We start from the raw sequence: 115343 nt of genomic DNA on the forward strand, positions 1-115343 counted from the left end.
GACCACAAGTGGGGCCTTGAAAGGGTCCCAAACACCCTTCCAGGCACTAAAGTGCCTAGTCAGAGTGTTTTAAGGGTGGCAAAAAATCTTCAAAAAACTTTTAGAAACCTCAAAAATCTGCGAATTCCCCTCTCGGGAGCCCCAAAACAGGGTTGAAAGACACCCAAAGCCCTCGTCAACAAAGACAAACCAAGAGAACCCAGAGCCAGAGGGCAGCAGAGCGATACAAGAAGAGCCCCTCCTGACGGAGGGGCTCTGTATATAGGGAATGTATATAGGGAACAGAAAAGGAGGGGCATCCCCCACCGAACATTCAGTACCGAACACTCAGTACTAAACACTCAGCAGAGAAGAACCCCTCCCCCTCTATATGTATAGAGAAAGTCAGAAAAGACTAGACAAGCTCTACAGCGCCCTGGTTCTTCTTGCCACGGCGAACCATCGCAAAACGACCGTGCAGCAGATCATCCTTAGAAATCGCTGCGTCCTCGCCCTGAACCTTCACGCCGTTCACCGAAGCGCCGCCCTCCTTCAGAATGCGACGAGCCTCAGAGTTAGACTTCGCAAAGCCCAGCTCAGTCAGAACAGAAATCATGTCCAGACGATCCTCGGACAGCTTAGCCGAAGGAAGCTCAGCAACCACAGACTCCAAGGTAGCCTCATCCAGAGCAGCGAAATCGCCCTTACCAAACAAAGCCTCCGAAGCAGCCACAGCCTGATCAGTAGCCTCAGTACCGTGAACCAGCGAAGTCACCAGGTACGCCAGAGTCTTCTGAGCCTCACGCTTAAACGGCTCCTTCTCAACCTTCTCCGCAAACTCAGCAATCTCAGCACGAGTCAAGAAAGTGAACACCTTCAGGCGATCCAGCACATCCGCATCCGCAGTGTTCAGCCAGAACTGGTAGAAAGCGTACGGCGAGCACATCTGCGGGTTCAGCCAAATAGCGTTACCCTCGCTCTTACCGAACTTAGTGCCATCAGAGTTAGTAATCAGCGGAGTACCAATAGCGTGAACGCTCTTACCCTCCACCTTACGAATCAGCTCAGTACCGCTCGTCAGGTTACCCCACTGATCAGAACCACCGGTCTGCAGAGTACAACCGAAACGACGGTTCAGCTCCAGGAAGTCCAGGCCCTGCAGAATCTGGTACGAGAACTCGGTGTACGAAATACCCTCATCAGAGTTCAGGCGCTTCGCAACAATCTCCTTCTTCACCATGGTGCCCACGCGGAAATGCTTACCAACATCGCGCAGCAGCTGCAGAGCAGACATCTGACCGCTCCAGTCCAGGTTATTCACCATACGAGCAGCATTCTCACCCTCGAAAGAGAGGAAACGCTCGATCTGAGCACGCAGAGACTTAACCCACTCAGCAACAACCTCAGGAGAGTTCAGCACACGCTCAGACGTCTGACGCGGATCACCAATCAAACCGGTGAAACCACCCACCAGACCCAGCGGCTTGTGACCAGCCAGCTGCAGACGACGCATCACCAGCAGCTGCACCAAGTGACCCAGGTGCAAAGAAGCCGCAGTCGGATCATAACCCGTATAGAAAGTCAGGCTCTCCTCGCTCAGCGCCTTCTCCAGAGCAGCCTCATCAGTGCTCACGTGCACCAGACCGCGCCACTTCAGCTCCTGCCAAATATTCTCGAAGGTATCGTCATTATGCTGCGCGTTGAGGATCTCGGCAGACATGCTTCTCCCATTCACAAGGTAACAACGCCCGAAGGCGCTCGAACAAAATATGTAACAAGCCTAGCACCGCACCAGCCCAAACGCTCAGAAAAACCCAAGCGAGCGCCCAAACCGGTACGGCACCGGCTCAAAGAAATAACAAGAAAGGTACTACAGAGCTACAGACCCGCGGGCATCCGCGAACCCACCATGTGCAGGCGCTGAGTCGGACGAGTCATCGACACGTACAAATCACCCACAGCACCATCAGCATCATCAATCAGCTGCTGCGGCTCAACAATCACCACAACATCAAACTCCAGGCCCTTCGCCTCCCACGGAGTCAGAACCAGCACCTGATTCTCCAACGCAGTCTGCGCGGTACCCGTACGATCGGCATGAGCACGAGCCACAGCCTGAGCCGTCTGAACATACAGGCTCGGCGGGCACACCACACCAATCAGAGCACCACCCGAATGAGCGACCTCCTCGCTGACCACAGCCACGGTCTGCTCCACAACAGACTCGGAGGCAACCTCATGAACCAGCGGAGGCCACTGGCCCTCACGCACCGCACGAGGCGCAGACACCTCATAACCAGCAGCCTGAGCAACCGACACAGCCGCCTCAGCAATCTGAGCCGGAGTACGGTAATTAATCGTCAGCTCCTCCAGAGTGAAACGCTCACCCACAAACGGCTCCAACGCCTGCGACCACGAGGAAGCAGCCGCAGCAGAAGACGCCTGAGCAATATCGCCCACAATCGTGAACGACTTCATCGGGCAACGACGCATCAGCAAGCGCCACTGCATAGGTGAAAGCTCCTGAGCCTCATCCACCACAATATGGCCATACGCCCACGTACGATCAGCCGACGCCGCAGCCGCAGCAGTCATACGCTCGCCACGAACCTCATTCATCATCGCAATCTGCTCAGGAGTAATCACGCCATCAGCACCAATATCCTCCAGCGACTGGTGAACATTCTCCAAAGCCTTCGCCGCATTCTCAAGGTTCGCGCGATGCTCCGCCGCAGCACGAGCCGCAGCAGCCGCACCGGTCACCTTCGAAAAATCACCCAAAAGCTCAGCAGCCTCATCCAACAGAGGAACATCAGCCTCAGTGAAGGGGGCATCCGCCGGGCGAGCCAACAGCTCACGCTCAGCCTTCGACAACTCACGAGTCGCAGACTCCAGATAGTGCGGCTTCGAAAACAGCGAGCGCAACAGAGTCTCCGGCGACAGCGGCATCCACGCCAGGTTCAAGGCACGGCGCACATCCATCGAAGCACGCACATCATCCTGCAGATACGGACGCTCCACCACACGACCCGCCGCACGGTTCAGCTGATCATCCAGCTTCGCGGTCAGCTCCTTCAACAGAATCTTCACGAACGTCTCACGAGCCTCATTATGCGGCTTGCCCGTCGAACGAGCACGAGAACGAGCCGAACGAACCACCTCCGGAGTCAGCTCAACATCAGTACCCTCAACATTCAGACGCTGAACCTGAGCCGGCACCTTCTGACGATCCGCCACCGCACGCTTAATAACCTTCACCATGCGCAAATCGCCCTTCAACGCGGCAACCGCGCGGTCCTTCTCAGGCACAGCACGCAGACCCGGGTACAGGGTCGCCAACGAAGCCATCACCACGCCGGTCTCACCCAGCGAAGGAAGCACACGCTCGATATACCACATGAACGAATTCGACGGACCAACCACCAGCACGCCAGCCTTCGACAGGCGCTCACGGTTCGTGTACAGCAGGTACGCCGCACGATGCAGCGCCACAGCAGTCTTACCGGTACCCGGGCCACCCTGCACAACACGCATACCCGGCAGCTCCGAGCGGATAATCGCATCCTGCTCAGCCTGAATCGTCGCCACAATATCGCCCATGCGGCCGGTACGCTTCTTATTCAACGCCGCCAACAGAGCACCCTCACCGTGGAGGGTGTCCTCATCCTGCAGCATCTCCGAATCGAAGACCTCATCCTCAATATTTACGACAGTGCGGCCCTCAAGCATCAGGTGACGGCGGCGGCGCACACCCATCGGGTGGAAAGCAGTCGCCTGATAGAAGGTACCCGCCTCCGGGGCACGCCAGTCCATCAGCAGACGCTGCTGATTGCTATCCGTAATACCAATACGACCGATATAACGCACCGCATCAGCGCCCTCACGGTCCATATCCAGTCGGCCAAACGTCAGACGAGAATCCACAGCATTCAGCTGCGCCAAACGATCCTCATAGTGAGTAGCAAAAGAGTCACGCTCCGAACGGTTCTGATGACCGCCCACCGCCTGATTCTTACGCACAGCAGCCAGCTTCTCAGCCGTCTCATCACGGAGCTCATCCAGGCGAGCATACACGCGAGCAACATACTCACGCTCCGCAGCCATCTGCTCAGCAAACAGCTTCTCAGCCGCCGAAGAATCAGCAGACTGCTGGGGTAAAGATTCAGATGACACGTAAGCTCCTTAAACCTATGGTGTCTCAAAGACAGGATGCGATAGGCACCCAAAAATACGGGTCACTATTTTACAGGACAGGCTCCGAAGGGCAGAAATATTACCCCCACAGAAAAGTGCCCCACCGGCTCAACCGGCGGGGCACCCCTCATCAATATCGGCTACACACGCCCAACCGGCGGCAAGCCTCAAACTCTATAAAACTACTTCGACGGTAGCGGGTACTCAGGCACCAGGCTCAGCGTCTCAAGACGGTAACCGTCCAGCGCCTCACGACCGCCCAGACCATCCAGCTCCAGAAGAGCGCCAACGCCGGCAACCTTCAGGTTCGCGCGCTCCACCAGCTTCGCGGCAGCCACCAAGGTACCGCCAGTCGCCAGCAGATCATCCAGCAGAAGAACACGAGTGCCCGGCGCGAAATCATTACAGTGAATCTCAATCGCCGCGCTACCGTACTCCAGCGCGTACTCCTCACGGTACGTCTCACGCGGAAGCTTACCCGCCTTACGAACCGTCATAATGCCGGTGCCGGTAGCGTACGCGAGCGCAGAAGCCAGCAAGAAACCGCGAGCCTCAACACCAGCCACCACATCAAACTGCCCCTCAAAACGAGTAGCCAGCTCATCAATGCACGCCTTGAACACCTCAGCATTAGCGAAGAGAGTGGTCACATCGTAAAAGAGGATACCCTCATGCGGGTAATTCGGAATCGTAGCGCAAGCAGCCGGAATCAACTGCTCAATAGGGGTTCGCGAAGCCTCAGAAGCGGGAACGCTCATGCTCTCTCTTTCGTGAAGGGGATAGCCCCGGAAAAACGCCCGGGAACAATAACGCGGTAGAAGCCGCCTACAAAATTCTACCCCCCTTCACCCGCGGTTGTCCTCAGATGAGCGACAAGAACCATCTGCCGGGATTAGCCCCGCTGAATCACAACCCGCAAGTCACGCTTAAGAATCTTGCCGGTCGGCCCCAGCGGCATGCTCTCCACCATCACGTAGCGGCGAGGATACTTATACGCCGCCAAACGAGTACGCGCCAACGCATTCAACTCCGCCTGCAGCACGCCCTCATCAGCACCCGGACGCGGCATCACCACGGCAACAATCTCCTCACCCACACGCTCATCCGGCACGCCCAACACAGCTACCGACTGCACCTGCTCATGGGTATAGAGAACATCCTCAATCTCACGCGGATACACCGAATAGCCGTTACGCAGAACCATGTCCTTAATACGGTCCACAATAAAAATATTGCCCTGCTCATCCACGCGCGCAACATCGCCGGTCGCAAACCACTCGCCATCAAAAACCTCAGCAGTAGCCGCAGGATTATTCCAGTAGCCAGCCATCACATTCTCGCCGCGTACCCACAGCTGACCGCTCACACCCGGCGCACACTCGGAACCCTGCGGACAACGGACCTGTACCTGCACGCCCGGCAGAACACGACCCACCGAACCGAGCACCATGCCAAACTCCGCCTGGTTAAACGAAACCACCGGCGAAGTCTCACTCAAACCGTAGCCCTCATACACCGGGCACTCAATCAGCGTTTTCAACGCAGAATGCACCGGCGCAGGTAGCGGCGAACCACCCGAAATACCGAAGCGGATGCGACCACGCAGCGAGCGCGCACGCTCAGGCTCAGCCTCCAGCGCCGCCGCCAACGACACATACATGCTCGGGACCGCAGCCAGCACCGACACCCCGGCACGCTCCATCAGATTCAGCGCGTCATCAGGGGTAAAACGCGGCAGCAAAGCCACCGTAGCCGACGCCGCAAACGCCGCGTTCATCGACACCGTCTGACCAAACGCATGGAACAGCGGAAGACCACCAAAAATGACATCCTCAGCGGTGAAACCAAAAACGCTCACGCAGCTACGAGCATTCGAGAGGATATTCGCGTGAGTCAGCGTCGCGCCCTTAGGTTTGCCCGTCGTACCCGAAGTGTAGAGAATAATCGCCGGATCACTCGCCGCCACCGGGACAGGCTCCAGAACAGTAGCCGACGGAACAGCATCCGACAGCGCGCTATCGGCAGGCGCATCAAAAGGAGCCACCGGTGAGCCCTCTCCCCCGGTGAAAATCTCGCAACGAACCGAACCGTTCTTCACCGGCACCGTCGAGGTTGCCTCCGACGCCAGGCGAGTACCCGCAAAAGCAAAAAGCACCTTCGCCCCGCTATCGCGCAGATGATACTCCAGCTCAGCACCCGACAACAGCGGATTCAACGGAACACAAATCGCACCCGCAGCCACAATGCCGTAATACAACGCCGGCATCAACGCCACATTCGGCATAGACAACGCCACACGGTCACCACGCTCAACACCGAGCGCCGCCACATGACGCTGAACCTGCGCAGCCGCAGATGCCAACTGCGCGTAGCTCACCACCTGCATATCAGCAGAGTCAGAAGCCGGAATCGCCAAAGCCGCCTTAGCCCCAGAATCGGAAGCAGAACCGGAACCAGAAGCAGCCTCCGTCAAAAGGTAGGCAATATTGTTCGCTGAATCGTGCATTTCAGACATGATAGAAAACTCTCACCACAGAAAAATCGGTATATCTAGAAAAAGAGAAGCCGAGCTAGAAGCCAACAAAAGAGCCCGAAGACAGCAGAAGGGCGTACCTTCAACCGCTCCCCCGAAACATCAGAAGAACAGCGCAAGATACGCCCCAACTACTACTGAGCAGCAGACCAATCCAAGAAGCTCTCGGCAAGCGCAGCCCCACCATTGGGGTCACGAGTAATCACTATTACCGTATCGTCACCGGCAATAGTGCCCATAATCGCTTCAAGACCGCCCTGATCAATAGACGAAGCCAAGAACTGCGCAGCACCCGGAGGAGTACGCAGAACCGTAATATTCGCCGACCCCTCAGCGGTAATCAGCAGCTCCTTGAACAGGGAAATCATACGGGCATCAGGTGCAGTACCGCCGCCGCGACGAGCAGGGTAATTCGGCACAGCATAAATCAAGCCGGCACCTTCATCACGGATGCGCTCAGCGCCAATTTCAACAAGATCACGGGAAAGGGTCGCCTGAGTAACCTTCATACCATCATCGGTCAGGTACTGCGCCAGTTCAGCCTGGGAGCGGACACGTCGGGTCTGCAACAATTCAACGATGCGTGCCTGACGCGCGATCTTGGTCGAGGGGAAAGGCATAATATCTCTTCTTCCTACGGTGCCAATCACGAATTCAGAACGGAGCTGCCCAACGGTGGTGCAGCGCAACATTCTTTACTACCCAAGATAATACATATGCACATAAATATGCGCATCAAATATGGATTATTCCAAGATATGGGGGAATTTTCAGGGTTTATCTCACCAGCTGTCACACAAAACGCCGCGAATGTAGCGTGTATCTACACATTCGGGCGCATAACCTCGCAATGAATGCATAGCGTGCAAGAACATTGTGGGCTGGCGCGTTGCGCCGGTCAAGAGACCTTCCGGTAGGCGAGCGCGAAAAAGGAGCCCGCCTCCAGCAACACAACGTGCGCCGGAAACAGGCTCCTCAACAAAACGTCAACCGGTCAATCCTCAAGATTCGAAAAACGCCTAGCGCTCATCCTCCACCAGACCATCCAGGTCCTCATACTCGACATCGCGCGAACGGCGGTTCAGCCACACAGCAAAACCCAGACCCAGCAGAAGCACCAGCACCGCACCAACAATACTTGCGATACCGGCAAAACGCTCAGCATTCACGCTGTCCTCAGTCACAGGCTTCAACGTGCCCTTCTCAGCAGTGTAGACGACCTCAAGAGTGCCGCCCTTCTCCACCAACAGGCCATCCACCTCACGCGGGAACTCCGAGGGAACATCACCAGTCTGCGAACCACGGAACTCAATCGGAGCACCCGAAGTCACCTGATACTTATCCTTCAGGTTCGACACATACGTCTTACCATTCAGCGCGTCATCAGCCGGCAAGTTGCCCTTATAACGAGCAACATTACCCTTCGTAATCAGGTCAGGAGTCAAATCCTGGTAGGTACCCTGAATGACCCAGCTCCTACCGGCATACTCGGCGTTATTATTCACCGACGCAAAAGCACGGACACCCGCAATAGCCAAAACAATGGAAAGAATAACCGCAACCGCCGCAGAAAGAACCGACAGCCAGTTTACGCCCGGGCGGTCATCCAGCTCTTCCTCACTCATCGCGAAAAGGGAGGAGTTCTCTTCCTCATCGTCGTAATCCTCGTACTCGTCGTACTCCTCATACTCAGAATCCTCGTACTGAGAATCACCGTACTCAGAATCCTCAAAGTAGGTTTCTTCGACCTCAGTAGACTGCGACAGCTCGTCCTGTTCGCGCGAGTTCTCTCGATTAGCCATTACTCTCTCCCTCACTTCATCTATCTTCTAGGGTACCCATAACCACATGAGTTCACCAAGGAAAGCGCTTATCAGCGCTTCATGAACACGCTAAACAGGTATACCCACCACGCAACGCCAAAAGCTACGGGGTGGGAGCCAACAACTCCCACCCCGTCAGCACTAGGCGTTACGCCATAGGGTTAGACCCGGTTAGACACGCGGTTCCGCACCCAGCTGCTCAACAGTCGCAGCCACAGCAGCCTCACGAGCAGCCGACGCCTCATCAGCAGTCAGCGTACGATCCGGTGCGCGGAAACGCAGAGCAAACGCCAAAGACTTCTTCGACTCATCAATACCGACACCGCGGTAATCATCAAAGACGCGGATGTCCTCCAGCAGCTCGCCAGCGCCCTCACGCAGAACACGCTCCACCTCAGAAGCAGGCAGATCGCGGTCCACCAGAAGCGCCACATCCTGAGTAGCAGCCGGGAAAGTCAGCACCGGAGTAGCCTGACGCGCATCAACACGACCAGCAAACAGCGCCGAGAAATCCAGCTCAAACGCGCAGGTACGCTCAGGCAGGTTCAGCTCCTGCAGAAGCTTCGGGTGCAGCTCACCAGCAAAACCAACACGCTCACCGGTTGCATTCAGAACCTCAGCCACACGGCCCGGGTGGAACGCAGTATGCACACCGTTACGCACCTGAATCTCAGCCGAAACAGCGTCAGCAACCAGACGCACAGCGTCCAGAGCGTCACGCCAATCGAAAGCGCGCGGAGCGGCACCCGGCATCGCCTCGTGCTCAGTACCTGCAAACAGACCAGCAACGAAAGTGGGCTGCTGCGGAATACCGGCATTCAAATCAGCCAGAACCTCATCCGAAGGACGAGCACCCAGCGGCGGAATAGACTCCGAACCCAGCTGCTCACCCGGAATGAACACGTGACCCGCCTCAAAAATAGCCAGGTTCTTGAAACCGCGAGACAGGTTACGCTTCAGAACCTCAACCAGGCCCGGCAACAGCGAACGACGCATCCAGCCCTCAGCCGAAGAAATCGGGTTCTCCAGGCGAACCGAAGGAACCTCAGTCACCGGGTTCTCAGGGGTGCTCACCCACGGAGCCGACCACAGGTTGTTCGCATCAGCCGACACGAAGGGGTACGCGAACACCTCAGTCAGACCCGAAGCCGCCAACGCATTCAGCGCACGACGCTTACCCGCCTGCTCCGGAGTGTAACCGCGACCCGCAGGAGCCACCGGCAGAGTCGAGGGGATGTTCTCGTAACCGTCAATACGTGCGATTTCCTCAGTCAGATCCTCCTTCGCACGCAGGTCAGTACGCCACGACGGGACAGTCACCGCGTAACCAGACTCGGTACGCTCCACCGAGCAACCAATCTCACGCAGGCAAGACTCAATCTGCTCCGGCGAGTAATCCACGCCAATACGACCAGCAGTGTAGTCAGCAGGCAGATCAATCACGACCGGCTCATAGCCGAGCGACACATCAGTAACACCCGGCTCAACCTGAGCACCAGCCAGCTCAACCAGCAGCTCAACCGCACGCTGAGCAGCCGCAGCCTGAATCTGCGGATCCACGCCACGCTCAAAACGCTTCGAGGACTCAGAAATCAGCTTGTGGCGGCGAGCAGTACGAGCCACCGACACCTCATCAAAACGAGCAGACTCCACCAGAATGCGGGTGGTCGAGTCAGTCACCTCAGTCGAGGCGCCACCCATCACACCGGCAAGACCAATCACGCCGGAATCATCAGCGATGACAATATCCTCGGGGTGCAGAGTACGCTCAACACCATCCAGGGTCACCAGCTTCTCGCCAGCAGCGGCGCGACGCACCACAATCTCACCCTGAACCTTGTCAGCATCGTAGAAGTGCAGTGGCTGACCGGTCTCCAGCATCACGTAGTTCGAAATATCCACCGGCAGCGACAGCGAGCGCACACCCGCCAGACGCAGACGCGAAGACATCCAGGTCGGAACCGGAGCATCCGCCTTCACGCCCGACACCTCACGCATCACGAAGCGAGTGCATGCGGGGTTACCGTGAATCGGGGCGTCATCACGCAGAACAACCGGGTGACCGGCGTCGTTAGCCTCCGGGGCGCGCTCGCCGTACGCCAGCACAAAATCCTCGAAGGAAGAACCGGTAGCGTGGCACCACTCGCGAGCAATACCGCGCAGAGAGAACGCGTAACCGCGGTCCGGGGTCACGTTCACCTCGGCAGCCTGATCGTACAGACCCAGCAGCTCCATCGCATCGGTGCCAAGCTCCGGGTCCAGGCCCAGGGTCGAAAGCACCAGGATGCCGCCGTGATCATCGCCAATACCTAGCTCACGAGTCGAAGCAATCATGCCAGCCGACTTGTGACCGTAAGTCTTACGGGCAGTAATCGCGAAACCACCGGGCAGAACAGCGCCGGGCAGGGTCACAACAACCTTGTCGCCGGGTACGAAATTGTGGGCACCACAAATAATGCCCTGAACACCGGAAGGCTCAATGCCCTTACCGGTCAGAGTCTGCTCCTGGCCCTCCGGAACCACACGCACCTGGCACCAGTTCACGGTCTTGCCGTTCGAATGGGTCTCCGGCTCCATAGAGAGCACCTGACCAACCACAATCGGGCCGGACAGCTCATCAGAGGGGCGGTGAACGTCTTCTTCTTCCAGGCCAACCTTCACCAGGGTCGCCATCAAATCTTCAGCCGAAGCATCCTCGGCTACAGGCACGAACTCGCGCAGCCATGACAGGGGTACACGCATAATTTAGATCTCCATCCCGAACTGCTCAGAGAAACGGATGTCGCCTTCAACCATGTCATGCATGTCAGCGACGTTGTTACGGAACATGAGGGTACGTTCAATACCCATACCGAAGGCGAAGCCCGAGTATTCCTCAGGATCAATACCCGCAGCACGCAGAACATTCGGGTTCACCATGCCGCAGCCGCCCCACTCAATCCACTGCGGGCCGCCCTTAGCGTTCGGGTGCCACAAATCCAGCTCAGCGGAAGGCTCAGTGAACGGGAAGAAGTTCGGGCGCAGGCGAATCTTAGCGTCCTCACCGAACATGGCGCGTGCCATGTACTCCAGGGTGCCCTTCAGATCAGCCATCGTCAGGCCCTTATCCACGGCAAGGCCCTCAATCTGGTGGAAGACCGGGGTGTGGGTCGCGTCCAGCTCATCGGTGCGGTACACCTGGCCCGGGCACACAATGTACAGCGGCAAATCACGCGAAAGAAGCGAGCGCATCTGCACCGGCGACGTGTGAGTGCGCAGCAGCAGGTGAGCGTTCTTCGGCTCAACGTAGAAAGTGTCCTGCATTTCGCGTGCCGGGTGATCCGGCTTAATGTTCAGAGCGTCAAAGTTGTACCACTCAGACTCCAGCTCCGGGCCGTCTGCAACCTCCCAGCCCATACCGACGAAAATATCAGTCAGGCGCTCCTGCATCAGAGCAATCGGGTGGCGGCCGCCCAGAGAACGGCGAGGCGAAGCAGCAGAAACGTCCACAGCTTCCTCAGCCAGGATGCGAGCCTCACGCTCAGCCTCCAGCTCAGCGGTACGAGCCTCAATAGCCTCAGTCAGGGCTGCACGAGCCTGACCCATCAGCTTACCCACCGGGCCCTTGTGCTGGTTCTGAAGATCACGCATCTGGCGGTTAGCGATGCTCATGATGCCCTTCTCACCGAAGAAGCTCAGGCGCACCTCCTTGAGGCTGTCAAAGTCCTTAGCCTTCTCGCGAATCTCCTGCTTGGCACGCTCACGCTCAGCCTCAAAAGCCTCACGGATAGCGTCCAAACCGTTCTCGGGGTTCTCCTCCAGAACCTGCGCAATGCGGGCGAGAACCTGAGCCGGGCCGTTAAGACCCTCGTGTTCCTGCACGGAATCGGTCATTGTCACTCTTCTCTGCATACCACCGGCACTATACCGGCTGGCTCGTTATACACCTTAGGTAGCACCGTCAGCTCTCCCCCGGCTGCCCGCACAGGGTGCGGAACAGGGGGAAGGCGACGGGCGCATATCCTATCCATTTTAGACCAGAGAAGGAAGCGTAAACAGCAGAACGCCCGGATAGTCCATCCGGGCGTTCTAGAGTATATCTTTTCAACAACAGGGTTGAAGAGGGTACTTCTACTTCAGAGCCTGCTTCACAGCCGGGTCAAAAGAAGCACGAATCCACAGCACGTTCGCAATGAACCATGCCGCGTACAGGGGCACGAAGCCGTAGCGCTGAGCGTCAATGACATTACCAATCAGAGACAGAATCGCCACGAACGCACCCAGAATTGCAAAAATCAGACCGACAGTCAGGCCCAGACGCTTGCCCTTCTGAATCGTGAAGTACACCCAAATGTACACAACCGCAGAAACAACCAGCAGGCCGATACCGCCTGCAACACCGAACTCCGGCAGACCCTTCAGCGGGGACAGGTTATCCGGCGCGAACGAGGAAATAACACCGTGGATCAAGCAGAGCAGCGCGGAGACAATCATAATCTCCTGCAGACGCAGAATCTTCGGGTGCTTGGTCGGCGAGTGGAACAGAATTCCGCGCGGCTCAGCGCCGCCTTCCTGAATATAAATAGCTTGAGTGTCCGAGGGAACCGCGTCGGAGCGGTAGGCGCCCGGATCAAACGGGGGTTGAGCAGTCATCATTGTCTCCCAATACGTATGTGATTTCTCCCTCAATACTACCCGCCTACCGATTGGTTTCCAAAGTATGTATCCGTGTCGAACCCATATATGACAAAATCCCCTCCCCAACAAATACACAAGTCAGAATCACCTGGCGCATAATTCACCCTCAAAATATGAATAAAGGCGGGACTCCCCACAGGGAATCCCGCCTTCAAACAGCGTCAAAAAAGATGTAGAAAATTTATCACACTACCGCTGCGAGTTTGTCACATAACGGTGACTTAGCCTCGTAACGAACTAGCGCAGAGCATTAGGTCAGACCTTGGGTCTACGCCTCACCAGTGCCAGTGTCCTGCAGCTGCTGCAGAAGAGCCACAACAATCGGCAAATCCGCCGGAATCCACGGCAAACCCAGCAAATCCTCACGAGCCTGCGCGTCATCCTTAGACTTCGGCAGCGGCATCCACCGCAGCGCGCTGTGATCTTCCAAAGTATCCGGAGTACCCGAAAGAATCTCCGCAAAGAACACGCGCATCGCCAGACGCTCGCTCAGACGCCAGCCCTGCGGGTACGCGCCGGGCACCTCAGCACCCAGACGGGCCTGCACGCCCAGCTCCTCCTTCAGCTCACGCACCAGCGCCTGCTCGCAGCTCTCCCCCGGCTCGACCTTACCGCCCGGGAACTCCCACATGCCGGCAACAGTCTGCGGCTCAGAACGCTGAGCCACCAGCATACGGGTCGGAGCCGCCAAAGAATCGACCACAGCGGCGCCAACCACCTGAACCTCAAACGAGGGCGACACTTCACTCATCTTTCTCTACCTTCTTCTACGCTTTAGAATCCTTCGTCGGATGCGCATCCTCAGCAGCGTGCTCCGCTACTTCCTTCTTAGCATCCTCAGTATCCTCCGGCTCAGGAGCTTCCTCCACGCCTTCCTGCCACTCTTCTTCCTTATCATTCATATTCGAGGCTTCTGCCACCTCACGGCGAATATTAGTGCCGTCATTCAGCAGAATCAGAAGGCGGTTACCGTTCTTGAACTCCATGAGGAAGACATCCTCAAGCTCGACCTCAGCGGCACGCAACTGTAGGTACACCCAATCCTCGGTCTTGTGCGCATCCGCGATATCGCGAGTGACCAAGCTACCCTTCACAATCAGAGCAAAGTTCGGCACACCGTCACCCTTACGGATCACGCTCAGCGCACCGTTCGGTTCAATCTGAGCGAACTCAATGTCTTCCAGGTCGTAAATACCCTGCGCACGAAGGTCAGCAATCAGGCGCATCGGATCAAGAACCACATCTGCCTGCTGGAAGCTCTTAATATCGATATCACCATCCGTAATGACCGGCACGCGCTGCTCACGCACCGCCATATGCAGAAAACGAATCTTCGTGGTCGCCACGTTCAGCAGCTGAATCATGCACAGCGTAAACACCATGTAGATGACAAAGTAGAACAGGCTAATCTGCTCGCTGTACAACACGCCACCGAACACACCACCGATGACAAAGTTACCGATGGTATCAATCGGGGTCTGGTTCCCCGCCTGAGAACGGTGAGTCAGACGCAGGTACACCAAAAGAATGATCAGGCCAACGAAAATCTTTAGCAAACGATAAACGATCATCTCAACGGTCATAACAAAAATCTCCTAGAACTAAGCCCGGAAAATATCCGGCTCCAAATAAATGATGCGTGCCGCAGGAACAGCCTCGCGAATACGAACCTCAGCCGCGTCAATCTCATCAGCCACCGCACGACCAGTGTCAGCATCATGAATGCGAATCTTTGCCGCCACCAGAATCTCCTCAGGACCCAAGTGCACGGTCTTAATGTGGATAATGCGCTCGCTATCGCCATCCTCAATCGCCGCGCGAATCTTCGCCAAATCCTCCGGAGAAGCAGCCTCACCCAAAATCAGGGACTTCATCTCCACCGCAAGGAACACAGCAATAAAGACCAGCAGCACACCAATAGCCAGGGTACCGAACGCATCCCACAGACCATTACCGGTCAACAGAGTCAGACCCACACCAAAGAGCGCAAAAATCAGACCCAGCAGCGCACCCGCATCCTCCAGCAGAAGCACCGGAAGCTCCGGGTTCTTCGAAGTACGCAAGAAACGCATCCAGCTCTGCTTGCCCTTCAGATCACGCGACTCCTTCACCGCCACGCGGAACGAATTACCCTCCAGCAGAATCGAACCCACCAGAACAGCCACCGGAACCCACTGCCACTCAGTAATACCGTGCGGGTCATGCAGCTTCTCATAACCCTCATACAGAGCGAACAAGCCACCCAGGGCAAAGATAATAATCGAAACAATAAACGCGTAAATATAGCGGTTACGGCCATAACCAAACGGGTGCTCCTCATCAGCCTGCTTCTGCGAAGCGCGACCGCCCAAAAGAAGCAGAAGCTGATTACCCGAGTCAGCCACCGAGTGAATAGCCTCCGCCAACATCGACGAAGAACGAGTCAGCGCAAAAGCCAAAAACTTCAGCACCGCAATACCCAGGTTCGCACCCAGCGCAGCAATAATCGCGCCCGAACCCGAATGACCAGAAGGAGCAGACATATTTTCCCTTTCTCAGCCCTAAACTAAAACTCTAAAACCTATGAGGCTAAGGCGGCCCGCCGCTATGCCACAGCCGCGAACCGCCCAAAACCTAGAAAAATCTAGCGAGAAACGCCGCGCTGAGCCATCGCCGAAGCATACAGGCACACAGCAGCAGCCGTACCCACATTCAAAGACTCAGCCGAACCATAGACAGGAACAGCCACGCGCATAGTGGCGGCCGCCTTCTCTTCAGCGTTCAGACCCTGAGCTTCATTCCCGAAAAGCCACATGGTCGGCTTCGAAAGATCAAAATTACCCTTCACGCCGGACGGGGCACTCGCCTCCACACCGGCACGACGAGCCGCGGTGTACTCACTCAGCTCCTGCAGATTCACCGCACCATAGCCGTCAGCAGCTAGCACAGCAGTACCCTGAGACTTCACATCCTCCGCGAAATCCTCCAGCTGCACGCCCTGAATAATCGGCACATGGAACAGCGAACCCGCAGTAGAACGCACCGTCTTCGGGTTATACAAATCCACCGAACCCTTAGTCGTAATCACCAAGTCAGCACCGGCCGCATCAGCCACACGAAGAATAGTGCCCGCATTACCCGGATCCTGCACACGAGACAGCACAGCAATCAACTTCGGGTTCAACGCGCCCTCACCCCACAGTAACGAGAACGACGCATCCACCATAAAGGAAACCGCAATAATACCCTGCGGGCTCACCGAATCAGCCATCGCCTCCAGCACCTCATCGGTCACCACACGCATAAAGACGCGGCGACCCTCCTCCGGGGTGGGAGTGCCGTACACCTGCTCCAGCAGCTCGGCAATATCCTCATGACGGTCAAAAGCCGCCTCCGTAACGTAAACAGCATCCAGAATCGGCTTCTTCAGATGCGCCTTCAACGCCTCACGCACAGCCTGCGGGCCTTCCACCAGGAACTGGCCCTTCTTCGTGCGGGTAGCGCGGGTACGCAGCTTCGCAATATCGCGCACACGATCTGCCTGCGGATTGGACATCACAACGGGGGTACTAATACGTTCAAAAAAGTTCACCCTTAAAGGGTACAGGCAAAGGCACACCCAAAAAACGCAGAACAGCCACAAGCACAACCCCCAGATACGCAGAAAGCGGCCGCCCACACTCAAAAGTGCAGACGGCCGCTCACGACGCTTAAGCATCCTACCCCGAACCTAGATCTTCGAGGTAAGAACACAACCTAGGCTAATTAAGCCTTGGGAGCCGAGGTGTCCTCGGGCAGGTTGTTCTTAGCAATCTCAACCAGTGCGTTGAAGGCAGCGGGCTCGTTAACAGCCAGCTCAGCCAGCATACGGCGGTCAACCTCAACACCAGCAGCCTTCAGACCCTGGATGAAGCGGTTGTAGGTCAGGCCCTGTGCGCGGGAAGCAGCGTTAATACGCTGAATCCACAGGCGACGGAAGTCACCCTTCTTCTTACGACGGTGGTCGTAGCTGTAAACCAGCGAGTGAGTGACCTGCTCCTTAGCCTTACGGTACAGGCGAGAACGCTGACCGCGGTAGCCGGATGCACGATCGAGAATAGTACGGCGCTTCTTGTGCGCGTTAACCGCGCGCTTCACACGTGCCACGTGTGTCTCCTTCGTCTTATGTCCTGAACAGCTCACATATCACGCTGAACAGGAGCGAGTCTTTAATCAGTGCGCACCACTATCGGTGCGCCAGGTGCAGAGAGTAAGCGTTGCTTACTTACCCAGCATCTTCTTGACAACCTTTGCCTGGCCGCCGGTAACGATCTGGTCAGAAGCCAGACGACGGGTCAGACGAGAGGACTTGTGCTCCAGGTAGTGGCGACGGTTCGCCTGCTGGCGCTTAACCTTGCCGCTACCGGTGAGCTTGAAGCGCTTCTTAGCACCAGAGTGGGTCTTCTGCTTCGGCATAGCTGCCGTTCTCCTTACATTCATCCCCCGCCACAACGGCGGGGTAGCTTAGTGGGGTTGAGCGATAGACGCATCAGCCCCAAGGACCAAAGGTGAGGCACCCCTAACGAGGTGCCTCGGAACCGGCACCGGGTGAACCCGCAACACCCACCCAACGGTGGAGGCGCGTGCCCATCCTAAAGTGACGACCCGGTTCCCTACTCGGCGGAAGCCTGTGCCTTCAACTCGGCAGGCATAGCGTCTGCCAAAGAATTAGTTACGGGCTTCGCCTTGGTCGTGTCAATACGCTCGCGACCCTTGCGACCGCCGGCGCCCTGCTCACGGCGAGCCTCTGCCTTACCGCGAAGCGGAGCCAGAACCATCACCATGTTGCGGCCATCCTGACGGGGGCGAGACTCAACGGTGCTCACCTCAGCCAGCTCAGCCGCCAGACGCTCCAGCAGACGCACACCCATCTCGGGGCGCTGCTGCTCACGACCACGGAACTGAATCATTGCCTTGACCTTGTCACCACCGGAAAGGAAACGACGAGCGTGTCCAACCTTGGTTTCGTAGTCGTGGGTATCAATCTTCAGGCGGAAACGGATCTCCTTCAGAACGGCATTAGCCTGCTTCTTGCGGGATTCACGAGCCTTGATTGCGGCTTCGTACTTGTACTTACCGTAATCCATGAGCTTGCACACGGGCGGCTTCGCGTTCGGGGCAACCTCGACCAGGTCGAGTTCGGCGTCCTCAGCCAGACGCAGAGCGTCCTTCAGAGGGACAACGCCTACCTGCTCGCCACCGGGACCGACAAGACGGACCTCGGGAACGCGGATACGATCGTTAATGCGTGGTTCGCTAATGACTAGCTCCTGTGCTCTGTGGGTTTCCCCGTGAATACTATCCGTTGCGGGCACTAAAAAAGCCCCCGCAGTTACACAAGCGGAGGCACAAACCAGCGTACGCCGAAAGCGGCGGACGAACCCGTTCACCTCAAAACTCGCAAACAAACGCCTGCGGCGGTCAACCGGGTGGGAGGCATGCTCCACTTGCAAACTGCCTACAACCATACCGCAGAATACCCGACAGAAGCAAGGAAATAGACGCAAAACACCATAAAAATTGCGGAGACTCCCCCAGAAAGTCCACAGAAGCACCCACTCTTAAGGACGCATTTACCGAAACAAACGAAATATGAGATTCTAAGACTATGAGCACTGAAAACACGAACTTCCGCTTCACTGCGGAAGAAGAAACCCCCGTACACGGCCACACCGAACTCACCGAAGAGCAGGTCGAAGCCGTCAACGAACAGCTGCGCGACATCGCCGACGTACCCGCCATCGAAATCATCAGCTCCGCAGCCATCCACATGATGAGCGCCGCAGCCGTCAAGTGCGGCCTGGCGGCAGACGAAAACGCCGACGACCTCAAGGACCTCGACGAAGCACGCAAGCTCATCACCGCGCTGGCAGGCCTCGTCACCGCCGCAGCACCCGAAATCGGCTCCCAGCACGCAGCACCCCTGCGCGACGGCCTGCGCACCCTGCAGCTCGCCTTCCGCGAAGCATCCCCCTTCCCGGACGAGCCCGGCAAGGGCCCCGGCGAAAAGCTCACCGGCCCGGTCTACTAAACCGTACCCGGTCTATTCACAGCGAAGCCCCGTCTCCCTCACACTGAGGAAGATGGGGCTTCGTCATATATAAAGCCTGTGCGAGCCTGTGCGGATAAGAAATCTACGCGGGCTAGATAAGCGGACTAACGCGAACCGGCAGCTTTAGCGGGCGCCCAATGTATCAGGAACGGTAGCTTTAGCGGGAACCAGCCGCCTCAAGAGCCTGCTCAAAACTAAAGTTACCCACATACAGCGCCTTACCCAGCACCACGCCCTCCAAACCATAAGGCACCATGGAATGCAGCTTCTCAAGATCAGCCAGCGACGCCACACCACCGGACGCCACCACCCGGCAGGCAGTCTGAGCCAGCACCTCATCCAGCAGCTCCGCACCGGGACCAGCCAGGGAACCGTCCTTGCTCACATCCGTAACGATATAGCGGCGCACGCCCGCACTCTCCAGCCACGCCAGCGCCTCCGCCAGGTCAGGGCCCGACCAGTCGGTACCGCGAGCCACAGTCACCCAGCCCCGCTCAGGGTTATAGCGGGCATCGAGCCCAAGAGCCAGAAGATCAGAATCGGCATAACGAGCCAGAGTGCTTTCAAGCCAGGAAGAATCCGCCAGAGCCGCACTGGTCACGTTCACGCGATCCGGGTTCAGGCTCAGGGCGCGCTCCAGACTCTCAGCATTACGCACACCGCCGCTGACCTGAATACGAACCGGGGCAGAGCTCTGGGCATTCTCGGCACGGACGGCAGCAACCACCTCAGCCAGAACCTCAGTATTCGTGCCGCGACCAAACGCCAAATCAAGGTCAACCAGGTGAATCCAGCGAGCACCAGCCTTCACCCAGGTCAGAGCCGCCTCAACAGGGTCGAGGCGCTGTTCACCACCGGACAGGGTGCCGCCCACCGGGCGCACCGCGTAGCCTTCAGAAATATCAACAGCGGGCAGAAGTTCAAGAACGGGTGCAGACATTAGTTACCTCCCGCAGCAGTAGCGGAGTCGCCAGAAGACAGAGACTCAGAAGACAGGCGACCGGTCACCGCCAGGGACGCAACCCAGCGGCGCATAAACTCCGCCCCCAGCTCGCCAGAACCTACCGGGCAGAACTGCACCGCCGTCAGCGGACCGTTCTCAACCGCCGCGATATAGGCGGGCTCGGTGACAGTCCAAGTCACCGCCGGAGGGGCAATATATTCAATGCTCTGATCAAAAGCCCACTCAAAAACGCCGTGCTCAGATTTGAAGTGAGCCTCGCCCTCAAGATCCTTGAGCAGCGCACTATCGGCGGACGGGCGCAAAGTAGCAACACCGGGAGTTACCTCGCGGGTAGAAAGCTCCACGCCCTCGCCGGGCCACTCCCCCATGCCCTGCACCTGAACCTGCCCCATCTGCGGATGCTCCACCGTAATAGAGTCAAAGAGGCAGCTCAGTGCCGCACCGGCAACCAGCACCGGACGACCGCCGGCAACACGGCGGCCAATCACGCGCTCAGCGTCCTTAGCTTTCAGATCTTCATATGCCTCAAGAGAGCTCGCACCGCCGGTAACCACCATACCGTCAGCCTCACGCAGCTGATCAGGCACAGCAGTCACGATGACCTCCGCCCCCGCATCCTGAAGAAGCTTCACCAGGGCGCCACGAGTTCCGGGTTCACCCAAAACGGCAACCACAGGACGAGCGCTCTGCATGGTTTCAGTTTTGACGGGTGTGGATTCAGCGGGGACAGGCATCGATGCGCTCCTATTTCATAGGCTCAAGAATTCGGTTCAAGCGCTCTAGCTTGAGAGATAGAGGGCTCGGAGTCAAGACATCAGCCTCACGCAGAAGCCAACCACATACGGGTCCGTACTTAGCGCTGAGTCTGAGGAATTTCCAGACGCTGACCGGCATCAACAGAGGTGCTGGTCAACGAGTTCAACTCCATAATACGAACCACAGTATCACGGGTGTCACCCTGCGGATTCACCGCCTGAGCAATATCCCACAGGGTCTCTCCGTGCTTGACCACAACGACGGTTCGAGTCACCGAAGCGTTCTCCACAGAAGCAGAAGCCGCCGGGCCAAAGAAGCTAATAGCACCGAGCACAATCAGCGCCGCCAAGGTCAGCAGAGGCAGACCCTTCAGGAAACCGCGCACAGTGCCAAGACGACGAATAGAAGCGGGAACCGCGCGCAGAAGCTCGCCGCCCTTAGCCAGAAGAGCACTCTTCGCGCCAGGCGCCTGAGCCGCAGAAGATGTCTGAGCAGAAACGGCGGGGGTAGAAACGGCGGGAGCGTGGGCGGGCTGAGCCACCTGCGCAGGACGGGGTGCATGAGCCGCACGAGAAGAGCGAACAGACGGCGAAGACACAGGCACACGAGAACGCCCCTGCGCAGTGCGGGCAGGCGCGGTGCGGGCGGGGTGAAGTACCACCAAACCTGCCGGAAGGTGTGCAGAAGTGCCACGAGAAGCAATAGGTGCTGCAGTAGTCATTGTGGTTCCTTTCTCTCAGCTCGCCCCGGGGTTACCCCGCGGGTCTAGCAATGCCGAGCGATACCCGCTCGGAGGTCCTAGTTGAGTGATAACTATGGAGTGGTGATTGTTAGGCGATAACTATTGGGTAGCTATTCTCTAGTTAGGTCAGAGCGTCGGATGCACCGGGCTGCGCCGGGTTGCACCGGGTTGTCCCGGCTCCCCATCCCCTGCGCTCTCTCTTCACCAGATGCTCCCTAGAGCATCCGAGGTAGAACATGCGAAGAGAGAGGCAGAGGATTCGAATACATTCGAACACTCATTCACTCTCCTCCCCCGAAAGACTCCGGGTCGAATCTTCGAATATTTTTCGAACATCCACCCGTAAATCCTGAATTTCAGGAGAGATTCAAGAGTATATACGAACTCTTGTTCTAAAGTCTAGCAGAGATGTACTAAAAATTTCTTCGAGTTTCGAAGAAAAAATCTAGAATATTTGTTTGAGTTTTTCGGTGTAGTGTTCTACACTGGTGTCAAGAGACGTTCCACACGCTCCTGATGAGTCCTACTCACAGCAGGTTTCTGTACCCGCTACAGCTTGGTTCTGTATCGAATGCAGGTGCTACTGACTGAGTTTTACAGGGCGGAGACGCATACTCGTTGCCTTGCGTATCGCTCCGGTATCGCTCCGGCACGGATAGAATTCCTCCACCCCCTGACGAGATAAGACCCATTTCGGCAGAACCAAAAAATTTTTAGGACACCATCGGAAAACGTGTGAAGCACCCATCCGTGCCCCGACCCGAATACAAAGGCCGGAGTACAGACCGAAGGAAAAGAAATGGCAACAGCACCCCGTCCGGCGCTGACCGCGCGCCAGCAGAAGATTCTTGACGCGATCCGCACCGAGATTGAACAAAAGGGTTACCCGCCGTCCATGCGCCAGATTGGTGACATGGTGGGTCTTGCGTCCCTGTCCTCGGTCACCCACCAGCTCGGTCGCCTCGAGACCATGGGCTACATTCGCCGTGACCCCAAGCTCCCCCGCGCCATTGAGGTGCTGGATGAGAACGGCGTCGGCATCCACGGTAGCGCTTCCTCTTCCCTGCCCGAGCTGCCGAACTTCGAAGTCGGCGATGAAGACCTCGTACCCGTTCCCCTGGTTGGACGAATTGCAGCGGGCGGTCCCATTACTGCTGAGCAGTCCGTGGAGGATGTGCTCGCCCTGCCCCGTCAGCTGGTCGGTAACGGCAAGCTGTTCATGCTCAAGGTCAAGGGCGATTCCATGATTGACGCCGCAATCTGCGACGGCGACTGGGTGGTTGTCCGCGAGCAGCACACCGCAGACAATGGCGATATTGTTGCTGCGCTACTTGACGACGAGGCAACTGTGAAGGTGTTCCGTCAGGTCGACGGCCATACCTGGCTCATGCCGCGCAACTCCAACTACGAGCCGATTATGGGCGACCGCGCAACCGTCATGGGTAAGGTCGTCTCCGTGCTGCGTAGTCTCTAAAAGATGCAGTCTCTAGAGACATAACCGCTAGGCTTTTAGCTCTATATAAAAATCACCCCGGTGACACGTGAATGTTCACGTGTCACCAGGGTGATTTCTATATTTCCAAAGCGGAAGGTGCGGTGCAGCCAGGAATGGAATCCACCCGAGCTAACGCTCAATACTCGCCGAAAGACGAGCCAGCGCGCCAATTACGGCTGCCTTATTCTGGGTCGACCACATCGGCGGCATAGCCTTCATCAAGAAACCGCCGTAACGCTTGGTTGCTACACGAGAATCCAGCACAGCCACCACGCCGCGGTCAGACACCGAACGGATTAGGCGACCGGCGCCCTGCGCCATACGAATCGCCGCGTGGTGAGCAGAAACCGCCATAAAGCCGTTACCGCGGTGACGGTTCACTGCCTCCGTACGAGCCTGCGCAATCGGGTCATCCGGGCGGGGGAACGGGATGCGGTCCATCACCACCAGGCGGCAAGAGTCACCGGGAACGTCCACGCCCTGCCACAGGCTCATCGTGCCGAACAGGCACGAATCGACGTCCTCGCTGAACTCTTCCACCAGAGCCTTGAGCGAAGACTCGCCCTGCAGAAGAATGTTCAGGTCGCTGTGCTCACGCATGTATTCGGCGGCACGCTCGGCGGCACGCTTCGAGGAGAACAGGCCCAGGGCACCGCCTTCCGACGCCTCGCACAGCTCACGCAGACGCTCCAGCTGACCTTCATGCACACCGAATCCCGGAGGTTTCAAATCCCCGGCGACGTACATGATGCCCTGCTTGCGGTAGTCGAAAGGCGAACCTACGTCGATGCTCGTCCAGCGCGGCGCGCCCTCACCCTGCAGTCCCAGGGCACCGGCGGCAACGTCAAAAGAGTCACCCACTGTCAGGGTCGCACTCGTCAGAATCACGGTGCGGTCAGCGAACAGACCGTCACGTAGCTGCAAACCGACGCTCAAGGGGGCGATGTTCAGGGTCGCCGGGTCGGTATCGGAAGCAGCCACATAGCGGCCGTTCTCCCAACCACCCTGACGAGAAATCCACAGCACGTCCTGCTCGCCCGAAGCCTCCAGGATGCGGCTACTCATATCGTGTACCTCAGAGACACGCGAGCGCGCCATCTGCAGGCCGGCGTCAACGTCCTGACCGTCCGGTTTGGTATCGGACAGGGCGGTGCGGGCGGCATCATTGACCGCAGAAATAGCAGTCAAAAGGCGACCGTCCAGGCCCTTCAGCAGGCCTTCGGCAAGACCCTCGAACGCGGTCTCCAAGGTGCCGGCAGCCATTTCCAGTGCGCCGGAATCAGCCTTCGAATGCTTCTTTACGCTACGCGCCGCACGGCGAACCATCGCAACCGTCAAAGAACCAGACACGGCACCGGTCACGCGGTCCACCAGCTCATGAGCCTCATCAATAATGACCGTCTCATGTTCGGGCAGAACCTTCATGCCCTCGAAAGCGTTAATCGCCAGCAGGGCGTGGTTCGTGATGACGATATCAGCTTCAGCGGCACGGCTACGCGCCATCTCGCTAAAGCACTCTTCCACCAGCGGGCAGCGGCGGCCCAGACACTCGGCGGCGCTCACCGATACCTGAGCCCATGCGCGGTCAGAGACGCCGGGCTTCAGCTCGTCACGGTCGCCGGTCTCCGTGCGGTCGGCCCACTCGCGCAGGCGCACCACTTCCTCACCCACGCGGGAGGTCGAAGAAGGCATGTCAAAGAGAGCATCCGGCTCGTCTTCCGGGTAGCCGCCCTCCAGCTTGTGCAGGCAGAGGTAGTTATTGCGGCCCTTGAGCAGAGCCACCTGCGCCTGCGATTCAGGGCGCGGCTCCAGCGCTTGTAGAAGACGCGGAATATCGCGGTTCACGATCTGCGCCTGCAGGGCAAGGGTCGCCGTCGCAACCACAATCGGCTGGTCCGACTCCCCCACCCGCGCCAGGGCAGGAACCAGGTAGCCCAGGGACTTACCGGTACCGGTACCCGCCTGGACCAGCAGGTGACGCTGCAGTTCAAGAGCCTGCGCCACATGCGCCGCCATGGTGCGCTGACCGGCACGATTCTGACCGCCAGTGGCGGCAACCGCCTCATCCAGCAGGGTCAGGGCGTCCTTCGCACCGGGCAGGGTCTCAAGCTCCTGCCCGGTAAATCGGGTGCCGTCGGTTGCCGGTTCGGGTGCAGTTCCCGGGGCGTTTTTAGGCGCGTTGATGCTCTCGGTCACGCTCATCCGCCCTTAGAGAGCCTCAGAGGTAGAGGGCTGCTCGGAAACAGATGCGGTCGCTTCAGCCAGGGCGTGTGCCTCCGCAAGTTCCTCTTCCAGAACCTCCAGCAGGTCGCCCTCCAGCACATACTCGGACAGTTCGGAGGCGACATCCTCACGAACCAGCGCCACCACGAAGGTGCCGTCCGATACGAAATCGGTGCTCTTAATTTCGGCGTCCCACTCGTGCAGGCGCGAAATAATCTCACCGTGCGAGTACGGAATCAGCAGCTTCACCTCAATGGAGGGGCGCGGAATGGTGTCCGCAATCTTCTGCTTCAGCTCCTCAATACCCTCACCGGTACGCGCCGAAACAATCACGTGCTCCGGCTCGCGCTGGCGCATACGCTCCAGCACGAACGGGTCGGCGGCATCCGCCTTATTCAGCACAATGATCTCGGGGATATGGCGGGCGTCGACCTCCGCGATGACCTCGCGGACAGCACGAATCTGCCCCTCCGGGTCCGGGTGCGAAGCATCCACCACGTGCAGGATAACGTCAGCGTCAGCGACCTCTTCCAGGGTGGAGCGGAACGCCTCCACCAGCTGGGTCGGCAGCGAACGCACGAAACCCACCGTGTCAGAGAGGGTGTAGCCGATACCGTCCGGAGTCTGAGCCTTACGGACGGTCGGGTCCAGGGTCGCAAACAGCGCGTTCTCCACGAGCACGCCGGCGTCGGTCAGGCGGTTCAGCAGGGAGGACTTACCCGCGTTCGTGTACCCGGCGATAGCCACCGAAGGCACGCGGTTACGGCGACGGTTCAGACGCTTCGTCTCACGCGCCGGCGCCATCGCAGCAATCTCACGCTTAAGCTTCGCCATGCGAGCGCGCAGGCGGCGGCGGTCCATCTCAATCTTGGTTTCACCGGGACCACGCGAACCGATACCCTCACCGGCTGCGGCGCGGCCACCCGCCTGACGGGACAGGGAGGCACCCCAACCACGCAGACGCGGCAGCATGTACTCCAGCTGAGCCAGCTCAACCTGCGCCTTACCCTCGCGGGACTTAGCGTGCTGAGCGAAAATGTCGAGAATCAGGGCGGTGCGGTCAATGACCTTGACCTTCACGATATCTTCGAGGGCACGACGCTGCGAGGGAGCCAGTTCGGAGTCGACAATGACGGTGTCGGCGCCGGTCGCCTCGACAATGTCCTTGAGTTCCAGCGCCTTACCGGAGCCGAGGAAGGTGCCGGGGTCCGGCTTGAGGCGGCGCTGAACCAGGCCGTCCAGAACCTCGGAACCTGCGGTTTCAGCCAGTGCCGCGAGCTCACGCAGGGAGTTCTCTGCGTCCTCTACGGTGCCTTCAGTCCACAGGCCAGCCAGCACCACGCGCTCCAGGCGCAGCTGGCGGTACTCGACCTCGGTGACGTCTTCAAGTTCGGTGGAGAGGTTCGCGATACGGCGCAGTGCGCGGCGCTCAGCGAGATCTTCCTGGTCACCGTCATATTCGGAGTGCTCGCGCTGAACGTCAGAAATTTCGCGCGCACGAGTATCCAGCACACGGCGGCTATTGTTGCCGTGGGTGCTGGAAGAATTATCGCTGTGATGCGCGGTACCGGCGGCGTCATACGTCGTGACAGAGGCGGCCGCCTGGGAGCGGCCCAGAACGCGGTCTACGGTGCGGCGTAGCTGCTCATCGCTGGGCAGCTTTTCGGTATCAGATACGGGGGTGTTCTTAGAATTCATACGACTCTAATTCTACCGCCGTTGCCCGCATCGGGTAGGGGGTTCGGTCGCCTGTGCGCTCAGGGCGTGCAAGCTGCTGACCTGCCCCGTGCATTCTCTGCCCGTGTGCGGCGGGTTCTTGCCCTACCGGTACACTGGATAGCATGAGCGAGCAGCATTATTTCTCTGAAACCCCCGAGACCGAGTTCAAGCCCCGCCCCGTGCAGGTGGAGCTTGCCGGCCGCAAGGTCACCGTCACCACAGCTAACGGCATTTTCAGCCCCTCCGGCATTGATAAGGGCACCGCTATTTTGCTGCAGGAAGCACCCGACCCGCAGGGCGAACGCATGCTCGACATCGGCTGTGGGTGGGGACCCATCACCCTGACTTTGGCGATGCTCGCCCCGCAGGCGCAGGTGCACGCGGTGGATGTGAACTCCCGCTCCATTAGCCTGACCGAACGCAACGCCGCCGCTCTCGGCCTGTCCAACGTCACCGTGGGAACCCCCGAATCGGTTGACCCCGAACTGCGTTTTGACACCATCTGGTCGAACCCGCCGATTCGCGTGGGCAAGGAGGTTCTGCACGAGATCCTGCTGACCTGGCTGCCTCGCCTGGCGCCCGGTGGTAACGCCTACTTGGTGGTTCAGAAGAACCTGGGCTCCGATTCTTTGCAGAAGTGGATGGACGCGCAGCTTGAGGAGCTGCACCCCGGCGAATTTGAAGTGTCGCGCTATGCGACCTCGAAGGGTTTCCGTATTCTGCAGGTGCACCGCTACGAGGACTAAAACCTCTAGCGCTAACTGCTTAAAACATAAAAGCGGCGGGTGTTTTCTGAATGTGTTGTCAGAAAACACCCGCCGCTTTTGTCTATAAAATCTCTGGTCTAGGACTGCTCGCTACCGCAGCAGACTATCGCAGCACGACGGTCGAAACCATCTGCGCCGGACCAGCCAGAACAACATGCTCCAGGTCGTCCGGACCCAGCACGAAAGTCACCGCGAGGGTACCGCCGGGCACATGCACCAGCCACTCATCCGGTGCTTCCTCGCCGCCCCAGAAACGGGTCGCCGCAGCCGCCGCACACGCGCCGGTACCGCACGACAGAGTCTCGCCCACGCCGCGTTCGTGCACACGCATACGGATAGCGCCCACATGCGCGCCGCTCTCAACGTCCAGGTCGACCGGCACCACAAACTCAACGTTCGTGCCGTTGACCGGGGCGGGGTTCACCTGAGGCAGGCTGTGCAGGTCCAGGCCGTCCAGCTTACCGTCGGAGCCGAGCATCACCACGGTGTGCGGGTTACCCATCGAAATGGACAGGCCAGCACGCGGAGTCTTCAGACCGCGAGCAGACACCAGGCAGTCCTCGCCACCCTCGCGGGCAGCCTCACCGTGAATGAAGCTCCACGGACCCATATCAATCGCGTAACCCTCTTCGGTGCGCGCCACAGTCTTCACGCCGGCACGGGTACCGATCTTGACGGTCTCGCCCACCTCAAGCTCAATCAGGCCCTCAGTGCGCAGGTACTCCACGAACGCGCGCACACCGTTGCCGCACATTTCAGCGATAGAGCCGTCACCGTTGCGGTAGTCCATAAACCAGACAGCGTCCGGGTGCTCCTCGAGCAGCTTCTGGCCCGCGCGGGAGGCGGTGCTGCGGGCAGCACGAATGAAGCCGTCCGCACCAATGCCGAAGTGTCGGTCGCAGGCGCGGGCTACCAGCTCGGGGGTGAGAGCAATTTCTGCGTTCTCGTCCGTCAGAAAGATGAAGTCGTTACCGGTGCCGTGACCCTTGGTGAGGGTCAGGCCTGCCAGCTCGCCCCAGGTGGAAGGGTTCTCGCTCATATGCTGTCCTTAAGGTTGGTGACCTGTCCGTTTATGATTTTACCGCGCCAGATGGTGAACCAGGCATTCTTCCTCGGAAATACTTCTGCGGCTCCCGGTTCACTTGATGAGTTCGTCAAGATTACCGAAAGCCGCAGAAATAGGCGGGATACTTTACCGGTTTATGAAGATGCCGCTACGGTGTCTGTGGGACGATCGCGACGAATGCGCAGAAGCTTGCGATCCTTCAAAGCCAACGCAGGTTTCTCAACATACAGCCAAGACAGCCACGCCAGACCAACGGTGATAGCAAAAGTGATGATGGCGTTCAGAACCCAGCCCAGCGATGCACTACCGAAAATTGTCAACAGAATCTGCACCGGGAATGCATAGATGTACACGCCGTAAGAGATATCGTTCTTACTGCACCAACGGGTTTTAATAGCTGCGCTCAATGCCAAAACCCCGTAAGTAGCAGGCAAAGCCATATAACCCGTCATTTCACTTTCCCAGAAGAAAGTTGCTACAAAGCTGATAAAGGTTAAGGCAATTCCCAGAGAAGCGCTATACACAATTCGCTTGCCCCACACGTAGAAGAGGGTCCCGGCAAAGAAATACATGCCAAGACGGAGAGAATTGTTCACAAAGCTATCGGGGGTATAGCCAGTGAAGTGGAAAAATTGAAATACACCAAAAAACATCACAAAGATGCTTGGCACTAACCACTTCGAACTTTTTCGGATGAACGAAATATAAAAAATAGGAATCAACGCAAGGTATGCAAGGAACTCATATTGGAGAGTCCAAGTAGATCCATTCCAAATACCTGACCACGGGATTCCCGTAGGCCCACCCAAAAAAGTAATCTGCCTAGTTTGCAAATCAAAGTTTCGAAGGACATATCCAGCCGCACTCTTAAAAGAGAAGGGGTCAGATGCATGACCGGTAGCAACTGAAATCGGTCCACAAACGAAGACAACGAAGAGTAGAGACACCCAGTAACCCGGAAAAATCCTGAGGGCGCGACGCTTCAAATACCCAACCACTGTACCCCTCTGGGCGCTGTGCGCAATGAGAAAACCAGAGATACAGAAAAAGAGGTTAACGGCCCAATGCCCCAACGAATCAATGTAAATGGGAGCAGGAATACCTAGTATTCCAGCGTTGTATTTAATAAGCGGCGCTGAGTGGGCGACAATAACGGAGCTTGCAAGAACGAAGCGAATAAAGTTCAGTGAATTCGTTCCGCCTAGAATGGCATCGTAGAGGGAACGCGGAGTGGATTCTGCCGCGGACAGAGTGGCAGAATTTTTTGTATGTGATGTGAGTGACATATTTCCTCTATGGTTGAGTCGAATATGTCCCCCAGAGTAACCCAACTTCCCCGAATTTAGTACTTCTGCTTGCTTATTTTTGCAAAATTGTAGCCAACGCCTCATCAGCAAGGGTGGGTGAGAGCGCATCCAGCCAGTGCACGCGCGGATCCGCACGGAACCAGGTCAGCTGGCGGCGCGCAAACTGGCGGGTCGCAATGGTTGTATCCTCAATCGCCTGCTCCACGCTGTAGTCCGCATCCTCAAGGGCGCGAGCGAACTGCGCGTAACCAATCGCGCGGGAGGCAGTCTTACCCTCCTGCAGTCCCTGCTCGTTCAGGGTACGAATCTCATCGAGCAGACCCTGCTCGTGCATCAGCTCCACGCGGCGGTGCAGACGCTCGTGCAGCAGGGCACGATCCATATCCAGACCAATCTGAATACTCTCCGTCACGTACTCGCGCACCGGCATGAACGCCGAGAACGGGCGGCCCGTCACCTCGAACACCTCCAGGGCTCGAATAATGCGGCGCTCATCCTTCACGCGCGCCGCCGACTCCGGGTCGACCTCCGCCAGGCGGGCGTGCAGAACACCAATACCCTCGGTACGCGCTTGCTCCTCCAGGCGCTCACGCACCCGCGCATCCGTGCCGGGGAACTCCAACTTATCCAGAGCGGCACGCACATACAGGCCGGAACCACCCACCAGAATCGGGTAGCGGCCACGGCCGCGGATCTGCTCAATCAGCTCACGGCTACGCTCCTGGAATTCCGCCACGGACGCCTCATCCCGCACATCCATAATGTCCAGCAGGTGGTGCGGAACGCCGCGCATCTCCTCCGCAGTGACCTTCGCGGTACCGATATCCATACCCCGGTAGAACTGCATGGAGTCAGCGTTAATGCACTCACCGTTCAGGCGCTGAGCCAGCTCAATGGCGAGCGCGCTCTTCCCGGTGCCGGTCGGGCCCACAATAGCGATAACGGGCAGAGTTTCGGAGATAGTCATGCGCCCCATTCTACCGGTTCCCTCGCCCCCACTTGCGGTGGCGGCAAGAGCCCGAGGAACAGGGCGCATGATTCGTTATAGGTTTTAGGGGCGCAGACCGATGGTCGGCATGCCCAGACCCACCGGCGCACCGGGCACCTGGGTGGTACCGGTACCGCAAGAGTCAGCCTGGGAGCGGTCCCACGCGTCACCGGCGCGGGTGCGGCGCAGCTGGTACTGCTCGGCGGTCGGGTCAGAAATCAGGTGGAAGGAACCAGCCTCGGTAATGGGCACGGTGACCATGTCGCCGGGGCGGGGAGTCTCGCAACCCTCGGGCACCGAGAAGTGCACGAGGCGCTGGTCCGGGCCACGACCGGAGAGGCGGTGAGTCTGGTCCGCCTTACGACCTGCCTCCGCAACGACCATCAGCTCAACGGTCTTACCGAGCTGCTTGCGGTTCTCCTCACCGGCGATACGGTCCTGTAGGGCAATCAGACGCTCGTAGCGTTCCTGCACGACCTCCTTCGGGATCTGGTTCTCCATGGTCGCAGCGGGGGTGCCGGGGCGAATCGAGTACTGGAAGGTGAACGCGGAGGAGAAACGAGCCTGCTCCACAACCTTCAGGGTCTCCTGGAAGTCCTCTTCAGTCTCGCCGGGGAAGCCCACAATGATGTCGGTGGTAATCACGGCGTTCGGGATGCGCTCGCGCACCTTGTCCAGAATGTTCAGGAACTTCTTGGAACGGTAGGAGCGGCGCATATCCTTGAGCACCTTGTCGGAGCCGGACTGCAGCGGCATGTGCAGCACAGGCATGACGGTCGGGGTCTCCGCCATCGCGTCAATCACGTCGTCGGTAAACATTGCCGGGTGCGGGGAGGTGAAGCGTACACGCTCCAGGCCCTCAATCTCGCCGCAGGCACGCAGCAGCTTGGAGAATGCCTGGCGGTCGCCGAACTCCACGCCGTAGGAGTTCACGTTCTGGCCGAGCAGGGTCACCTCAATGGCGCCGTCATCGACCAGCGCCTGAACCTCGGCAAGGATGTCGCCGGGGCGGCGATCCTTCTCCTTACCGCGCAGAGACGGCACGATGCAGAAGGTGCAGGTGTTGTTACAGCCAACCGAGATAGACACCCAGCCGGAGTACACGTGATCGCGCTTAGTCGGCAGGGTGGAGGGGAAAACTTCGAGGGATTCGAGCAGTTCTGCCTGCGCCTCGTGGTTGTGGCGGGCACGCTCCAGCAGGGTGGGGAGAGCACCAATGTTGTGGGTACCGAACACGACGTCAACCCAGGGCGCCTTCTCAATGATGGCGTCCTGGTCCTTCTGCGCCAGGCAGCCGCCCACAGCGATCTGCATGCCCTTGTGGGCGCGCTTGACCGGTGCCAGCTGGCCAAGGTTGCCGTACAGGCGGTTGGAAGCGTTTTCGCGGACCGCGCAGGTGTTGAAAACCACCAGGTCGGGCTGGGTGCCTTCCTCAGCGCGAACGTAGCCGTTAGCCTCCAGCAGGCCGGACATTCGTTCGGAGTCGTGCACGTTCATCTGGCAGCCGAAAGTGCGCACTTCGTAGGTGCGGGGGCTGGTTTCGGGGGTCTGGGCGGAATCGCTGAGGGTCGAAGTCATGCCCTATAGGGTATCCGATGGGGGATAATGGCTCTATGCAGGTTTCCCTTAGTAGCAACTTTCCGGCTCTGTCACCGAACGATTCTTCCGCCCCCGCCCCTGACGGGGAGCTTCTAAACACCCTCATCGAGGAGGCGATTGCCGCCTACTCCCCCGTGCCGCCTCAGGCGAGCGCTGATTCTGCCTCGATGCGTCAGACCCTGGTGCAACTGCTCAGCTGGGCGCATTCTTTGGGGCAGGTGGCTGGCCGCGCGGTGGAGCGCGTGCAGATTCTGGGCACCGGCATGCGTTCCGTTGTGGTGCGTGTGGCGTATGAGCCTGCCGCCGAGTCTGCGCAGTCTTTCGAGTCTACACAGTCTTTGCCGACCTCGATTATTGTGAAGCGTTACCGCCGTAAGGATTCGACGGTGAACGCGGGCGGTTTCGGGTACCTGCGTGAGTGCTACGGTTTGGAGGCGCTGAACCGGCAGGTTCCGGGTCTGTTCCCGCAGCTCTACGGCGCGGATTCTGAGCTGCGTGTGCTGGCTCTGGAGGATGTGAGCGCCGGAACCGTTGAGGGCGAGCAGTATTCGGTTGCCCACGCTCTGCTGGAGGGCACCGAACAGCAGGCGCTGGACGCGCTGAACTACTACATTGAGGCGTACCGTTCCCTTGCCGCCAGTGGCATTATGGGCGAGGCGGTCGAGGATTACCGCCTGAACCTGGCGCGTGCTGACCGCAAGGCGCAGTTCCCGGGCGCTATTGCCTCGCCGGGGTTGGCCGAGCGCGGTTTGAAGAAGCTGTGCGGTGTGGCTGATGAGGCGCGCACCCCCGAGCACGATGCTGACAGCCCGGCTTCCAGCCCAGCCGCACATGAGGACGCGCCCGTTCTTCCCGCCGCCGTTGAAGAGCTGTCCTTCCGTTTCCGCCGCGTTCTGCAACCTTTCTTTACCAAGCGCCCGCCGGTACCCGAGCAGTTCAAGCTCAACCGCGGCAGGGTGTATATGCTCTCTTCGGGCGATTTTTCGCCGCAGAATGTGCTGATCGGTTCGGCGGACGGCGCGCAGGTGCGCATGGTCGATGCGGAGGGCACCTGCCTGCACCACCGCGGCTTCCCCTTCGTTGAGGCGATGCTGGGCTTCCCCTCCTCGCCGGAGTACCCGCGCTACCGGGTGGACCGCAAGAAGGCGCTGCCGCCGCTGTACTCTGCTCTCTTTGAGGACGCCCCGCTGGATGAGCACCTGGCGGAGGATTTGGCGGTGTGTACGGCGGTGACCGTGTGCGCCCTGTTGGAGTTGTACTCTTCTTCGGCGCGTTCCGATCTGTTGCCTCGTATTCGCCGTGAGGGTGCGCAGCTGATGCGCCTGCTGCTTGAGATCGCCGGTTCTCAGGATGCAACCCTCGCCGAGTTCGCGAACCGTCTGGGAGCCGCTGAATAGGCAACAGAGTAAACAGCGGATATAGCCTTCGACAAGGCGTTTGAAAAGCTCAAAAGTGTAAAGGGTGAGCCCACTACAGAGTATGTCTGTAGCGGGCTCACCCTTTTAGCTCATTGACGGATGCTCGTTGACGGTGCGTACCTGCTCGTCCCCTGCCAGGGTCGTGAACTACCAGAGCTCGTCCTCCGCACCGTAGGCGGCGAGTTCCTCACGAATCACCGACATCGACACCGAGGAGGAGTACCCGCGGCGAGCCAGCATCCCCAGCAGTCTGCGGGTCACCCTATCCTTTTCGGCGTGGTCGCTCAGATCCATGCCGGGGCGCAGCTTCTTACGCACCAGCTCGGCCGCGTCCTCGCGTTCCTGCTCGTCGGTGCGCTGAGCCAGCGCGTTCTCCGCCTCTTCACCGCGCACCCCGCGTTCAGCGAGCTCACGGCGTAGCGCGGCGCGGGAGAGCTTCTTGGTGCGACTCTTCTGCGCCACGAACGTTTGGGCGTATTCGGCGTCGTCAATGAGTTTTGCCGCTTCGAACTTATCGAGTAGCGGCTCAATGAGCTCCGCGTCGAATCCTTCTGCTTGCAGCTTCTTACGCAGCTGACCTCGGGTTTTTGCCGAGTACGCCAGCTGGTTGTACACGATGGTTTTAGCGCGTGTGTAGGGGTCTGTTTCTTCCGCGGCCCGGGCGGCACGCACCTTCTGCTTCCAGGAAGGCACGTTGCTTTCCGGCGGCGAGGAGGCGTGTCTCATCTGAGAGCCGCCCGGTTGGGAGCCGCCTGCTCGAGAACCGCCCTTTGGGGATCCAGCCGAAGCGGCACGGCGCTTTCCGGTACCGACGCCCTGTGCCTCCTCCTCGGCAATACCGCGGATGAGCGCTTCTTCGGCGGGGGTGAGTTCTTCGTTCAAGCTACTTCCCTCCCTAAATAGGTTGCTCCCCGAGCCGCGGCCCGCAGGACTCTTGCGGGTTTCCTCGTCGTCACTTCGAGCCCCGAAGGCGGGCGCGTAGGGCGAACGGCTCCGCATTTTCTCTTGCTGCACCGCACTCATGCGGCGGAACCCGCGCTTGTAGTCGGTGTTCTTGGAGGCACGCGAAGACTTGCGTTTCTTCTGCTTAGCCCGCTGAGCGGCTTGCCTCTCGATCTCTTCCTTCTCTTCGGCAGTGAGCCCCGATCCGATGGATGCGGCACCCGCTCGACTCATGCGCCCCGCCGCCATAGGGCGCGGCTCGGCGCCGCCGGGGATGAAGGCACGAGCGGGCGCTTCGTCAATGGAGACGGCGGGCAGGTTCGGGTCAACGAGCAGGCTGCGGCGCGGCGATTCGCTGTCTTCCTCAGAGCTACCACCTTCAGAACTGGCGGGCACAGCCTGCAGGGGCAGCTCGGGTACGCGGAACTCACCGGCGTAGTCGCAGCCGTTATCGCGGGCGATGCTTTCTTCAACAAAGCCGTGCGCGGCGGGGTGCCAGTCCGGGAACTCCTCAGCGGCTACCAAATCCGTGGTCCTGTTCCGCGCCCACTTTTTGGGTGCGTTTTCTGTGGCCGCTGACTTCTTCTTAGCCGCTAACTTCTTCTGAGGCGCGGGCTTTTCAGCCTGCCGCGCTTTCGGCTTGGGTTTCTGGGGTGCGGTTTCTTGGCCCCCACGCTGCTCCGCTATCGCTTCTGCGGGTGCCGCTTCGTCCGAGGGTACCCAATATTCCCCTGCATAATATTCCCCTGCGTACTCTGTTTCAGGGTACAAAGGCTCTGCCAGATACGGAGGTTCATCCTCGTAGGGAGGCTCGTCAGGGTATGGAGGCTCATCCTCATACGGGGGCTCTCCAACAATAGGAGGCGCAACAGCAGGAAACGTAGCAGAAGGAGGCGCCTCCCAACTGAGGGTAGGCTCCGCCAGGGCGGCGGGCGCCTCAAAATTGAGCGCTTCGAAGCCGCCTACCTCAACCGGAGGGGCAACAGGCTCAAAGGAAACAGAGTGACCAAGCGCTGAGGAACCAAAGTGCGGTTCGGTCGCCTCCAGCGCCGCAAAACCGGCGTCGCCGTCACGCGCGCTGTTTCGCTCGCGCTCTTTATGACCGTTCTGTTCCGTCATGCGCTGTTCCGCCATGTTCAGTTCCTCCTCTCCCCTGTGTTGGCTCTCTTCCTGACCCGTGCGCCGGGCTATACGGCGCTCCCCCATTGTAACGAGGCGTTGTCTCGGCGCCCCGATACTCTATTTAACGCGCTCCCGTGTAACGCGCCCCCGTTAACGACAGATTGCCGTGCACCGTGCGGAATGCACAGCACACGGCAATCAGTCGTGGCGTTAGCAAGAAGCTACGCGGGCCGGATTAGAATTCCTCAGCCAGCTCGTCCAGCGGGTCGTTACCCTCGGACTCAGTAGTTGCCTGCTCGTCAGCTTCTTCTTCAATGATGCCCAGCTTCACCAGAACCTTGTACTGCAGTTCTTCGGTGAGCTCGGGGTTGTCCTTGAGCAGCTTACGAACGTTCTCGCGGCCCTGGCCCAGCTGCTCACCATCGTAGGTGAACCATGCGCCGGACTTCTTGACGATGTCGTTCTCCACCGCCAGGTCCAGGATGCCGCCCTCAACGGAGATGCCCTCACCGTAGAGGATGTCGAACTCAGCCTGCTTGAAGGGCGGAGCCATCTTGTTCTTCACGATCTTGGCGCGGGTGCGGTTACCGATCGGGTTAGCACCGTCCTTAAGGGTCTCAATGCGGCGGATGTCGATACGGACCGAAGCGTAGAACTTCAGCGCCTTACCACCGGTGGTGGTTTCGGGAGAGCCGAAGAAGACGCCAATCTTCTCACGCAGCTGGTTGATGAAGATTGCGGTGGTGCCGGTTGCGGAGAGGCGGCCGGTAATCTTACGCAGCGCCTGGCTCATGAGGCGAGCCTGCAGACCCACGTGGGAGTCACCCATGTCGCCTTCAATTTCGGCGCGGGGTACCAGTGCGGCAACGGAGTCGACGACCACGATATCAACGGCGCCGGAACCAACCAGCATGTCCATGATTTCCAGCGCCTGCTCACCGGTGTCGGGCTGAGAGACCAGCAGCTGGTCGATATCCACGCCCAGCTTAGCCGCGTAAATCGGGTCCAGTGCGTGCTCGGCGTCAATGAATGCTGCCACGCCGCCTGCCTTCTGAACGTTCGCTACAGCGTGCAGTGCAACGGTGGTCTTACCGGAGGACTCGGGACCGTAAATCTCGATGACGCGGCCGCGGGGCAGACCGCCAATACCCAGAGCGGCATCCAGGGCGATAGCGCCGGTGGAGATAACCTCGGTCTTGGTGATTTCCTTATCGCCCAGGCGCATGACTGCACCCTTGCCGTAGTTCTTGTCGATCTGTGCCATCACGGCTTCAAGTGCCTTGGCGCGACCCTCTTCGGGAACGCGAGCTACGCTCTGAGACTTGGTGTTCTTAGCCACGGTAGTACCTCGTTCTTTGTGTTGTCAGTGGTTGACGGGAGTAATGTTTCTTCGGAATCGGTGGGACTCGTAATCGAGACCTTGAAGGTTTTGGCCTACCGGTTCCTTCTGAGACTACTCTAGGGTCACAGCCTGACAGGATAAGGCCATTTTTTAAAATCTGTGGAAAACTTTGAAGATTTTTCCGAAAAATTCCTGATGTGGAAAAGTCTAGCATGAATCGAACAAAATTACGACCCAGTTTCGAATAAATCGGATAGTGTTTCGGCATATATTTTCGAAAAACCCCGGATTATCGGCTAATTATTCGAAAATACCTCTCGCACAGGCGCTAGCACTCGAACAAACGGCAGGCCCCGCCCCTACGCGAGAAAGCGCCAGACTCACTACCTAGCGCAACGGCTCCTTATCGGGACCCAGGCGACGCTCCTGCGGAATCTCCTGCTCCTCACAGATCGCAAGCCACACATCCTTCGGGTTAACGCCCTGGTCCAGCGCCTCCGCAGCGGTCACATGGCCCAGCGCGCCCAGCACCAAGTCACGCGCCAGCACCGGCGCATACCCGGCACCGAACTCATACTCCATGCACGCCCAAAATTCGCTCAGCTTCACAAGCACTCCTTACGCTTCACCGCTAGTTCGCTTCATAATTCGTCACATCGCCCACATCTCGCCCGAGAGCAAACCGAGAATAAGCGATGCCGCACACCCACCTTACGGGGATGCACGGCATCGCTTCACGTTTAGTACGGCATGTGCCGCCTCGCGTTACTTCGAGAGAATGTAGTAATCGCTCTTGTACTGCTCAGACATTTCAGCCGGAACAGTATCCGGAATCTGAACGCCCTCGAGAACCGCCATACGGTCGGCAACCTCACGCAGCATCTGGGACATCGGAATATCCAGAGCCTGGCATATCCACGCCAGCAGTTCGGAGGAAGCTTCCTTCTGACCGCGCTCAACTTCGCTCAGGTAACCGAGGGAAACACGGGCACGCTGGGAAACCTCGCGCAGGGTGCGGCCCTGACGCTGGCGAACATCGCGAAGAACCTCACCGATTGCCTGTCGCAGGGGAACAACCTTAGCTTCCTCAACGACCGGGGCGACCTGTCGGGGGGTCTCCTCGATTTCCTTCCACTTAGTAATGCCATTAATCGATACGCGCTGCTTAGCCATGAGCTTCTATATCACTTTCCTGAGTAGGTATTCCCGACCTGCGGGACTGTACAGAGTTAAGCCTAACTGATTTTTGGAGCGTGAGCTAGGAGCCCCGCCATTTTCGTCCTCTTCTTACGGCTTGTATCTATTCAAACAGGCGAACCTATGCCTTTATTCCTACGGAGCTGAAAGAACCCTGTGAATATATTTGAACCGTAAATTTTTCTCAGGTAGGCGCCGCACAGCCCTACCCAGTCCAGCACAGTACGCTACGCCAGCTCGTTCTTGAGAACCCCACCGGCACCGCCGCGCACCGCACGCGCCAGCAAAGCAATCGCATCCGCGCTCGCCGCCGCACGAATCTGCGCCCGATCCCCCGAATAGTGGCGCTCAAACACCTCAGAACCGCCAGGGGAACACACGCCGATATAGACCGTACCCACCGGCTGGCCATCCGCAGGATCAGGACCGGCAACACCCGTGGTAGACACCGCATAATCGGCACCGCACACACGCGCCGCACCGACCGCCATCTGCACCGCCACCGCAGGATGCACCGCACCCTCACGCGCCAACAGCTGAGCGTCCACGCCCAGCACCTGAGCCTTCACCTCGTAGGCATAGGAAATCACGCCGCCGCGGTAATACGCGGATGCGCCCGGCACCGTACAAATCGCGCCGCCCACATCCCCGCCGGTCAGCGACTCAGCCGTAGCCACCAGCACCGGGCCCTCCTGGGCGGCGCGCAACTGCACCGCATCACGTAGCAACAGCGCCGCCGCCTCCGGGGTACCGGAGAAAACCTCAGCGGAGGAAAGCTCAGAGGACAGAGCATCTTCAAGTACGAGGGGAACCATCATTCTCTCCTTTCAGCGGCGAACCGCCGACCAAAACCTCACGCGGCACACAACGCACCGCAGGTACAGCGAAGGGGAGCAGCACACGCCACTCCCCTCACCTCTAATGACCGCCGCCCTGGGAGGCCTGAGCCTGCAACCAGTTACGACGCAAAATATACGCATCACGCACATACACCAGGCCGGTCCACACGGTAATCGCGGTGACCGCACCCATCAGAACCCAACCAGGAATCAGCCAGCCAAGACCCAGCTGACCCAGCGGCAGAAGCATCAGCACCAGCGCCACCGTCTGCAGCACGGTCTTAATCTTGCCACCCTTACTAGCGGCCATCACACCGTACTTAATGACGAACAGACGCATGATCGTAATGCCCCACTCGCGCAGCAGAATCACAATCGTGACCCACCACCACAGCTCACCCAGCGCCGACAGCACAATGAACGCCGCGCCGGTGAGGAACTTATCGGCAATCGGGTCAGCAATCTTACCGAAGCTCGTAATCAGGTTACGCGAGCGCGCCAGGTAGCCATCCGCCCAGTCCGTGAGCATAGCAAGAATGAAAATAATCCACGCCAGCCAGCGGTGCGTCGGATCAGCGGCACCAAAAGTACCGCCCGCAACCAGGGCAACGATGAAGAAAGGAACCGCAATAATACGCAGAACCGTCAACACATTCGGCACATTCCAGTTCGAAGGCTTCGCTGTGCTGACCGTACCGGCGGGTGCGGAATTGCGAGCTTCACTCATAACGGCTCCTTACGGGTAGATGGCTTTCGACGGTGAGAGACCGCGTACGCACCGACACCTAAACGTATCGGGGATACGCAAACACCCCGTACCGTCCATTATACGTGTGCCGTAGCAGACATCACGGGGACGATACGGGGTGCATGTCGCGCACTCACTCAGCCGAATGGACTCAGCCGAATGGATAGGGCACTGAAGGACTAGCGGCCGGTCAGCTGCCAAGCGTCCTCCGAGCCCTCATCATCGGGCTCATCGAAATAGTCGGTGACCGCTTCGCCCGGATCCACCGCGTTCGCGTACGGGTCGGCAGCCGGAGGTTCCTCACCGCGAATACGCGCCAGGGTCGCCTGCAGGTCATCCGGGCGGATGAGCACCTCACGTGCCTTCGAGCCCTCCGAGGGGCCCACCACGCCCTGCGACTCCAGCAGGTCCATGATGCGGCCTGCCTTCGCGAAGCCCATGCGCAGCTTACGCTGCAGCATCGAGGTCGAACCGAACTGGGTCGTAATCACAATCTCTGCCGCCTGCAGCAGATCGTCGAGGTCATCGCCGATTTCCTCATCAATCTGCTTCTTCGCGGCAGAGACCATCACGTCCTCACGGTAGATGGTCGGCGCCTGCTTCTTCACGTGCTCAACCACGGCGTGAATCTCAGACTCAGACACCCACGCGCCCTGAACACGCATCGGCTTCGAGGCACCCATCGGCAGGAACAGCGCGTCACCCTGACCGATCAGCTTCTCCGCGCCGGGCTGATCCAGCACCACGCGAGAATCAGTGACCGAGGAGGTCGCAAACGCCATACGAGACGGAACGTTCGCCTTAATCAGACCGGTCACCACATCCACCGACGGACGCTGGGTCGCCAGCACCAGGTGAATACCCGCCGCACGTGCCAGCTGCGTAATACGAACAATCGCCTCTTCCACGTCACGCGGGGCGACCATCATCAGGTCGGCGAGCTCGTCAACAATCACCAGCAGGTACGGGTACTCGTGCACCGTGCGCTTGCTACCGGGATCGGGCTGAACCTTACCCTCACGCACCGCCTTGTTAAAGTCGTCAACGTGCTTGTAGCCGTAGTGGGCGAGGTCGTCGTAGCGGGCGTCCATCTCACGAACCACCCACTGAAGAGCCTCAGCGGCCTTCTTCGGGTTCGTAATGATGGGCGTAATCAGGTGCGGAATACCCTCATAGGCGGTCAGCTCCACACGCTTCGGGTCAACCATCACCAGGCGCACCTGGTCGGGAGTTGCACGCATCAGAATCGAGGTGATCATCGAGTTCACGAACGAAGACTTACCGGCACCGGTCGCACCCGCGACCAGCATATGCGGCATCTTCGCGAGGTTCGCCAGCACGAAGCCGCCCTCAACGTCCTTACCCACACCCATGACCATCGGGTGGTGGTTCGCGTGAGCCTGCGGGGAACGCAGCACATCACCCAGGGCAACGGTCTCACGGTCCGTATTCGGGATCTCAATACCGATTGCGGACTTACCCGGAATCGGGGACAGAATACGAACATCCGGGCTCGCCACAGCGTACGCAATGTTCTTGCTCAGCGCGGTCACGCGCTCTACCTTCGTGGCGGGGCCCAGCTCAATCTCGTAGCGGGTCACGGTCGGGCCACGCGAGAAGCCGGTGACCTGCGCATCCACCTTGAACTGCTCCAGCACGTTCGTCAGAGCCTCAACCACGTGCTCGTTGACCTCGGAGGATTCCTTAGCGGGCGGGCCAGAAACCAGCATCTCCTCAGAAGGCAGCACGTACGCGCCGCGGGAGGATTGGACAACCTGCTCGCCGCGCGCCTGCTCGGTGGTTGCCACCTGAGTATTGTTCTGCAGCGGGCGGGATGCGCCAGCCTCGGGCGCTCGCGAAGCCGCGGGAGCCGCGTTCTTCGGGTGAGCACCGGGCGAGTGCATGCGGGTCGGAATCGGAGGCTGAGCCGCGGGTGCGGCAGGAGCCTGGGATGCGGAAGCCGGAGCGGCAGACTGCGCAGGGTTCACCACTTGGTGAGGCTTCGTCTGCGGTGCAGCTTCCTCAGAAGCGCCGAAGCCGTCATATGCCTCAACGTCAAAGAGAGGTTCCTCGCCAGGAATACGGTTCACGCGGCCGTTCGCCACGGCGGCGCGCTGCACCTGATCCAGGCGGGCTGCGGGTGCATCCGACGCCTCAACGTCGAAGAGGTCAGGGCTACTCGAATAAGCACCGTTCTGCGCAGACGTACCCTGGGCGGACGCGCCCTGCGCGGCCGGTGCCTGGTTGAGGCGACCGGGCAGACGGGACAGACGGTTCGGCTTAGCCGCCGGGCGCGCCTGCTGAGCGGATCCCTGCGCAGAGTCCTCCGACTGTACCGGCATCTGCGTGGTCTCCGGGTGGGTCTCATCCACCACGGCGCTCACGAATGCTTCATCACCGGCGTACTCGTCCAGGGAAGAATCGGTCGACGCAGCGGGAGCGATACCCAACCAGCCGCGCAGACGAGCGAACAGACCGCCAGACTTCTGAGCCGTACGTGCCGGCTTCTCATCCTCGTACAGGTAGCTGCGGTCGTGCTCCTCAGCGTTCAGGTCCACGGTCTGAGTCGCATCCGAAGGGCTATCCTTCGCGGAGGTTCGAGTCGTGCCGTTCGGCTTCTCGCCCAGAGCCAGACCGACCAGGTGCAAAGTACGCGGCACCACCTGACGAATCGGAGTGTTCGTCAGAACCATCAGACCGGCAATGCCCAGCAGCAGGTGAATCAGAATCTCAACGAACGCGATACCGCCGCTCACACGCACAATGGGGGTACCCAACAGCACGCCAGCCACGCCTCCGCCAGCCCAGACGGCATCAAAACCATCCGCGAAGGTCGGGTGACCCGCATGCCGAGCAAAGAACAAGGAGGTCGCCACCAGAATGATGAAGGAGCCCAACGCCACGCGGTTATTACGTTTAATCAGGTCGGGTCCACGGAAAACACACCACGCCATGATGAGGCAGAGCACCGGGACTAGCAGGGCGCCCTGACCGAAAATACCGCCCAGCATGGTGTGCCAGGCGTCCAGGGGCGCACGCAACAAACCGAGGGAGGTGTGGGCACGCCAGTTGTACCACTCCACTCCGGCGCTAATCAGGCCGAACAGCAAGATGGTGAGCGCGCCACCGTCACGGCGGTCTTCGGGCGCAAGGTCGGTGCGCACCGCGCCAATGGAGCGGAAGAGCCCACCGATAGCGTGAGCGATGCTCAGCCAGACGGAGGAGATAGCGCCCGCTACAGGGTTCGCCGCGTTGGCACCGCGCTGGGCACCGCCTCGGGAGGTGGTGCGCTTGCGGGTGGTCTTCTTAGTGTTTGCTTTAGTAGAGGTCGTGTTACGACCCTTCGTGGTCCGTGGAGCCATACCTTTTAGGGTATCAACCTTCCCGTTAATGTACCGATTCTTTCGTTATCAGTGAGCTAAAAAGTGCGCCCCGCCCTGTCTCTGTGAGGGCACTGATAGGGCGCTGATGAGGCGTTTCTCCCCTACCGCGTCGCTTTCGCGTAGCTTTCGCGCATACGTTTGGCAGATACACAGCAGGCGGGGCCGACACAACGTATCGACCCCGCCTTTTCGCTATGACAGGCGACTAGCCTCGCGCAGAGTGTTAGTTCTTCGTAGCCTTCGAGGAGTTCTCAACAACCACGGGAACAATCATGGGCTTGCGGCGCAGACGGCGAGAAATCCAGGCACCGATGGTGCGGCGCACAATCTGTTGCAACTGCTGCACGGTGTGTACCTTCTCGGGTGCGCGGTGCAGAGCATCCTCCAGGGCGGCGGTAATCTTCGGAACAATCTCGTCGAATACCGCGTCGTCCTCCGCGATACCGCGAGCGTGAATATCCGGGCCGGTCACCACGCGCTTGGTTGCGCGGTCCACCACGGTCACGATGGACACGAAGCCCTCTTCACCCAGGATACGGCGGTCCTTCAGATCGCTCTCGGTGACCTCACCGACGGAGCGGCCGTCAACGTACAGGTACTCGCAGGGAACCTCGCCCACCACGGACGCCACGCCATCGCGCAGATCCACGACGGTGCCGGACTCGCAGAGCAGCACGTTCTTCTTCGGAACGCCGGTCTCCATCGCCAGGTCACCGCTAGCAATCAGGTGGCGAACCTCGCCGTGAACCGGCATAACGTTCTTCGGCTTGAGAATGTTGTAGCAGTACAGCAGCTCACCCGCGGCAGCGTGACCGGAAACGTGAACCTTCGCGTTGCCCTTGTGCACCACGTTAGCGCCCAGCTTCATGAGGGCGTTAATGATGCGGAAGACACTGGTCTCGTTACCGGGAATCAGCGAGGAGGCGAGCACCACGGTGTCGCCGGGCTCAATCTGAATCTTGTGGTCACCGTTCGCCATGCGCGACAGTGCCGCCATCGGCTCGCCCTGCGAACCGGTGCACATCATCACGATCTGGTCGGGGCGGTAGTCGTCAACCTTCTTCAGGTCCACCAGCACGTTAGCGGGGACCTTCAGGTAGCCCAGCTTCTCGGCAATGGTCATGTTACGCACCATGGAGCGGCCCACGAGTACGACCTTGCGGCCACGCTCAGCGGCTGCGTCCAGCACCTGCTGCACGCGGTGAACGTGCGAGGAGAAGGACGCCACAATGATGCGGCCGCTTGCGTCACGGAAAACGTTCGACAGCACCGGACCGATGTGCTTCTCGGTCGGGGTGAAGCCGGGAACCTCAGCGTTGGTGGAGTCCGGCAGGAACAGGTCCACGCCCTCCTCGCCCAGGTGAGCGAAGTGGCGCAGGTCGGTGATGCGGCCATCCAGCGGCAGCTGGTCCATCTTGAAGTCACCGGTGTGCAGAACCTTGCCTGCCTTGGTGCGGATGTAGACAGCCAGCGCATCCGGAATCGAGTGGTTCACAGCAACGAACTCACACTCGAACGGGCCGAAACGCTCCACCTGGTGCTCCTTCACCGCGAGGGTGTAGGGCTTGATGCGGTGCTCGGCGAGCTTCGCCTCAACCAGTGCCAGGGTCAGTTCGGAACCGACCAGGGGGATATCGGGGCGGCGGCGCAGCAGGTAGGGAACCGCGCCGATGTGGTCCTCGTGGCCGTGGGTCAGCACCATGGCAACCACGTCGTCCAGACGGTCGACAATGTAGCTGAAGTCGGGCAGGATCAGGTCCACGCCGGGCTGGGACTCTTCGGGGAAGAGCACGCCGCAGTCAACAATCAGCAGCTTGCCGTTGATTTCGTACACGGTCATGTTACGACCGACTTCGCCCAGGCCGCCCAGGGGCACCACGCGCAGGGTGTCCTTCTTCAGGCGGGGAGGGAGGGGAAGATTCGCTTCAAAGACGCTCATCGTGTGTCTCCTCTTTCTTCTATGTTTTCTTGTGATGTCTGTGATTCGTAGGCGACGCTTCGTACCGCAAGCGCTCCCGCCGGTTCGGCTCTCACATTCCGAGCAGGTGGGGTGCTGCCGGTGCGTCCAAATCACCGAAAGTATTCAAAAGTATTGGGGGCGTACTGCTCGGGTGCCTCTACCTAAGCTGGGCCCCTGTCTGAGTGGGTGGGCCGAATCATCGACGGTAAACCGCGGCAATACGCCAGAGCGGACCCCTCACCTAGTGTTAGGTGTGGAGTCCGCGTCCGTTGGCTACATCATGCGCCCCAAAAATGGGGTGTGACGGTAGCCGAAGTCCTCTATATATACGCGCTCTGCACGATAAGTTGTGCAGGTTCTGCTTAAAGTTTAGGCATTCTTCAGGGTGTGAGCGATGCTCGAGGAGAGCAGGTCAGCTCGCATAGCCTGTGCAACCTCCGGTTCGGAGAGTACGTGCGGCAGGCGAACGACGGGCTCATCCAGCACACCCTGCCAGGAGAGAATTTCCTTGGCAGCAACGCAACCGGGGGCACGGCCCATGGTTGCTCGGACAATCGGAGTTAGTTCCAGGTGAAGACGCTGAGCCTCCACCAGGTCCTGTGCAACGACAGCATCAATCAGGGCACGGAAGAGTGCGGGTGCCACATGTGCGGTCACCGAAACGAGGCCGACGGCGCCCATTGCCATCCAGGGAAGGGTCAGTCCGTCGTCGCCGCTGTAGTAGTGCAGGTCGGTGGTTGCCATGACCTCGGTTGCGGCACCGAAGTCTGCCTTGGCGTCTTTCACCGCTACAATACTATCAATTTCTGCAAGGCGACGGTAGGTTTCGGGTGCGATGGGGATGCCCGCACGACCCGGAATATCGTAAAGCATGACGGGGGTCTCAGTTGCCTGCGCAACGGTTGCAAAATGGGCGTAGACACCCGGCTGAGTCGGCTTGTTGTAGTACGGGGTCACGACCAGCAGGCCGTCCACACCAATCTTTTCCGCGCGGTGCGCCAGCTCAATAGTATGCGCCGTATCGTTTGAACCAACACCGGCAATAATCTTCGCGCGAGAGCCAACGGTATCCTTCACAATCTGGAAGACGCGCTCGTTCTCGTCATCGGTCATGGTGGAGTACTCACCGGTGGTACCGCAGACCACCAGGCCGTCATGGCCGTTCTCCACAAGGTAGTTCGCCAGGTCTGCTACCTGCTTTTCGTCAACGGAACCGTCCTTCGAGAAGGGGGTCACCATTGCGGTCAGGAGGCGACCGAAGACAGGCTCAACAAAAGTACCGGGGTTCGAAAGGTTCTCAGACATATGTCCAGAGTACGCCCGAAATGCAGATTTTTCCGTTAGAACGCATAAGTTTTCATACATTTTCTACTATTCGGACTCTTTCAAACCCGCGGTACTTCCACGAGAGCCTATGAAACCGGGCACACCACCTCGGCGTTATCAGTCTCATACCGAAAATAAATGTGGCATTGACTAGGGATTGCAGGGTCAGAGCCTAACGCATGCCCTTCGCCTGACCACCCGAACGCAACGACCACGCGTTACGCATCGCCGCACGGGCACGCTTACGCTCGCCGCCCGCATCATACATGCACGCCAGGTTGAACCACGCCTTCCAGTTCTCGGGGTCCTGCTCAACCGCCGCCGCGAAGCCTTCAAACTCCACCGCCGCCGCCTCACGGTCCACACGACCCGCCGGGGTGCGCGGCAGGGTATCCTCCGCCAGTTCGCCTGACGCCGCCAGCTCCTGAGCCATACGCTGGATACGAGCGCCGAAAAGCACCTCACGCACCAGCGCCCACGCACCCAGAATCGGCAGCAGAATCATACCCGCGCCGAGCACCATGCCAGCCACCGAACCGGACGTCAGCATCACAAAACCCTGCTGCGCAATATGCACCAGGTACAGGGTCAGCAGTGCGCAGGTCAGCGCCGCGAAAGTCTTACCCCAGCCGCCTGCATCCACCGTCACGAAGACAGCACTAAAAATCAGCACACCCAAAATAGAGGCACGCGCCGCCAAAGGCAGCGGCAGAATCAGCACGGTCAGCACCATCAGCACGCAGGCGCAGACAGTCCACAGACGCAACGAAGTCCACCAGGGGCTACGAGCCTCGGAAGGTACCGGCGAGGCGTCGGGTGAAGTCTGTTCAGACATAACGCTCCCCTACGACAAATCCATGTAGGCGTCCAAGCCCACGCTCAAACCCGGATGCGCCGCCACCTCACGCACACCCAGCAGCACGCCGGGCATAAAGGAGGCACGGTCAAAGGAATCGTGACGAATCACGAGCTGCTGACCGGGATCGCCCAGCAGAATCTCCTGATGCGCCACCATGCCGCGCAGACGCACCGCATGTACGTGAATATCGTCGATTACGGCGCCGCGCGAGCCCAAAGGATCGGAGGTGGTGGCATCCGGGCTTGCACCCACGCCAGCCTCCGCGCGGGCGGCAGCCACCTTACGGGCGGTGTGCACAGCGGTACCGGAGGGGGCGTCCACCTTATTTGGGTGGTGAATCTCGATAATCTCTACAGACTCGAAGTAGCGTGCCGCCTTCGCCGCGAACTCGGTGGCGAGAATCGAACCAATCGCAAAGTTCGGGGCGATGAGCACACCCACCTCGGGGTGCTCAGCCAGCAGTTCGCGCAGGGAGTTCAGACGCTCGGGGGTCCAACCGGTCGTACCAACCACCGCGTGCATACCGTGCTCCACCGCGAAACGCACATTCGCCTCGCTGGATTCGGGAACGGTCAGGTCAATAACAATCTCTGCGCCGGCATCGACCAGCTCCTGCAGGTCGTCGCCGCGGCCCAGTGCCGCCACCAGGTCCATGTCTGCGGAGGTGTTGACGGCGCGCACCGCCTCAGAACCCATACGGCCTGCGGCACCGAGTACCGCTACCTTCCAGATTTTTTCGTTACCCTCGCGGGCCATCTTCTCTCCTCCGTAACTTATGAGCACCCCGACGATGGGGCAGACGCTGTGACGTACAGCCTCTATTATCCCCGTGTGAGCGCGGTGCACGCCATCGCACACGCTGGGTGAGATGCCCTGCGGAACCTCAGCGGCATAAAAAGCGAAGTAATCTAACCGTCATACAAGCCGTTTAATACGTTATCTAAAGTTAGCAACCATATAATTAGGAAGTATTTCTATAATTTCCATCCTACGGAGTGCCTTGACAGTATGAAGTCCCTCTTTACCTCCTCCGTGCGTCCAGATGAGGCTAACCGGCGTTATATTCTGCCGGGTCTGGACGGTCTGCGAGCAATCGCTGTGCTCCTCGTGATGGTGTACCATTTCTGGCCCACCGTACTACCCGGCGGCATGATTGGCGTGGATATCTTCTTCGTCATCTCCGGTTTCCTGATTACCTCCCTGCTTCTGCGTGAAGGTGCTCTCACCGGCAAAATTGCCCTGGGCAGCTTCTGGATTCGCCGTGCCCGCCGACTGCTTCCCGCCATTACCCTGCTGATTCTGGTCATGGGACCGGTCAGCCTGCTCATTGGCGGCGATATTCAGGTGAACCTCGGCCGACAGCTCGCCGGTGCGGCGACCTTCTCATCCAACTGGATTTCCATTTTTGCCGGTAACGACTACTTCGCGCAGACCTCCCCGGAGCTCTTCACGAACTTCTGGTCCCTGGCAGTGGAAGAACAGTTCTACGTGGTGTGGCCGCTGCTCATTGTTGGTGCTGGCCTGTTGCTGCGTCGTTCGTGGCGTCGTTTCAGCGTGGTCATGGTGCTGGGCATTATTGCGTCGCTGAGCGTTGCTACCGCTCTTCTGATGTCCGGCGCACCCATTAGCCGCGTATACTACGGCACCGACACTCACCTGTACGGCCTGCTACTCGGCGCCCTGCTGGCGTTTGCGCGCCCCTGGTCGCTGTACCCGCCGCTACAGCAGTCCGTGCTGTACCGCGTGGCTCAGCCCTTTGGCCTGGTCGCCTTCGCCCGCGTCATGATTAGCTGGCTGTCCCTATTTGCACTGATTCCCTACGCAATCCTCGTTCCCGAATCGGCTCCCGGTGCGATTCCCTGGGGCCTGTTTGGCGCCTCCCTGCTGGCACTGGGCGTGATTCAGGGCATGCTTCCCGACATGCTTGCTGGCGCCTCCGAGGTGCTGCGCCGCCTGCTGAACTTCGCTCCCCTACGCTGGGTGGGCGAACGTTCCTATGGCCTGTACCTGTGGCACTGGCCGCTCGCCGTGGTCATGCACTACCTGATGGGTGCGGACCGCTCCCCGCTGGTGAACGTGGGCGTTCTGGTGGCGACCTTCGCTATTGCGGAGATGTCGTACCGCTGGGTTGAGACCCCGATTCGCCGCTACGGTTTCCGCGGTAGCGCTAACCGTGTGGTGGCGGCTTTCCAGTCCTCGCGCACTAAGTTCCTGCCGGTTTCGGTGGCTCTTGCCGTTGTTGTGGCTGCTGCTTCGACCGGCCTGGCGGTGCACACCGCTCCGGCAATGACTACCGCCCAGCAGTCCGTTGAGGACGGCAAGCGTGCCGCCGCTGAACGCCTGAAGGCTCGTCAGGAGGCACAGGCTGCGAGCGCATCGGCAAGCCCGAGCGCTGCGGGTAAGGACGCGAAGCCTTCGGCAAGTCCCTCGGAGTCGAAGGCCGCGACCGGTTCGGTGGATTCTTCGCAGGTGACCATTGTGGGTGACTCCATTGTGGTGGCGGTATCCCCCGAGCTGTACGACAAGATGCCCGAGGCATCTATCGATGCGGCTGAGGGACGAACCATTGCTAAGGCCCTGCCGATTATTAAGTCCATGGGTGCCAACGGCCAGATTCGTAAAACCTTCGTGCTGTCGGTGACCGCGAACTCGACCATTCTGGATGGTCAGCTCGACGAGGTTCTGGCGGCTATGCCCGCCGATTCTAAGCTGGTGCTGGTCACCGGTTACGGCCCGCGCAACCTGACCTGGATTGACTACTCGAACGGTAAGATTCGTGAGTTTGCGGCTCAGCATTCTGATCGTGTGATTATTGCGGATTGGAACTCTACGATCCGCCAGGCTCTGCAGACTCAGAGTGGTCTGCTGGCCTCTGACGGTGTTCACCCTGAGGTTGCTGGTCAGGAACTCTACGCCCAGGTGCTGATGGAAGCTATCGCCAAGGCACAGAAGTAGCCCTGAGCAGTAGTTTTTCGGGTTCTGCCGCTCATGCTGAGCGTCAAGAGTATGGGTGGCAGAACACCCGGAAACACTTCTTGGAGGCATCTCTTTGACTTGGAGGCATCTCTTTGATAGGTGCCGATACATACAAAATGCCCGTTCCCTCCCCCGATTTAGTGGGGTGTGGGAACGGGCATTTTTATGCCTTATCAGCGTTGTGCGTTAGGGATGTTCAGGGGTTAGCGCACGATGGTGGTAATCATCTGCTGCTGCCCCAGGTACGCCGCCAGGTCGCGAACCTCCTCCAGGGAGACCGCGCGGATCTTCTCCAGCAGCTCATCGGTGCTCGTGAACAGTCCAGAGTCCAGCTCGGCGCGACCCAGGCGGGACATGCGCGATCCCGAGTCCTCGCTACCGAGCACGGTGGAACCAGCCAGCTGGCCGCGGACCTTCGTCAGCTCCTCCTCGGTAATACCGGCGGTGGCGAGCTTATCGAACTCGTAGCCCATAACCTCGCGCACCTGCTCGGTCTTAGCGGGCAGGCAGCCCGCGTACATGCCGAAGTAGCCGGCATCCGAGTACGCACCGGAGAACGCGAACGTGCTGTAGGCGAGGCCTCGCTTCTCACGAATCTCCTGGAACAGGCGCGAGGACATGCCCGCACCGAATGCGCTGGTCAGCACGCTCATCGCGTAGCGGCGGTCGTCACCGGCGATAATGCTCGGGCAACCCATCACAATGTTGGTCTGTTCGAAGCCCTTCTCCACCTCACGCAGCTCACTCAGCGGAACAATGCCGCTGTCGGTGCGTACGCGACGCGGTGCCGGTGCCACGCCCTCCTGCAGGTTCCAGCCGTAGCGGGTCAGCGCCTCCAGCACGAGGCGGACCATGGTGCTGTGCTCCAGCGAACCGGCCGCAGAAATCACCAGGCGGTCCGGGGTGTAGTAGCGCTTGTAGTGCTCCCACACGGCGTCACGCGGCACCTCGGTAATCTCCTGCGGGGTACCGCCGATGGGGCGGCCCAGCGGGTTATCCCCCATGAGCTGCTCCACGAAGTTCTCGAAGGCAACATCGGTCGGGTCGTCCTGGTCCATGGCGATCTCTTCGAGAATCACGCCGCGTTCCTGCTCCAGGTGAGCCGGGTCCAGCAGGGCGTTGGTGACCATGTCGGTGATAACGTCCACCGCCATGGGTGCGTCATCGTCGAGCACGCGCGCGTAGTAGCAGGTGTGCTCCTTAGCGGTCAGGGCGTTAGATTCGCCGCCTACCGCGTCGAAGGAGGATGCAATGTCCAGGGCGGTGCGGGTGCCGGTGCCCTTGAACAGCAGGTGCTCCAGGAAGTGGGTGGAGCCAAGCATGCCGGGGGCCTCGTCGCGGGAGCCGACTCCCACCCAGAAGCCGATGGATACGCCGCGGGTACCGGGCATTTTTTCGGTAATCACGCGTACGCCACCGGGCAGGATGGAGCGGCGCACCTCGTTACCGCCTACACCCTCGTAGATGAGGCGGCCGTGCTCGTAGTTGAGCTCTTCGGCGATGGCCTCAAGCTCGACGGGCAGGGAAATAGACATAGAGAGAAGAACCTTTCAACAGGTACGTCTGAAGGTAAGCATTCCCGCCCCACTACCTGTAGGCAGTCCCACAGTTGGTGGGGCGGGTGAGCATCAAAAGATGCAGGGCAAGCACAGCGAAGGGGCGCCCGGTGCATCCGGCGGGGAGTGAACCGCACCGGGTGCGCCGAACGCCCCTCATCACTTAGCGGGGGTTACGACTACTCGTCGTCGCCACCCTCAACGACCGGTGCCAGCGAGAGCTTGCCGCGGTCATCAATCTTGGTGATCTCCACCTGGACCTTCTGGCCCACGGAGACAACATCCTCAGCGTCAACAACGCGCTTGCCGCCGTTGAGCTTACGCATCTCGGAGATGTGCAGCAGGCCGTCCTTACCGGGGGTCAGGGAGATGAACGCGCCGAAGTCGGTCACCTTCACCACGGTACCCAGGTAGCGTTCGCCCACCTCGGGAACCTGCGGGTTAGCGATAGCGTTCACTGCCGCACGGGCAGCCTCGGCGGAGGGGCCGTCAGCTGCGCCAATGTACACGGTGCCGTCGTCCTCAATGGAGATGTCTGCGCCGGTGTCTTCCTGGATCTGGTTAATCATCTTACCCTTGGGGCCGATGACCTCACCGATCTTGGCAACCGGGATCTTCACGGAAATAATGCGCGGTGCAAACTCGCTCATCTCATCCGGTGCGTCAATCGCGCTGACGAGCACCTCGAGGATGTGCAGGCGAGCCTCACGTGCCTGGGTCAGTGCGCCAGCGAGCACGGATGCGGGGATACCGTCGAGCTTGGTGTCCAGCTGGATAGCGGTCACGAACTCGGAGGTACCTGCAACCTTGAAGTCCATATCGCCCAGTGCGTCTTCCGCGCCGAGGATGTCGGTCAGGGCTGCGTAGCGGGTCTCGCCGTCAACCTCGTCAGAGACCAGGCCCATTGCGATACCTGCAACGGGTGCGCGCAGCGGCACACCAGCGTTCAGCAGGGACAGGGTCGATGCGCAGACCGAACCCATGGAGGTCGAGCCGTTGGAGCCCAGAGCCTCAGAGACCTGACGGATTGCGTAGGGGAACTCTTCGCGGGAGGGTAGCACCGGGGTGATTGCGCGTTCTGCGAGTGCACCGTGGCCGATTTCGCGGCGCTTGGGCGAACCCACGCGGCCGGTCTCACCGGTGGAGTACGGCGGGAAGTTGTAGTGGTGGATGTAGCGCTTGGACTTGACCGGGTGCAGGGAGTCCAGCTGCTGCTCCATCTTGAGCATGTTCAGGGTGGTGATACCCATGATCTGGGTTTCGCCGCGCTCGAAGAGAGCGGAACCGTGAACGCGGGGCAGGATTTCAACCTCAGCGGTGAGCTGGCGGATGTCGGTCAGGCCGCGGCCGTCAATACGGACCTGCTCGGTGAGGATGCGCTGGCGAACAACGTGCTTGGTCAGGGCAGCAAATGCTACGGAGACCTCGTTGGAGCGTTCTTCGAATTCCTTACCTTCGCCGGTGAGAGCTTCCATGAGCTCTTCCTGCAGCTCGGCTGCGGCGGCTTCGCGCTCCTGCTTACCAGCGATGGAGTACACCTCGACCAGGCGGTCTGCTGCGAATGCCTCAACTGCTGCGTCGACGTCCTCACCGTGGCCGCCGAAGAAGGGCAGTTCCAGGGCGGGCTTGCCTGCGCGAGCCACCAGGTCAGCCTGTGCCTTGCACAGTGCTGCGATGAAGGGCTTAGCTGCTTCCAGGCCCTCTGCGACGACCTCTTCGGTGGGGGCGGTCTGGCCGTCTTCCTTGATGAGCTTCCAGGAGTTATCGGTTGCTTCTGCCTCAACCATCATGATCGCGACGTCTTCGGTACCGTCAGCCTTGGTGACGATACGGCCTGCAACAGCCATGTCGAAGACAGCGTTTTCCAGCTGGGAGTACTTGGGGAAGCAGACCCACTGGCCGTCGATCAGTGCCATGCGCACGCCACCGATGGGGCCGTTGAACGGCGCACCGGACAGGGAGGTCGATGCGGATGCAGCGTTGATCGCGAAGGTGTTGTAGATTTCGTCCGGGTTGTAGGTCAGGACGGTCACGACGACCTGCACCTCGTTGCGGATGCCCTTGGTGAAGGCGGGGCGCAGCGGGCGGTCAATCAGGCGGGCTGCCAAAATCGCCTCGGTGCTGGGGCGGCCTTCGCGGCGGAAGTAGGATGCCGGGATCTTGCCGGCGGCGTACATACGCTCTTCCACGTCCACGGTCAGCGGGAAGAAGTCGAAGCCCTCGCGGGGAGACTTGCCGACCACGGTTGCGGAGAGCAGGGTGGTCTCGTCATCGATGGTGACGAGCACCGAGCCGTTAGCCTGCTTGGCGAGACGGCCGGTTTCAAAGCGCACGTGGCGCTTTCCGTGAATGCCGTTGTCGATTTCGACTTCAGCAAACTTGATTTCGGGACCTTCCACGGTTCCTTCTTTCTTCTTGGTAGGCCGTACGGCGCACGAGTCGGCCTTCGATAGGAAACCACGGCACCGCTCCCCTACATATGCCGATTTTTATCAGCAAGGTTGTGGGGTGGTGTTGTTCCGTAATTCGCTACCGAGGACCGCGGCGTGTGTGCCGGCACGGCCTTCTGTTCTTTCTTTCAGGTGAGGCGGCATCTTCTCACGCAGCTTTGGAATCTAGCCAAACATCTAGCTAGGAATTTAGCCAGCGGAAGATGCGCCCCTCAACGCGGCAGTACGGACGCGCTGGCGCTACCCGCCTCCGAAATGGAGGGCTGGTAGTGCTGACAGCACGTCCGCACACACCGCCTAAAGGCGATTAATCACCACAAAAGCGTCAAGACGCTCCTGTTTTATCGGCGCAGACCCAGGCGCTCGATCAGCGAACGGTAACGCTCGATGTCGACGCTCTTCAGGTAGCCGAGCATGTTGCGGCGACGACCAACGAGGATCATCAGGCCACGACGGGAGTGGTGATCGTGCTTGTGGAACTTCAGGTGCTCGGTCAGGTCGGCGATACGACGAGACAGAACTGCAATCTGAACCTCGGGCGAACCGGTGTCGCCCTCGTGGGTTGCGTATTCCTTGATGATTGCCTGCTTGACAGCGGGATCCAGTGCCACTTTTAACTCCTAGAGTTAGTACCGCATACGTCCCGTACGGACGGTTGCCGCCGGGTGGTGGGCTTACGCCCTGTAATACACGTCGTCTGCTGCGGACTGCAGACGCGTTCTTCCCATTCTACGCTACCGGGGCGCTTTCGTGGAAGGGTGAGCAGAAGCCCGGCGACAGGTAGCTCATCACACTACCGGTCGCCGGGCTTTGCAGTCGGGTTCTCACACCGGGTTCTCACGCCGAGTCCTCGCACCGGGCTCTACGTTTATTCAGTGGCTCTACGTTTATTCGGTGTCTGCGCTTCTGCTCCCTACGCTTCTGCTGCTTCAACGCGAGCGCGGACCACCACGAGGCGGTAGTAGCCCAGCAGGAACAGGCACCAGATTGCGCCCATCATCAGCGCCAGTTGGGTATCGGCGAAGCAGCCGAAGAGCACCACGATAAAGATCATGAATGCCAACGCCAGGTAGCTCAGCCACAGGGGCTGGCGTACCGGCTGCGCCTCGGTATCGGCGCCGCTGCGCTTGAAGGCAATGTGCGCCAGCAGAATCATGACCCACACGAATACGGTCGCGAAGGTTGCCAGGGAGGCGACCACCTCGAACGCGTTCTCGAAGAGCACGTTCACGATCACGCCGACCGCCATGACCAGCACCATGATGAGGGTGGTCATCCAGGGCGCACCGTTCTTCGTAACCTTCGCGAAAGAAGCCGGCGCCAGGTTCTGCTTTGCTAGGCCGTACATCATGCGGCCGGCACCGTACACGTCCGCGTTCAGCGCAGAGATAGCGGCAGTAATGATGACCACGTTCAGAATCGAGGCAGCCGCCGGAATGCCCAGACCCTCAAAAATCTGCACGAACGGCGAGTTCGCCTTGGTCACCGAGTACCAGGGGTACAGGGACATGATGACCGACAGGGTCAGAATGTAGAAGATGAGGATGCGGAACGGCACCGTGCGAATCGCCTTGGGGATCGAGGTGCGCGGGTCCTTCGCCTCACCGGCGGCAATACCGATGTTCTCAATACCACCGAAGGCAAACATCACCACGGTAAAGCAAGCGAGGAAGCCGGTAAATCCGTTCGCGAAGAAGCCGCCTTCAAGAGCCCAGAGGTTCGTGACGGAGGGCGCCACGGAGTCGTGCGCCTGCACACCCACGAAGAGCAGAACCACGCCGCCAACGATCATGGCGATAATGGCGCTGACCTTCACGAGGGTGAACCAGAATTCGGTTTCGCCGAACGCCTTGACCTTCGCCAGGTTAATGGCGAGCAGAATCAGCAGAACCGAGACAATCCAAATCCAGGAGGGGCTGTTCGGGAACCAGAACTTCATGTACACCGCGAAAGCGGTCACGTCCGCGATGGCGACCAGCGCCATTTCCAGGGCGTAGGTCCAGCCGGTCACGAAGCCAGCCCAGCGTCCGAGGTAGCGGGTCGCGTATTCAGAGAACGCACCGGAAACCGGGTGCGCCAGGGCGAGTTCGCCCATTGCGCGCATCACCATGAACACTGCCGCGCCGCCAATAACGTAGGCAAGCAGCACGGAGGGGCCCGCCAGCTGAATGGCGGATGCAGAGCCGTAGAACAGGCCCGTACCAATGGCGGAGCCGAGGGCGATGAACATGATGTGACGCAGGGAGAGTCCACGCGCTAGCTGCGGGCTCTCGGAGGTAGCCTCAGCTACGCCCTGCTGTACCGGGGATGAGTCCGGAGTGGTATTCATCTTCTTCTTTTCCTTTACCTCGTGGGGTGTACCCGCCGGTGGCGGGGAAACTTATCGGGCGGTGCCGCGGCTCAGCAGGTGGCTGAGAGCGGTACCGGTGATTCACTCCCCATCGAGTGATGGGGCGTTGCGCAGAAAGTGTTGCCTTCGCGCGTCGCCCCGGCGCATCCCCACCCAACCGGTACGGTGGGAGGGAACGCAAAAGACGGCGGGAAGGCAACGTTGCCTTTCCGCCGTCTTTTTGTCAAAGACTACTTCTGTCGCTTACGTCCAATGACGATGGAGGACAGAGCGGTTACCGCAGTCACGGTGTAGACTGCAGGCCACGCGCCAAGCTTCTTGGCGAGCGGATGAGCGGCGCCGAACGCGCCGAGGTAGAGAGCGGTGAGGAAGGTGGCACGGCCTGCGCCAGCCTTACGCTTCCAATTCTTGTAAGCCACGGCACCGCACAGTGCCAGGACAGCGCCACCGAGCGGGCGGATGCCGGTGCTAGATGCAACCTTGTAGCCACCGAGCAGACCGGTGACGGAGGCGAGAGTCGGGCAGAACTTCACGACGTACTCCTCTGTGAGATCGGACAGTTTCCACATTCATAGTACTCCACGACACACAGAATGTATATTCACCGCGGTTAATATTTCTGCATTTCTTACGGACCGGGTACATCAAAGTGCCTGATCAGAAAAAGACTGGGGTACAAAAACCAGTACAAAAAGACCGGCATAAAAGAACCGGGGCGCAAAGACCGGGGCGCAAACCATTCAGGTTCACGCCCCGGCACTTGCCGCATGCGAGCTCACATCGTGCCGCATGCTCTAGAACTTTAGAGAGCCAGCTCCAGCGCCTCCAGCTGCGCCTCGGTCCACAGCTCAGCGGCCAGCTGCAGCGCGTAACGAGCCGAACGAGGAGCCACCACGTCCACGGAGAGGTGGAAGTCCTGGTCAGCCTCCGGGCCGCACAGATCAGACACGCAACGCACTCCGATAAACGGAATCTCGTAGTTGTGGCAGACCTGCGCAATAGCGGTGGTCTCCATATCGGTGCTGATGGCGCCCTCGAACGCCTCGCGGGTGTCCTTCACGTTGTGGGCGGTTACGAAGGAGTTACCCGCCAGCATCTGGCCGCGGCGCACCTCCCACACGCTCTCAGCCTGCTCACGCACCGGCTCAAGTGCGGCGAGCGCATGCTCCAGAGCATCCTGCCACTCGTCCGCCTGGCCGTCGTAGCTTTCGGGCATGCCCGGAACCTGGCCGCGCGCGTAACCGAAGGCGGTCGCGTCGGCGTCAGTGTAGGTGTAGTTCTCGCCAATCAGCACGTCGCCCACGTTAATGCCGCGAGCCAAACCGCCGGCGGTACCTGCGCTAATGACGCCCAGGCAGTTCGAGGAGTAGCTGATCGCCTCGGTGACGGCGCTCGCCGCGTTCACCAGACCGATCTTGGAGCGAACCAGCAGCAGCGGAACCTGGTCCTCACCCACCTGCAGGTAACGCGGGTGGAATACTGCGGCGCCCTCGGTGAAGGACGGCTGCAGCTCCTCGGTCACCTTCAGGAAGGGTGCAAGCTCCTCATCCATAGCCACCTGAATGATGATGGCGTTGGACATGCCGTCCATCAGCTCAAACATGCTGTTGAACGCCTCAGCCGGGTCGAAAGCGTTCGGGTCAAAGTCCACCGGGTTGAAGGCGGATGCGAAAGCGTCAGGAATCTGTGCGCTCATTACGCCATCACCTGCGCCCACTCATCGCGTGCCGCGAGGAACTCGCGAGCCGCAGCCTGCGCGCCTTCGAGGGTGTGGTTGGCGCCCCAACCGCACTGCACCTCGTTCGCTGCCGGAACCTCGGTCGCGTTGAGGATATCGTTGAGGGTTGCTTCCAAGATGGGGAAGAACTCCTCGGGCTCCAGGCCCAGGGTCAGCGCGTAGAAACCGGTCTGGCAGCCCATCGGGGAGAAGTCAATCAGACGGTCGGTGTGGTTGCGCATGTGCTCGGCGCTCAGGTGCTCGATGGAGTGCACGGTCGGCATTTCCAGGTGCGCGGTGTTCGGCTGGGTGAAGCGGATATCGTACTTGATGAGGGTGTCGCCACCGGGCAGGACCTTGCGGTCTGCGATACGCACGTAGGGTGCTGCTACGGCGCGGTGGTCGAGGTTGAAGGATTCGACGTTCATTTTTTCCATGACTCTATCTTCTCTTAAAACGGGGACGACTAAAACAGGGGTGCCTCGCGGGAGGCGCAGGACGTCAAGGCGTGCGGCGCGGGTTGTTTCTTCGGAGGCGCAGGCGGTCAGGTGCGAAGAAGGTGCCCGCTTTTGCGCATCCGGTCGGGTACGCAAAAGCCCCGGCGGCAGATCCGAAAATCTTACTGCCGGGGCTTCAAAGCCGTTAAAAGCAAAAGCTATGAGCGCAGGATGCTGCTCTTAGAAGTGGGGATGCTTCACTTCCGCCTGCACCGGGCACTCCGGCGGGCAGTAGTTCTTCGCGTCCTCAGCCAGCACCTCGCGGGTCTGCACCACATCATCGTTAATCTGCTCAATCAGCGCCTCAACACCGGTGTACGCCACCATGGGACGCAGACGCTTCACGAACTCAATCAGCACACGCTGGCCGTACAGGTTGAAATCCTCCACACGCTCTTTCGGGCGGTCAATCACGTGCGCCTCAACCTGGCGGTGCTCAATACCGTCAAAGGTCGGGTTCGTACCCACCGAAATAGCGGAGGGGTGACGGTTACCGGACTCGTCCACGAGCCAGCCGGCGTACACACCGTCGGCGGGAATCAGGCCGCGCGCCTCAAGCTCAAGGTTCGCGGTCGGGAAGCCCAACTCGCGGCCGCGCGCCAGACCGTGCACAACCTCACCAGCCATCATGTGGTGGCGGCCCAGCAGCTCGGTTGCGGCGGGCATATCGCCCTCCAGCAGCAGCTGGCGGATGCGGGTCGAGGAGCAGCGGGTGTTCTCATCCACCATCAGATCCTCAACGACAACCACCTCAAAGCCGTACTTCTCCCCCAGCTCACGCATGGTGTTCAGGTCGCCGGAGTTGTTCTTACCAAAGCGCACGTCGTCACCGATGACCACAAAACGCGCGTTCAGCGCATCCACGAAGGTGGACTTCACGAACTCCTCGGGGGTCTGCGCAGCAAACTCCAGGTTGTAGTTCAGCAGCAGGTAGTCGTTCAGACCCAGCAGGCACATGAAGTAGCGGCGCGAACCCTGACCCATAATGTCGTGGTGGGCCGCCTCGGGACGGTGCACCTGCATCGGGTGCGGGTCAAAAGAAACCGCGATAGAGCTCAAACCGTGCTCTTCAGCAAGGGAGACCACGCGCGAAATCACGCGGGCATGTCCACGGTGCACGCCGTCAAAATTGCCGATGGTCACGACCGAGGGGCCGTAGCCGGCGGGGACCTCGCTCAAAGCGGTGTAGAGGGTCACGGGCTCTCCTGAAAAAGATAAATGTACCTAACCATCCTAGACCACAGGCGGCAGGATGCAGAATTCAAAACGGGAATCAACAGGGAATGGAACGGCGCCCCTCGCAGGCGGTGCCCTCTCCCCTATCTTTGCGGATGCGGCGGAGGTAGCGGGTATCTGACTGGCAACGGCAGAACCCCACCCACAAGCCAAGCCCCGCCCATAAGAAAGCCCGGGCAGGCACCCCACCGTGCGGCAGGAACCTTCCCGGGCGTTACGACTACTTACGAGCCTGGTTACGAGAAGCCTTCAGCATCTCCTCGCGAATCTTATTGGACTTGTTAATCCAGCTGTACCACACCAGCAGGCACGGAGGAATCACAAGCTCAGTCACCATCAGCACAATCAGCGACCAGTGCGGGGTGCCGAAGAACGCCCACGACAGGATACGACCCACGCCGCCCAGGAAAACCACCAGGCAGGAGAACGCGAGCATGTTCACCCACTTGAACTTCACGGCAATGAACACGAAGGACAGGCCCACACCCACATAGGTTGCCGCGAAGAACACGTAGTTCGACTGCACCGAGGGGTTCGCAAAGTCCTGAGGCGCATCCGGAATGACGCGGATACCGCCCAGAACCTGCCACACACCGTACGCAATCATGAACAGACCGTACAGCGCCACCGCCGCACGGAACGCCGCACGGTTCTGAGGCTTAGCCGCCTCCTCAAGGCTCTTGGGGCGGGCAAACGCCTCGCGGGTTGCCTTCTTCTCAGCCTTCTTATCGGCCTTCTGCGACGCCTTATCGCCGGACGCCGGTGCGGCTACGCGAACACCCTCGGGTGCCTTCGCCGCAGAAATGGGCTCAGCGCTCTTAGCACCGGCAGCCTTCGCGGCACCGCTCTGAGTAGCAGCTCCGGTCGCAGCAGCCCCGGTTACGGTAGCTTCAGCCTGTGCAGACTCCACGCGGGGTACCGGCGCGGTACGAGGCTCACTAGCCTTCTTAGCGGAGCTCTGGTTCTCGCTCATCTTCTCTCCTTCAGCAGGGCCGGGCGGCACCCGCACGAGTAGTCATGTGTGTTCAGGGGTTGTTTACGTTAGCGTGTTGAATGAATAGGGCGCACATTCAATAGGGCGCTGAATCAATAAAGCGTGAGAAGTGCCGGCACGAACACCGAACCCTCTTCGCCCATCATAAGCCCTCAACGCCTAGTTGAAGGAACGATTCGCCTCAAAAACCAGCACCGGGGCGGCCTGCACCTTCCCGCGCTGCTTCTTATTCTCCAGGAGGGCAACCAGGGTACCGTCCGGAGCGAAGCCCGCCACAATACCCTCAACGCTGGCATGCTGCACCGCGCCGGACTCATCCGCGCTCGCGTGCACGGAACGCTTCACCACGGAACCGTCACCGCTGGGGCTAATACGACGACCGTAAGAAATATCGCTCGCCTCCGCGGCAGAGAGCTCACGCGCACCAAAGATGCGGCGTGCCGCCTCCTCCAGGGGAAGTAGCGGCAAATCTTCCAGCGGTGCCTCCGACTCTTCACGGCGCTGCTTCAACTGCGCCAGATCGGCGGCATCCTCAAGCACCACCGCACCCACACGGGTACGGCGAAGAGCCGTCAGGTGGCCACCGGTGCCCAGAATCTTGCCCAGATCACGCGCCAGAGCACGAATATAGGTGCCCGAGGAACACGAAACCGTCACCTTGCAGTCAATCACGGGAACCGAGGTTGCCGCGTGTTCGCCCTCATTCTCGGGGTCCTCAATCACGTACTCGGCAAAACCAGGGTTGATGAAATGTACCGTGAACTCGCTAATCGTCACCGGACGCGCCGCCAACTCAACCTGCTCACCGCTACGCACACGCGCATACGAACGAACACCGTTAATCTTAATAGCGGACACCGCAGAAGGAACCTGCAGAATATCGCCGCTCAGCTGCGCCACAGCCTCCAGGATGCGCGAGTGCATCTGCTCAGCGTCCAAACCGGTCAGCGCCTCAACGGCATCCGGATGCGCGGCAGTGTGCTCACCCTCGGCGTCCTCCGTCAGCGTCTCAATGCCCAGGCGAATCGTCGCGTCATAGGTTTTATCCTGACCGACCAGGTAGGTCAGCAGCTTCGTCGCCTTATTGATGCCCAAAATCAGCACGCCGGTCGCGGCGGGATCCAGCGTACCGGCGTGACCAACCCGCCGGGTGCCAGCAATACGACGCATCTGAGAGACCGCGTCGTGGCTGCTCATCCCGGCGGGCTTATCAATGACCATCAGGCCGGACGGGCCCTGAGGTTGCTTCTTCGCCACTTAGGCGTCCTCACCCTCGGCAGGCTCATCCTTCTTGTAGGGGTCAGCCTCACCAGCGTACTCGGCACCCTCAGCTGCAGCAGCCAGGGCGGCGTCGCGCTCGCGAGTCTCACGCAGAAGCGCCTCAATGTGGAAGGCGTTCTCGGGAACCTCGTCAGCGACGAAAGTCAGGGTGGGGGTCAGGCGGGCAGTGATGTTCTTACCCACCTCGGCGCGCAGAATACCCTTAGCGGATTCCAGCGCCTTCTTGGTGTTTGCGGCGTCCTCTTCGGAGCCGAACACGGTGTAGTACAGGGTTGCGTGCTGCAGGTCGTTGGTCACGCGGGCATCGGTAATGGTCACAAAACCGAGGCGGGGATCCTTAACACGACGCTCCAGCGCCTTCGCCACAATTACCTTGATGCGGTCGGCAAGTCGTGCCGCGCGGGCTGCATCAGCCATGTGTTTCTCCTTGAAATGTCGTGGTGAAATGTTGTGGCGCTTCCGTGGGCACTCGAGGTGCTTTGGAGGCGTTCCAGGTAATGCGGAAGCGCCCGCCCCGCCAGCATCCGCTCCTCAGGCTCTATTCTCTAGAAGCCTGCGGGTGCGGGAACACTAGCGGGTGACGGGCGCATCAGCGTGTGAGTCTTAGACACGCGGCTTTTCGCGCATCTCCCAAGTCTCGATAATGTCGCCTTCCTTGATGTCGTTGAAGGAGCCGAGGCCAATACCACACTCGAAACCTTCGCGAACCTCGGTAGCGTCGTCCTTGAAACGACGCAGCGACTCGATAGTGAGGTTGTCTGCCACCACAGAACCGTCGCGCACCAGGCGCGCCTTGGCGTTGCGCTTGATGATGCCGTTCTTGACGATCGAACCTGCGATGTTGCCCCACTTGGAGGAGCGGAAGACCTCGCGGATCTCTGCGGAGCCGAGCTCCACTTCCTCGTACTCGGGCTTGAGCATACCCTTGACGGCCTGCTCAATTTCCTCAATCGCACGGTAGATGACCGAGTAGAACTTCATCTCGACGCCTTCGCGGTCGGCAAGTTCTGCAACGCGCTCTGCCGGGCGGACGTTGAAGCCGATGATGACCGCGTTGTCCACGGTAGCCAGGTTCACGTCGTTCTGGGTAATAGCACCCACACCGCGGTGGATGACGCGCAGCTGAACCTCGTCGCCACCGGCGTCGATCTTCATCAGGGACTCTTCCAGCGCTTCGACAGCACCGGAGACGTCACCCTTAATGATCAGGTTCAGGGTGTCCATCTTGCCCTCAGCCACAGCGGCGTCGAAGGACTCGAGGGTCACGCGCTTACGACGCTTAGCCAGCTGAGCGTTACGATCAGCAGCCTCACGCTTCTCAGCGATCTGACGAGCGGTACGCTCTTCCTCGGTGGAGAGGAAGGTGTCGCCTGCACGAGGAACGGTGGACAGACCCAGCACCTGAACGGGGCGGGACGGGCCAGCTTCCTTCACAGCCTGACCGTTCTCATCGAACATTGCACGAACGCGACCGTGAGCAACACCGGCAACGATAGCGTCACCGACGTGCAGGGTACCGGACTGAACCAGGACGGTGGAAACCGCACCGCGGCCCTTGTCCAGGTTTGCTTCAATAGCAACGCCGCGTGCTTCCTTGTTCGGGTTAGCGGTCAGTTCGAGCACGTCAGCGGTCAGGGTGACAGCCTCAAGCAGCTCGTCGATGTTGGTGCCGTTGCGAGCGGAGACGTCCACGAACATGGTGTCGCCACCGTACTCTTCGGGGATCAGACCGTACTCGGTGAGCTGGCCGCGGATCTTGTCCGGGGACGCGCCTTCCTTATCGATCTTGTTCACAGCAACCACGATCGGCACGTTAGCTGCCTGTGCGTGGTTCAGTGCCTCAACGGTCTGGGGCATAACGCCGTCATCAGCTGCGACCACGAGGATTGCCACGTCGGTGACCTTCGCACCACGGGCACGCATAGCGGTGAACGCCTCGTGACCGGGGGTATCGATGAAGGTAATCGCGCGGTCTTCACCCTCAACGGTGGTGTGGACCTGGTATGCACCAATGTGCTGGGTAATGCCGCCGGCCTCACCCTCAATGACGTTGGTGTTACGGATAGCGTCCAGCAGGCGGGTCTTACCGTGGTCAACGTGACCCATGACGGTAACAACCGGGGGACGAACCTCCAGGACATCCTCGCCCTCAGCTTCTGCTTCGGCTTCGAGGTTGATGTCGAAGGACTCGAGCAGCTCGCGCTCCTCATCCTCCGGGGAAACGATCTTGATGACGTAGCCCAGTTCGGCACCCAGCAGCTCGAAGGTCTCCTCGTCCAGGGACTGAGTCTGGGTAGCCATCTCACCCAGGTGGAAGAGAACCGTAATCAGCGATGCCGGGTTTGCGCCAATCTTCTCAGCGAAGTCCATGATGGACGCGCCACGGCGCAGACGAATCTCGGTCGAGCCGTCGCCGCGAGGAACAACCACGCCACCGGGTGCCGGTGCGTTCAGCTGCTCCTGCTCATGGCGGCGAGCTGCCTTGGACTTGCGGCCCTTACGCTTGGAGCCGCCGCGACCGAACGCACCCTGTGCATTACCGCGACCGCCGGGGCCGGGACGACCCGGACCGCGGTTGAAGCCGCCGGAACCGCCGCCGCGACGTGCGCCGCCGCCGTTACCGCCACCGTTGTTGGAACCGGACGCGCCGCCACCAACGTTGGAAACCTTGGGCATCATCGAGGGGTTCGGGCGTGCGCCGCCGCCACCAGCCGGACGGGGTGCACCGGGACGTGCGCCACCTGCGGGGCGGGGACCGCCGTTACCGCCGGGGCGTGCGCCACCTGCGGGGCGGGGACCGCCGTTACCGCCGGGGCGTGCGCCACCGTTGCCACCGGGACGACCGTTACGTGCCGGACGGGGACCGCCGGAACGCTGGGAGTCGCCGCCGCCACGCTTCATGCCCTGCTGGGATGCGAAGGGGTTGTTACCGGGGCGAGGACCGGGCTTGGGGCCGGGCTTCGGAGCGGCAGGCTTGGGTGCTGCCGGCTTCGGTGCTGCCTCGGGGCGTGCCATGCCCTGCTGGGATGCGAAGGGGTTGTTACCCGGGCGGGGGCCACCGGGCTTGGGTGCTGCTGCCGGCTTTGCGGCGGGCTTAGCTGCTGCAGGCTTGGGAGCTGCGCTCTCAGCTGCGGGCTTGGGTGCCGGCTTAGCGGCAGGCTTTGCCGCTGCGGGCTTGGGTGCCGGCTTAGCGGCAGGCTTTGCCGCTGCGGGCTTGGGTGCCGGCTTAGCGGCAGGCTTAGCCGCTGCGGGCTTGGGAGCCGGCTTAGCGGCCGACTCTGCGGGACCTGCCTTTGCGGCAGGCTTAGCGGCTGCGGCGGGGAATTCCGCGCGCAGCTTCTTCAGAACCATGGGGTTCAGGGTGGAAGAGGAGCTCTTAACGAACTCGCCCATATCCTTGAGCTTGGCGATAACTTCCTTGGAAGGTACGCCTACTTCTTTAGCAAACTCGTGTACTCGAGGCTGAGCCAAATTTTCTCCATTCCCGGTCCGCACCGGGAATGGTGCGGACACTAATGTTTACGGGGTGCACGCCCGAAGGCGCGCCAATTCGTGAAATTGCCGGTGGGTGAGCACGAAAGGGTACTCATTTCGCGGCACTCATTAGATATCCATCAGTTTTCTGACTCGCTTTCAGATAAGAAGTCGTCAAACTCGTTGACTTACAGAGGGCATATACCCGAAAAGCGTCTACGAGGGGGTCGAGTCCGCAATCACGGCTCGAATCTGCTCGCAGCACGCCTGCAGCTGGGCTGCAGGGACCGCTTTTTTGAAGGCGCGCGCCAGACCGTTCTTTTTCTGCAGAGCGGCTACGCACTTTTCGCTCGGATGGATCCAAGCGCCTCGTCCGGGCATAGTTCCCGCCGTATCGGGCTGATAGGGCGGGGTTTCCGCCTGCTCGGTAGCAGACGTGACGGGTGTGCGGGCGATGCGCAGCAGGTTGCGCTGTTCATCGCGGGCACGGCATCCGATGCAGGTGCGGACCGGTCCTTCAAACGCTTCGGAGGTTGCGGTGAGGTCGTGATTGCTCATGGTCCTCTCCCCTCTCTAGCGTGTGTGCAGAACCGCGTTCGCAGTACATTCGTGATGCTCTATCCGGTGTGTGCGAGGGCGCGTTAAAGCGCCCGGTTACACACCGGCACATCTTAATAGTGTATCCCGTTTTTAAGAATCATGGGCAAAACTGTGACGCAGGCGCAAGAACACCGGGCACGTACCTGCCCGATATCTTGCGCCTGCATCAAACGGATATGCCGCGGGATACGCCCCTCACCGGGGCTAATGCTTATTCAGCGTTCTGTGCGGACTCTTCTGCTGCCTCTTCAACTGCAGCTTCTTCAGCCAGGCTACGAGCCACGCGAGCTGCAACCTCTTCCTCGGCACGAACCTGAGCGTACTTGGACTCGGAGAGAATATCGATACGCCAGCCGGTCAGCTTCGCTGCCAGGCGCGCATTCTGACCCTCACGGCCGATAGCCAGGGACAGCTGATCGTCCGGAACCACGGCACGAGCGGAGTACTCACGCGGGTTCGCGATAATGACCTCGGTGACCTTCGCCGGGGACAGCGCCGCAGCGATGAAGGTTGCCGGATCGGTCGAGTAGTCGACAATGTCAATCTTCTCGTCGTTCAGCTCGGCAGCAACCGCACGCACGCGGGCACCCATATCGCCGATGCACGCACCCTTAGCGTTAATGGTCGGGTTCTTCGCGGACACAGCAATCTTGGAGCGGTGGCCAGCTTCACGTGCGATGGAGTTAATGGAAACCAAGCCCTCAGAAATTTCGGGAACCTCGTGCTCGAACAGGCGCAGAACCAGGTTCGGGTGCGAACGAGAAACCACAATCGAGGGGCCCTTCGGGCCGCGGCGAGCCTCAACCAGGTAGGCGCGCAGGCGGGTACCGTGCAGGTACTTCTCGCCCGGAACCTGCTCGTTGCTGGGCAGAACAGCCTCAACGGTGCCCAGGTCAACCTGAACCATACGCGGGTTGTTGCCCTGCTGAATCACGCCGGACACCAGGGTGCCCTCACGGTCCTTGAACTCACCCAGAACGGATGCGTCCTCAGCGTCACGCAGACGCTGCGACAGAACCTGACGGACGGTTGCGGCAGCGATACGGCCAAAGTTGTTCGGGGTATCGTCGAACTCGTCAATCTTCTGGTTGTCCTCATCAAGCTCAGGAGCCAGAATGACGAACTCGCCGGTGGTGCGGTCGATGACGGCACGAGAGCCCTTAATAGCGCCGGGCTGCTTCATGTATGCGAGCAGCAGGGCGTTCTCAACCAGGGTGAAGAGCTCCTCCATGACGAGAGAGCGCTGCTTCGCCAATGCGCGCAGTGCGCCCAGGTCAATAGTTTTAATATCCTCCACGCTTTTCAGCCTTTCCCAGTTAGCACGGCGCCGGGACGCTTAGTGCGCCCCGGCTCCCGAACGGTATATACCTGGCACGGAGCACCCCGTGCCTGAAGCTTTAATAACTCTATTCTACCGGCTCAGCAGGCGAATTGAAGTCAATCTCGACGTGAGCAGAAGCAATATTTTCCCACGGAAGCAAAGACGGCTCGTGGTAGGACTCCTTCTGGCCCTTCTTCGTGTTCTTCTTACGAGCCAGCACCGGCCCCTCATCCTGCACCTCGTGCAGACGCGCCAGGTACTCGGTGCCGTCGGGTGCGGTGACCGCAATCAGGCGGGTGCGGGCACGCTCCCAGTGGCGGCGCTCGGTCAGGGCGCGGGTAGCGCCGGGCGAGGACACCTCCAGCTCGTAGGGGAAGAACTCGTCGTTTTCATCCGCACGATCCAGGGCGCTCGAAATCGCACCGGAAATCTCCGCGAGGGAATCCAGCGACAGCGAATCGGTACGCTCAGCGGTGTAGTCCACCGTAATCTTCACGGTGCGGTTCGCCGCCGGGCCCGAAATCTTCAGGCCCTCCAGCACCAGCGAGAATTCGGAGATAACCGGGGCAATCGCCTCGGCAACTTCTTCCTCACGGATCGCGCGGGTACCCACGCGCACCGGTGCCTCCACCACGGGCTCACTCTCAACGCGAGTGCGGGGAGTGTTCACACCATTGGCCACGCGGGATGCGGCACGGCGAGCGCGCGCATTCGGGGCGCTCTTCTTAGAGCCAGAACGCTTCGGCTTGTATGCCATAGTTCTCTTCTTTCATTCTTCCGCCGCTTGCTCTGCCCCACCTCTTGGGAGGCGGGGCAGGTGGCGATGGTTTTACGTTTTTGCGGGCTAGTGGCGTGCCTTAGGCGCCGCGCACCTCAGCGATGACCTCAGCCACCGCATTCTCGACGGACACCTCGCGAGCCTCACCGCTGCGGCGGTCCTTCAGTTCCAGCACGCCGTCCTTGAAGCCGCGACCAATCACCAGGATGGTGGGCACACCCAGCAGCTCGGCGTCGCCGAATTTCACGCCGGGGCTGGTCTTCGGGCGGTCATCCAGCATGACCTGCAGGCCGGCGGATTCCAGGGATGCGCTGAGCTCTTCAGCGTACTCGTGGGATGCTGCGTCCTTGCCGGTGATGACAATGTGCACGTCTGCCGGTGCCAGGTTACGCGGCCAGATCAGGCCCTTCTCGTCGTGGTTGCCCTCGGCGATAGCAGCCAGTGCGCGGGTCACGCCCACGCCGTAGGAGCCCATGGTCACGGTCTGCAGCTTGCCGTTCTGGTCCAGGACCTTCAGGCCCAGTGCCTCAGCGTACTTGCGGCCCAGGGCGAAGATGTGGCCCATCTCGATGCCGCGGGCTGCCACCAGTTCGCCGGAGCCGTCCGGTGCCGGGTCGCCTTCGCGTACCTCGCACGCCTCAATGACGCCGTCGGCGGTGAAGTCGCGGCCGAAGACCAGGTTCGCCACGTGCTTGCCCTCTTCGTTTGCGCCGGTCACCCAGCGGGTACCGCGCACCACGCGGGGGTCGACGAAGAAGGGAATGCCGGTTGCGGAAGCTACCGCATCCTCGTCCTCGGTGTGCGCACCGAACAGGGGCGCGTCCAGGCTCAGGCCGGGGCCAATGTAGCCCTTGACCAGCTGCGGGTATGCCTTCAGGTCCTCTTCGCTGGCTGCCTCAACCTCAACCTCGCCGCCGATGCCCAGAAGGGCGCCGATGTTGACCTCAACGCGGCCCAGGTCCACGGCACGGTCACCGGGAACGCCCACGGCGAAGACCTTACGCTCACCGGAGGGGGTGATGACGGTGCCCAGGAAGCACTTGAGGGTCTGCGAAGCTTCCAGGGTGCCGCCGGTCACCTCGGAGTGCAGTTCGTTCATGCGCTCCACCAGGGTCTCAATGGTGGCAGAGTCGGGGGTGTCCACGACGATTGCCGCCGGGGTGTCCTCGGTGATTTCGATTTCCTCGGGAACCACGGTGGTGACGGCCTCAACGTTTGCCGCGTAGCCGCCCGCGGAACGCACGAAGGTGTCCTCACCGATGGGGGTCGGGTGCAGGAACTCTTCACTGCGGGAGCCACCCATCGCGCCGGACTGTGCGGTCACAATGACAATCTCCAGGCCCAGGCGCTCGAAGATGCGCTGGTAGGCGGCACGGTGAGCCATGTACGCCTCGTTCAGGCCCTCATCGTCAATGTTGAAGGAGTAGGAGTCCTTCATAACGAACTCGCGGCCGCGCAGCAGGCCCGCGCGGGGGCGCGCCTCATCGCGGTACTTGGTCTGAATCTGGTACAGGTAAACCGGAAGGTCCTTGTAGGAGGAGTACAGGTCCTTCACCAGCAGGGTGAACATTTCCTCGTGGGTGGGGGCCAGCAGCATGTCTGCACCCTTGCGGTCCTTGAGGCGGAAGAGGTTATCGCCGTACTCGTCCCAGCGGTTGGTTGCTTCGTAGGGCTCGCGGGGCAGCAGTGCGGGGAAGTGAACTTCCTGCGCACCAATGGCGTCCATCTCTTCGCGGATGATGTTCTCGACCTTGCGCAGTACCTTCAGGCCCAGGGGCAGCCAGGTGTACACGCCGGGGGCTGCGCGGCGGATGTAACCGGCGCGGACCAGCAGCTTGTGGCTGGCGACCTCAGCGTCTACGGGGTCCTCGCGCAGAGTGCGCACGAAGAGGTTGGAAAGGCGAAGTACCACGATTCTCCTTGAAAGGTCGATAGGTTTAGGTAGGGTGCCCGAGGCTCACCGGGTGAGCCGTGAAAAAGGCACAGCCGTCTTTAATTTTATAGCGTTTTAAGGTTCGGCGTGTTTAGCGCTCAAAAATAATGGTCGAGAACTGCCCAATCTGCTCCCAACCGGTCCCCCGGTACATGGCAAGAGCATGGGCGTTGTAGTCGTTCACGTACAGGCTCAAATGCGGGTAGCGGCGCTGCAGAACCTGCGCGGCGGAGGCAAAGAACGGCTTAGCCAGACCGCAGCCGCGGTAGTCCGGATGTAGCCACACGCCCTGCACCTGCGCGGCGTCCAGGTTCACGATGCCCGCATCCGCCTTGAAGATAACCCGCCCGTTCACGTCGGTGACAATGGCGCTACGCTGACCGGCAATGAGCGTGCGCAGGCGCGCCGCATAGCCGTCACCGTAGCGGGCAACCGGGTCGAAGCCGACCTCCTCGGTGAACATGGCGGCCGCGGCGGGCAGAAGCTCCCCCAGGTCCGCGGAGGTGGCAAGGCGCGCATACCCGGCAGGCTCACCGCTGAGTTGAGAAGCGCCGGCGGGGCTCTGCCCCGGCTTGAGGGGCTCGGGTTTGATGGGCACGGGTTTGAGAGGCGCGGGCAGGTGCGCCGGCAGCTCAGGAAGCTCCACGGCGTAGAAGCGGGCGAGGTCCTTCTCCGGCGGCAGATACAGCAGCGGCTGATTGGGACGCTCCGACAGAACCCGCGCACGGTGATCGCAACCGTCACCCAGGCTCGGCTGCAGCATCTGCAACAGCGGGCTCTTACCACCGCGAGTCTGCTCGCACAGCTCCTGCATGCGCGTCCACAGGGGCATCACGAAGGTGCTCTCACCGAACATGGAATCCAGGCGAGAACCCACCTGCAGTAGCAGCTGAGCCAGCGCGTCACGATGCGCGAGCGCCGTAGCATCCAGGGTGGTGGCATCAGAGGTTTCTACACGTTCGGCAACATCATGTTCGACCGCAGCACCGCACAGCCGCACCGGCACCACATTCGAACCCAACAAAAGCACACAGCACAGCTGCCCATCCCGCTCACAACCCACAAAACCCTGATAGTAGTGCAGCGGAATACGCGGGGACCTCACCGGAAGAGGGCACGCCAAATAATGCTCAATGGAGTACAGATTCGGGACCGGGTCACTGAACAGGACCTCCTCCAGCTCATCGCACCACCGAGCATCCAGAGCAAAAACGTGTTCCTTCACGCAATCAGGCATAGGGGAAGAGCCCATCGACGAAACAGCAGCAGACGAAGCAGCAGCACGCCGGGCACGATTAGCCTTACGGCGGCGAGAAAAAAGAGTGAACATGACCTGTTGAGTGATAGAGAATGAGCGACAAAAAAATAAGTGAAAACACGGGGACACGCACCCCCGAAAAAGCAACCGGATCCTGCGGCCACAACCGGCAGCGGCAAGCACCAAGCCTGCCACCACCATAACCAGACATAACCGGACATCACCGGAAAAGCGCGGAGGCGCCCTCACCAGGGCGCCTCCGCGCACAAAAGCTAACTAGCTCACCGAAACAGCCGGGGAACCCTCGGGAACGTACTCGCCCGAAGCCTCCATCTCAGCAGCAATACGGGTCGCCTCTTCAATCAGAGTCTCAACAATCTGATCCTCAGGCACGGTCTTAATGACCTCACCCTTCACGAAAATCTGGCCCTTACCGTTACCGGACGCCACACCCAGGTCAGCCTCACGAGCCTCACCCGGACCGTTCACCACGCAACCCATCACGGCAACACGCAGCGGAACCTTCATGTGCTCCAGGCCCTTAGTCACGTTCTCAGCAAGCTCCCACACGTTCACCTGCGCACGACCACACGACGGGCACGAAACGATATCCAGCTTGCGGGGGCGAAGGTTCAGCGACTCCAGGATCTTGGTGCCCACCTTCACCTCCTCAACCGGAGGAGCAGACAGCGACACGCGAATAGTATCGCCAATACCCTGAGACAGCAGAGTACCAAACGCCACCGAGCTCTTAATAGTGCCCTGGAACGCCGGACCAGCCTCAGTAACACCCAGGTGCAGGGGCCAGTCACCACGCTCAGCAAGCTGACGGTACGCCTCCACCATTACCACAGGGTCATTGTGCTTCACAGAAATCTTGAAATCACGGAAACCGTGCTCCTCAAAGAGCGACGCCTCCCACACAGCAGACTCAACCAGAGCCTCCGGAGTAGCCTTACCGTACTTCTCCAACAGACGCTTATCCAGCGAACCAGCATTCACACCAATACGCAGAGAAACGCCGTGGTCCGAAGCCATCTGAGCGATTTCCTTCACCTGGTCATCGAACTTACGGATATTACCCGGGTTCACACGCACAGCACCGCAACCAGCCTGAATAGCCGCATACACGTACTTCGGCTGGAAGTGAATATCAGCAATCACCGGAATACGGGACTGCTTCGCAATAATGGGCAGAGCCTCCGCATCCTTATCAGTCGGGCACGCCACACGCACAATATCGCAACCGGCAGCGGTCAACTCAGCAATCTGCTGCAGAGTCGCACCAATGTCGTGGGTCTTAGTGGTCGTCATCGACTGCACCGAAATCGGAGATTCAGAACCAACACCGACAGAACCCACCTTAAACTGGCGAGTCTTACGACGCGGGGACAGAACCGCGGGAGCGGGCTTCGGCATACCAAGGCTGACCGACAAGGTTTTCCTCCATACATGGGTTATGAAGGACGTACGACGCATCCTTCGTTCAACTTTTTATTGTGCCACTGACGCGAAAGAAAGCACTAATACGGGTACCCTTACCGCGTGTGACAACACACTAAAACAGGGTGATGGGCTTAACAATATCCGCCACAATCAGAATGACAGACATCACAATGAACGCGCCCGCCACCACATACGTCAACGGCAACAACTTCACCGGATCAAACGGACCCGGATCCTTACGCCCAGTCAAACGTGCAAAGAAACGACGCACACCCTCCCAGAGCGCACCCAACACGTGGCCACCATCCAAAGGCAGAAGCGGAATCAGATTAAACGCAAAAAGCATCAAATTCATATTCGCCACCAGCGAGACCAACATCGCAGCCTTCGCCTTCACATCAATACGGTCAGTAGCCGTCACCTCACCGGCAATACGACTCACACCAACCACAGACACCGGCGACTCAACACTACGCTCACCACCAGTCACCAAAGTCACCGTCAACTCCCACACACGCTGCGGCAACGACAACATCGACGAACCCACACGAGAGAGCGTATCGCCCACCATCGCAGGCACCTCAGTAATAGAACCAGGCACCAACTCACTCGACGGCGAAACACCCACAAAACCGCCGCGAGTCGTCGCAATCGAACCATCCGCAGCACGCGCATACTGGCCCTTACCATCAGAAACCGGGCGGATCATCTCAACCGGAGTCACCGACAAATCCAGACGCTGACCATTACGCTCCACCGTCAAAGTGCTCGGATGAGAACCCGCCGCACGAATCGCCGAAGACACAGCCTCCCACGAACCCGTCGACGCACCATTCACAGCAACCACACGGTCACCCACCTGCACACCAGCAGCCTTCGCCGGCGACGGGGTGGACTTATCCGTACACTCGCCATAGCTAATCGAATCATGAGTAACATTCACGCTCGGCACGCACTCAGACACCGCCGACACCTTATTCGTCACCTGCGCCGTACCAAAACCACAAATCAGCACAGCAGTACACACCACACCAATCAGCAGGTTCATGGTCGGGCCACCCAGCATAATCACCATGCGCTTGAGCACCGGCAACTTATAGAACAGGCGGTCCTCATCACCGGGCTTCATGCGCTCAGCATCCGCCGCACGCGCCTCCTCAGCCAAGGACGCAAACGGGCTGGTACTGCCCGAATGGCCCTCCTCATGGTGCTCCTTCACCTCCGCAGGGCTCGGCGGGTACATGCCAATCATCGAAATGTAACCGCCCAACGGGATCGCCTTGAAACCGTACTCAGTCTCGCCGCGGCGGAAAGAGAACACGGTCTTACCGAAGCCAATCATGTACTGCGGGACGCGCACATTGAACAGCTTCGCGGGCACCAGATGCCCCACCTCGTGCAGGGCAATCGAGACGGCAATAGCGATTGCCATGAGGATAATGCCCACAGCGTACAGCAGGATTTCCACGCTTTTTCTCGTTTCGGTTCGGGGATACGAAGCTTCTAGGATACTCGCTTAGCCTGTGAAGGCGCCCTCCCCCGCTTTCTTTTGGGCTTGTTTGGGACGCGTTGAGGAGGGGCGGTATTCGTCCTCGTTCCTACAGGGGCACCCACCCTCGCTTCGCTTCGGGCACCCTGATGTCACTACGGACGACACCGCCCCTCCGCCCCTACTCAACGAGACTAGCCTGCCGCCAGGGTCTGTGCCGGATCAATACGCGAAGCCTTCGCCGCCGGGTACAGACCAGCCAACACACCAACCAGCGCACCAGCGCCCAGGCCCAGCAGAATAGTGTCGGCACTAATAATCGGCGTCCAACGGTTCATCAAAGACACAATCGAGATGCCGTTAACCGCCAGCACAATACCAGCCACAGCGCCCAGGATGCCGGTCAGCAGCGCCTCCGCCGAGAACTGCAGCAGAATACCCGAAGGGCGCATACCAATAGCCAGACGCAAACCAACCTCACGGCGACGCTCCATCACCGCAACCAAGAACGTATTCATAATGCCCATCGCACCAATTACGAGGGTAATAACGCTCATGGCTAGAAGCATGGTGCGTTGCTGCTGGTCGACAGCCTCACGAAGGGTCTTCGGCTCCGGCGGCACACTCACGCTATACAGGGCGGGACGTTCCGGCGAGAGCGCGTACGGTGCTTCCTCCGCAATCTGGTTTGCGGCACCGGCAACAGTACTCACCACGATCTGAGTGGAACGCTTACCGGTCTGCGCCGCAGCGGCACCGCCACCGGCAGCGGGCTGCGCTTCTTCAACATCGGCACCAGGCTTCGCGCCCAGAGGCAGGTAGACCGAACCGTATGACAGAGTCAGCGAGGGATTCTCCCGCACCACACCGATGACGGTGTACGGCTCATCGTGAATATAGACCGTAACTCCGGGGCTATAGGGTAGCGCAAGCTGGCGCATCACGCTTTCGCTGAGCACCACGACCTTATCGTTCCGCTCCACATGCCCCTCGTCGAAAGTGCGGCCCCACACCAGTTCATGACCCTGCACGCTAAAGATGCTGGGGGTTGCCGCACGGACGGCAGCCGTCACGTTAGCACCGCGCTCACCAAAGTTGTCTGGACCGCGCTGAATATCCGCGGATTCATACAGCTGATCCACCAGCGCGGTACCGGTCACTCCGTTCAGCTGGCTAACACGCCGGTAGTTCTCACTTGCCGCCAGGCTCAAGAGTTCAGCCCGGCTCAGGGGTTCAGTTCGGGTCGAGCTTATCGTCAGGTGCTTAGCCCTAAAAATGTCGAAACTGTCAGCCAACTGCCCAGAAATGGTGGCGGTCAGACCAACGGTCAACACGAGCGAAGCGATACCCAGAACCACACCAAGCATGGTGAAGATATTGCGCCTCACCCGGTGCACGGTAGCGTCCCAGGCTTCTTTGAGGGAGGCGAGCGCCCAGGGTGCACGACCACTGCTCTGCGGCTTAGATGTTTGTTCCTCAGCAAAGCTAGGCAGGTTTAGAGACGCGCGGGCGGTCGTTTCTTCCTGCCGCAGTGCATCCTGCTCGATGAGCTGCCCCTCGTGCATACGTAGCACCCGGTCGCAGTGCTCCGCCACGAGCGGGTCGTGAGTAATCACAATCGTGCTTTGCTGATCGCCCGTACATTCGCGGAGCAGGTCAATGACTTCACGGGTGAGCTCTTCATCCAGCGAGCCGGTCGGCTCATCACAGAGCAGCAACGCCGGTTCCCCAATGAGCGCACGAGCAATAGCCACACGCTGCTTTTCACCGCCCGAGAGAGTGGTGATGGGTGCATCCGTCCGGTGGCTCAACCCCAGCAGGGCGAGAGTATCCGCAACCCGTTGTGCTCGTTCCGCTTTGGGCACGCCACGGTAGATGAGCGGTAGCTCAACGTTGCGGTACACGTTCTTATGCTCGATGAGGTGGAACGCTTGGAAGACGAAACCGATGCTGTCCAGGCGCGCTTCAGCTCGCTGTGCCGCGTTGAAGGTTGCGGTGTCTGTACCGTCCAGCAGGTAGCTGCCGGAGGCGGGCGTGCTGAGCAGACCGAGGATGTTCAGCAGGGTTGATTTGCCGCTGCCGGACGGTCCCAGGATTGCGACGACTTCTCCGTAGCGGACTTTCAGGTCAATATTTTTGAGCACGTCAATTCGAGTGTCACCCTGCATAAAGTGCTGGGACACTCCCTGAATATCGACGCTATAGGCTGGTGGGTGCGCGTGAGCGGCGCGGGAGTCAGTCATGGCTACTCCCTACTTTTTCTCGCGCATGATTTTGACGCTGTCGCCTTCGTGCAGGTCACCGGTGACGGCGTTCTTGCCGTTGGCGTTGCTGATGACGGTAACGGTTACCTCGCGTTCTTCGCGGGCCTTCGATCCGTTGGAGCTTTCGGGGCCGAGCACGATGACTCGGGTCTGTCCGTCACGGGTGTAGAGCGCTGATGAGGGCACGACCAGGTGCGCTTCGGGGGTTTCTTCGAGGGTGAGTTCCGCGTTGACGGCGCCTCGGAGGCTGTCCGCCTTATCCCCTACGTCGAGGGTGAGGATGCGTTCCCCTTCGGTGCTTCCTGCAGCACCTGCTGCGCCGTTGAGGTTGGAGCCAGCCGCACCTTCTGCACCATTGGCCTGGCGACCGGCCTGGCTGTTGCCTGCGGCACCTACGGCTTCGGTGGTGTTCTTGTATCCGAGGGTTGCGACGTACTCAGTATCGCCGAGGGAGGGCACGGTTACCTTCTGGCCGCTACGGGCTTCGGGGGTGAGCCTGCCGGTGGTTCCGGTGCAGCTGAGGGTCTTGCTACCTTCTGCGATGGTGGCTACGGGACCATCTGCGATAGCGCCGGTTGCGCGGGGGTTGCCGGTGACAACTCCGGCACGGTTGATGATGAGGAAGTAGCGGGCGGGAATGGGCTGGTCAGTCTTGACGTGCGCGTAGCCGAGGCTGTCGAGGAGGTTGTTGAGAGCCTCGTAGGTGTCTTCGGTGATGCGCGCGGGCTGCGGGCCCTGACGTCCCATGGCAGTCAGTGCCTCGTTGAGGAGTGCAGCGTCGGGGCCGCTATCGTCGAGTTTGAGGTCGCGGTAGAGCGCGAAGCCGCCGGTGAGGGTGATGAGAGGTTCACCGTTGACTTCTGCGATGAGGGTTCCGTTGCCGACGGTGTCACCGTGTTTGATGGTGATTGCGGTGTACTGTCCTTCGCCGCTGTAGCGTAGCGGGGTTGAGGTGGCGTAGTTCGCGGTGCAGGTCAGGGGCACAGTGGTGCGCAGTTTTTCGCGGGTGACCGTGGCGGTGATGGTGGAGGGGTCCGGGGGTGCCGCTTCCGCGTCTTTTTGGGCGGTGGTTTTGATGTTTTGAGCGCTGATGAGCGTACCCACGGTGATGATGAGGAGCAGGGCGATAATGCCGTAGAGCCAGAGGGTTTTCTTCTGACGGCTGGGGGTGGCGCTCATGGGGTCCCTTCTTTGGGTGCGCGTACGGGAACGCTATTGTCTGTGCCGTTTGGGCTTAGGCGGCGGTGCCGTGTGGGGTTAGTTTGTGCCCGGCACGGGGATACGTGCCGGGCACAATACGCTGTGACGAGGTGCAGCCTCCGTGGCTACTCTGTACGCCTGTTCTGGTTAGTCCGGTCTGATTAGCCCGGAGAGTTAGCTCAGAATCTTTCGGGCGTTCTCTTCAGCGGTTTTCTTGATCGTGGTCACCTGCTCGATGAGACCCTGCTCCTTTTCGAGGAAGGAACTCAGGTAAGCGATAGCCATCTTTCGCTGTTCTGCATCCAGCCCGGTTGCTTCGCGGCAGGTCGCATCGTTGATCGCCAGCTCGTGGGTGTCCTGGTTGTTCTGGCGGTACTGTTCGCGAGCCATATCCGGAGTGGTGTAGTCGCCTCCGAAGCGTTCTTTCATGCACTGTGCCCACTTCTCGGTGGCAGGCCCAAGGTCTTTGGTAATCGCGTCGTTGTTAAGATAGTGAACCGCAGTAATGTAGACCTTTCGTATGGTTGCGCGGGATTCTTCTGAACCGAAGACTGCGCGGGTGGCTTCTTGCTGGCAACCGCCCTTTCCTTCGGTGCCGTTAAGAGCCTGCATTTCAGCGTCGCTCATAGTGCGGCTCTGCTCTTCCAGCTCAGCAGTTACCAAAGACCAGCGCTCTTTGTATCCGCGAGTGCGGGCATCCGCGACGGTGAGAGGTTCGAAACCAGTGGTCTGTAGCAGCGGGGGTTCAGTTTCTCCTGCAGGAACCTTGTAGTTCGGGAAACCTCGTTCAGTCATGCACTGGCTCAGGGAACGCTGGTAGGCACGGGCAACGTTGTCAGAAAGTGAAGCGAGGTTCTCTACTTTTTCGATAGCTTGGTTATCGGGATTCGTGGAGGCGCTATACGCCTTCTCAGCGTTAGCGGACGCCGAGGAACCGCCGCTGGGTTGCCCGGACGCGCAGGAGCTAAGCAGCAGGGTCAGCGGGAGTATAGCCCCGGCTAGGGTTCGTAGGGTGTTCTGTCGACGCATAGGTGGGCACTTCCTCGTGAAATATATGCTGCATCTTTGTTCGCTCGTTCAGGGGCTCTTCGTTGTTTGCCCTTGAGAGAACATATTTTGAACACTAGCCTACTATGCGCCGGGAGGGGAGGCAAGGGGGGCGGTGTTCGTCCTCTCGCCTCATGCAGTGTCTAGGATGGCACGCCGCATGTTTCCTCCGCGCCTACGCAGGGGCACCCGTCACCCGGACGCTCCGCCCTCTCCTCGCTCCGCTTCGGAGAGCGTCCGTGTGACACCCTGAGGGCGCATCCGGAAAACACGGCGCGCCACCTCGGGTAGCCTAGCGTGTATGCGGAGGGGCGGTGTCGTCCGAAGTGACATCAGGGTGCCCGAAGCGAAGCGAGGGTGGGTGCCCCTGTAGGAACGAGGACGAACACCGCACCGCAGAAGCGATTTAGCGTCCGGTCATACCCAGCAGCTCATTCGCGCGAACGCGAGCCCAACGCTCCGCGTTCAGCACAGCCTCCAGCGTTAAATCAGCGTCAGAAACAGCCTCAGCACTGCCGGTGTGCTCCTCCAGCACGCGTGCGACCGAATCGACAATGTCGGTAAAGCGAATCGCGCCCGCATGGAATGCAGCGACGGCTTCCTCATTGGCGGCGTTGAACACTGCCGGGTGCGTGCCGCCGACCTTACCGGCGTCCTTGATCATGCGCACGGCGGGGAATGCTTCCTCGTCCAGCGGCTCAAAAGTCCAGGATGCCGCCTTCGACCAGTCACAAGCAGGCACAGCACCGGGGATACGGTGCGGCCAGGTCAGACCCAGCGCGATGGGCAGAACCATGCTCGGCGGGGATGCCTGCGCGATGGTCGAGCCGTCCACGAACTGCACCATGGAATGCACGATGGACTGCGGGTGAACCGCCACGTCGATACGGTCCAGGTCCACGCCGAACAGGTGGTGCGCCTCAAGCACTTCGAGTGCCTTGTTGACCATGGTTGCCGAGTTGGTGGTGACGACCAGGCCCATGTCCCAGGTGGGGTGTGCGAGTGCCTGCGCGGGGGTCACGTCGTGCAGCTGTTCACGCTTGTAGCCGCGGAACGGGCCGCCCGATGCGGTGAGGATGAGTCGGTCGATTTCTGCATCGGTTCCGGAGGCGAGCGCCTGCGCGAGGGCGGAGTGTTCGGAGTCGACAGGCACCATGGGGGTGTTCAGGGGGGATGCGTCGACGGCGGCGCGTACGAGCGGGCCGCCTGCGATGAGGGATTCCTTGTTGGCCAGTGCCACGCGGTAGCCGCTGTTGAGGGCGGTGAGGGTCGGTTCCAGGCCGATGGAGCCGGTGATGCCGTTGAGGACGGTGTCTGCCGGGTGTGCTGCCGCCTGTACGGATGCTTCGGGACCGTGGGCAATCTGCGGGGTGTAGCCGGTGATGCCGGCTTCGGAGGCTGCCGCTTCGATGAGTTCGCGGAGGCGCTGCGCGTCGTCGGCGGTGCCGCTGGTGGCGACCAGTTCGGCGCGCACGTGCACTGCCTGGTGTGCGAGCAGTTCGAGGGATCGGGAGCCTGCGGAGAGGGCGACAACCTTCAGCGGTGCGTCGGCGGCGGAGGCGCTGGTGCCTTTGAGCGCGGCGAGGTGGTCGATGACTTCCATGGCTTGGGTGCCGATGGAGCCGGTTGAGCCGAGGAGGGTGACGCGCTGCGGTGCGCGGGTGAGTTCTGTGAGGGCGTCGGTGAGGCGGTCGCGGCTGCCGCCGACGCGTGCTGAGGATCCAAACTTCATGGTTCTAGTGTCTCATGAGCTCGCGGGTGGATTCGGGTACTGGCGCCGCCTCTCATGTTAGAAGGCCCAGCGTAGACGAACCCCAGAATAGATGAACCCCAGCATAGATGAGCCCCAGCTTAGAAGACCCCAGAGCAGAAGAATCCCCCACCCTGTCATACGGGGCGGGGGATTCAACACTTCACGTTTTAGAGCAGATCCTGCAGCAGCTCAATGCAGCGGTCCAGGAAAGCATCCACCTGGGATTCTTCGTAGCTGACGGTGCCGGAGGCGGGGCGGAACTTTGCGTGGCGCACCACGGAGGGGTCCAGCGGCTCTTCGCTGTTGAGCTGGGCGTACACGCGGTCGCAGATGGCGTCCACGTCGCCGACGAAATAGCCCATGTGGCGGCGCTTGCTGGGGCGGCGGAAACGCTCACCGGCAGGGCGTTCCAGGCGGCCAGCGAGCAGCTCGCCGGTCTCTACGAGGGAGCGTTCCCAGTTGTCCAGGCCGTACGCCTCAATGTAGCGGCTGCGTTCAAGCTTGGCGAAGCGTTCCTCAATCTTTTCGAGGGCGCGGTCGACCACATCCAGCTGGTAGCCGCCGGGTTCTTCACGGAAGACGACCTGGCGGATTCGTCGGGAGGTGTAGAGGTCTTCGGGTAGTTCGGCGGCTCCGCTGAGCTTCTCGTAGTCCTCGGCGAGGCGGGTGAACAGGCGGTCTACTTCACTGCGCTTGTAGCCGGGTTCGGTTTCTCCTGCACGGGCAAATCCGCCTCCGTGGGTGGTGCTTGCCAAAGTGGGCTCCTCTCGACGATTGAACTTTAAGAATACCAATGCGCAGGCTACCTGGTGCAAGGTTGGCGGGCGGTGTCTTAGATATAGCCTTTTACGCCCCTATTCACCGGGTACAGCGAAAGCGGGTACAGCAGAGGCGGGGCGCCCCTCCCCCACTCGTGGGAAGAAACGCCCCGCCTCCATAAGCGATAAAAGCTTCAGGCTTTAGAGCGGCATAATAAACCGGAAAATCAGGCAGCCAGCCGCCGCAGCGAAAAGAATCGAGTCTAGGCGATCCATCATGCCGCCGTGACCGGGCAGGATATTCGACATGTCCTTCACACCCATACGGCGCTTGAACACGGACTCGACCAGGTCACCGGCAGTCGAAGCGACCACCATGACCGCCGCCAACGGAATAGCCCAATACCAGGGCGAACCCATGACCGCCAACGCGATAGCACCAACCACCGCCGAACCGACGAAGGAACCAGCCAGGCCCTCCCAGCTTTTCTTCGGGGAGATCTTCGGCGCCATCGGGTGCTTACCCCAATTCACGCCGGCAATAAAGCCGAACGTGTCATTGCAGATTGCCATCAGCAGAATCATGAGGACGCCGCGCTCGCCGTGGTCCACCTGGAAGTAGACCATGGCGATGCCCAGCATCAGCGGCACCCACAGCAGTGCGAGGGCGCTACCGCCCAAGGACTTACCCAACGAAACCTGACGGTCCGCACGCACAAGAGCAGAAGAGAGAAGCAGCACCAGCAGGCTCACCGCCAGGGCGATGCCCAACCCGGTAAAACTGAACAGGTAAGACACCGCCACAATCGCGGCAGACAGGGCACCCAGCAGGTACTCCGGGATGCCGTAGCCGCGGCGAGTATTGAGCACGTGCCCAATCTCCCAGGCGCCCAGGCCAGCCGCGGCAGCTGCAAGCGCCACAAAAATCGGCTGGTACATCAGGCCGAGCACCAACAGCACACCGAAACCAACACCCACACCAATGGCGGCGGGCAGGTTACGGCCTGCTTTGGCGCTACGCGACTTCACCGGCGTTGCAGCGGTCTGCGGGCTCGACTGTGGAGCAGGCGGCGTGCCTCTCTCTTCTTTCGCTTCTTTGCGTGCACTCATTAGGGTTTAGACCTCGAGCAGTTCAGCTTCCTTGTGCTTGTACAGTGCGTCGACCTGGTCGATGTGCTTCTTGGTCAGTGCGTCCAGTTCCTTCTCAGCGCGTGCGCCTTCGTCCTCACCGATTTCGCTGTCCTTGACGAGCTTGTCGATAGCGGTCTTAGCGTGGCGGCGAACGTTACGGATGGAAACGCGGGACTCCTCAGCCTTGCTGTTGACGAGCTTGGTGTATTCCTTACGGCGCTCAGCGGTCATTTCGGGCATGACAACGCGGATAGCTGCACCGTCGTTGCTGGGGTTAACACCCAGGTCAGAGTCACGCAGAGCCTTCTCAATAGCCGCCAGTGCGGTCACGTCGAAGGGAACGATCTTGACGGTACGTGCGTCCTCAACGTTGAAGGACACCAGCTGCTGCAGCGGGGTCGGTGCACCGTAGTACTCGGCGGTCAGGCCGCTGAAAATTGCGGGGTTCACACGACCGGTACGAACCTTAGCGAACTCAGTCTTGGTTGCTTCGATGGTCTTTTCCATCTTCTCGCCGGCTTCGGCAAGGATTTCTTCGATCACGAAAGGATCTCCTTTGTCGGTATTCTGGGGTACCAGAATTGTCGGTGGGTGCGCGTTCAGCCTTCATGATTTCCCTACCGGTTCGCGGCGCATCCGAGGCGAAAACCGTAAGGATAATGCGAAGTCGTCGGGAAAGAGGCAGAACGTCGTATTTGATATAAGTCTAGACGGTACCGGCGGGCATAAGCGAGTTTTAGCGCTTACCCGCGCGGTACCGTCCAGAATAAGTCCGCGCTATCGAGCACGGTCACAATCAGAGGGGCATCAAACATGCCCCGGCCTAGAAAATTAGGCGTTAGCGAGTAACGAGGGTACCCATCTTCTCGCCCAGAATCGCGCGGGTCACGTTACCCTCACCCTGCATGCCGAACACGCGCATGGTCACGTTGTTGTCACGGCACAGGGAGAACGCAGTCTGGTCCAGCACGCGGATGTTGCGCTGCATTGCCTCATCGTAGGTGAGGTTGTACAGGCGCTCAGCGTTGGGGTCCTTGTTCGGGTCAGCAGTGTAGATGCCGTCCACGCCGTTCTTAGCGACCAGAACCTCATCTGCGTGGATTTCCAGGGCGCGCTGAGCAGCCACAGTGTCGGTGGAGAAGTAGGGCAGACCCGCACCAGCACCGAAGATCACGACGCGGTCCTTCTGCATGTGGCGAATCGCGCGGCGAGGAATGTAAGTCTCAGCAACCTGCGGCATGGTGATAGCGGACTGAACGCGGGTGTCAATACCCTCCTGCTCCAGGAAGTCCTGCAGAGCCAGGGAGTTCATCACGGTGCCGAGCATACCCATGTAGTCTGCACGGGAACGATCCATACCCGCCTGAGAGAGTTCAGCGCCACGGAAGAAGTTACCGCCACCAATCACGATGGAGGTCTCAACCTCGCCAACAGTTGCGGCGATCTGCTTAGCGATGCTGCGCACGACCTCGGTAGAAATACCGACTTCACCGCCACCAAAAACCTCACCGGAAAGCTTGAGCAAAACGCGGCGGCGGCCGGTCTCGTCACGGTGCATCGGGCGGGGATTCGCTTCAGTCATGGTTCCTCCAGTGGCTTACCTAGGGATTGTTATGGGTGATTGGGGCGGACTCCTGCCGCCTAGTCCTTATCAAGGATACAGCAAAGCCGGGTAGCCACCAGTGGTGACTACCCGGCTTCAGGCTATAATCCCAACCTCATACGATTTCCCTTACCGGGAACCCGCAATACGGGAGGGCAGAACTGCAGCGAGTCCTTATGCGCCCACGCGGAAACGTGCGAATGCGGTAGCGGTTGCGCCAGCCTCGGACAGAACCTGTGCGACAGACTTCTTGGAGTCCTTTGCGAAGTCCTGATCGAGCAGGGTGTTCTCCTTGAAGAAGCCCTTCAGGCGACCCTCAACGATCTTGTCCAGAATCTTCTCGGGCTTGCCCTCAGCGATTGCGGTCTCGCGAGCAACGCGCTTCTCGGTCTCGATCTGGTCTGCGGGGATGGACTCGGAATCCAGGTACTTGGGGCTCATTGCAGCAATGTGAACTGCAACGTCGTGTGCGATCTCGTCGGTGTTCTCACCGGAGACAGCCAGCAGAACGCCAACCTGTGCGGGCAGGTCCTTGGAGGTCTTGTGCAGGTAAACTGCAACGTTCTCGCCCTCAACGCGTGCAACGCGGCGGACAACGATCTTCTCGCCGAGCAGTGCACCAGCGTCGGTGGTCAGCTCCTCAACGGTCTTGCCCTCGTAGGATGCAGCCTGCAGCTCTTCCAGGGTGGAAGCGTTAGCAGCAATAGCAGCCTCGAGCACGTTCTGGCCGAAAGCGATGAAGGGGTCGGACTTTGCCACGAAGTCGGTCTCAGAGTTGACCTCGATCATGTAGCCAACGCCGTTCTCAACGCGTGCAGCTACCAGGCCCTCAGCGGTTGCGCGACCCTCGCGCTTGGTGATGCCCTTCAGACCCTTAACGCGGATGATCTCAGCAGCCTTCTGCTGGTCGCCGTTAGCCTCGTCCAGAGCCTTCTTGACGTCGAGCATACCTGCGCCGGTCTTCTCGCGCAGTGCCTTGATGTCTGCTGCGGTGTAGTTCGCCATTGTGAACTCCTTGTGTTGCTGTAATAAATCGGGATGACATCCCGGTGGTACAAATGGCGGACGGCGCCGCGCCCAGGTCAGGGCGGGCGCCGTCCGAACGTGGTCCCCACGGGCGGGGGCCACAAAGCATAAAGCTTAGTGGGCTAAGAAAGCTTACTTAGCAGCCTCTTCAGCCTGTGCAGCCTCGTGCTGCTCCAGGAGCTCGCGCTCCCAAGCTGCCATGGGCTCCTCAGCTGCTTCAGCCTTGCCGTTCTTCTTAGCGTTGCGCTCGATCAGGCCGGCTGCCACTGCGTCAGCAATCACGCGGGTGAGCAGGTTGACGGAGCGGATAGCGTCGTCGTTACCGGGGATCGGGAAAGCAACCTCGTCGGGGTCGCAGTTGGTGTCGAGGATAGCAACAACGGGGATGCCCAGCTTCTGAGCCTCGTTAACTGCCAGGTGCTCCTTCTTGGTGTCAACAACCCACAGGAGGGAGGGAACCTTGGACAGGTTGCGGATACCGCCGAGGGTCTTCTCGAGCTTCTCGAACTCGCGACGCATGAGGAGCAGTTCCTTCTTGGTGTAGCGAGAACCTGCTACATCGTCGAAGTCAATCTGCTCGAGTTCCTTCATGCGCTCGATGCTCTTGGAGATGGTGCTGAAGTTGGTCAGCATACCACCGAGCCAGCGGTGGTTCACGTAGGGCATGTTCACGCGGGTTGCCTGCTCAGCGATAACTTCCTGAGCCTGCTTCTTGGTACCCACGAACAGGATGTTGCCACCGTGTGCGACGGTCGACTTAACAGCCTCGTATGCCTTGTCGATGAAGGCGAGGGACTGCTGCAGGTCGATGATGTAGATGCCGTTGCGCTCGGTCAGGATGAAACGCTTCATCTTGGGGTTCCAACGGCGGGTCTGGTGACCGAAGTGAACGCCGGAGTCCAGCATTTCACGCATAGTTACGACGGGCATGTCGTCTCCTTTGTGGTGCCGCGCGGACCTCCCATTCGGGCTAGCCCAACGCGCGCATAGTAGTTATCAGTTTTTCCTGGCGGCGGTTAGCATTCACGGTTACCCGTTCAGCTCAGGCCCTAACCACCCCGTATGGGTGGACCGAAGGTCCCTTATCGGCTCCCCGTTTGAGGATGCCGCTCACGCCGCGCGTCGTCAGCGATACTGTGCGGAATCCCTCGATGAGGGAGAATACCCGCGCAGGCACACTGCAATACGACATTGTACCGTATATTCCGCGATTAATCCGCCGGATTAGGGTTAAAACCTGCACAGGCGCGGCGGGTGTGTGCAGGGGCACTGTGGATAAAGGATTTTAAGGCGAAAACGGCGGGGTTATCCACAATTTTTCGTGAGGCGCTGCAGGGCGAGGCAATTCGTGATGTGCTCAGAAGATGAAGCAGAACATGAAGACATTAGCGACAACGCTACGGCACGCAATGCTGACGGCCTGCTGCCTGCTGGGTGCACTTGTGAGCGCAGGCGGGCAGGTCTACGCGGGCAGTCAGGGTTATTCGGGCTGGCTCAGTTTTACAGGCGGGGCAGGTTTTACTGACGGTGCCGCCTCAAGTGCGCAAGCTCCCAGCAGCGCGCACCTTCCCCACACCGTTGAGCTCACCGCGAGCCGACTACGCTACCGCTCCCCCACCGCCGAATCCAGGCCGCGGGTGATCCGCCCCTTTGAGAATCCCGCCCAACGCTGGAGCGCAGGGCACCGCGGCGTAGACCTTGCCGTACCCGTAAACGATCGGCGCGTCTACGCACCGGCACCGGGAAAAGTGGTTTTCAGCGGCACAGTCGTCAACCGCAAAGTACTGGTCATTGCGCATCCGGATGGGCGGCGTAGCACTTTCGAACCCATGGATGAGGCACTACCGGTCGGCACCACCGTTGCAGCCGGTGATGTCATCGGCACCATCGCAGGCGCGGCGGACGGCAACAGCGAGCGCCCCTACCGGCGATGCTCCACCCTCTGCCTGTACTGGGGCGTACGACAGGGAGGCGCCCGCGGGGACGGCAGCGGCAAGACCGCCGAATATATCAACCCCATGAGCCTGCTGGGGTCGAAGAAACCTAGCATTCTGCTACCCGTGCCGGGCGGATATTAGGCGCGGGTATTAGCGCCGAGTATGAGCCGAACCAGATACAGCTGTGGCCCGTCACCTCCGGGGAAGGAGGCAACGGGCCACAGGAGCCAGCCTAAGTTGTGCCCACTAGCGTAGGTGCTAGAGGCAGCTACTTACTGGAGGACGTCACCGTCATCAGCACCGAACTGGTTCGGCTGTACAGGCTGTACAGGCTGTACAGGCTGGTTGGGCTGTGCAGGCTGCTGAGCAGTCTGACCGGGCTGAACCGGCTGAGCGGGCTGCTCAGTCGGAGGGATATACGCGGGCATTGCCTTGGTCGGTTCGTTCTCGCCGTAGTTCAGGCCGTGTTGCGGGGTGAACACCTGAGTCGGCGAATCATCACCCGCAGCGTAGGCGGTGTTCTGCGCCGGGTAGCCCCCCTGTGCCTGGTAACCGGGCTGAGCGGCATAGCCATTCTGAGCAGCGTAGCCGCCCTCGCCCTGTGCCTGGTAGCCGTTCTGCGCGTCAGCCTGGGTTGCGCCGTAACCGGTCGCAACACCCGCCGCCGCGCCCAGTGCCGCAGCCGAAGCGGCACGACGCTCACGGCCCTTCGCACGAGCCGCCGCAATCTTCTTGCGGAACAGGAAGAGCAGAATCAGGATGAGCAGTAGCAGACCCACAATAACCGCATCCACGATTACGTCAGTCATGCTCAGACCGGACACCGGAATAGTCAACGCGTTACCGCTAAACACACCGTTCTCACTCTTGACGCTCAGCTCGCCACCATTGACGGTGAACTGCACACCGGCACGCGCCAAATCATAGTTGAGGGTGTTCACCTTCTGCTGGTCCAGCGAGGAGAAGGTCGGTGCCTTGAAAGTGAGTTCGTAAGGAACACGGTAGTAGTTACCCAGCTTCTGAACGAGCTTAATATCCGGCTTCAGAGTGTAGTCACTGCCGAAGGGGTGGTAGCCACCGGAGCGGGTGACGGTCACCTTCGATTCGGGCAGGTATTCATTCAGTCGCTGGTTGAACTCAGCTTCGTCTTTACCGCGAACCTTCACGCTCACGATGGTGGCGTCGCCGTCCTGGCGGACCTCAGTCTCGTCATTGCTACCACAAGCAAAAGCATTCTTCAGAGCCTCTTCTGCACCAGCTACGTCAGAGCTCGGGAAGGAGTAGAGGAAACGTGCCTCCATGGAACCGTCCAGGCCCAGGGAAGTAGCCACCTTCATGCCCTTCATAGCCACCTGCTGCGAAAGGTAACGGCTCAGGTGAAGGACGCTCTTCGAAGAGGAAGAGCCAGAGTTGCCGGTGTTATCAACCTGATAGCTGTGGCCGGAGCTGTCCTTCAGGATGACTTCCAGGCCGTTGCCTTCCGGAGAACACAGCAGCGAGCAGTCCAGCACGCCCTTCATGGTCTTACGCACATAGAAGGTCTTCGACTCTTCCTTGACCTCTCGGGTGTAGCTCAAATCGGTGGTACCTGCACCCAGCAGCTTCTTCAGCTTAGTGTTCAGGTCGTCCAGGGAGGATGCGCTGAAGGTCAGGGTACGACCCACTTCTTCCTTCGCCGCACTGGTAGAAGCAGATGGAGCCATGTAGGTTGCCTGGGAAGACTCCAGACCCTTCTTCAGCTCGGAGCCTTCAGGCTTGACCTGGTTCAGGTAGGCGTCGATCGCAGCAGCGGTCTCCGAGTTCATGATGTCCTTCGCTACGAAGGAGGCAGTAGCAGAGTAGCCACCGTCCTTTTCCTGAAGCTCAAGAACCATCGCCTTGAATCCACGGTCCTGCACGTCCTTCGCAGAGATAGTGGAACCGCCGGAATTCTTTACTTCCTTCTCGCCAAACTTCACAGTGGTTTCGCTGCCGCTGCTGTTGAACACACTGTTCTTGTTGGAGGATTCAATCACGCCATCAACAACAAGAGCTTCGGGGACCCAATCCAGCAGCTCCTTCGAGCTGAAGTTTTCCTTCACCTGGATACCCTGCACCAGGCCCTGCTCGGTATTGAGAATAGTGACGGTAGGCTCGGTCTTGGAACCAGCAGCCTTCAGGATAGAAGCAACCTTGTTACGGTACTCATCCACAGAGGAGAAGGGAATGGTGAAGGTCGCACGTGCCTTGTCACCCTCAGACTGAATACCACCGTATTCCAGGCCCTCGGGCAGGTGCTTACGCACGGACGCATCCAGAGCCTCCGAACCGCCCTTAATCTTGTCCTTGTTGTCCTTGAGGTTAAAGGAAACCTGCATGGTACGGGTGCCCTTCTCGGCACTCTCAAGGCCCAGCTGAGTCTCAATCTTCGCACCGCAGGCGCTCAGAATCAGGGCGGCAATGGTCAGCAGAACCGCCAGGAACATCCAGCGCTGACGAGCCGGTGCACTCGGGGCGTGAGTCATTGCGTGCATACTAGGCTCCCATCAGGCGAATAGCCACGTAGTAAACAATCATGGAGGCAAAAACCCAAGCAGTGCTCAGCGCCGCGTGCATGATAATCGGGGACTTCGCGAAGCGGCCCAGACGGTTCAGACCCAGGTAGGTGAGCGCCTCGCCCGAGAACACGGCGAAAGCAAGCACCAGGCCCATGAGCATGGTCAGGAAGAACGCCCCGCCACCGCTACGGGTGAGGCTCAAGAAGAAGATGAGCAGGTTCAGCACCAGGAACGAAGGAATCAGCGCCAAAGAAGACACCGACACCGCGTGCATGCTCGCGGTGAAGGATGCCGGAGCCTTGCCAATGCGCGCGGTCAGCTGCAGCTGCACACCGCGCAGAACCTGCACACCAAAGATGGCGAGAGCCATCAGCACGTACGCCAGAATCATGCGTCCGGTCGGCACAGCCTGTGCGGCGTAGGCACCACCGTAGGCGGCACCACTTCGGCCACCAAACATGTATCCCAACATGGACATCATGACAACCGCCGCCAGAATTACCAGCCGGCTGAAGAAGAACGCGCCCGCCAGCGCCTGCAGAGTCGTGGGAACAATCCAACCCCACACACCTGCGGAAGAGATGCGGGCGTGCGCGGTCGCCGGGTTGCTGGAGAAAACGTCCAGGAACGCGTTCCAGGTAGTACCCAGTGCCTTCACCGCCGGATGCGGTGCGCTCGGCGCATAGGTTGCCTGGCCGGGCTGACCGGGCTGAGGCGCAACACCGGGCTGAGCGGCACCGGGCTGGGATGCGGCGGCAGGCTGGCCGGGCTGCGCGGGGGTTGCTTGAGCCTCAGCATTCGGCTGTGCATTAGCGTTTACCTGAGCGGGCTGAGGCGCCTGCTGAGGCTGGACGGGCTGCTGCGGTGCTACCGGCGCGGCAGGCTGAGCAGCATTACCCTGCTGGCTTGGTTGCATGGGCTGGCTCGGCTGGGCAGCCTGAGTTGCGTTACCCGGCTGAGCAGCCTGACCCGGAAGCGAAGCATCCTGCGCGGGGTGTGCGCCGGCGTCGTAGCCGTAGCCGCCGGCTGCACCCTGCGACGGGTTGTTGGGAGTGTTCTCCGACATTGAGATCCTCTCGTATGGTGTGTGGAAGCAACACCTACCGGCTGAATCGGCATCTACCGGCGGCATCACACTGTCTTTCGTGACAAGACTCTTCAACCCTACCGTATTGAACGCTATGGTGCGTCTTCGTTCGTCATTTACTCATTTTCATCACCGTTGATGCATTCCATGAACAAAAATAGGCACCCTGAGTGCACGACAAAAGAGCACGAAAAGAGGGCACGAAAAAGCCCCGCCCGCCGACAAGTGGGTGAAGTCGACGGGCGGGGCCGTAGGGAGTGCGGGGCTCGAACCCGCGACCAAGGGATTATGAGTCCCCTGCTCTAACCGGCTGAGCTAACTCCCCATCCGGTGCAGTGACGGCACGCTATGGGTGCCAGCACCATCCTCTAGAGTACCTGAACGGCGGCTGAGAACGAAAAACACTCTACTCCTACTCAACGCTCAGAATCTAGAGAAGCTTAGCGGCGCGAATCCAGGTAGCGCTGGTACGGAGCGTCACTCACGTACAGCTCCTCGAAGGTGCGCCAGGTGTTCTCAGCACTGTGGAAGCCCACGATACGGCGGGACTCGCGGCCCATCTGCTCGCGCTCAGCGGCGGGCAGGGAGAGCACCGCCTCCAGCTTCTTCGCCAAATCCTGAGCGTTATTGGGTTCGAAGAGGTAGCCGTTCACGCCGTCCTCCACCAGGTGCGGCAGAGCCAGCGCGTTCGCGAGCACCACGGGGGTGGAGGCGCTCATCGCCTCCAGGGAAACCAGGGACTGCAGCTCGGCGGTACCGGGCTGGCAGAACACGTCAGCCATCTGGTACACCTCGGGCAGATGCTCATCCGGAACGAAGCCACGGAAAATCACACGGTCGGACACGCCGCAATCGTGTGCCTTCTGCTCGAGAGCCTCACGCAGCTCGCCGCCACCGGCAATATCCAGCACCACGTGCTCGAGGGTATCGGGCAGCAGGGAGAGTGCCTCGATGAGCACGTCCACGTTCTTCTCTTCGGCAAGGCGACCCACGAAGGCAATACGCAGCTCACCGGGAACCTTACCGGCGTCCGCTCCCTCAGGCAACTCGTAGTCGCTGATTTCAATACCGTTAGAAACCGGCATGACGGGGCGGTCAAAATGACCCAGGTCGCGCATCGCATCCGCACCGATCTGGGTGGGGGTGGTAACGACCGCAGTCTTGGAGAAGCAGAAACGCATGTCCTTCCAGGTGACCTTCTCAATCACACGCTTCACGGGATCGGGGAAGGGCAGGAACGGGTCAAGGTTCGCCGGCATGAAGTGGTTCGTTGCGATGACACGGATACCACGGCGCTTCGCCTGGAAAATCAGGGCTCGGCCAATAATGTAGTGGCACTGCACGTGCACCACGTCCGGGCGCACCTCGTCAAGGATTGCACCAACCTCGGACCAAATCTCCCAGGGGATGCAGATGCGGTTCGTCTCGTGGGTCGGAGGCAGGTGCGAACGCAGACGATGCTCAACAATGCCGCCCTCTACTTCGGTGCGGTAGCTGGGGCCGGGGATGGGGCTGGCGGCGACTACGTGCACGGAGTGGCCTCGCTTGAGCATGGAGGTGGCGAGGCGGTGACCGAATTGTGCTGCACCGTTGATGTCCGGCGGGTAGGTTTCTGCGCCAATCAGAATCGTCTTTGCCTGTTCCATGACGGGGCTCCTCATCGGGGTGTAGTGTGTCGGTGACTTTGGGGTTTCGGGTGCGACGGTGCGCCGCTTCTACCTCTGTCTGCCGCGTGCACCGGGTGGGTCCAGTACGTACAGCACTTGTCTATTCTACCTGTGAGCTGCGTCCTTCTCCGACTTATGGCGGGCGGCTTTGGCTGGGAGTTACCTCTAAACCTCCCGTTGAAACAGAAGCCAGCAGCCTGCCTGTAGACACACAAACGCCCCGATACGAATATCGGGGCGTTTTGATGCTTGGCGTTAAACCTGTACCGGTTTTAGCGGCGGCTAGGTTTAGCGGCGAACAGTGTTTAGCGGCGAACCAGGCGGTTCAGGAAGTGCAGGACGGTTGCAATGGATGCGCCCAGTGCTGCGAAGGACTTCCAGCGTGCCTGCAGAACCTCGGGCTTGCGCACGTTCTCTGCCAGGCCGCGGCCGGTAGCTGCTGCACCTGCGGCAACCTCGGAGGGCACTGCCTTGAGAGCGTCCAGAGCCTGCTGGGTGTTGTTCTGAACGTCGCCGGTGTAGGACTGCAGGTCATCGCGCAGGGCTGCCAGGTGCTGGCGGCGTTCTGCGGTGCGCTGCTTGAGCTCTTCGAAGGTCGGCGGCTTGGGCTCTTCCTCGCCGCGTGCCTTGCGCTCTTCAGCTTCCTGACGTGCGCGTTCTGCTGCTTCTTCAGCTTCCTTAGCCTTCTGCTCTGCACGCTCTGCCTGTTCCTTCTTCAGGCGCTCAGCGGACATGGCGGTACCTTCCTTGAGTACGCCGAGGTCGAAGAGCAGACCGAAGATTGCGGATTCGGGCTTGAACGGCAGCTGTGCCTTGACCTTCTTCAGACCGACCAGGGCGCAGATTGCCAGGACGATGAGGAAGATGAGGGCGAAGACCAGCGCGGATGCCCAGTAGGGCATGACGGTGCCGAGGCCGAGGATTGCTGCGGCGACCAGCGCAATGATTAGGAACAGACCGAAGACTGCTGCGACGCCGAAGAAGGCCGCACCCTTACCAACGGCGATGCCCTTGGTCTTCAGCTCGTGCTTTGCAATCTGGATTTCGTCCTTGACCTGGCTGGGTCCGAGGGTCTTGAAGGTTTTGCCAGCGTCGATGATGTTCGCGACGCCGGACTTAATCCCGCTGATGCCAGCAAAGAAACGCTTAGGTGCCTTGGGATTAGTAGTAGTGGTCATGACCACCTCTCCGTGACGTGTTTTTGGAGGCTTCTTTTTCGCACTCCACCTCCTATAGTTTAGCCCCTTATGATACCTCCGCGTGACCGTTTGGGTGGGGGTTTGCGCTATCTCTTCAGGTATTTTCGACTTTCTGGAGGCTACATTGAGCTGCAGGCGTAGCTTTCTGGGTTTGGTTGCGCCTGTGGATTTGCTCTGGAGTAGGCGTAAGAGGATGCCGATGCGCCGCTCCCCCGCTACGCGCCGAGTGGGCGTGTGGTTGATGTGGGTAAGGAACTTCTCTGTGCGTTAGACTTCACATTTTTGCAGGGTACATTTTTGCAGGGTGAAGTATCTTTGCCTCGCCGGGGGCGTAAGCCCGAGGAGTTACTCATTCACGACTTGGAGAGAACGTTCCGACTGGACTCGACACAGCGGGGTGACGGTTTTTCCGAGCGCGCGAGGAAGTAAAAACCGTTATCCCGCCGAGGGCGCAAGCCCGAGGGGTTACTGGTACACGGTTTGGAGAGAACGTTCCGACTGGACTCGACACAGCGAGGCGAAGATTTTCCGAGCGCGCGAGGAACCATCTTTGCTGCCCTCCGCAATTCTCTGTTGCTCTGGACTCGATACAGCGGGGTGACGGTTTTTCCGAGCGCGCGAGGAAGTAAAAACCGTTATCCCGCCGAGGGCGCAAGCCCGAGGGGTTACTGGTACACGGTTTGGAGAGAACGTTCCGACTGGACTCGAACTAGCGAGGCGAAGATTTTCCGAGCGCGCGAGGAACCAAAAATCTTTGCCTCGCCGAGGGCGTAAGCCCGAGGGGTTACTGGTTCGAGCCAGAGGAACGTATATAGCAAGAGCCCCGGAACTTCGTTCCGGGGCTCTTGCTATATTTGCTCCCCCGACTGGACTCGAACCAGTAACCCTTCGATTAACAGTCGAATGCTCTGCCAATTGAGCTACGGGGGATTATTTTGTTTTCGTTGCTGGTTTCCCTTGCAACGAGTAATAACTATACCGGGGCTGTTTGGGCTCTGCAACTTGAAATGCCGTGAAGTGCATCACTTTTGGGTTGTGTGGCTGGTTTGGGTGGTGAGGGAAGCTTCTACCCCGCGGTATTCCCCGGCTACCTGTGGAACGTAGAGGTTCTGCAGGCAGCCGGGGTATTCACAAGGAACCGTACTTAGCCGCGCTGGGCTGTGAGCTGGCGGCGGCGCATTTCCAGTTCGAGGAGCTGACGCTGTACGGCTTCGAACTCTTCGTCGTCGGGGTTGGCGCTGAGCTGTTCCAGGCGCATCATCAGGTCGGATTTTTGGCGGGCAATCTGCTGTTCGAATAGGGCGTTGAGCGCACCGTTGACGAAGTTGGGCAGGCGCTCGGCGCTGCTGACCGGTAGCGGTGAGACGGCGAGCTCCGCGATGGCGGGGTGTACGCCCTCCACAGCGCCGGAGCGCACGCAGTTGATCCATTCGATGCCGGGGGTGGGCGCCATGACGGTTGCCGCGTGAATAATGCCGGCGGCCACCTCACGATGGGTGCGGTAGCGGAACTGCACGGTGGCGAGGTTACGCCACTGTTCCACGCTGATGAGCTCGGGGTGTTGCAGGGCAATCTCAAGCGCCGCCTTTTCGAGGCGGGCAACCGGGTCGCGCGGGTCGGGGGTGAGGAACTCCTCGACGGCTGGGGCGGTCGCCTCCGGCTGGGGTGCGGCGGGCTGAATGCTGCTCGGCGGGTGCGCGGCCGCGTTCTGCCCGGCGTAGGCACTGGGTGCGGCGTGGTCTTCTGGTGGCGGTGCGTCGTAGGCGGGGTCGTAGGGCGCGTCAGCATGAACTGCGCCTTGGGCACCTGTATAACTCGGCGCACCCGCATAACCCGGCACGCCCTGCGGCCCCTCGTTCAGACGCTCGTAACGCGGCGCGGCGGCGGTAGCCTCCGCCTGCTGGGAGCGAGAAAGCTTCGGGTGATTCTGCGCGTACGCCACGGCACGCTGAATCTCGTCGAGCTCCAGACCAAGCTGACCGGATACCTTACGCATGTAGGCGGGGCGCAGGTCGCGGTCCTTAATGCCGGCAATAATCGGGGCGATAGCGCGCATCGCCAGCACGCGGCCTTCAAGGGTCGCCAAATCGTACTTGGCGAGGGTCGAATCAATCGCAAACTCGAAGAGCGGGCGGCGCGAAGCGATCAGCGAGCGCACGGCGGCGTCGCCCTTGTGCAGGCGCAGGTCGCAGGGGTCCATGCCGTTCTCGGCAACCGCCACGAAGGTCTGCGCGACGAAGCGCTGGTCCTCTTGGAAGGCTGCCATGGCGGCTTTCTGGCCTGCGGCGTCGCCGTCGAAGGTGAAGATGATTTCGCCGCCGGACCCGTCGTCGGTAATCATGCGGCGCACCATCTTGATGTGGCCGGGACCGAACGCGGTGCCGCAGGTGGCAACGGCGGTGGTGATGCCGGCGAGGTGTGCAGCCATGACGTCCGTGTAGCCTTCCACGATGACGACCTGCTTAGTCTTGGTCATATCGCGTTTTGCCAGGTCAATGCCGTAGAGCACCTGCGATTTTTTGTACAGCTGCGTCTCGGGGGTGTTCAGGTATTTGGGGCCCTGGTCGTCGTCGAAGAGGCGGCGGGCACCGAAACCGATGGTTTCACCGGCGATGGTGCGAATCGGCCAGATGATGCGGCCGCGGAAGCGGTCGTACAGGCCGCGGTTGCCCTCCGAGAACATGCCGGTAGCCTTCAGCTCCTCATCCGTGAAGCCCTGGGAGCGAAGGTGCTTGAGCAGGTGGTCCCAGCCGCGCGGGGCGTAGCCGACACCGAACTTGCGGGTTGCGGCGGGGTCGAAACCGCGGGCGCCGAGGAAGCGCTGCGCCTCCTGAGCATCAGCGCTATAGAGGTTGCGTTCAAAGAACTCGGCGGCAATCTTGTGCGCGTCAAGCAGGCGGCGGCGCATACCCGCCTCGTAGCGGTCACCGGGCTTACCGCCCTCATAGTGCAGGGTGTAACCAATACGGGCGGCTAGACGCTCCACCGTCTCAACGAAGCTGGTGTGTTCCATCGCCATGACGAAGGAGTACACGTCACCGGATTCACCGCAGCCAAAGCAGTGGTACGAACCGACCTGCGGGCGCACATTGAAGGAGGGCGTGCGCTCGTCGTGGAACGGGCACAGCCCCTTGAAGGTGCCTATACCGGCGCTTTTGAGGCTCACATAGCCTTCAATGATTTCGCGGATATCGGTACGGGCGCGGACTTCATCAATGTCTTCTTTGCGGATTAATCCAGCCATAAACTCAATTCTACGGTGAGGGTCAACAGGCAGCGCCTACAGGCGTTGCAGGAGCGGCAACATAGCGCACGAACAGGCTCACAAAAAGGATGCGCCGCGACGCGCAAACAGCACGCCGCGGCACACAAGTACAGGGGTTTAGCCGCCGGAAATATCCAGCTCAGCCTCGATCAGGCCCAGACGCTCAGCGTCCCCCAGGATGCGCGAATCCAGCCAGCCATCAGGCAGGTGCGGCTGCTTGGGGCTGCCGGCGCGCCCGCGCGAACCCTCCACAGCGGCACCCGGGTAACCAATCGAGTGATCCAGCTGAGCAATCAGCTCACGGAACGTCGCCAGGTCGGGCACCTGAGCCATCTTCGCGCGCAGCTCGCCACCAACCGGGTAACCCTTGAAGTACCACGCCACGTGCTTGCGAATCTCGCGCAGGCCTCGGGTCTCATCACCGAAGGTTTCCACCAGCAGTTCTGCGTGGCGGTAAATCATGTCCGACACCTCAGTCAGGGTCGGGCGGATACGCTCCGACGAACCCTCAAACGCATTCTGCAGGTCGCCAAACAGCCACGGGCGCCCCTGGCAACCGCGACCAATCACCACGCCGTCCACGCCGGTCTGCTCGACCATGCGCACCGCATCCTCGGCAGAGAAAATATCGCCATTACCCAGAATCGGCACGTCCGGAATCAGCTCACGCAACTGCGCAATAGAATCCCAGTCAGCCTTACCCGAATAATGCTGAGCCGCAGTACGACCGTGCAGAGCAATCGCCGCAACACCGGCATCACGCGCAATCTTGGCGGACTCCAAGAACGTAATGTGATCATCGTCAATGCCCTTACGCATCTTAATGGTCAGCGGAATATCGTTGCGGGACGCCTCTTTGACCGCCGTCTGCACAATCGCGGTGAACAGGTCGGTCTTCCAGGGCAGGGCTGCGCCGCCGCCTCGGCGGGTCACCTTAGGCGCCGGGCAGCCGAAGTTCAGGTCAATGTGGTCAGCACGGTCCTCTTCTACAACCATGCGCACGGCCTTGCCGACATTGACCGCGTCAACGCCGTAAATCTGAATGGAACGAATCTTCTCGTCCGGGTCATGCTCAATAATGCGCATGGACTCGGGCTTACGCTCCACCAGGGCGCGCGCAGTCACCATTTCGGTAACGTACAGGCCGCCGCCATATTCACTGCAGAGGCGGCGGAAAGCCTTATTGGTCACGCCAGCCATCGGGGCGAGAACTACGGGAGTATCAACGGTCAGATTGCCCAGTTTCAGGGGCGGAAGGGTAAGACGGGGTGCTTCAGAATTCACCCCTATATTGTGGCATACGGGGGCAAATCGAGAACCGGACTCAGCTGACGGGGTACAGGAGCGCAGTGCAAGCTCAGCAACCGTGAGGAGGCGCAGGTACGCGAGAGGGGCGGAGGAGCATTCCACTCCCCCGCCCCTTCAGCAAGAGTCAGCCAGCAGGCTCGATACCGAGAATCTACTTGGCAACCTACGAACCTACTAAAGAATCTACTCGGTCACGTAAATATAGGTCGGGTCGCCCTCCACCGAAGCAGTGCCGGCACGCAGCAGTACGTCAGTCACCTGAACCAGCGCCTCCATGGCGTCGTCAACCTCAACCAGCACCGGGTACTTAGCACTCAGCAGGGACAACACCTGCATAATCGCCTCCACGGCACCCTCATTATCGAAGTCGTAGCCCAGCAGCAACTCCGTGGCGGTCTTCTCATCCACCAGCGCCGCCTCCGGGTCCGTCTCAAAGGGGTGGTAGCTCACCGCAAACGCAACAATCGGGCCCTTCTTACCCTCGGCAGCAGCCTCACGAATATGGTCACGAAGCACCACGGCTCCAAAAGCACGCACCTCATCCGAGAGGAAGTAGCGGTTCACCGTGCCCATACCCACCTCAGCAGGAACATCCCACTCGTGGGCGCGGCGGTAGAAATTCCACAGCGCAGAAGTCAGCTCCACCGAACCGGTCGCCAAATCCTCAATCGCCTGAGTCTCATTACCGTCAGCGTCCTCACGCAGCGACACCGGAGGAATCGCACCCGGCTCCACACGTACCATACGGGAACGCTGAATCAGCTTCATACCAGCAGCATGCGCAAACTCCTCACCGTCACTAAACGGCGACAGCTTCACGCGCAGAGCGGTGGTCTGACCGTGCGCCGCCGCAATCTCACGCAACGCATTCAGCAGGGCGGTACCAATACCCTGACGGCGGTGGTCAGCAGCCACCTCGATGTAGGACCACAGACGCGTCGGATGCAGCAGCGAAGCAACCACAGTACCCGCAGCCACCGGCACACCAGAAACAGTCACCACCAGGGTACGGCTAAACGGCGCGTCACTGTCCGGGCCGAAAAGGCCACGCTGGCGCTCCTCAACCTCATTACGGGCAGAGTTCCAAATCTCAAGCAGGGCAAGGTCATCACCCTCCTGCCAAGGACGAATCTCAAATTTTTCGCTGAGGCGTTCAGCCATATCCGTGCACCTTTCCTTCGCTCGCGTCAAACGTGCCAATCAGTCTAACCAGGGTAGCCCAAATACACGACGGCGGGTAGCCTCTTTCGCTCTAAGAGGCTACCCGCCGACCATGTTATAAATTATTTTTAGCCTGCCAGGCGTGCAGCCAGGTAAGACTTCACCTGATCCAGAGCCACACGCTCCTGGTTCATGGTGTCGCGCTCGCGGATGGTCACAGCCTGGTCCTCAAGAGTGTCAAAGTCCACGGTGATGCAGAACGGAGTACCGATCTCATCCTGGCGGCGGTAACGGCGACCAATAGCGCCCGCCTCGTCGTAATCCACGTTCCACAGGCCACGCAGCTCGTTCGCCAGCTTGGTTGCGGGCTCAGACAGTTCAGCCTTCTTCGACAGCGGCAGAACAGCAGCCTTGACCGGTGCCAGGCGCGGATCAAGCTTCAGCACGACGCGCTTATCCACGCCACCCTTAGTATTCGGTGCCTCATCCTCAACGTATGCGTCAACAAGGAACGCCATCATGGAGCGGGTCAGACCGAAGGACGGCTCAATCACGTACGGCACGTAACGCTCGCCGGTAGCCTGGTCGAAGTACTCAAGCTTCGCGTTGGAGTGCTCGTTGTGCACGCCCAGGTCGTAGTCGGTACGGTTCGCAACGCCCATCAGCTCGCCCCACTCGGAACCCTGGAAGCCGAAGCGGTACTCAACGTCAATAGTGCCAGCCGAGTAGTGTGCACGCTCCTCCTTAGGAACGTCGAAGCGGCGCATGTTATCCGGGTTAATACCCAGGTCAACGAACCAGTTCCAGCAGTCCTCAACCCACTCATTGAAGTACTTATCAGCGTCATCCGGGTGCACAAAGTACTCAATTTCCATCTGCTCGAACTCACGAGTACGGAAAATAAAGTTACCGGGAGTGATCTCGTTACGGAACGACTTACCGATCTGGCCAATACCGAACGGCGGGCGCTTACGAGAAGCAGTGACCACATTGTTGAAGTTCACGAAAATACCCTGAGCGGTCTCCGGGCGCAGGAAGTGCAGACCCTCCTCATTATCAACCGGGCCCAGGTAAGTCTTCATCAGACCGGAGAAGTTCTGCGGCTCAGTCCACTCACCGCGAGTGCCACAGTTCGGGCAAGCAATCTCTTCCATGCCCTCAGCCGCGCGGCCCTTCTTCGCCTCAAAGTTCTCCAGCAGGTGATCCTGACGCAGACGCTTGTGGCACGACAGGCACTCAACCAGCGGGTCGGTGAAGGTCGCCACGTGACCGGACGCCTCCCACACCGCACGAGGCAGAATAACGGAGGAATCCAGGCCAACCATGTCCGCACGAGAGCGGACGAAACGCTGCCACCACTGCTGACGGATGTTTTCCTTCAGCTCTGCACCGAGGGGGCCGTAGTCCCATGCGGAGCGGGAACCGCCGTAAATTTCACCGGCCTGGAAAACAAAGCCGCGGCGCTTCGCGAGCGCAATAACGTTATCGAGGGTGGACTTTTCAGCCATAGTTACTCCTTCTGCCCCGCCACCGGCTGTGACGTGCGTGAGTTCGGGTTCATAAGGGACGCGGCCCAGAACGGGGCGCCCATATTCGCGCTCATCGGCGCAATATGCACACTTTTTGATGCAAGACACTAGGGTACCATCACCACCCCACCCCTGGGTATGCCTACTCGGCCCACCACTCCCCCATTTTTGCCGGACGCCAGGATGCACCCGGCGGGATAAACTAGAGAGCATGGAAGAAATTTTTATTCGCGACGACATGATCCGCCTCGGCCAGTTCCTCAAGCTCGCCAACCTCGTAGAGGACGGCGCGCAGGCACGCGAGGTCATTCAGCACGGCCTGGTCAAGGTCAACGGCGACATTGAGGAAGCACGCGGCAAGCAGCTGCACCCCGGCGATACCGTAACGTTCAACGGCGTGACCGTGAAGGTTGCACACGAGGACTAGCACCGTCTGATTACACGTTTGGGACCTAGGAACGATGAGGTGGCGGAATCTGTGAGGGGCGGTGCTCTTCCTCGTTCCTACAGGGAACCCGCCCTCGCTTCGCTTCGGGCACCCTGATGTCACTACGGACGACACCGCCCCTCCGCTCGCACCAAGTCGCATACCTCGGACAGCCGGGGTAGCTATACCCTCCGGAAGCGACATCAGGGTGCCGCCCCGGGCGCTCTCCGCAGCGAAGCAAGGAGAAGCGGAGCGTCCGGGTGCGGCGGGTGCCCCTGCAGGAGCGGAGGAAGGGTATAGCGTCCCACCCACCCAGCCTCTGTAGGAACGAGGACGAATACCGCTTTCCGCGCGGAAGCAAATCCGTGCGGAAGCAAAAGCTCAACGTAAAGCCCCCGAGTCGTCAGACCCGGGGGCTTTACGTTTAGTCGATTTAGGAGTCAGAGCCCTCGGCGGCGCTGGTCGCCTCCGCAACCTTCTGCGCACGAATACGCGGTTCCTTACCCTGCACCTTCACCTCCAGGAACTCGCCCACATGGCGAATCTCCATGGCGCTCACGCCGTGACCCGCACCGGCATACAGCACCTTAATGCCGTCGGTGTACTTGCGGATCCAGTCGTAGGTGTAGTTCACCATCTCCTGCGGGATGACAGGGTCTTCCTGGTCGCGGCCGAAGAACACCGGCAGTTCGGTCTTCTTCAGCTCCTCGTCCTTGAAGTACGGCGAATCAGAATCTACCGCATAGCCGGACAGTCCCACTACGGCGGCGAACTCGCCGGGGGCGTGACGCACCATCGAAGTTGCGATGCCCATACCCTGCGAGAAGCCCAGCAGAGTCACCGAAGCATACTGCTCGCGGTTCGCGCGCACCCACTCCAGCACGTAGTCGCTCGCCTGCTCAATGGCGCGCTGGTCAGATTCGAGCTGCTGGTTCAGCGGGTACCACTGGTAGCCGATAGCATCTGCGGCAATGTAGGCGCCGGTCGAGTCCGCGGAGAACTGGGTGCCAACCGGCTGCGGTGCACGCATGGAGGCGTAGGTGAAGCCCTCCTGCGGAAGGTGCGCCGCCAGAGACAGCAAATCGTGCTCCTGGGAGCCGTAGCCGTGCAGCATGAGCACCAGGTGGGTGCCTGCACGTTCGTTCTCGGGGCGGGTGTATTCGACGACGTATTTGTTTTCGCTCATGCACCCATCTTAGCGAGGACTCCCCCACAAACCTGCACCGCGGGTTCCGCCGCTAGCTTGACCCTCACCTAACGTGAGGTTTTAGAGTGAAACCATGGACGCGAACATAACACCACCTGACGGGCAACACGAATACACCGTAGGAGAAGCGGCATCACTACACGGGCTAACAGTCCGCACGCTGCACCACTGGGAGCACCGAGGCTTACTCAACCCGGCACATGATGAGTTCAACGGGTACCGGTACTACACCGATGCAGATCTTGAACGAATCACCGTCATCATGGGGTACCGCGCCACCGGCATGAGCCTTGACGCCATTCGCAACATACTGCAGGACGAAGCGAACAGCACCGAGCATCTACTCGCTCAGCGGGATATGCTTCAACGCAAAATCGCCGCGTACGGGCGCATGCTTGAAACCATCGAACACCTTTTGGAGGACACCATGGCACCTAAAAATGAGCAGCTCAGCGCCGCCGAAAAAGCAGAGATCATGGGTGAAGGGTTCAGCCTCGCCCACCAGCAGGAAGCGCAGGAACGTTACGGAAAAACTGACGACTGGGCTGAATACCAGCGCCGCACTGCCTCAATGGACCGTGCCGACTGGCAGAACGGCAAACAGCAGGTCAACGAGGTAGAGCAGGCCCTCGTCGAGGCATTCAACCGCAGCGTGAAGCCGGGCAGTGAAGAGGCGAACGCGCTCGCCGAGCGGCACCGCGCCTCCCTGTTCTTCTTTGAGGTCACCCCCGCTAAGCACGCTATTCTAGCCCGCGGCTACGTTGAGGATGCCCGTTTCAAGGCGCACTACGAGAAGCTTGCGACCGGGCTCGCGGAATGGTTGCGGGATGTCATCTACGAGAATGCTCGTGCGCACGGTGTTGACCCGCAGGAAGCTACCTGGGGGTAAGCCTCCGGAGTGGAGATACCTAGTAACTGAGTTTGAGTAGCCGAGCATGCCAGCTGAGCATAAAAACGCCCGGTATTCCCAACGTTGGGAATACCGGGCGTTTATACGCGTCTGCAGAAGACTAGTTACCTAGCGGGTGCTGTCGAGGTGACGGCGGTGCTCCTGAATACGGCGATCCAGGTGCTCAAGGTTCTGCTGCAACCCCACAATCTCATCCTCAATCTTCTGACGGGCACGCTCCATCACATCAATGGATAGGGCGTGGTCGTCCGGATTGCTCAAAATCGTGCGAATGTCGGCAAGACTCATGCCGGCCTGACGGCAGGTAGCAATAAACCGTGCTGCGGAGATAGACTCCTCATCAAAAATACGGGTTCCGTGAGCATCACGGGGCACCGCAATGAGCCCCTCTTTTTCGTAATATCGCAGGGCGTGGGTGCTCACCCCCAACTGCTCCGCTACCTCTTGAATACTTACCACAGCGTTAATGCTATGGGGTTAGAGCTGGTCTAAAGCAAACCGAGAACCTTTACCTTCCGGTGCAACAGGAGGTTACTTCCGCGATATCTCGCGGAGGTTTCGCAAAACACCCGAAAAACCGGAAAATATTCCCTGACTTGGCATAACACTCTTCGAGAAGATGCAAAGAAACGCCGGGTGCTCACATCATGTGAGCACCCGGCGTCTCCTTATCTAACCTTTAGGGTGAAGGTTAATTCTCGGCGGGCGGAAGAACCTGTGAAGACACTATCTGCCCACCCGGAATTTACCCGCACTTAGGTGGTATAAACAGCGATCAGAGGGGCTTGGGTCAGCACCCCGTGAATACTCGCGGTTCTAGCGGGTCGCCGTAGCATACAGGCGAGTCATCGAATCCAACGCCTCACGCTCACGCTGCGCCTCACTTGGGGTGGCGGATTCATCTTCAACGCCGAGGGCGCGCGCCAGAATCTTCTCCACCTGCTTCGCCTCAATCAAGAAGCCGTCATGGCCGTGGTTCGACTCGATAATGTCCACGGGCACCGGGGTGGGAAGCGCCTCCGCCAGGCGGTGCGACTCGTGCGGGAAGAACAGACGGTCCGTGTTCACCGCCGCAATGGTCCACTCACAATCGGTGTGTGCCAGCGCCTGCGCCAGGGTGCCGCGGCCACGCGCCACATCGTGCGAAATCAGTGCCTCATTGACCGCCAGGTAGCTGTTCGCGTCAAAACGCTCAACCAGCTTAGCGCCGTGGTGGTCCAGGTAGCTTTCGATGGCGTAGCGGCCACGCGGCTCACCCAGCGAACCGCCCACAGTGTTTTCGCCGCGGTTCTCCTCACGGCCGAAGCGGTGCTCCAGTTCGGCGGGGCTGCGGTAGGTGGTGTGCGCGATACGGCGCGCCAGAGCCAGACCGGCAGTCGGTGCAGGACCGGCATAGTAGTCGCCACCGGCAAAGTTCGCATCCGAACGAATCGCAATGTTCTGAGTGTGGGCCCAGGAAATCTGCTCCGCCGTAGCCGAAGGACCGGAGGCAATAACCGCGCATCCGCGCACCAGCTCGGGGTTAGTTGCCGCCCACTCCAGGGCGCGAGCACCACCGAGGGAACCACCAATCACGTAGCGGAAGCTCGTCACGCCCAGTGCACGCGCCAGACGCGCCTCCGCACGTACGGAGTCGCGAATGCTCACCTGCGGGAAGCGGGAACCCCAGTGCTCACCAGCGCCCGGGTAGCCCTCGGGGACGATGCTTGCCGGGCCGGTAGAACCGTAGCAGCCACCCAGAATATTGGGGGCAATCACGAAGTAGCGGTTGGTGTCCACGACCGAGCCGGGGCCCACGATGCCTTCCCACCAGCCGTCCGATTCGATAGCGCGAATCAGCGGGGCGGGCATGTCGGGGGTGGGTACGCCGCGGGAGACATGCGTGTCACCGGTGAGCGCATGCAGGATCAGGATGGCGTTATCGCCGGTCTCGTTGAGGGTACCCCAGGTTTCGTAACCGATGGTCACCTGCGGCAGGGTCACGCCGGACTCGAGCTCCAGGTCGCCGATGTTCAGCTGACGCAGATAGCCTTGCGCTTCGGGGTGCTCGGTGCGGGTGCCCGCCACGGGGATGGGTGCGGTGACAGGCTGGCTGGTAGTGCCGGACTGGCTAGTGCTCTGGGTGGTCATGGGGTTCCCTTCACTGGGTTGGTCGGCGAGGTGGTGCCGGGTGTGAGCGGGGTACTCGTCTGTGGGTAGAAGAAGCAACAGGTTGGGCGGCAGCAACGCCGCACAGTTACAACATGCTCCGTAACGGGGAATCCGCAGGTGGACCGAAAAGCCGTAGCTTGCCGGTCCACCTGCGGGTTGCATCACCGTTTAGGAGAGGGTGTCAAAGCCCAGCTGCAGGTCGGCGAGAATATCGTCAATGTTCTCAATGCCAACTGCCAGGCGGACGAAGTTCGGGTATACGCCAATCTTCTCCAGTTCCTCAGCGGAAAGCTGGGAGTGGGTGGTGGAGGCGGGGTGAATCACGAGCGAGCGCACGTCGCCAATGTTCGCAACGTTGGAGTGCAGCTTCAGGGCGTCCACGAAGTCGCGGGTCTGCTCCAGGGTTGCGTCCTTGAGGGTGAAGCCGAGCACCGCACCGGGGCCCTTGGGCAGGTACTTCTGTGCACGCTCGTACCAGGGGGAGGATTCCACGCCAGCCCAGATAACCTTCTCGACCTGCGGGTTTGCTTCGAGCCAGTGGGCGACCTTGGTGGCGTTCTCAATGTGGCGTTCGATGCGCAGGGAGAGAGTTTCCAGACCGATACCGATGTTGAAGGCGTTGGTCGGGGAGATGGCTGCACCGGTGTCGCGCAGCAGGGAGACGCGCGCCTTCAGGATGTAGGAGAGGTTCGCACCGAATGCGGAGTCCTTGCCCAGGTCGCGTGCGTAGACAAGGCCGTGGTAGCCGGGGGCGGGCTGGTTGAACTTGGGGAACTTCTCGGGGTCTGCACCGTAGTCGAAGTTACCGGAGTCAACAATCACGCCGCCGATGGAGGTTCCGTGGCCACCCAGGTACTTGGTTGCGGAGTGGACGACCACGTCCGCGCCATGTTCGATGGGGCGTAGCAGGTAGGGGGTGGGTACGGTGTTGTCCACAATCAGGGGTACACCGTTTTCGTGCGCAATTGCAGCAATAGGCTCAATGTCGAGCACGTCATTACGGGGGTTGGGTACGGACTCGCCGTAGAAGAGCTTGGTGTTGGGGCGGACTGCGGCGCGCCATGCGTCCAGGTCGTCCGGGTTCTCGACGAAGGTGGTTTCGATACCGAGGTCGGCGAGGGTGTACTTGAGCAGATTGTAGGTGCCGCCGTACACGGAGGGCGATGCAACCACATGGTCGCCTGCACCGGCGATGTTCAGGATTGCGTAGGTGATAGCTGCCTGACCGGATGCCAGCAGCAGCGCGCCGACGCCGCCTTCCAGGGAAGCGATACGGTTTTCGATTACTTCATGGGTGGGGTTGTTGAGGCGAGTGTAAATGGGGCCCAGTTCGGAGAGGGCGAAACGGTTCGCTGCCTGCTCGGCGCTGTCAAAGACATAAGAGGTGGTCTGGTAGATGGGTAGTGCCCGAGCTCCCGTTGCGGCATCCGGCGCCTGACCTGCGTGAATCTGGCGGGTTTCGAACTTCCAACCGGCGGGGTTGGCGGGAGTCGGGACGGTAGTGTTGTTGCTCATGCGTGGCTCCTAATGGGGATTCTTAGGGGGCCGCATGCCGATGGTACAGGAATCGTCGTCGAATAATCCTGTCACGATTGATGTACCGTTATCGGTCACATCGGTCCCGCGCTTGCGTCACGCTTTTGCGTGCCGCCTGGTCTTCACCCAGGGCACCCCACCGCGGAGGAGGGTTGCCGGCCAGCTAGCTGGGGCTTATCGCTGGCGCTCTTGACCTGTTATTTAGAGTGTCATAGGGCACGGGGTGGGGTCAAGGGTTTTGTGGGTGCGCAGTACTTTAAGACATTTCATTGCAAAGATGACGTTTTTTAACGTCTGTCACCAAAAACCGTCTGCAACAAAATGTGAGCGACGGTGCCGGGGCAATCCGAGGGCGAGGCAATCGAGATGCGGAGGCGGACACCCACCATCCACACAGTAACCCCCATCACTTTTATCTACGGCTTTTCGGTACACTGAAATGACACATACACTCACGCAGGGTACAACTCGCTACGCCGTTTATCCTGCTCAGCATCCCTCCGGTATAGGGGCCAGAGGGTCATACCCGAAGGTTACCTACCATGTCTCTTGTTCTTGATGCGGCGCAGCTCAGCCGCGTCTTTGGCAAAGGTGAAAACGCTTTTACCGCCGTCGACCGTGTGTCACTTCGCGTCAGTTCCGGTGAGATTCATGCCCTCCTCGGCCCCAACGGTGCGGGCAAAACGACGACCGTGCAGATGTGCTCGACCCTGCTCACCCCCACCGGCGGTAGCCTCACCGTGAACGGTATTGACGCTATCGCCGACCCGCAGCGGGCGCGCCGTCACGTGGGTCTCGCACTGGGCGGGGAGAACGGCTTCTACCCGCGCGCTAGTGCCCGCGACAATCTGCTGTTCTTCGCCGATGTTGCGGGGGTTTCCGGGCGGACCCGACGACACGAGGTGGAGCATGCCCTAGCCCGTGTGGAACTCACCGATGCGGCAACGCGGCCTGTCCAGGAGTTTTCCCGCGGCATGAAGCAGCGCCTACATATTGCCCGCGCCCTGCTCGGCTCCCCCGCTCTGCTCCTGCTGGATGAGCCGACCAACGGGCTCGACCCCGATATCGCCCTGACCGTGCGTGCCCTCATCAGATCTCTGGCAAATGAAGGTACCGCCATTCTGCTGACGAGCCACCTGCTGGGCGAGATTGAGGACCTGGCGCACACCATCACCGTTTTGGGTGCCGGTTCCGTTGCTGTGAGCGGCAACCTCGAGGACGTTGCCGCGCACGCCGGCATTGCCGCCACGACTGTGGTTCAGGTCGAGGCCACCGCCACCGAGGGGCTTGATACGCTCCGCGGATTCCTCCACGATAAGGCGGCGGTGCTGTTTGCCCCGCGCGGTTCCGGCTGGGAACTCACCCTCTACTGGCACGGCGAGCGCACCACGTTCGAGGCGGGTGAGGCTCACCGCATCCTCACGGAGGGGCTTGCCACCGCGAACATTGGGGCACGGACCGAACCGTACACGCGACCGGCAACTCTGGAAGAGGCATACCTGGCGATGGCGGAGGGGCTCAAGCGATGAACGCTCAGACGCAGCATCCAGCAGAATCTCAACGACCGCGCGACCTGCAGCACCTGCTACACGACGTACAGCAGGAGTGCGCCCGCCAACTGCGACTCATGGGCTTTAGCCTGCGCCAGTTCCTGACGGTCCCCTACTTCATTCAGCTGCTCATCAGTACGGTACTCGGCTCGGTCATCCTTCAGGCGCTCGCCGTGCATGCGGCGGCGCAGAGCTCCGCGGGTCACTCCGTTGACCCGACCCTCGCGTGGACCCGCGCGGGCATTGTGGGCATGTGGTCGGTCTGCATCGTGTCTGCGGGCATCATCAATTTCGAGCGTTTCCGTGGGACCCTCGTGTACCTGTGTTCGGGGTCGATTTCTCCGGTGCGGGTGCTGGCGGCTATCGTTTCGAGCGCATCCATTGTGGGTATGGCGGCTTTGCCCCTGTCGTGGCTCATCTGGGCTCTTGTGACGCTTAACCCGCAGGTCACGGACTTTTCAGCACTCTGGCCGCGCTACGTTCTGGGCGTTCCCCTGCTGTGGCTTGCGTGCCTGTCGGTAACGTTCATGATTGCGGTGTTCTTCGTGGCCACACCGAACGCTATCGCCTACGAGGAGCTGTTGCTCGTGCCGGTTTTTATTCTTTCCGGGGTTCTCTTCACGACCATTGAAGCGCCCGCCTGGCTAGATGCTGTAGGCACGCTCATTCCCCTGCAGGCGCCGGTTCATCTCCTACTTGGGCGTACCACCATCACTACCCCGGCGGATGCACTCTTGCCCGTAATTCAGACCCTGGTCGTGAGCTTCATCTGGGCGTTGTGCGCCTTCCTTTTTGCCCGGAAGGCTCTCGCCTCAGCCCGCCGTCGCGGCACCCTGGGGGCGATGTAGCGTGCGTATTCTCTCTTCTGCCGCTCTGCCTAGCGTGGCGCGTCGGGCTCTGTCGACCGCCTCTATTGGCTGGTCATCTTCTATTACCTTCGCAACCCTCGGAACGGCCATCACGACCCTGGTGCTCGTGCCGGGCCTCAACGTGCTTTTCACGGTGCTTCTGGGTGCCGACCTTGCGGCGAACGATACTGTGCGCATCGGCTGCGCGACCGCGCTGATTACGACCCTCAGCTCCGTGGCAGCCGGTATTGTCGCGCGCGTTGCCACCGACCGGTGGATTGGCGTCTTCGAGTATGTGTGCACGGCACGCCCCGTGGATGCGGGCTACTGGCTGGGGGCGGCGGCGGTACCGGCGTTGCTGGCTTCCGTGACGGGTCTGAGCAATGTGGGCATCGTGTGGTTACTGTCCCTCACATCCTCCGCTGCGGGAGCAAGTTCCGGGCTTTTGGTCGGCACCATCTTACTGATGCCGGTTGCGATTCTTGGCGGGGTCTGCCTGGGCATTTTTGCCGCCGGTTTGGGTCTGTACCTGTCGGATCCGTACACGGGCTCGAATGTTCTATCTATTGTTCTGCCGGTCAGCGCGGGCGTGATTGTGCCGGTGAGTACCTACCCCGGCTGGCTTGCCTGGCTGTGTTCCTGGGTTCCGGGGTCCCGGCTGGTGCAGGCTTTAGATACCTCTGGCAGTATTGCGAGCAGCACTACCCCGAATCTCTTCGCGCTCCTGGCAGCAGACACAGCCCTGGCAGTACTCTACGCCGCTATCGGGCTGGGGCTGACTTTCCTTGCCGCCCGCCGCATCCGTGCCGGCGCCCGCGCCTCGCTGTTGTAAACGGTGAACCCTGAAAAAGAACGAGCCTTTTACTCACCCGCTATCCGGGCGCCGCAACCAAGAAAGACTATTCCTGTGACCATTGCTCCCGCTTCATACACCTTAGAGACTCTAGGGTTCGACCCCTCCTGGCAGGGTTCAGCAATCCGCGCCGCGTTCACCCTCGGCGGTACCCTCGAAAACTTTACCCTCGCCCGTGTCAGCGCCGTGCACCGCACCCGCTGCGAGCTACTGACCTGCGAGCGGGGTGAGCTCGTGAAGCTCTCCGCGCCGCTGCGTCCGGTTGAGAATGACTACGGCGAAGAAGAGTACCCCGTCGTCGGCGACTGGGTACTCACCCAGCCCATCCCCGGAACTGGCGGTGCAGCCCAGCCCGCGGAGCACAAACCCCTCGCGATACTGCCCCGGCGAAGCTACCTCACCCGACCCAGCGCCACCCGAGAATCCGCGGATCAGCCTGTCGCCGCCAACGTGGATATGCTCTGCATCGTTGAGCCCTGCTTCCCCGAGCCGTCCATTGGGCGAATTGAACGTTACACCGCCCTGGCGCACGCTTCCGGGGTGCAGGTCGCGCTGATTCTCACCAAGGGTGACCTAGTAACGGCCGAACAGCTCGCCAGCTATCGGGAGTCTCTGGGTGGCGGCGTGGATATGGTACTTACCGTCTGCACGGACAACGGCTACGACCCCGCCCCGGTGGCGGAGCTTGTCGCCGGACGCACCGCCGCGTTCCTGGGCCGTAGCGGCGCAGGAAAATCCACCCTGGTCAACGCCCTGCTCAACCCCGGAGTTGACCCCCGCGAGGATAGCCAAGAACATCAGGTGCAGGTCACCTCCACGGTCCGAGATGCTGACGGCAAAGGGCGCCACACCACCACCAGCCGCCAGATGCTTGTTTTACCCGGTGCGGAAGGCTCAAGCGAAGGAGACGCAACCAACGCAAAATCATCATCTGGCACGGTGCTGATCGACACTCCGGGCGTGCGAGCCCTAGCCGCAACGAGCGATAGCGCCGCGATTGACGAAACCTTCGATGACGTCTCCGGTTACGCTTCCGTCTGCCGGTACAGCGACTGCTCCCACGGCTCCGAACCCGGATGCGCGGTACAGCAGGCGCTCGCCGACGGCGCTCTCGACCCCGAGCGCTTCGAACGCTACCGCAGGATGATAGCCGAATCCGCGCGTCTACGCCTGCGCTCTCAAGAACGTGAGTACAGGCAAAGTAACCGTGCCTTCACGAAGGCGAATAAGGCGGGCCGCCGCACCCTCATGTCCATTAAGGGGCGCGCTAACTAGCCACTGAACGCGCACGTTGCGGCGAGGCTTCGGTGAGACTTCAGCTGGGCTTCCACAGGCTGAGCCGGGCGACCCCGCACAAGCCGCAATATAGTAGCCTGCCTCACTCTTCGATACACTAGAACTAGGCGTGCCCACAGTCCCCCGCGCACTCTCACCGCCACCCGGCGGCACAGGAACGCGGGCGCAGACGGCACACACCATTCACAAACCCATAACTCATGAAAGAGGTGGCAGCATGGCTGAACAGAACCTCACCCCGCCCGTACCGAAGAAGGTCGAGCACCGCCGCGAACACCACGGCGACGTCTTCATCGACCACTACGAATGGCTCCGCGACAAGGAAAGCGAAGAGGTCCTCAACTACCTCAAGGCAGAAGCCGAATACACCGAAGCTGTCACCGCAGACCAGCAGCCCCTCCGCGAATCCATCTTCAACGAAATCAAGGGCCGCACCCTGCTGTCAGATCTGACCGTCCCGAACCGTATCGGTGACTGGTGGTACTACAGCCGCATGGTGCCCGGCGGTCAGTACCCCGTCTTCTACCGCTACCCCGCCCTGCACGAAGGCGACGAGGTGGTGCGCTACACCCCGCCGACCGTCACCCCCGGCGAAGTACTCGAGGGTGAAGTCGTCATCCTCGACTGCAACGAATACGCCAAGGACATGGAGTTCTTCTCCCTCGGCAGCTTCCAGCCCGCACGTAACGGCAAGCTGCTGAGCATCTCCGTGGACGAAAAGGGCGACGAACGCTACGAGCAGCGCTTCCTCAACATGGAAACCGGCGCCTTCCTCGAAGACACCATCCCCAACATTGCGGCGGGCTCCTTCTTCATCAACCACGCCGAACAGCTCATCTACCTCGTCCCCGACGAGTCGTGGCGCCCCTGGCGTGTCTACGTGCACGACGTCGGACAGGGCACCGAAGACCACCTGATCTATGAGGAACCGGACAACACCATGTGGCTCGGCGCCGCCATGAGCTCCGACCGTTCCTCCGTGGTCATTACCAGCTCCAACTCCGAGTACACGGAGGTGCGCCTCATCCCCACCCGCGAACCCAAGGGCGAGCCGACCCTGCTCATCCCCAAGAGCGCGGGCATCGAATACTACGCCGAGCCGCTCAACATTGCCGGCGAACAGCACCTGCTGATTCAGCACGACTACAATGCGCTGAACTCCGAGCTGGTCCTCGCAGACATGCCGCGCGAAGGTGAAAGCCTCGAAGAGTACGCGCAGCGTTGGGTACCCGTCATCCGCCACAGCGAACACGTACGCCTGGAGGGCTTCACCTTCACCGCAACGCACCTGGTCGTCACCGCCCGCGCGGACACCACCACCCGCATCTTCCTCGCACCGCGTGAGCAGCTGCCCATCCAGTGGCGCCGCCGCCGCCCCGCCGGCGTGACCTTCATGGAGCCTGCCGGCTTCGACGAGGAACTGTACACCGCCTCCGTGCTGCGTGCGGAGAACTACTCCCCCGTGCTGCGCATCGCCTACACCTCGTACCTGACGCCGCGCCGCGTCTACGACTACTTCCCCATGTCGCAGACCCTGCTGCTGCGCCGTGAAACCCCGGTACTCGGCGGCTACAACCGCGAGGACTACCGCGCCTACCGCGACTGGGCACCGGCGGAGGACGGCACGCTCATCCCAATCTCGGTGATTCACCGCGCCGACCTGGACATGAGCAAGCCACACCCGGTCATCCAGTACGGTTACGGCTCGTACGAGTCGTCCATGGACCCGATGTTCTCCATCCCGATGCTGTCGATCCTGGACCGCGGCGTCATCTACGTCATCGCACATATTCGCGGCGGCGGCGAGATGGGCCGCTCCTGGTACCAGAACGGCAAGAAGCTCGCGAAGAAGAATACCTTCACCGACTTCGTGGACGTCACCAGCTACATTGCGGCTAAGCCGTGGGCTGATGAGGCGCGTATCGGCTGCTACGGCGGTAGCGCCGGCGGCCTGCTCATGGGCGCCGTCGTGAACCTCGCCCCCGAAAAGTACGCCGCCTGCCTGGCTGCCGTACCGTTCGTGGATGCGCTGACCACCATCCTCGACCCGGAGCTACCGCTGTCGGCAATGGAGTGGGAAGAGTGGGGCAACCCGATTGAGGACCCGGAAGTGTACGCCTACATGAAGTCGTACACCCCGTACGAGAATATCCGCCCGGTCCGCTACCCGGCGATTGCTGCAGTAACGAGCCTGCACGACACCCGCGTGCTCTACGTGGAGCCCGCGAAGTGGGTTGCGGCGCTGCGTGAGCAGATTAACCCGTCGTCGCCGGTGCCGCTGCTGAAGATTGACATGTCGGGCGGTCACGGTGGTGGTTCCGGCAGGTATACGCGTTGGCGTGAAATCGCCTGGGATTACGCGTTCCTGCTGACTAACCTCGGCGTCGCTGAGTAACTCATCTCTTAAATAGAACGCTCCGTCTGTATCGAGTGATACGGACGGAGCGTTCTTCGTTTTCGTTCTGAGTATGAGGGCCGGTGTTCGTCCTCGTTCCTCCCCTCACCAAGCAGGGGCGGGACGCCGCATATTTCCTCCGCGCCTACGCAGGGGCACCCGTCACCCGGACGCTCCGCCCTCTCCTCGCTCCGCATCGGAGAGCGTCCGTGTGACACCCTGAGGGCGCATCCGGAAAACGCGGCCGCACCCGCACAGTACCCCAGCGAGGAAAGGCGGTATCGTCCGAAAGTGACATCAGGGT

General features: G+C 60.3%; 90 protein-coding genes, 2 tRNA genes, 1 pseudogene and 1 riboswitch. Of the genes and pseudogenes, 14 read left to right on the forward strand and 79 right to left on the reverse strand.

Going from position 1 to position 115343, the window contains the following annotated elements:
- Positions 1-394: 394 nt before the first annotated feature.
- From tyrS to infC, 16 genes are all read right to left on the reverse strand, one after another.
- A complete protein-coding gene (gene tyrS / locus O3649_RS06675) occupies positions 395-1699 on the reverse strand; it encodes a tyrosine--tRNA ligase (protein WP_005507143.1) in 1305 nt (434 codons plus the stop codon).
- 158 nt (positions 1700-1857) lie between these two features.
- On the reverse strand, positions 1858-4152 hold the full coding sequence (locus O3649_RS06680) for an AAA family ATPase (RefSeq protein ID WP_371573424.1): 2295 nt from the start codon (positions 4150-4152) through the stop codon (positions 1858-1860).
- Between the two features lie 203 nt (positions 4153-4355).
- On the reverse strand, positions 4356-4931 hold the full coding sequence (locus O3649_RS06685; protein WP_371573426.1) for an adenine phosphoribosyltransferase: 576 nt from the start codon (positions 4929-4931) through the stop codon (positions 4356-4358).
- Positions 4932-5065: 134 nt separating this feature from the next.
- Positions 5066-6688: an AMP-binding protein gene (locus O3649_RS06690; protein WP_371573428.1), complete on the reverse strand. Its 1623-nt coding sequence runs from the start codon at positions 6686-6688 to the stop codon at positions 5066-5068.
- Between the two features lie 152 nt (positions 6689-6840).
- Positions 6841-7326: an arginine repressor gene (locus tag O3649_RS06695; RefSeq protein ID WP_005507137.1), complete on the reverse strand. Its 486-nt coding sequence runs from the start codon at positions 7324-7326 to the stop codon at positions 6841-6843.
- A gap of 399 nt (positions 7327-7725) precedes the next feature.
- Entirely contained in the window at positions 7726-8508 is a 783-nt protein-coding gene (locus O3649_RS06700) for a hypothetical protein (protein ID WP_371573430.1), read from the reverse strand.
- Positions 8509-8700: 192 nt separating this feature from the next.
- The gene (gene pheT / locus O3649_RS06705) at positions 8701-11271 is read right to left on the reverse strand and encodes a phenylalanine--tRNA ligase subunit beta (protein ID WP_371573432.1); all 2571 of its coding nucleotides are present in this window, start codon (positions 11269-11271) and stop codon (positions 8701-8703) included.
- A gap of 3 nt (positions 11272-11274) precedes the next feature.
- Positions 11275-12402 carry a phenylalanine--tRNA ligase subunit alpha gene (gene pheS / locus O3649_RS06710; protein ID WP_049328035.1) on the reverse strand — a complete coding sequence of 376 codons (1128 nt, stop codon included), beginning with the start codon at positions 12400-12402 and terminating at the stop codon, positions 11275-11277.
- Positions 12403-12639: 237 nt separating this feature from the next.
- A complete protein-coding gene (locus tag O3649_RS06715; protein WP_049338512.1) occupies positions 12640-13161 on the reverse strand; it encodes a hypothetical protein in 522 nt (173 codons plus the stop codon).
- A 313-nt stretch (positions 13162-13474) separates the two neighbouring features.
- Positions 13475-13957 carry a (deoxy)nucleoside triphosphate pyrophosphohydrolase gene (locus tag O3649_RS06720; RefSeq protein WP_371573435.1) on the reverse strand — a complete coding sequence of 161 codons (483 nt, stop codon included), beginning with the start codon at positions 13955-13957 and terminating at the stop codon, positions 13475-13477.
- 16 nt (positions 13958-13973) lie between these two features.
- Complete coding sequence (locus O3649_RS06725) at positions 13974-14789, reverse strand: DUF421 domain-containing protein (RefSeq protein ID WP_070678465.1); 816 nt, start codon at positions 14787-14789, stop codon at positions 13974-13976.
- Positions 14790-14807: 18 nt separating this feature from the next.
- Positions 14808-15728 (reverse strand): cation diffusion facilitator family transporter, encoded by a 921-nt coding sequence (locus O3649_RS06730; RefSeq protein ID WP_005507873.1) that lies wholly within the window; start codon positions 15726-15728, stop codon positions 14808-14810.
- Between the two features lie 101 nt (positions 15729-15829).
- The gene (locus tag O3649_RS06735) at positions 15830-16741 is read right to left on the reverse strand and encodes a TrmH family RNA methyltransferase (protein WP_371573520.1); all 912 of its coding nucleotides are present in this window, start codon (positions 16739-16741) and stop codon (positions 15830-15832) included.
- A gap of 209 nt (positions 16742-16950) precedes the next feature.
- Positions 16951-17331, reverse strand: coding sequence for a 50S ribosomal protein L20 (gene rplT / locus O3649_RS06740; RefSeq protein WP_005507127.1), 381 nt, complete (start codon positions 17329-17331; stop codon positions 16951-16953).
- A 114-nt stretch (positions 17332-17445) separates the two neighbouring features.
- The gene (gene rpmI, locus O3649_RS06745; RefSeq protein WP_004006287.1) at positions 17446-17640 is read right to left on the reverse strand and encodes a 50S ribosomal protein L35; all 195 of its coding nucleotides are present in this window, start codon (positions 17638-17640) and stop codon (positions 17446-17448) included.
- A 197-nt stretch (positions 17641-17837) separates the two neighbouring features.
- Positions 17838-18539: a translation initiation factor IF-3 gene (infC, locus tag O3649_RS06750; protein WP_005507875.1), complete on the reverse strand. Its 702-nt coding sequence runs from the start codon at positions 18537-18539 to the stop codon at positions 17838-17840.
- A 293-nt stretch (positions 18540-18832) separates the two neighbouring features.
- Here infC and O3649_RS06755 point away from each other — a divergent pair, with 293 nt between their 5' ends.
- Positions 18833-19255 (forward strand): DUF1844 domain-containing protein, encoded by a 423-nt coding sequence (locus O3649_RS06755; RefSeq protein WP_005507125.1) that lies wholly within the window; start codon positions 18833-18835, stop codon positions 19253-19255.
- Positions 19256-19433: 178 nt separating this feature from the next.
- Here the strand turns inward: O3649_RS06755 and O3649_RS06760 are convergent, their stop codons facing one another.
- The 3 genes from O3649_RS06760 to O3649_RS06770 all read right to left on the reverse strand — a co-directional run bounded on the left by O3649_RS06760 (position 19434) and on the right by O3649_RS06770 (position 21717).
- Positions 19434-20216, reverse strand: coding sequence for a HisA/HisF-related TIM barrel protein (locus tag O3649_RS06760; protein ID WP_371573438.1), 783 nt, complete (start codon positions 20214-20216; stop codon positions 19434-19436).
- Complete coding sequence (locus tag O3649_RS06765) at positions 20216-20974, reverse strand: hypothetical protein (protein WP_005507123.1); 759 nt, start codon at positions 20972-20974, stop codon at positions 20216-20218. Before O3649_RS06765 ends, O3649_RS06760 begins: the two co-directional genes overlap by 1 nt.
- Positions 20975-21093: 119 nt before the next feature.
- Positions 21094-21717: a LysM peptidoglycan-binding domain-containing protein gene (locus O3649_RS06770; RefSeq protein ID WP_371573440.1), complete on the reverse strand. Its 624-nt coding sequence runs from the start codon at positions 21715-21717 to the stop codon at positions 21094-21096.
- Between the two features lie 820 nt (positions 21718-22537).
- Between O3649_RS06770 and lexA the strand changes: the two genes are divergently transcribed.
- On the forward strand, positions 22538-23212 hold the full coding sequence (gene lexA / locus O3649_RS06775; protein ID WP_005507121.1) for a transcriptional repressor LexA: 675 nt from the start codon (positions 22538-22540) through the stop codon (positions 23210-23212).
- Positions 23213-23362: 150 nt separating this feature from the next.
- Here lexA and O3649_RS06780 read toward each other — a convergent pair whose 3' ends face one another.
- The gene (locus tag O3649_RS06780) at positions 23363-25435 is read right to left on the reverse strand and encodes an ATP-dependent DNA helicase (protein ID WP_070614768.1); all 2073 of its coding nucleotides are present in this window, start codon (positions 25433-25435) and stop codon (positions 23363-23365) included.
- A 6-nt stretch (positions 25436-25441) separates the two neighbouring features.
- Positions 25442-27154 (reverse strand): GTPase HflX, encoded by a 1713-nt coding sequence (gene hflX / locus O3649_RS06785; RefSeq protein WP_070614770.1) that lies wholly within the window; start codon positions 27152-27154, stop codon positions 25442-25444.
- A 143-nt stretch (positions 27155-27297) separates the two neighbouring features.
- Between hflX and O3649_RS06790 the strand changes: the two genes are divergently transcribed.
- Positions 27298-27921: a class I SAM-dependent methyltransferase gene (locus O3649_RS06790; RefSeq protein ID WP_070629139.1), complete on the forward strand. Its 624-nt coding sequence runs from the start codon at positions 27298-27300 to the stop codon at positions 27919-27921.
- A gap of 124 nt (positions 27922-28045) precedes the next feature.
- On the opposite strand, the gene dapF is transcribed toward O3649_RS06790, so the two are convergent.
- The 4 genes from dapF to miaB all read right to left on the reverse strand — a co-directional run bounded on the left by dapF (position 28046) and on the right by miaB (position 32881).
- On the reverse strand, positions 28046-28981 hold the full coding sequence (dapF, locus tag O3649_RS06795; RefSeq protein ID WP_070629137.1) for a diaminopimelate epimerase: 936 nt from the start codon (positions 28979-28981) through the stop codon (positions 28046-28048).
- A gap of 161 nt (positions 28982-29142) precedes the next feature.
- Entirely contained in the window at positions 29143-30294 is a 1152-nt protein-coding gene (locus O3649_RS06800; protein WP_371573443.1) for an acyltransferase family protein, read from the reverse strand.
- A 73-nt stretch (positions 30295-30367) separates the two neighbouring features.
- Positions 30368-31282 (reverse strand): tRNA (adenosine(37)-N6)-dimethylallyltransferase MiaA, encoded by a 915-nt coding sequence (miaA, locus tag O3649_RS06805; protein WP_371573445.1) that lies wholly within the window; start codon positions 31280-31282, stop codon positions 30368-30370.
- Positions 31283-31366: 84 nt separating this feature from the next.
- A complete protein-coding gene (miaB, locus tag O3649_RS06810) occupies positions 31367-32881 on the reverse strand; it encodes a tRNA (N6-isopentenyl adenosine(37)-C2)-methylthiotransferase MiaB (protein ID WP_314365607.1) in 1515 nt (504 codons plus the stop codon).
- Between the two features lie 35 nt (positions 32882-32916).
- On the opposite strand from miaB, the gene O3649_RS06815 reads away from it, so the two are divergent.
- Positions 32917-34299: a hemin ABC transporter substrate-binding protein gene (locus tag O3649_RS06815; RefSeq protein WP_371573447.1), complete on the forward strand. Its 1383-nt coding sequence runs from the start codon at positions 32917-32919 to the stop codon at positions 34297-34299.
- A 168-nt stretch (positions 34300-34467) separates the two neighbouring features.
- On the opposite strand, the gene O3649_RS06820 is transcribed toward O3649_RS06815, so the two are convergent.
- The 11 genes from O3649_RS06820 to dapB all read right to left on the reverse strand — a co-directional run bounded on the left by O3649_RS06820 (position 34468) and on the right by dapB (position 48794).
- On the reverse strand, positions 34468-36396 hold the full coding sequence (locus tag O3649_RS06820; RefSeq protein WP_371573449.1) for a regulatory protein RecX: 1929 nt from the start codon (positions 36394-36396) through the stop codon (positions 34468-34470).
- Between the two features lie 223 nt (positions 36397-36619).
- The gene (gene recA / locus O3649_RS06825; RefSeq protein WP_314728481.1) at positions 36620-37723 is read right to left on the reverse strand and encodes a recombinase RecA; all 1104 of its coding nucleotides are present in this window, start codon (positions 37721-37723) and stop codon (positions 36620-36622) included.
- Between the two features lie 390 nt (positions 37724-38113).
- Complete coding sequence (locus O3649_RS06830; RefSeq protein ID WP_070616870.1) at positions 38114-38335, reverse strand: DUF3046 domain-containing protein; 222 nt, start codon at positions 38333-38335, stop codon at positions 38114-38116.
- Positions 38336-38491: 156 nt separating this feature from the next.
- Positions 38492-38899 (reverse strand): helix-turn-helix domain-containing protein, encoded by a 408-nt coding sequence (locus O3649_RS06835; protein WP_005507109.1) that lies wholly within the window; start codon positions 38897-38899, stop codon positions 38492-38494.
- 251 nt (positions 38900-39150) lie between these two features.
- Positions 39151-39741 carry a CinA family protein gene (locus O3649_RS06840; RefSeq protein WP_371573452.1) on the reverse strand — a complete coding sequence of 197 codons (591 nt, stop codon included), beginning with the start codon at positions 39739-39741 and terminating at the stop codon, positions 39151-39153.
- 100 nt (positions 39742-39841) lie between these two features.
- Positions 39842-40489 (reverse strand): CDP-diacylglycerol--glycerol-3-phosphate 3-phosphatidyltransferase, encoded by a 648-nt coding sequence (gene pgsA, locus O3649_RS06845; RefSeq protein WP_371573455.1) that lies wholly within the window; start codon positions 40487-40489, stop codon positions 39842-39844.
- A 200-nt stretch (positions 40490-40689) separates the two neighbouring features.
- Positions 40690-43872: a DNA translocase FtsK 4TM domain-containing protein gene (locus O3649_RS06850; RefSeq protein ID WP_371573457.1), complete on the reverse strand. Its 3183-nt coding sequence runs from the start codon at positions 43870-43872 to the stop codon at positions 40690-40692.
- A 244-nt stretch (positions 43873-44116) separates the two neighbouring features.
- Positions 44117-45832 carry a ribonuclease J gene (locus O3649_RS06855; RefSeq protein ID WP_049328019.1) on the reverse strand — a complete coding sequence of 572 codons (1716 nt, stop codon included), beginning with the start codon at positions 45830-45832 and terminating at the stop codon, positions 44117-44119.
- 390 nt (positions 45833-46222) lie between these two features.
- Positions 46223-47158, reverse strand: a complete 936-nt coding sequence (gene dapA / locus O3649_RS06860; RefSeq protein WP_371573459.1) for a 4-hydroxy-tetrahydrodipicolinate synthase — start codon at positions 47156-47158, stop codon at positions 46223-46225.
- Positions 47159-47351: 193 nt separating this feature from the next.
- Positions 47352-48014 (reverse strand): tetratricopeptide repeat protein, encoded by a 663-nt coding sequence (locus O3649_RS06865; protein WP_371573461.1) that lies wholly within the window; start codon positions 48012-48014, stop codon positions 47352-47354.
- A 9-nt stretch (positions 48015-48023) separates the two neighbouring features.
- The gene (dapB, locus tag O3649_RS06870) at positions 48024-48794 is read right to left on the reverse strand and encodes a 4-hydroxy-tetrahydrodipicolinate reductase (RefSeq protein WP_005507897.1); all 771 of its coding nucleotides are present in this window, start codon (positions 48792-48794) and stop codon (positions 48024-48026) included.
- 252 nt (positions 48795-49046) lie between these two features.
- On the opposite strand from dapB, the gene O3649_RS06875 reads away from it, so the two are divergent.
- Entirely contained in the window at positions 49047-50993 is a 1947-nt protein-coding gene (locus O3649_RS06875; RefSeq protein WP_371573465.1) for an acyltransferase family protein, read from the forward strand.
- 224 nt (positions 50994-51217) lie between these two features.
- Here O3649_RS06875 and O3649_RS06880 read toward each other — a convergent pair whose 3' ends face one another.
- The 29 genes from O3649_RS06880 to rpsB form a co-directional block, all read right to left on the reverse strand.
- Complete coding sequence (locus tag O3649_RS06880; RefSeq protein ID WP_049351811.1) at positions 51218-52549, reverse strand: pitrilysin family protein; 1332 nt, start codon at positions 52547-52549, stop codon at positions 51218-51220.
- 200 nt (positions 52550-52749) lie between these two features.
- A complete protein-coding gene (locus O3649_RS06885; RefSeq protein WP_371573467.1) occupies positions 52750-54969 on the reverse strand; it encodes a polyribonucleotide nucleotidyltransferase in 2220 nt (739 codons plus the stop codon).
- A gap of 392 nt (positions 54970-55361) precedes the next feature.
- Positions 55362-55631 (reverse strand): 30S ribosomal protein S15, encoded by a 270-nt coding sequence (rpsO, locus tag O3649_RS06890; RefSeq protein ID WP_005507098.1) that lies wholly within the window; start codon positions 55629-55631, stop codon positions 55362-55364.
- A gap of 302 nt (positions 55632-55933) precedes the next feature.
- Complete coding sequence (locus tag O3649_RS06895) at positions 55934-57349, reverse strand: amino acid permease (RefSeq protein WP_371573469.1); 1416 nt, start codon at positions 57347-57349, stop codon at positions 55934-55936.
- 251 nt (positions 57350-57600) lie between these two features.
- Positions 57601-57939, reverse strand: a complete 339-nt coding sequence (locus tag O3649_RS06900; RefSeq protein ID WP_070604807.1) for a hypothetical protein — start codon at positions 57937-57939, stop codon at positions 57601-57603.
- Between the two features lie 233 nt (positions 57940-58172).
- Positions 58173-59066: a 5'-methylthioadenosine/S-adenosylhomocysteine nucleosidase gene (mtnN, locus tag O3649_RS06905; RefSeq protein ID WP_049341700.1), complete on the reverse strand. Its 894-nt coding sequence runs from the start codon at positions 59064-59066 to the stop codon at positions 58173-58175.
- A complete protein-coding gene (locus tag O3649_RS06910) occupies positions 59066-59524 on the reverse strand; it encodes an S-ribosylhomocysteine lyase (RefSeq protein ID WP_005507094.1) in 459 nt (152 codons plus the stop codon). The genes mtnN and O3649_RS06910 overlap by 1 nt, the downstream gene beginning before the upstream one ends.
- A 240-nt stretch (positions 59525-59764) precedes the next feature.
- Positions 59765-60781: a bifunctional riboflavin kinase/FAD synthetase gene (locus tag O3649_RS06915; RefSeq protein ID WP_371573472.1), complete on the reverse strand. Its 1017-nt coding sequence runs from the start codon at positions 60779-60781 to the stop codon at positions 59765-59767.
- 259 nt (positions 60782-61040) lie between these two features.
- Entirely contained in the window at positions 61041-61793 is a 753-nt protein-coding gene (locus O3649_RS06920; protein WP_371573475.1) for a DUF4345 domain-containing protein, read from the reverse strand.
- Between the two features lie 180 nt (positions 61794-61973).
- Positions 61974-63071, reverse strand: coding sequence for a tRNA pseudouridine(55) synthase TruB (gene truB / locus O3649_RS06925; protein WP_371573477.1), 1098 nt, complete (start codon positions 63069-63071; stop codon positions 61974-61976).
- Positions 63072-63512: a 30S ribosome-binding factor RbfA gene (gene rbfA / locus O3649_RS06930; RefSeq protein WP_005507090.1), complete on the reverse strand. Its 441-nt coding sequence runs from the start codon at positions 63510-63512 to the stop codon at positions 63072-63074.
- A 186-nt stretch (positions 63513-63698) separates the two neighbouring features.
- Positions 63699-66566, reverse strand: a complete 2868-nt coding sequence (gene infB / locus O3649_RS06935; protein WP_102033902.1) for a translation initiation factor IF-2 — start codon at positions 66564-66566, stop codon at positions 63699-63701.
- A 219-nt stretch (positions 66567-66785) separates the two neighbouring features.
- A complete protein-coding gene (locus O3649_RS06940; RefSeq protein ID WP_070629115.1) occupies positions 66786-67127 on the reverse strand; it encodes a YlxR family protein in 342 nt (113 codons plus the stop codon).
- 253 nt (positions 67128-67380) lie between these two features.
- On the reverse strand, positions 67381-68466 hold the full coding sequence (gene nusA, locus O3649_RS06945) for a transcription termination factor NusA (RefSeq protein WP_070594115.1): 1086 nt from the start codon (positions 68464-68466) through the stop codon (positions 67381-67383).
- Positions 68467-68575: 109 nt separating this feature from the next.
- Positions 68576-69247, reverse strand: a complete 672-nt coding sequence (gene rimP / locus O3649_RS06950) for a ribosome maturation factor RimP (protein ID WP_049341694.1) — start codon at positions 69245-69247, stop codon at positions 68576-68578.
- Between the two features lie 100 nt (positions 69248-69347).
- Entirely contained in the window at positions 69348-71180 is a 1833-nt protein-coding gene (locus tag O3649_RS06955) for a proline--tRNA ligase (protein WP_070594113.1), read from the reverse strand.
- A gap of 112 nt (positions 71181-71292) precedes the next feature.
- Positions 71293-72531, reverse strand: a complete 1239-nt coding sequence (locus tag O3649_RS06960; RefSeq protein WP_083309137.1) for a GNAT family N-acetyltransferase — start codon at positions 72529-72531, stop codon at positions 71293-71295.
- Positions 72532-72735: 204 nt separating this feature from the next.
- Positions 72736-73878 (reverse strand): flavodoxin-dependent (E)-4-hydroxy-3-methylbut-2-enyl-diphosphate synthase, encoded by a 1143-nt coding sequence (gene ispG / locus O3649_RS06965; RefSeq protein ID WP_044142245.1) that lies wholly within the window; start codon positions 73876-73878, stop codon positions 72736-72738.
- A 139-nt stretch (positions 73879-74017) separates the two neighbouring features.
- Complete coding sequence (locus O3649_RS06970) at positions 74018-75373, reverse strand: RIP metalloprotease (protein ID WP_070629112.1); 1356 nt, start codon at positions 75371-75373, stop codon at positions 74018-74020.
- A gap of 215 nt (positions 75374-75588) precedes the next feature.
- On the reverse strand, positions 75589-77637 hold the full coding sequence (locus tag O3649_RS06975; protein ID WP_371573482.1) for an ATP-binding cassette domain-containing protein: 2049 nt from the start codon (positions 77635-77637) through the stop codon (positions 75589-75591).
- A 9-nt stretch (positions 77638-77646) separates the two neighbouring features.
- On the reverse strand, positions 77647-78837 hold the full coding sequence (locus tag O3649_RS06980) for a secretion protein HlyD (protein WP_371573485.1): 1191 nt from the start codon (positions 78835-78837) through the stop codon (positions 77647-77649).
- A gap of 195 nt (positions 78838-79032) precedes the next feature.
- A complete protein-coding gene (locus O3649_RS06985; protein ID WP_371573487.1) occupies positions 79033-79887 on the reverse strand; it encodes a chromosome partitioning protein ParA in 855 nt (284 codons plus the stop codon).
- Positions 79888-80311: 424 nt separating this feature from the next.
- Positions 80312-81637 carry a 1-deoxy-D-xylulose-5-phosphate reductoisomerase gene (dxr, locus tag O3649_RS06990; RefSeq protein WP_371573489.1) on the reverse strand — a complete coding sequence of 442 codons (1326 nt, stop codon included), beginning with the start codon at positions 81635-81637 and terminating at the stop codon, positions 80312-80314.
- Positions 81638-81825: 188 nt separating this feature from the next.
- Complete coding sequence (locus O3649_RS06995; protein WP_005507072.1) at positions 81826-82413, reverse strand: hypothetical protein; 588 nt, start codon at positions 82411-82413, stop codon at positions 81826-81828.
- 204 nt (positions 82414-82617) lie between these two features.
- Positions 82618-83526, reverse strand: a complete 909-nt coding sequence (locus tag O3649_RS07000) for a phosphatidate cytidylyltransferase (protein ID WP_371573491.1) — start codon at positions 83524-83526, stop codon at positions 82618-82620.
- Between the two features lie 6 nt (positions 83527-83532).
- Positions 83533-84090, reverse strand: a complete 558-nt coding sequence (gene frr / locus O3649_RS07005) for a ribosome recycling factor (protein WP_005508814.1) — start codon at positions 84088-84090, stop codon at positions 83533-83535.
- Between the two features lie 295 nt (positions 84091-84385).
- Positions 84386-85129 (reverse strand): UMP kinase, encoded by a 744-nt coding sequence (gene pyrH / locus O3649_RS07010; protein WP_005507067.1) that lies wholly within the window; start codon positions 85127-85129, stop codon positions 84386-84388.
- Positions 85130-85324: 195 nt separating this feature from the next.
- Complete coding sequence (gene tsf, locus O3649_RS07015; RefSeq protein WP_005508816.1) at positions 85325-86155, reverse strand: translation elongation factor Ts; 831 nt, start codon at positions 86153-86155, stop codon at positions 85325-85327.
- Between the two features lie 153 nt (positions 86156-86308).
- Positions 86309-87106 (reverse strand): 30S ribosomal protein S2, encoded by a 798-nt coding sequence (gene rpsB, locus O3649_RS07020; protein WP_005508818.1) that lies wholly within the window; start codon positions 87104-87106, stop codon positions 86309-86311.
- A 707-nt stretch (positions 87107-87813) separates the two neighbouring features.
- On the opposite strand from rpsB, the gene O3649_RS07025 reads away from it, so the two are divergent.
- Positions 87814-88254 (forward strand): M23 family metallopeptidase, encoded by a 441-nt coding sequence (locus O3649_RS07025; RefSeq protein ID WP_102034017.1) that lies wholly within the window; start codon positions 87814-87816, stop codon positions 88252-88254.
- Positions 88255-88385: 131 nt separating this feature from the next.
- Here O3649_RS07025 and O3649_RS07030 read toward each other — a convergent pair whose 3' ends face one another.
- From O3649_RS07030 to O3649_RS07075, 10 genes are all read right to left on the reverse strand, one after another.
- Positions 88386-90626 carry a flagellar motor protein gene (locus O3649_RS07030; protein ID WP_371573493.1) on the reverse strand — a complete coding sequence of 747 codons (2241 nt, stop codon included), beginning with the start codon at positions 90624-90626 and terminating at the stop codon, positions 88386-88388.
- A 1-nt stretch (position 90627) separates the two neighbouring features.
- Positions 90628-91716, reverse strand: coding sequence for a hypothetical protein (locus tag O3649_RS07035; protein WP_371573495.1), 1089 nt, complete (start codon positions 91714-91716; stop codon positions 90628-90630).
- Between the two features lie 272 nt (positions 91717-91988).
- A tRNA-Ile gene (locus tag O3649_RS07040) sits at positions 91989-92062 on the reverse strand.
- Positions 92063-92177: 115 nt separating this feature from the next.
- Complete coding sequence (locus O3649_RS07045) at positions 92178-93383, reverse strand: glycosyltransferase (RefSeq protein ID WP_005508822.1); 1206 nt, start codon at positions 93381-93383, stop codon at positions 92178-92180.
- Positions 93384-93709: 326 nt separating this feature from the next.
- A complete protein-coding gene (locus O3649_RS07050; protein ID WP_005508823.1) occupies positions 93710-94582 on the reverse strand; it encodes a phage holin family protein in 873 nt (290 codons plus the stop codon).
- A gap of 878 nt (positions 94583-95460) precedes the next feature.
- Positions 95461-95533 (reverse strand) — tRNA-Asn (locus O3649_RS07055).
- 214 nt (positions 95534-95747) lie between these two features.
- Positions 95748-97847, reverse strand: coding sequence for a DNA primase (gene dnaG / locus O3649_RS07060; protein ID WP_371573497.1), 2100 nt, complete (start codon positions 97845-97847; stop codon positions 95748-95750).
- A gap of 138 nt (positions 97848-97985) precedes the next feature.
- Entirely contained in the window at positions 97986-99152 is a 1167-nt protein-coding gene (gene dusB, locus O3649_RS07065; protein ID WP_049327992.1) for a tRNA dihydrouridine synthase DusB, read from the reverse strand.
- 207 nt (positions 99153-99359) lie between these two features.
- On the reverse strand, positions 99360-100337 hold the full coding sequence (locus O3649_RS07070; protein WP_296547025.1) for a GNAT family N-acetyltransferase: 978 nt from the start codon (positions 100335-100337) through the stop codon (positions 99360-99362).
- 128 nt (positions 100338-100465) lie between these two features.
- Positions 100466-101845, reverse strand: a complete 1380-nt coding sequence (locus O3649_RS07075; protein WP_005507052.1) for a glycine--tRNA ligase — start codon at positions 101843-101845, stop codon at positions 100466-100468.
- A gap of 232 nt (positions 101846-102077) precedes the next feature.
- On the opposite strand from O3649_RS07075, the gene O3649_RS07080 reads away from it, so the two are divergent.
- A complete protein-coding gene (locus O3649_RS07080) occupies positions 102078-102293 on the forward strand; it encodes an RNA-binding S4 domain-containing protein (protein ID WP_005508828.1) in 216 nt (71 codons plus the stop codon).
- A gap of 433 nt (positions 102294-102726) precedes the next feature.
- On the opposite strand, the gene O3649_RS07085 is transcribed toward O3649_RS07080, so the two are convergent.
- A complete protein-coding gene (locus O3649_RS07085) occupies positions 102727-103479 on the reverse strand; it encodes an alpha/beta hydrolase (RefSeq protein WP_070629105.1) in 753 nt (250 codons plus the stop codon).
- A gap of 94 nt (positions 103480-103573) precedes the next feature.
- Here O3649_RS07085 and O3649_RS07090 point away from each other — a divergent pair.
- A pseudogene (locus O3649_RS07090) lies at positions 103574-103855 on the forward strand (MerR family transcriptional regulator); the annotation flags it as partial.
- Positions 103856-103927: 72 nt separating this feature from the next.
- Positions 103928-104389, forward strand: coding sequence for a TipAS antibiotic-recognition domain-containing protein (locus tag O3649_RS07095; protein ID WP_371573523.1), 462 nt, complete (start codon positions 103928-103930; stop codon positions 104387-104389).
- 129 nt (positions 104390-104518) lie between these two features.
- Here O3649_RS07095 and O3649_RS07100 read toward each other — a convergent pair whose 3' ends face one another.
- The 3 genes from O3649_RS07100 to O3649_RS07110 all read right to left on the reverse strand — a co-directional run bounded on the left by O3649_RS07100 (position 104519) and on the right by O3649_RS07110 (position 108076).
- Entirely contained in the window at positions 104519-104869 is a 351-nt protein-coding gene (locus O3649_RS07100) for a MerR family transcriptional regulator (RefSeq protein WP_049355077.1), read from the reverse strand.
- 357 nt (positions 104870-105226) lie between these two features.
- The gene (locus tag O3649_RS07105; protein WP_049355075.1) at positions 105227-106540 is read right to left on the reverse strand and encodes a homoserine O-acetyltransferase; all 1314 of its coding nucleotides are present in this window, start codon (positions 106538-106540) and stop codon (positions 105227-105229) included.
- 189 nt (positions 106541-106729) lie between these two features.
- Positions 106730-108076 carry a bifunctional o-acetylhomoserine/o-acetylserine sulfhydrylase gene (locus tag O3649_RS07110; RefSeq protein WP_070616812.1) on the reverse strand — a complete coding sequence of 449 codons (1347 nt, stop codon included), beginning with the start codon at positions 108074-108076 and terminating at the stop codon, positions 106730-106732.
- 103 nt (positions 108077-108179) lie between these two features.
- Positions 108180-108292: riboswitch (SAM riboswitch) on the reverse strand.
- A gap of 347 nt (positions 108293-108639) precedes the next feature.
- Between O3649_RS07110 and O3649_RS07115 the strand changes: the two genes are divergently transcribed.
- From O3649_RS07115 to O3649_RS07135, 5 genes are all read left to right on the forward strand, one after another.
- The gene (locus tag O3649_RS07115; protein WP_070616810.1) at positions 108640-109626 is read left to right on the forward strand and encodes an ABC transporter ATP-binding protein; all 987 of its coding nucleotides are present in this window, start codon (positions 108640-108642) and stop codon (positions 109624-109626) included.
- A complete protein-coding gene (locus O3649_RS07120) occupies positions 109623-110495 on the forward strand; it encodes an ABC transporter permease (protein WP_371573502.1) in 873 nt (290 codons plus the stop codon). The genes O3649_RS07115 and O3649_RS07120 overlap by 4 nt, the downstream gene beginning before the upstream one ends.
- Position 110496: 1 nt before the next feature.
- Positions 110497-111327 (forward strand): hypothetical protein, encoded by an 831-nt coding sequence (locus tag O3649_RS07125; RefSeq protein ID WP_005508845.1) that lies wholly within the window; start codon positions 110497-110499, stop codon positions 111325-111327.
- 75 nt (positions 111328-111402) lie between these two features.
- A complete protein-coding gene (gene rsgA, locus O3649_RS07130; protein WP_371573504.1) occupies positions 111403-112623 on the forward strand; it encodes a ribosome small subunit-dependent GTPase A in 1221 nt (406 codons plus the stop codon).
- Between the two features lie 238 nt (positions 112624-112861).
- Complete coding sequence (locus O3649_RS07135) at positions 112862-115039, forward strand: S9 family peptidase (RefSeq protein WP_371573506.1); 2178 nt, start codon at positions 112862-112864, stop codon at positions 115037-115039.
- Positions 115040-115343: the final 304 nt, after the last annotated feature.

Source organism: Rothia sp. 27098_8_29 (assembly GCF_041432785.1).
In the GTDB taxonomy this organism is placed as follows: Bacteria; Actinomycetota; Actinomycetes; order Actinomycetales; family Micrococcaceae; genus Rothia; species Rothia mucilaginosa.

Bases quoted from the DNA above. Each gene is read 5' to 3' on its own strand.
- O3649_RS07110 (WP_070616812.1), bottom strand. From the start codon at position 108,076: ATGAGCAACAACACTACCGTCCCGACTCCCGCCAACCCCGCCGGTTGG.
- O3649_RS07070 (WP_296547025.1), bottom strand. From the start codon at position 100,337: ATGGCTGAACGCCTCAGCGAAAAATTTGAGATTCGTCCTTGGCAGGAG.
- O3649_RS06815 (WP_371573447.1), top strand. From the start codon at position 32,917: ATGCAGGTTTCCCTTAGTAGCAACTTTCCGGCTCTGTCACCGAACGAT.
- O3649_RS06780 (WP_070614768.1), bottom strand. From the start codon at position 25,435: ATGAGCGTGACCGAGAGCATCAACGCGCCTAAAAACGCCCCGGGAACT.
- O3649_RS06685 (WP_371573426.1), bottom strand. From the start codon at position 4,931: ATGAGCGTTCCCGCTTCTGAGGCTTCGCGAACCCCTATTGAGCAGTTG.
- pgsA (WP_371573455.1), bottom strand. From the start codon at position 40,489: ATGAGTGAAGCTCGCAATTCCGCACCCGCCGGTACGGTCAGCACAGCG.
- O3649_RS06715 (WP_049338512.1), bottom strand. From the start codon at position 13,161: ATGACTGCTCAACCCCCGTTTGATCCGGGCGCCTACCGCTCCGACGCG.
- dapF (WP_070629137.1), bottom strand. From the start codon at position 28,981: ATGAGCGAGAACCCTTCCACCTGGGGCGAGCTGGCAGGCCTGACCCTC.
- O3649_RS06730 (WP_005507873.1), bottom strand. From the start codon at position 15,728: ATGTCTGCTCCTTCTGGTCATTCGGGTTCGGGCGCGATTATTGCTGCG.
- O3649_RS07080 (WP_005508828.1), top strand. From the start codon at position 102,078: ATGGAAGAAATTTTTATTCGCGACGACATGATCCGCCTCGGCCAGTTC.
- mtnN (WP_049341700.1), bottom strand. From the start codon at position 59,066: ATGAGCGCACAGATTCCTGACGCTTTCGCATCCGCCTTCAACCCGGTG.
- O3649_RS06960 (WP_083309137.1), bottom strand. From the start codon at position 72,531: ATGTTCACTCTTTTTTCTCGCCGCCGTAAGGCTAATCGTGCCCGGCGT.
- O3649_RS06720 (WP_371573435.1), bottom strand. From the start codon at position 13,957: ATGAGTGAAGTGTCGCCCTCGTTTGAGGTTCAGGTGGTTGGCGCCGCT.
- dapB (WP_005507897.1), bottom strand. From the start codon at position 48,794: ATGGCCCGCGAGGGTAACGAAAAAATCTGGAAGGTAGCGGTACTCGGT.
- O3649_RS06755 (WP_005507125.1), top strand. From the start codon at position 18,833: ATGAGCACTGAAAACACGAACTTCCGCTTCACTGCGGAAGAAGAAACC.
- O3649_RS06865 (WP_371573461.1), bottom strand. From the start codon at position 48,014: ATGTCTGAACAGACTTCACCCGACGCCTCGCCGGTACCTTCCGAGGCT.
- pyrH (WP_005507067.1), bottom strand. From the start codon at position 85,129: ATGACTGAAGCGAATCCCCGCCCGATGCACCGTGACGAGACCGGCCGC.
- O3649_RS06790 (WP_070629139.1), top strand. From the start codon at position 27,298: ATGAGCGAGCAGCATTATTTCTCTGAAACCCCCGAGACCGAGTTCAAG.
- O3649_RS07000 (WP_371573491.1), bottom strand. From the start codon at position 83,526: ATGAGTGCACGCAAAGAAGCGAAAGAAGAGAGAGGCACGCCGCCTGCT.
- O3649_RS06725 (WP_070678465.1), bottom strand. From the start codon at position 14,789: ATGACCGTTGAGATGATCGTTTATCGTTTGCTAAAGATTTTCGTTGGC.
- rimP (WP_049341694.1), bottom strand. From the start codon at position 69,247: ATGGCATACAAGCCGAAGCGTTCTGGCTCTAAGAAGAGCGCCCCGAAT.
- dapA (WP_371573459.1), bottom strand. From the start codon at position 47,158: ATGTCTGAGAACCTTTCGAACCCCGGTACTTTTGTTGAGCCTGTCTTC.
- O3649_RS06700 (WP_371573430.1), bottom strand. From the start codon at position 8,508: ATGGCTAATCGAGAGAACTCGCGCGAACAGGACGAGCTGTCGCAGTCT.
- O3649_RS07075 (WP_005507052.1), bottom strand. From the start codon at position 101,845: ATGGCTGAAAAGTCCACCCTCGATAACGTTATTGCGCTCGCGAAGCGC.
- O3649_RS06840 (WP_371573452.1), bottom strand. From the start codon at position 39,741: ATGATGGTTCCCCTCGTACTTGAAGATGCTCTGTCCTCTGAGCTTTCC.
- lexA (WP_005507121.1), top strand. From the start codon at position 22,538: ATGGCAACAGCACCCCGTCCGGCGCTGACCGCGCGCCAGCAGAAGATT.
- pheS (WP_049328035.1), bottom strand. From the start codon at position 12,402: ATGACCGATTCCGTGCAGGAACACGAGGGTCTTAACGGCCCGGCTCAG.
- O3649_RS07035 (WP_371573495.1), bottom strand. From the start codon at position 91,716: ATGTCGGAGAACACTCCCAACAACCCGTCGCAGGGTGCAGCCGGCGGC.
- O3649_RS06920 (WP_371573475.1), bottom strand. From the start codon at position 61,793: ATGAGCGAGAACCAGAGCTCCGCTAAGAAGGCTAGTGAGCCTCGTACC.
- O3649_RS07050 (WP_005508823.1), bottom strand. From the start codon at position 94,582: ATGACCACTACTACTAATCCCAAGGCACCTAAGCGTTTCTTTGCTGGC.
- O3649_RS06910 (WP_005507094.1), bottom strand. From the start codon at position 59,524: ATGGAAAAAATGAACGTCGAATCCTTCAACCTCGACCACCGCGCCGTA.
- O3649_RS06690 (WP_371573428.1), bottom strand. From the start codon at position 6,688: ATGTCTGAAATGCACGATTCAGCGAACAATATTGCCTACCTTTTGACG.
- O3649_RS06735 (WP_371573520.1), bottom strand. From the start codon at position 16,741: ATGTCCAATCCGCAGGCAGATCGTGTGCGCGATATTGCGAAGCTGCGT.
- O3649_RS06835 (WP_005507109.1), bottom strand. From the start codon at position 38,899: ATGGCTAAGCAGCGCGTATCGATTAATGGCATTACTAAGTGGAAGGAA.
- O3649_RS07135 (WP_371573506.1), top strand. From the start codon at position 112,862: ATGGCTGAACAGAACCTCACCCCGCCCGTACCGAAGAAGGTCGAGCAC.
- O3649_RS06855 (WP_049328019.1), bottom strand. From the start codon at position 45,832: ATGAGCGTCTTTGAAGCGAATCTTCCCCTCCCTCCCCGCCTGAAGAAG.
- O3649_RS07120 (WP_371573502.1), top strand. From the start codon at position 109,623: ATGAACGCTCAGACGCAGCATCCAGCAGAATCTCAACGACCGCGCGAC.
- O3649_RS06820 (WP_371573449.1), bottom strand. From the start codon at position 36,396: ATGGCGGAACAGCGCATGACGGAACAGAACGGTCATAAAGAGCGCGAG.
- pheT (WP_371573432.1), bottom strand. From the start codon at position 11,271: ATGCGTGTACCCCTGTCATGGCTGCGCGAGTTCGTGCCTGTAGCCGAG.
- O3649_RS06765 (WP_005507123.1), bottom strand. From the start codon at position 20,974: ATGCCTGTCCCCGCTGAATCCACACCCGTCAAAACTGAAACCATGCAG.
- O3649_RS06880 (WP_049351811.1), bottom strand. From the start codon at position 52,549: ATGTCTATTTCCCTGCCCGTCGAGCTTGAGGCCATCGCCGAAGAGCTC.
- O3649_RS07085 (WP_070629105.1), bottom strand. From the start codon at position 103,479: ATGAGCGAAAACAAATACGTCGTCGAATACACCCGCCCCGAGAACGAA.
- O3649_RS06980 (WP_371573485.1), bottom strand. From the start codon at position 78,837: ATGAGCGCCACCCCCAGCCGTCAGAAGAAAACCCTCTGGCTCTACGGC.
- rbfA (WP_005507090.1), bottom strand. From the start codon at position 63,512: ATGGCTGATGCAGCCCGCGCGGCACGACTTGCCGACCGCATCAAGGTA.
- O3649_RS06975 (WP_371573482.1), bottom strand. From the start codon at position 77,637: ATGACTGACTCCCGCGCCGCTCACGCGCACCCACCAGCCTATAGCGTC.
- O3649_RS06895 (WP_371573469.1), bottom strand. From the start codon at position 57,349: ATGAATACCACTCCGGACTCATCCCCGGTACAGCAGGGCGTAGCTGAG.
- rpsB (WP_005508818.1), bottom strand. From the start codon at position 87,106: ATGCCCGTCGTAACTATGCGTGAAATGCTGGACTCCGGCGTTCACTTC.
- O3649_RS07095 (WP_371573523.1), top strand. From the start codon at position 103,928: ATGGCACCTAAAAATGAGCAGCTCAGCGCCGCCGAAAAAGCAGAGATC.
- O3649_RS06695 (WP_005507137.1), bottom strand. From the start codon at position 7,326: ATGCCTTTCCCCTCGACCAAGATCGCGCGTCAGGCACGCATCGTTGAA.
- miaA (WP_371573445.1), bottom strand. From the start codon at position 31,282: ATGACTATCTCCGAAACTCTGCCCGTTATCGCTATTGTGGGCCCGACC.
- O3649_RS06900 (WP_070604807.1), bottom strand. From the start codon at position 57,939: ATGTGGAAACTGTCCGATCTCACAGAGGAGTACGTCGTGAAGTTCTGC.
- O3649_RS07115 (WP_070616810.1), top strand. From the start codon at position 108,640: ATGTCTCTTGTTCTTGATGCGGCGCAGCTCAGCCGCGTCTTTGGCAAA.
- O3649_RS06940 (WP_070629115.1), bottom strand. From the start codon at position 67,127: ATGAGCAATCACGACCTCACCGCAACCTCCGAAGCGTTTGAAGGACCG.
- O3649_RS06770 (WP_371573440.1), bottom strand. From the start codon at position 21,717: ATGACTACTGCAGCACCTATTGCTTCTCGTGGCACTTCTGCACACCTT.
- O3649_RS07030 (WP_371573493.1), bottom strand. From the start codon at position 90,626: ATGCACGCAATGACTCACGCCCCGAGTGCACCGGCTCGTCAGCGCTGG.
- O3649_RS06985 (WP_371573487.1), bottom strand. From the start codon at position 79,887: ATGCGTCGACAGAACACCCTACGAACCCTAGCCGGGGCTATACTCCCG.
- O3649_RS06875 (WP_371573465.1), top strand. From the start codon at position 49,047: ATGAAGTCCCTCTTTACCTCCTCCGTGCGTCCAGATGAGGCTAACCGG.
- tsf (WP_005508816.1), bottom strand. From the start codon at position 86,155: ATGGCGAACTACACCGCAGCAGACATCAAGGCACTGCGCGAGAAGACC.
- tyrS (WP_005507143.1), bottom strand. From the start codon at position 1,699: ATGTCTGCCGAGATCCTCAACGCGCAGCATAATGACGATACCTTCGAG.
- rpmI (WP_004006287.1), bottom strand. From the start codon at position 17,640: ATGCCGAAGCAGAAGACCCACTCTGGTGCTAAGAAGCGCTTCAAGCTC.
- O3649_RS06760 (WP_371573438.1), bottom strand. From the start codon at position 20,216: ATGTCTGCACCCGTTCTTGAACTTCTGCCCGCTGTTGATATTTCTGAA.
- hflX (WP_070614770.1), bottom strand. From the start codon at position 27,154: ATGAATTCTAAGAACACCCCCGTATCTGATACCGAAAAGCTGCCCAGC.
- ispG (WP_044142245.1), bottom strand. From the start codon at position 73,878: ATGCCGAAGCCCGCTCCCGCGGTTCTGTCCCCGCGTCGTAAGACTCGC.
- O3649_RS07045 (WP_005508822.1), bottom strand. From the start codon at position 93,383: ATGGAACAGGCAAAGACGATTCTGATTGGCGCAGAAACCTACCCGCCG.
- miaB (WP_314365607.1), bottom strand. From the start codon at position 32,881: ATGACTTCGACCCTCAGCGATTCCGCCCAGACCCCCGAAACCAGCCCC.
- O3649_RS07105 (WP_049355075.1), bottom strand. From the start codon at position 106,540: ATGACCACCCAGAGCACTAGCCAGTCCGGCACTACCAGCCAGCCTGTC.
- O3649_RS06850 (WP_371573457.1), bottom strand. From the start codon at position 43,872: ATGGCTCCACGGACCACGAAGGGTCGTAACACGACCTCTACTAAAGCA.
- O3649_RS06800 (WP_371573443.1), bottom strand. From the start codon at position 30,294: ATGTCACTCACATCACATACAAAAAATTCTGCCACTCTGTCCGCGGCA.
- dxr (WP_371573489.1), bottom strand. From the start codon at position 81,637: ATGAAGTTTGGATCCTCAGCACGCGTCGGCGGCAGCCGCGACCGCCTC.
- dnaG (WP_371573497.1), bottom strand. From the start codon at position 97,847: ATGGCTGGATTAATCCGCAAAGAAGACATTGATGAAGTCCGCGCCCGT.